This is a genomic window from Paenibacillus selenitireducens, from assembly GCF_002021565.1.
Taxonomy (GTDB): domain Bacteria; phylum Bacillota; class Bacilli; order Paenibacillales; family Paenibacillaceae; genus Paenibacillus_K; species Paenibacillus_K selenitireducens.
The window spans coordinates 230,685-346,027 of record NZ_MSZX01000008.1; the positions used below are offsets into that span (position 1 = coordinate 230,685).

The window sequence follows — 115,343 nt, forward strand, 5'->3', positions numbered from 1 at the left end:
TTCCTCAATCTTCTCACGAAGTCTGCGAATATATACGGCTAACGTGTTGTCTCCGAAAAATTCCCCTTTGTCGCTGGCAAGCTTGTCCAGAATTTCATCACGGCTCAAAATCGTCTCCGGCTGGGTTAAGAAAATCAGCAGCAGCTTATACTCTTGGGCCGTTAATTGAATGTCGACCCCTTGCTTACGCAATACAGCCCGTCCTGGATCCAGCGCGATATCCCCGCTTCTTAGAATCGCATCGCTCGGTTGAGAACCTTTGCGACGCAATACGGCACGTATTCTTGAGATCAGTTCGCGAACGCGAAATGGTTTTGTAATATAGTCATCCGCACCAATGTCTAATCCAAGGACAACATTCACTTCATCATCCATCGCCGTTAAGAAAATAATCGGCATATCTGATTTCTCGCGAATGTATTTGCATATTTCATACCCGCTTCCATCCGGCAACGTCACGTCGAGCAGCGCAATATCAAATTCCTCCTGATCGATCACTTCCTTGCAATCCTCGACCAACCCGACATGAGTGACCTCATACTTCTCCGCTTTCAAGGAAAATTCCAATCCAAATACAAGCGATACATCATCTTCAAGCAATAATAGTCGCGTCAATCATACACCCTCCCTTGAAAATTAGGTTTTGCTTTCATAGAGCTGATCGCAATCCTAGCAGCAACGTATCCGATCCCTGTAACCATGCAAATCGGAGCTAGAATCATCATCCATATCCACATATCTAAGGAACGTCCCGTGCTGAAGTAAATTAAAGATAATAATCCGTAAGAACAGAGCCCTCCTAGGCCCCCGCTAATCATGCCATAGAATAAGCCTTCTTTGACAATCATCGATTGAAGTCTGCGCTGTGACAAGCCCATGGCCCGAAATAAAGAGAATTCCTTTTGCCGCATCCATAAATTCATCACAAGCGTATTGACGATGTTCAGACTCGCTATAATGACAATAGCAATCACAAATCCATATAACATTATGGAAATTTGAAGGCCTCCTAATGAAAAGTCTTTTTCACTGTTCACCTTGCTATCCACAACATACCCGTAACGCGACTCAAGCTTCTGCTTCAACACTTGGTAGACGGTATGTTCCTGCCCCACATCTTGTAAGTAAATATCCATACCGATAGGAACAAGCAAAGCTCCCTCCTGCGCAGTCAGTCGCTCGTACATGTCCGGTTGCACGATAATGGATGTAAGATTACCCGGTTGATTGCCACGCACAACAGCCGCAATCTTAATTTTCACGACATCATGACCTGGGATGGAGCTCTTGGACTCCAATTCTTGCCGCGCGGACAAATACCCTTCATCCCCCACCTTGATTTTCGGGTAACTTTCATTGAAACCGATCACTGCGATGACATGTGTAACATCCTCCTGAATATCCTGTACCTTTCCTTCCAATACATGTGCTGCATAATAAGGGATATTCTCTTCACGGAACAGGGAGAGCCTTCCGCGATAATCTGTATAAGCCTTGCCATCCACTTGAATTTCTTCATGCGGCGGATCTTCTTCCTTCACGATTGGCTGCAATAAGATGTGAGCTGAATGATCCATATCCTTTACATCGATTGTACCGACGCCCTTCATCCCCTTTAATGCCTGGGTGACATCGGATATAAACCGTATAGAATGAAGCTCATTGCGAACTGTAAAATCAGCTGTTTGCTTCGTTGAACCCATGTTACCCAGAATGACAGCACTCGAGAGGTACGTAAAAATCGTAAACAAAAACACGCTTAAGGTGAGCGAAAAAATATTCATATAGAACTTTTTCCTGCTCGTTCGCATGCTGCGAAGGACCAACATATTATCAATGCCGAGTAACCGTCGACATACATCGCTTAGTCTGTTGGGCGCAGGACGCCTCACTCTCATTCCTTGATCCACAGCGCGCAGCCCATTCATGGGTGCGATGTGAACGGCCTGCCTTGCAGGAAGCCAAGCAGAACAATAGATCGCAATCCCGCTTACGATAACGCTGAATAGGATAACCAACGGGGAGAAGGTAAAATTAACGTGCAGAATGGAGTACGACCCCGATTCAAAGCAAAGACGGTAGATAAACGCAACCAAACGCAATCCGTAGACCCCGAGCAGCAGTCCAATCGGGATGCCCACCATGCTGACCCATTGGATTTCATAGAAAATCATCTGACGCACTTGCTGCTTCGTCGCGCCCAAAGAGCGCAGCAGTCCAATATGTCGGGTTCGCTCGACCACACTCATTTGAAAGGTATTATAGATGAAAGCAAAGGTCATCAAGACCACAATATGCACGGGGAATGAAAAATAGAGAAGGTTCAAGAAATGCACTGGCTTCAAATAGTAACTCGGCAGCGACGCCAGCAAAGGGGTGTTCGCTACAATATTCGATGAACTCGTAAGCTCCCGCAAATAGTCATCCATCCGCTCTAAATTTGCACCATTCGCAAGCTTTAGGTACACGGTAGCATTGTTGTCCTCCACATAATCCACCGTACGGTAGGCCGTAATCGTATCCCAGCCAAATAACCGATGCGAATCATCCGCGATCACCTGGGCAATCGGAAGCTTATATTCCTGCTTCGATCCCTTAAGGGTAATGATTTCTCCTGTTTGAATCGGTAATCCTAGATGATACAGGAGCATTTTGTTAACAATAAGCCCATCTCCTGTAATCTGATGGAAGGGAAGCAGCTGTTTGGCGATCGGGTCCATATGATGTAGGACCATTTTCTCCCCGTTCGGCAATTGAACTTGTTCGGTATGCATCAGCCCGATTCTAGCAATAGATGGATTGGCGCGCAGCTTCTCCAGCATTTCTGGCGTACTGTTCGTCAGCAAATAATGGTACGTGCCTACTTCTTGCTCCGTCTGAACACGCGATTGCTGCTGCAGACCCATAAAGAATGTCCCCATGGATGTGATCAAGGCAACGGACAATACGATTCCAAGAATCGTATACCAAGTGCGTCGCTTATGATGTCTCAGGTACTTATGCGTAAGCAGCTTGTATACGGACACGGGGGTCCCTCCTTAGCGATATGAAATATCCGATATGATAGCTCCGTCTTCGATCGTTACCACGCGATCCGCTTGTTCTGCGATACTCAGATCATGCGTAATCATCACCAAGGTTTGATGGTAGCGCTTAGCCGAAACCCGTAAGAGTTCCAATACTTCTTTGCTCTTCTTGCTGTCTAAGTTGCCTGTCGGCTCATCCGCGAGTATAAAAGACGGGCGATGGATCAATGCTCTCGCAATAGAGACCCGCTGCTGCTGACCTCCAGATAACTCGCTTGGATAGGCATATCGTTTAGACTGAATTCCCAGTAACTCCATGATATCTTGGTAATATTCTTGATCCACTTGCTCATGGTCCAGCAGCACAGGGAGATGGATATTTTCCTCCACATTAAGCATGGGTACAAGATTATACGCCTGAAATATAATGCCAACCTTACGCCGACGAAAAATAGCGAGCGCATCATCGGGCATCCGATAAATGTTCTCGCCTTCGACGTACACCGTCCCTGAAGTAGGAGGCTCCAAGCCGCCCATCATATGAAGCAATGTACTCTTGCCTGAGCCTGATGCCCCAAGGATCGCTACGAATTGCCCCTTCGAAATGGACAAGGTGATACCGCGCAATGCGGCCACCGCCTTTTCCCCTGTTCCATAGACTTTCTCTACCTGTTCTAATTGTATAATATCCACTGAACACACCTCTTTAACCTATCCCATCGATATTTCAGATCTCATTATTTCATTCCTACTAACTGAACGGCGTCTACATGAAAATCACGCAACGCATGTTTTGGATTTTCCTTATCATAATGGAGCAGGGCCATCGCCTTTTCCTCCACATGAATTTGCTCCCATACCGCATCATCTACGATCAGAACCATCTTGGGATAACTTCTGCCGTTTCCAATAATGATATCTCCTTCATACTTCACGTTCAAGGGTTCTCCCTGTATCGTTAATGCACCGGGTTCTTCCTTCGCAAACAGTACGCCCTCGTCTTACTTTACGAAATAATCCTTTCGCTAACAAAGATTCAGCCGTGCTTTTCTTCAGGATGATCCCTCTTTGTTCAACATCATCCACTACCTTCATCGTGTGTATTTCACTGGTTTTTAATTCCTTCATCACGCGTTCCATATCGGATTGAACCGCTTCTGTATCTCCATATAGAATAACCCCCATCGCTTGGGGCGCGATAGAATGATATAACTTATCATACGGATAGAATTCGTTCATCTGATGTTAACTATAAAGTAGGACTGCTCTATCAACCATGCTTACCCGCTTACAGTTCTGCTTACAATATTGTAAGAAAAACCTTTATCGAAGTATATTCGAAGGTGAGCGACCGCGTTTAGATGTGGTTTTTATTGCCAAATACAATTTTTAGTTTCGATACGCGAAAACTTTTTATAAATTCTATTGTGGTAAGAAAAACCACTATCGAGGTACATTCCAAGATGAGCGACCGCGTTTAGAAGTAGCTTTTACGAGAATAAAAGTAACTTGATTTGGCTATACCGGTGCTAGAAAGACAAAAAATCCGCCTCCCTTGATTCAGCTAATTCTTTTTTAAAAAAATTTGCCGATTTCTTGGTTGCTAATCTGAATATCAAAACCCAATGCCTGTATTTGCTTTTCAGTAATGCTTGAGTTGTTTTTCTTGAGACGTGCCGCCATGCACGCCTATTTCTTATTACTGGGGTATCTTACACGGCATCCGACTCTGCCATGGCCGAGCTACCGGGTATAACACGTACGGCCGGATGACTTCCCTCGAGGCGCTCTGGTGAATCAGCTGCAAGAAGGCGAGCGGCAATTCGACTCGTAGTTGCGCCTTGCGGACGGATCTGTTGTGCATGAACAACCTGAACATATCCAACTGCGATAAAAGAGACTCTGCTCTGTAAAATTTATGACAAGTGCATGTTGATTCTTAACGAAATAACCTGATCCCTGTAGTTTGGACGGCAGGTTATTCTTTTGTATTGCATTTTTAAAGTGTGAAAAACCGTCAGGGGATCACTCGACAGTCCTTTATTGTGTGAACCTATACGTTGGTGGATAGGTGCGATGGGTTGGTGTTTTGCGTTTCAGCTGTCGTAGATACAAAATCTTTACAAATTATATAAGCTCTTTGTGCATAACGGACATGAGAGACCTTATTGTTTGCTATGCTCATAGAATAGACGTTTTTCGGACTCAGATACCCTTATTCCATTCAAATCATGAGTATATAGTTTATGTTTAGAATAATAAGAGCTGCTGTGTCCGTTGACCCTGCATTTTGAGTGCTTTTGGCATAATTAAGGTCTCCTGTGTCCGTTCATTTCTCGTTCCGTTCGCTGCACCCAAATTTGATTTCGGCAATCTCTCGAAAAGTTATACATTCTAGAATGTTAAAACCTCTACCGAGGTACATTCGAAGATGAGCGACCTACAAGTTTTACTTGCAAAACTCACTTCGAAAGCAGGTGGTTTTTATTGCCAAATACAATTTTTAGTTTCGATACGCGAAAACTTTTTATAAATTCTATTGTGGTAAGAAGGGAGGGGCTTTCGGGTAAATGCACAAAAAAAGCAACCTTGTTCAGTTTTTCACTGAACGAAGGTTGCTGCTTCAATAAGATAGATTAATTTTTGCCTAGCAACGTCTGTGGATTCACAGGTTTGTTGTCTTGGTATACTTCAAAGTGAACGTGAACGCCAAGGTCTTTCTCCAATTCGTTGCGGCCGGCAGTACCTAACGCATCGCCTTGTTTGATCTCATCGTCTTTCTTCACTTTCAAGTCCGTCAAGCTTTGGTAGACCGTTTTGGTACCGTCTGGACTCGTAATTTCAACGATTTGTCCAAGCACCGGATTTTTCTCCGCGCGTGTCACTTTACCGCTTAATGCAGCAAGGACTTGGAACGGCTTATCATCCTTACGAGCTAAGTCAATCCCCACATTCGGTGTGAATGTGTCCTTGTATTCTACCATAGCATCCTTGTGCACTTCAGCCGAATCGTTGTTGTCATAGAACGGCATTACGACTTTCACATCTTTCTCGTTCTCTACCGGCCATGCGATCGCTTCACTGTTCGTGTTAACGGCTGTGGCAGTTGTACCTTCATTCTTACTAGAATCCGTTGTCGTTGAACCGTCTACGTTTTCTGTGATCGTACTCGTGCTGAGGTCAGGACTTTTCGTAGTTTTCGTCCCTTGGTAGACGACCAATACGGTCAATAAGATTGCGATAGCTGCCATGTACACTGCTGGAAATACCCACTTCTTCGACATTGCTCTTTTCCACGAAGACGGCTTAGCGCCTGTTGCTCCTAGTGCGTTTTTAGGAGATTCTTCATGACCTGCTTTGTTTTTGTTTTGCTCATTCATTCGATATCACCTCTGTAACCATTGTTACCAGAGGCAAAGCTTTTATACGTGTCCGAAAAGGAATTTTATAAGATTCATAGTCGAAGGAGTCTTGTTGCGTTTTCCGCAAGAATAGATTGCAAGAGATGTACGACCGCCAATTCCCCGGATGATGTGCTTAAGCAGAACGCTATTCCAATTTTAGAACATCATTTACTTGTTCCAAGGAGACCCCTGTATAGTAATGCTTCACAATGGCTTCCGCGGTTGCCCCTTCTTTCGCCATGCCATTGGCTCCCCACTGACTCATCCCGACGCCATGACCGTTGCCGTAGGTTGTAATATCAATTTGTCCTTTATGAATTCGCCACGTGAATTCACTAGAACGAAGCCCCAGCTTCTCGCGAATTTCTCTACCGGAGTAATTCTTCCCTCTAATACGGATCAACTTAATTCGATGTCCTGTCGTCGTCGATAAAATGCGAGGTTCCGCGGCGTTCGCTAGTACCTGTTGTTTCTTCACCACGCTCGCCGACGCCGGGATCGCTGGCGGTGAAATGTTCAATAGGTTCATGAACTGCGTTAACGGCATGCTGACCGTATCCATAAAATGCGGGGCAATCGATTCATCCCATGGGCTCGCCACACTGCGTAAATACGGAATGCGGTTCGTCCAGTAATCCTCGGAATTCTCGGTATAGCCATTGCTTGTCGAGAAGAAGGAGGCTTCAATCGGCTCCCCTTTGTACGTCAAGATCATTCCGCGTGTCTCATTGACCGCTTGCGTGACACGCGCAAGTTTTTCTTTATTCTTCGGATTCGTTAAATTATCTATGGACATATAGACTTGATGGGCAACGGTATCTGTCACCTCTGCCCCTTTCACAGGCACGCCGCTGGTATCATGGTGAGCGAGACGACGAACGATGAACGTCCGTGCTGCGATAGCCTGAGCTTTTAAGGCTTCCATCTCGAACTCTGTCGGCATTTCGGCGGCTACGACGCCGCGCACATATTGTTCGAGCGTGACCTTCTCAACCGCTTGTTCACCTGTCAAGTAGACGTGAACCAGCGGTTCCCGCGGCACCGCCTCTTGCATGGGCGGTGCCGGCGCAGGTTTGGGCTGACGGACGATCAACTCGTCCGTCACCGGGTGCTGCCGCTGCACGAGCAGCGCAGGGATGAGCATGCACAGCAGCAGCATCCCTGCCGCCCACGCGAGCGGCCCCCGCCGCGCCAGCTTGCGCGGCGGCTTGCGGCCCAAGCGCGCGGTGACGTCGCCGCGCGGGACGCGTGGCCCACGCTCCGGCGCAGCCGGCGTGGGCGTGGACCAAGCCCGCTCGGCGCGAGCGCGGGCTTGGTCCGCGGCCTGCGGAGGCTCCGCAGGGCCGCCGCTTGGCCGTGGCGCAGCAGCGCGCACCGCAGGTGCGCTGCTGCTGGGCTTGCTGGCGGGCATTGCTGCCGCCAGCGGTTCGTACGCGGTGCCTGTGGCGCGCGCAGGGATGGGCTGCCCGTCTCCTATCGGACGGGCCACTTGTTCTGAGAGCTTTATTGTGATTCGTGTCATTTGCTAGGTTCCTCCGTAAGACTATCTACTATACTTATATCTATGAGAGGTTCAGACATGCTAGAACTAACAAAGCTATGACTCCTCATACCTTAAGCACACTTGCCCTCACGGATACATTAGAATCTAGTATGAACACGACACCCTCGTATTTATCCGTATAATCCAGAATTTGTTTTCAAGGATACTTTCAATTAGTCCTGCCCTTGTAGAAGCAATCTTTGCTTCCACTGCGGTGAACGCAAAAAAGACCACACCTGGTGTGGTCCATTAAAATGTATGGTGGCATCATTAGCTTAGTAGTATCATTAGCTTTTCACAAGAGGCCATCCCCAGCTCTTTGTTCTACATCCTCTCTTTTCCTTCCCTAAAAGGCTATATTGGATTTATGCATTGTAGAACGTACAGATGAGCTTTGCTGTTCTTCTATGTTGGATGAATCCAACATAGACGCCAAAATCAGAGAATTACCGGCGTTTTCATCCTATTCTATTGGATTTATCCAATATAGACACTTATATCAATGCAAATTCATTAAAGTTATTGGATTTATCCAACATAGCCATCTCATTCGTCATTTTTCATTATACACAAAAAAGACCGATACCGGTCTACACCGGTTCGGTCTCTAACGCTTCTAAATTACGCCCAAGTCGGTTGGACTTGGAACAATTTTACTTCTTCTTTCTTCTCCGCTTCTAACGGATTTAGCTTCGCTTCGTCATAAGAGATCCGATACACATCTGCACCTAGCTTTGAGAGTTTCTCCGCCAAGTTCACGTATCCACGATCAATATGATGTATTCCGCTTACTTCTGTCGTTCCTTCAGCCACAAGACCTGCACAAATCAAGGCAGCACCAGCGCGTAAATCCGTCGCCGTCACTTTAGAACCTACAAGCTTCGTTCCGCCGCTTACCACAGCCGTACGGCCATCCACTTTAATTTGCGCACGCATATTCTTGAATTCATCGACATGCATGAAGCGATTCTCGAACACAGTCTCGGTTACCACCGAGGTGCCTTCCGATACCATCAATAATGCCATCATTTGAGATTGCATATCCGTCGGAAAACCTGGGTACGGCAGTGTCTTGACATCAACAGAACGTAAAGGTCTGTCGGCAATGACACGAATTCCGTTTTCATCCGGTTCAATCGTGACGCCCATTTCTTGCATTTTGGAGATAACCGGCCCTAAATGATCGGCAATTGCGCCTTCGACATACACATTGCCGCCTGTAATCGCTGCTGCAATCATATAGGTTCCCGCTTCAACCCGATCCGGAATTACCGTATGCTCAGCACCCACCAGCTTCTCAACGCCCTCAATCCGAATAATGCCTGTGCCTGCGCCGCGTACTTTTGCACCCATCGCATTCAAGTAGTTCGCCAAGTCCACAATTTCAGGTTCTTTGGCTGCATTTTCGATCGTTGTAACCCCTTCAGCTAATGTTGCTGCCATCATAATATTTTCAGTTGCCCCTACGCTCGCGACATCCAAATAGACCTTTGCACCGCGTAAACGACCGTTAATTTTAGCTTCAATATAACCTTGACCTAGACTGATTTCCGCGCCCATTGCTTCAAAACCTTTAAGATGTTGATCAATTGGTCTTGTTCCAATCGCGCAGCCGCCTGGTAAGGAAATGCGGGTATGACCCATACGTGCTAATAATGGTCCCATGACAAGGAATGATGCACGCATTTTTCTCACATATTCATAAGGCGCTTCACATGACTCAATGTTCTGTGCATTTACGCGGATCGTCTCATTGAGATATGTAGTTTGTGCCCCCAGTACCCCTAACACTTTATTAATCGTCATAACATCGTCAAGAGGAGGTGCGTCATAAATTACGCTTTCTCCTTCTTCCCCTAGTAGAGAGGCAGCGATTATCGGAAGCACTGAATTCTTAGCGCCATTGACGCGAACACTCCCGGTTAACCGTTTGCCGCCGCGGACGATAAATTTGCTCATTCTGGTTCCCTCCGCGATAAATTTTTACCATTTTCTCCAAAATAACAAAGATAATGACAATACGCCTTTTTTGCTCAGCTTTCATATTAACATCCAACACTTCCAAGTTACAAGCCTTATTTTCGCCAGTTTTCAATAAAAGCATGGAATGTTTACAATTCAAACAAAATTTATCCTTATTCTATATTATCCAGTGTTCACACATTTGGTTGATGTTATTCGACATCATTCGCAACACCCGGATTTAGAACATCAATTTTAGTTTTTGGGTCCACTCCCAATATTGCAGGACGAACTGAGATACCCAATGCCCAAGAATGACCGATAAGAATACATGCAAGAGTTTGGCTTGCGGTCCTTTGGGATTGCGTAAGAACAGATCGAATTTAACAACCTGAAGTGCCCACCAGGCAAACCCAATGCAACCCAACGTAACGATGATTCCAACCAATCCGCTTAATCCCGTCAGATGCAGCAGCGATGTTGTATCATCCATCCTCGATTCACCTCCTTCACCAAATCATTGTGAGAAAAACCTCCATCGAGGTACTTTCGAAGATGAGCGACCGCTTTTAAAGATAGTTTTTATCTCCAAATAGAACTTTTGCGTTTCTGTACGTCGAAACTTTTATAAATTCTATTGTGGTAAAACATCTCCGTTTATTTCTTCACCAGAATATCATACAACATTGTAGTGAATTCTGCTCGACTTGCTGCTCGGTCAGGCTTAAATGAACCATCGCTATACCCTTTCATATACCCAATCCGTTTCATTTGACTCAGCATCGGTGCCGCCCAGTGTTTCGAACTGACATCCGTAAAGGGTGAACTGCTCGTTGCTTGAGGTTTTTGCTTCATCGCATTTCCGATCATGACAGCCATTTCGGCCCTTGTCACGAAACGATTTGGTGCAAAGGAACCATCTTGATAACCATGAATAATACCTGCTGTCGTTCCCTTCGCAATATCCGCATACGCCCAGTGCTTCGAGGTTACATCGGTGAAGTGAACAGCTTTCCCTTCTTTGAACTGAAAAGCTTTGCTCAGGATGGATACAGCTTCTGCGCGTGTGATACCCCGATCCGGATCGAACTTATACCCGTCGTATCCTCCAATCCACTTCCGCGCTGTCAGTGCAGAAATCGCCGGTTGCGCCCAATGGCCAGAAATGTCACGGAATCCAGACACCATGGGTTCCGCGTGGAACCTAAATTGATAGTATTGTTGTTCGAACGATTGGTTCACCGTTAACTTCACAAGATACGTCCCCGGTTCCATAATACGTGCGGATTGAAGTGACGTATTTCCAAGCGTATTCGATAAGGAGTAGATCAATTTCTCCTTCCGATCATAGACTCCCATCTTAACTACACGGTTCGATGGGATTCCCTTCACGGATAATTCCAAATAGCTTTGACGGTCGATCCGGTACTCGAACCAATCTACATCGGTCGAACTCGAAAACACGCCTAGATAGTCGGTATCCGGAACAGTCGTAACCGCTTGGTAGCTCTTATCATTCGGTTCATTGGGATCCGTATATTGCGTGACGAATTGAAGGGAGAGTTTGTATTCGCCTGCAACGGCACTAGCCTTCGGTGATATAGCATTGTAGACGCGAATATAATACTTTCCTGGTTCAAGCTCAGGCAATGTAACACTTTCGTTCTGTTGGGTATCCTCACCGAAAGAATCTACGGTAATCGAACCCATTCCAGGGCCGCTAATATCCATCGCAGGGTCAATTCGAGCCGTATCACTGTTCAGGGTCACATGCAATGTCCCTTTCACCGATACACGGAAGGAATACCAATCCTCATCCCCGTCTTGGCTGAAAGTTCCTACAATTTGCTGTGAACGTGTAGGCAGTGTATACGCTTGGTATTGTTTATTGTTACTTTCATATGGATCTTGATATACCGTAAATCTGGAACTCAGTTTATAGGTGACGGTTCCTTCGGCACGCGGATTATTTAATTTGAGCTGGATATAATTTTTGCCTTTCTTGACGGGAATGTTCGTCTTCCCATTCGTAAGACTGGCCACTTTCGTGCCTTCCGCCTTACTTCCGTAATAGTACGTTAACTGTAGAGGCGTAGCACCTTGAATCAATTGTGTCTGAAGTGCCAATGTTCCATCATAAGGTGCAGTCACGTAGAACCAATCTTCCTCTTCCCCCTGTAAGGTAGCGGTCAACGAAGTATCTACCGGGTAAGGTTTCGCAATTTCCCGACTCCCGTTATCCTCATATATATCATCTTTAGGCTTGATGGTTAATGCACGATCCGCGCGCAATAACCCATAGCCTGTTGAGGGGTCCCAGCCCGTTGGACCTAGATCCTGTGCAGATTGACGAATCAAATTACGAATCTGGTATGGCTTCATATCCGGGTACTTCGCCCAGATCATCGCAGCAACGCCTGCCACCTGCGGCGCAGCCATCGAGGTTCCCTCCTCTGATGTATAGCCGCCGCCCAGGGCCGTGGTATAGACACGCCACGGAGCAACCACGTCAATCTCGGGCCCTGTGTTCGAACGCGGTTCAGCGGTCTTCATATCCGCTGTTCCCCCCACAGCAATCACCTCAGGATATGCTGCTGGATATTTCACAGCCACTTTCGACCCAAGAATCTTGGCGTCATTCCCCGTTGCCGCAACAAGTAATACGTCCTTATCTTCTGCATACTTTACAATTTGCTGCATGTACTGCGAGTAGCGATATAGACCTACGGAGAGGACAACGATTTTAGCCCCGTGATCTACGGCATACGTGATACCCTGCCCTAGCTTATCTTCATCGCCCGAGCCCGTATCGTCCAACGCCTTAATCGGCATCATCTTCGCATTCCATAATATGCCGCTCGTGCCCAATCGGTTATTCCCTACCGCACCAATAACTCCTGCAACGCTAGTCCCATGACCATTATCGTCTTGCGGAGCTTGATTAGGCTTAATTAAGTTTGTTCCTGCGACTAGATTATCTTTAAGATCGGCATGCTTCAGGTCAATCCCCGTATCCACGATACCGATGGTAATATTCGTATTGCCAGTCACTTGATCCCACGCAGTCTCCGCCTGGATTTGCTTCAAGTAAGACTGATTCGCATAATTCGTATCATTCGGGGCTTTCAGAATGGTGACCTCATGGTTCGGCTCCACATATTCTACGTGAGCAGATTGTCTCACACGCGTAAGCCATCCTTCGAGATGAATCCCCTGCTTTGGCCGAACGACAATGACATTTAACTTTTCTTGCTTGCTAAGGATTTCTGTCTCTTGTAAAATCTCAGCGTCCTGCGTGGAGCCTTTCCATTTCATGATCCATGAGGACGGGACGTTTTGATCTTTTTCTTGATCTTGTCCTTGATCTTGCCCTTGATCTTGACCTTGACCTTGTCCTTGATCTTGTTGATCTTGTCCTTGTTCTTGCCCTTGATCTTCTCGATCTTGTCCTTGATCTTGATCTTCTTGATCTTGTCCTTGTAACACTGTCGACTGATTCGTTTCACTTGGAATAGATGCCGATTCTGCGGACATCTTTGTAGGTAACACTTCGCTTGCGGACTGCAATAACAGAAGGCACATCAATATACAAACGAAGCGTTGTAATAACTTTTTCATCGCTTCTCCAATCTGTCTTTCATTTACAGAATTTCGTGGTCGAATCCTATCCTATACTTGTTCGATACACACCCCCCAATCCCCTTTAACCAAAGAGAGTTAATCTTTCCCTCATCAACTAAAAAGAGCCTCCCCAAAGGGAGGCTCCGGCAACGTACATTAACTGCCCATCTGAATGAACAAATCAAAGGATATCGAGAAGTAATGATTGATAAAATCAACGATGACATTCGGCATCACACCGAGGAAAAGCGTCGCTATCGCACAAATCCATACCGTGATGCCCAACGGTGCAGGAATTCGTATCGGAAAGGCTTCCCCGATCGAACGCATGTACATTTGACGGGCGATCCCGAAATAATAATACAATGAAATGACGCTTGTTATAATCATCACGGCGATAATCCAATAATCCTTCGCCTGAGCGGCTCCCAATGCGATGAACAATTTACCCATGAAGCCACCTGTAAGCGGAATGCCCGCGAACGATAGAATGAAAATAGTCATGGCTACGGCTGTGAACGGAGCCCGATAATAGAGGCCTGCGAAACTACTAACCTCATCGTTTCCTGAACTTCGGCTAACAATCATCACCACAGCCAGAGCACCAATGTTCATGAATAAATACGCTATGAGATAGAATCCGAATTCCGAGAAATTCGAAAGATTGAACGACCCTATCGGGACGAGTAAGTATCCTGCATTCGCCACACCTGATAATGCAAGCAATCGCTTAACGTTGCGCTGCCTGAGGGCTGCGGTGTTCCCGATTAGCATCGCAAGCGCAGCTACTATGAGCACGCTCAGGGTCAGGTCGCCTCGCATATACGTATACTCTTCACTACCTAGCGGGAAGAATACATTATAGAAAATACGGAACAGAATCGCGAATCCCGCGGCCTTGGAGACGACAGCCAAGAATGCTGTGACTGGTGTTGGTGCGCCTTGGTAGACATCCGGAGCCCACACATGGAAAGGAGCCGCTGCAACTTTAAAGGCAAATCCTGCGAACATTAAGAAGAAGCTCACATAAATGAGCACTTTAAAATCAACAAGGTGCTGCGATAACATCTGTGCGATTCCTGCGAGATTCGTCGTACCCGACATCCCATACAAAAACGACATTCCATACAGAATGAATGCAGACGAAATACTGCCGAGCACGATATATTTGAAGGCACTCTCATTGGACTTCAAATCATTCTTTTTCATACCGACTAGAATATAGGAAGTAATACTTAAGAGTTCAAGTCCGACGTAGAGTGTAATCAAATCTCCTGACGAGGCCATGATCATGGCCCCTAATACGGCCGGGAGGAGTAAATAGTAGTACTCGCCTTTATGCTGAATCTCATCCTCTCGAATCGATCCGAGACTCATAAATAGAATCAAGGCGGTTCCGCTTAAGAAGATGATTTTGAACACGTTGGCAAAATCATCAACCCGGTAGCTTTGTCCCAGGAGCTGAATGGCATGGGCCGTGAAGGCGGGATCTGCGCTCGCCCCCATCGATACCATTTTCGAAATCACAAATGCAAGAGAGACGAGAACAGACACCAGCGAAAGAACACCTAACACATCCCGATTGATCTTTCTTGGCAAGAATAAATCAAGCAATGACAGCAAAATTGCAGCGATGACTAACGTTAATTCTGGCGCCAAGGTGGCTAGATCAGCCCATTGCAATGGTTGAATATTCGATATTGGACTCATGGGACTAACCTCCTACCTTGATAAGTTGTAAAAACTGCTCAAAGCTGTGCTGCAATGGATCGATGATAATCGTTGGATATACGCCGAGCAGTACAATAAATGCCGTGAGCGCCATCATCGGTATGGCCTCAATCAATCTTGCGTCACGGATCCCGATATAACGATCCTCCATCGGACCGTATGTAATGCCAAGGACCCCTCGCAGTACATAGACAGCACCCAGAATAATCCCTAGCGTACCTACGACCGCGATGACCTTCATTTCACTAAATAAACCTAGGAAAGATAGGAACTCGCCGACAAACCCGGATAGACCCGGCAAGCCAAGTGATGCAAGACCAGCAATCAATAGAATACCGCTCATGAAAGGCATACTTCTTGCAAGTCCGCCCAATTCATCTAACCGTGTCGTGTGCGTACGTTCATACAAGCTGCCGACAAGCAAGAAGAATAAGGCGGAGATCAATCCGTGCGAGATCATTTGGAACATCGCACCCTTTAATCCGATTTCATTCAATGCCGATAGACCCAAGAGAACGACACCCATATGACTGATACTGGAATAGGCAAGGACCAGCTTGAATTCCTTCTGTACGAGAGCTAGCACCGCACCATAGATAATATTAATCACACCTAAGATCGCTAACACCGTTGCCCATGATTCCGTTTGCTGCGGGAATAGGAATAAACCGAACCGAATGAGTCCATAAGCACCCATTTTCAACAATACCCCCGAGTGAATCATAACGACAGCTGGAGGCGCTTCGTTATGGACCTTCAGCATCCAAGTATGGAATGGGAAGATGGGAAGCTTAATCCCGAAAGCAACCAGCAACAAGATAAATATCGTTTTCTGCATGCCTGCCGAGAGAACAACCGACGATTCGGACGGCTGGATCAAATTCTGCAGAATGGTTGCCAAATCACCGCTATACGATAAATGCGTCTGTCCTGCCACGGATTGATCGACTTGAAAGCCCGCTGTCGCAATCAATAACGTAAAAGCAATCAACATGAGGGCAGATCCCAGACCATTATAAATCAAGAACTTATTTGCTGCTTTTTCTCGGCCAACATATCCCCAAATCCCAATTAGGAAATACGTTGCTACTAAGGTGACTTCAAAGAACAAGAAGAACAAGAATAGATCGCGTGCCATAAACACGCCAAACATTCCGACTTCTAGCAGCAGGAAAAGGATAAAATACGTTTTCCAACGCTTCTTGATATGAACCGAAGCAAAAGCCGCCATCACGCCGACAATTGCTGTTAGCAATACAAGCAGTAAGGAAATGCCGTCCATTGCGAGATGATAGTTAAATTGAATGAAGTAAGATGATACCTGTCCCTGATAAGCTTCCGTATTTAACGGCATGTGAATCCATCGCAAGTTCTCCTCGAACGCGACACCCTTTTCGCTATAATCATAAGCCAAAAACATCCAGATCACGAGAATGAAGGGAATGAATGTCGTTGCGATACCAATCGTTTTGATCAAGCGGTTCTTATTCGCCGGTGTAAACAACAGAATAAGGATCCCGAGGAGTGGAGACAAGGTAATGAGCGTCAAAATTGGAATGTTCGCCATCAACTACCACAACCTCCTTCCGACAATAGCCACGATGAGTAGGACACAACCTAGCAGCGTAATTAATCCATACGTTTGAACTTGACCGTTCTGCATTCGGGTGGATGCACGTCCTGTTAAGAGCGTTAAGCTGGCAACACCGCGTACAATGCCATCGATGACCCATTGATCGAAGGCAGCTAATGCCCCTCCGATAGCCCGTAATGGAGTGACAATTATAGCGTGATACAACTCATCAATATAGTATTTGTTCGCAAGTAGTTTCGTAAGCCAAGGCAACTTACCCGCAATAGCCTCGCTTGAGATCGCATGTTTCCGATAAATGAGCCAACCAAGCCCAATCCCTAATAATCCAACGATCGTGGATATCGCCATCACAGCATAATTCGCGTGTTCTACCGTCTCGGTCCCTTCTAACCAGGTTCCGAACCAACTGTTAAACGGCGTATAGACGAAGCCGGAGACGACCGCCAAAACGGCGAGGATCACGAGCGGTATCGTCATGGTCGGAGGGGACTCATGAACATCTTTTGCTGCTGTTACTGGTTTCCCCGTGAATACAAGGAAGAACAATCGCGACATATAAAATGCAGTAAAGAAAGCTGCAATAATCCCTACAACGAAGAGTCCTTTGTGACCTTCCCATGCTGCAGCCAGCACGGCATCCTTCGACCAGAACCCGGAGAACGGTGGAATACCCGACAAAGCTAATGCCCCGATTCCGAAGGTCCAAGCCGTTACTTTCATTTTCTTACCAAGCCCGCCCATCTGATGAATATCTTGCTGATGGATCATATGAATGACACTTCCTGCCCCCAAGAACAACAAAGCTTTGAAGAAGGCATGCGTGAACAAATGAAACATTCCGGCCGTCACCGATCCCACACCGATGGCCATCATCATATAACCCAATTGGCTCACGGTCGAGTAAGCAAGAATCCGCTTGATATCATTCTGAGCAATCCCGATCGTCGCGGCGAAAATCGCGGTAAACCCGCCGACATAGGCCACAACCTGCATGGCGTCCGGCGAAGCATGAAACACATCAAAGGTTCTCGCTACGAGATATACCCCTGCTGCAACCATCGTCGCTGCGTGAATCAAGGCACTGATCGGCGTTGGTCCTTCCATCGCATCCGGAAGCCACGTGTGTAATGGGAACTGACCAGACTTGCCTATTGCTCCGACAAAGATCAGGATTCCAATCAATGTGGTGACACCTGCACCGATCCCCGCTGCCGCTAGTGCATCCGGTTGTGTGAACACATTATGGATGGAGGCGAAATCTAATGCATGCTCAGGCATATACACATACAGAAGCAGAATGGCAATGAATAAGCCTACGTCCCCAATCCGAGTGACGATAAATGCTTTCTTTGCGGCGGCCTTCGCCGCAGGCTTCTGATACCAGAATCCGACTAACAAGAACGAACATACGCCGACAAGCTCCCAGAAAATATAGAGCTCCAGCATGTTCGATGAAATAACAAGTCCAAGCATCGAGAACGTGAATAAGGATACATAAGCGAAAAATACCGTAATCCGCTCGTCACCTTTCATGTATCCTCTTGAGTAGATATTGACGAGTAAGCTAACGAACGTCACAATGACGAGCATTAGCGCATTTAGATTCGTGACTTCAAATCCAACACTCAGGTGTACCCCGCCAAAGCGTATCCAATCCATCCCTTTGGTATAATCTTCTACGTTGCTGCCCACTCGTTCGATGAAAATGAGCAGCGCGTAGATGAATGAAGCAAAGGTGCATACAATACTGATCCATACCCCTACTTCTTTCATTTGCCGGCCTAACGCCGTGAGGACGAGGAACGCGAGCATCGGAAAGATCGGAACGACCCAAGCGTATTGCGAATAGACTGATTCCATTGCTTTTCCTCCTATTGGTTATCGCTTCATTTCATTGAATTCATCCACATTCGCTGTTCCTTTGTTACGGTATAATGCGATGAGGATCGCGATACCTACTGCAGCTTCCGCCGCAGCAATCGTCATATTAAAGAGCGAGAAAATCTGTCCCTTTAATCCCGGAACGACGCCGTATTTCGAAAAAGCGATCAAGTTCAAATTCACTGCATTGAGCATCAGTTCAATGGATAACAATACGATCACGGCGCTCCGCTTCGTTAAAGCTCCATACAGGCCCAGACAGAACAAAATTGCAGCTAGCATCAAATAAGAACCTAACATGCCGCTCATCTTAGTCCGCCTCCCTTTTTGCAAGTACAATGGCACCGATAAATGCCACGGTCAATAATACGGACATCAACTCAAATGGGATGACATGCTCGGTATAGAGCAGCTTACCGATTTCAAGCGTATTATCCTTCGGCGGTGTCCAATTCGCTGTAGGAAACGTCGTCGACCGAATGGCGTAGAACAATATTCCGAATAGAGCAAGACAACCTACGGCGACGATGCCCTCATGCCAAGGTCTACGAACATCCTCATCGACCTGATCATGCTTCGTCATCATAATCCCGAAAATCATCAAGATCGAGATCGCACCTGCGTAGATTAACACCTGAACGAAAGCAAGGAACTCCGCATTTAACAATACGTACATGCCCGCCAATCCGATAAAAGCGAACGCTAGCGAGACGACCATATGAATGACTTTATTAAAACTAATCATTAATACCGCGCCAGCGATGATACATACCGCAAGAATGAAAAATGCAACGTATTCGCCTGTGAGCTGGAAGCTAAAATCAAACATCCTTCTTGATGCCTCCCCTCGTCGTCATCGCCGAGTTGTTCTCCTTACGAATATTTTCATTGTTTTCATATAACCACTCTTTGTTCTTGAACAAATCATCTCGGCTATAGGAAGCTAACTCGAAATTGTTCGTCATGACGATCGCCTCGGTTGGACATACTTCCGTACACAAATCGCAGAGGATACATAATTCAAAATTAATATCAAAGGTATCGATCACCTTTCCCTTTTTCTCCGGGTCAGGGTTTGGCTTGCCTGTGAGTGTGATACACTCTGTCGGACAGATTCTTGCGCATTGGTTACAAACAATGCACTTGTCGGGCTCAAAATACTGAATACCACGAAAGCGGTCTGGCAACGCGAGCGGTACATCTGGATATTTGTAGGTCACTTTTTTGGATGTCATTGCTTTGAATGTCACGCCTAACCCTTTCATTAATCCCTTCAACGGTACTCACCCCTTCTTATTTGATGAACAATTCCACATAGATCGCTGTCACGAACACATTAATAAGCGAGAGCGGAAGCAACACTTTCCAACCGAAACTCATTAACTGGTCGACGCGAATCCGCGGCATCGTTGCGCGTAACCAGAATAAGAAGAACACACAGAACATGAATTTTAGAATGAACCAGATGATACCTGGGATAAACGTTAAGAATGGGAAAGGTGCATGCCATCCGCCTAAGAAAAGCACCGTCGTTAACGACGCGATCGCGAAGACATATACATACTCCGCTAACATGAAGAATGCGAACCGGAATCCGCTGTATTCCACGTGATATCCCGCAACAAGCTCTGATTCTGCCTCAGGCAAGTCAAATGGCGTACGGTTCAGTTCCGATACCGCTGCGATAATGAATACGACAAATCCGATAATTTGCGGGAGGAAATTCCACTGCCAGAAATAATCGCCTTGTCCGTTCACAATCGTACGCAGACTCAAGCTTCCATTCAACAAAATGACACCCACAACCGAAATAACGAGCGGAATTTCATAGCTGATCATTTGTGCCGCAGAACGCATCCCGCCAAGCAGTGAGTATTTATTGTTCGATGCCCAACCGGCGAGAATGATTCCAATGGTTGAGATACAAGATAGTGCCCCGTAATATAAGAGGCCTACATTTAAATCGGTAAAATACAGTGAATCGGTATACGGAATAACAACAAGCACCGCAAATGACGGTACGTACGTGATGACAGGTGCGAGGATGAATAGCCACCGATCCGCTTTACGCGGTATGGTGTCTTCTTTGATGAGCAGCTTAAAAATATCGGCAAGGGTCTGAAATAACCCGAGCGGTCCTACGCGATTAGGGCCAATCCGCAATTGCATCCAACCGATGACCTTTCGCTCAAAATAGATGGCGTAGGTTACAAAGCCTAATACGATAAACAGAAATACGACTCCCCATGCGAGGAATATTGCAAAATTCGTCCATGTTAACGGCTCTTGCAGCCATGTGCCCATTAACAGTCAACCTCCCCAACGACGATATCCACGCCGCCTAGAATGGTAATGAGGTTTGTCATTGTCTCACCCACCAGCAATTTCGGCAAAATTTGCAGATTTACAAAAGACGGGCGTCTAAATTTCAACCGATAAGGTTCCGCTTTTCCTTTGGAAACGATATAACAACCGATTTCGCCGCGTGGCGACTCGATTCTAGCGTAAATTTCGCCTGCTGGCGGACGGATGACACGAGGAACTTTCCCCATGATCTCCCCGTCTTTCGGGAATTGCTCAATGGCCTGTTCTAGAATTCGTAAGCTCTGCCGCAGCTCTTCCATCCGAATGAAATAGCGATCATAGCAATCTCCATTCGTGCCCAACGGAACATCGAATTCGAAGCGATCATACAGACTATAGGGTTCATTCTTGCGTATATCCCAGTTCACACCGGTACAACGTAGATTCGCTCCGCTTAGGCCGAAATCGATCGCAGTCTGCGCGTCATATGTCCCGACCCCTTTGATCCGTGTGAGGAAGATTTCATTGCCGCTGACAAGTCGATCATATTCTTCCATTTTCTTTCTCATATACGGGATAAATTCTCGAACCTTGTCGATCCACCCTTCCGGTGCATCCCATTTCACGCCGCCGACGCGCATGTAGTTATACGTCAATCGCGCACCGCATAATTCATTGAATAAATCGATGATAATTTCACGATCCCGAAATGCATACAAGAAAGGGCTCATCGCACCGATATCTAACAAATATGTCCCCCACCAGACGAGATGGCTGGCTACGCGCTGTAATTCCATGACAATCAGTCGCAGAAATTCTGCTCGTTCAGGGATTTCAAGCTGCATCATTTTCTCAACCGCATGAACCAAGACATAGTTATTGGTCATCGCCGATACATAATCCATCCGGTCGGTATATGGAATGATCTGCGTGTAATTTAAATTCTCTGCCAGCTTCTCTGTCCCTCGATGCAAATAACCCATGACAGGCGTTGCTTCTTTGATGACTTCCCCATCCAGCTTCACGACGATTCGAAATACGCCATGTGTACTAGGATGCTGTGGCCCTACGTTTAACAAGAGTTCTTCTGTCCGAATCACGTGTGTTACACCTCCGAATCTAGCGGTACGTAATCTTTGCGAAGCGGATGTCCTACCCAATCATCAGACATCATAATACGACGCAAATCGGGATGACCCGGGAATGCGATGCCTAGTAGATCATAGATTTCACGTTCATTCCAATTGGCCGTCTGCCAGATCGGTGTAACGGAAGCTACGGAAGGCTGTTCTCGATCCGTTTTGACGTGAATGCAATACTCATGTTGTGTCGAAATCGACACCATATGATAGACCACTTCCATATGCGTTTCGTGGTCCGCACCGGATACATTCCGCAAGTAGTCACATTGAAAAGCTTCGTCATGTTTCAGAAGCTCTGCACAGGTATACCAATGCTCTCCCTTAATCGTTAACGTCGGAAGATGGCTATTATTCTCGTTAATATATGACTCTTCCACGGCGTCCACAGCGACCTTAGTCTTCAAGATCTCGATCGCACGGTCTAACCGAGGCTGATTGTAGGACGGTTCCTTAGGGGCTGCTTCTGCAGCAGCTGCCTCAGCTTCTTCTTTGGCTTTGGCGCGTGCTGCTCTTGCTTCTGCTGCCGCTTTCACCTTCGCTTCCTTCTCTTCATCGGTGAGGATTTTACGCTCAGGCTTCGCCTCCGCAGCTGTTCCTTCTGCCGCTGCATCTTCCGTGGATGCTTCTGCATCCCCTGCTTGTGCTTTGGCAGCTTCTCTGGCCGCGCGCGCTTCGGCAGCAGCTTTAATCTTGGCCTCCCGTTCTTCCGGGGTCATGATCTTGCGCTCCCGCTTAACCTCTTGCTCATCACTCATCGATTGGTCACCTGCTTCCCAGTCTTCGCCTCATAACGAATTTTTTCTTGAAGCTTGTTGATGCCATAAATAAGTGCAGCTGGATTCGGCGGGCATCCTGGAATATACACATCCACAGGCACGATCTGGTCTACGCCCTTCATAACCGCGTAAGATTTCACATAAGGTCCGCCTGCAGTCGCGCAGGATCCCATCGCGATAACCCACTTCGGTTCTGGCATCTGATCGTACAGACGACGCAGTAAAGGACCCATTTTCTTCGTTACTGTTCCAGCCACAATCATCACGTCTGATTGACGCGGAGACGTACGGAATATAACGCCAAATCGGTCCAAATCATAGTGTGAAGCTCCTGTTCCCATCATCTCGATCGCACAGCAGGCGAGCCCGAACGTTAGCGGCCATAGCGAGTTGCTTCGCGCCCACGCCTTTAGTTGATCCAGTGTTCCCATGAATACATTTCTTTCTATCTCCTGACGTTCCTCAGGACTGATCGATTCTAAATTGAGTTCCATTTGAGCACCTTCTTCTTCCAAGCGTATATAAGCCCAATAAGCAATAATGCGACAAAAATCAACATTTCTACGAGCACAAAAAGCCCAAGTTGCTGATACGCCACGGCCCATGGGTAAAGAAACACGGTCTCCACATCAAAAATAACAAACATCAATGCAAATAAATAATAGCGAATATTAAAACGTACTTGACCGACCCCTACCGGTTCGTTCCCACTCTCATACGTACTTTGTTTAATTTCGGTAGGTTTGCTAGGTCTTAGCCATCTTCCCACTGTAAGCGCTACCACTGGTAGTAAAATGCCAAGCCCAATAAAGATCGCTACAATGACATAGTTATTCGTGTACTCCATGTCCTTTCTCGCCTCCGTTCGCTTTATATAATTTTGTTATACAAATTACAAAAATCTGTAATAAACCCGTAACAATTATAACAAAACCTACCAATGCCGTCTATCCAAAACATGGGTATTATTTCTTATTAAAATTATAGTGTGACAACCCTGTAATGCCTATATATGCCGCGAAAATAGTGAACATTCGTGAAGAGTTTGTGACAAGGATGAGGTGAGGGGGGGATAAAAGAAATGGCTATGAAGATGAACAGTAACGAGGGAACGCAGGTGTATCGGCTTCCGTCGCTGTTGAAATCGGGAAATATGATTGGAATATGTAAGGTATTTTCCCGATTTCAAAGGCGATCGCTACCGCTCTTCAGCCGACACACCCACTTTTCCCTTTCAAAAGTTCATCTTCATAGCCAGCCAAACGGACTCCCCCTTGTCACATGGGGGAGCAGCACAAGGAGCCCCGTTATTGCCATAGGCACAAACGGGGCTCCCCTACAATGATATACTCTCAAATCTTTATGAGAGGAACGCAGGTGTATCGGCTTCCGTCGCTGTTGAAATCGGGAATTTTGATTGGAATATATAAGGTGTTTTCCCGATTTCAAAGGCGAACGCTACCGCTCTTCAGCCGACACACCCACTTTTCCCTTTCAAAAGTTCATCTTCATAGCTAGCCAAACGGTCTCCCCCTTGTCACATGGGGGAGCAGCAGTAGGAGCCCCGTTATTGCCATAGGCACAAATGGGGCTCCCCTACAATGATATACTCTCAAATCATTATGAGGGGAACGCTGGTGTATCGGCTTCCGTCGCTGTTGAAATCGGGAATTTTGATTGGAATATATAAGGTGTTTTCCCGATTTCAAAGGCGACCGCTACCGCTCTTCAGCCGACACACCCGCTCTTCCTTTTCAAAAGTTCATCTTCATAGCCAGCCAAACGGACTCCCCCTTGTCACATGGGGGAGCAGCACAAGGAGCCCCGTTATTGCCATAGGCACAAACGGGGCTCCCGAGCTATGTTATACTCTCAAATCTTGAGGTAAAGCGTGTGCGCTGGGGCTGCCAAAGGCAGAGATGGCCGCACGAAAGCGCTCATTGGACGAATTAACTCTAAAACGATCAAACTCAGCTCTTTACACCAATGATGTTTTACGTAACTAGACTCGTACGCCATTAAGCGCAAAAAATCCCGTAAGAGATTGCCATAAAGGCAATCTCTCACGGAATTTTTGATAGCGATCATTCCACCACACCGGACTCACAACGCACAAACGCAGCTCCTTCGCCCCATTTACGGGGTCCAGGGGCGTAGCGCCCTGGGGTCCCCATTCATAGAGTGAAGGGGGATTTAGGGGGTAGAGATCCCTACTAATCTCTGTGTTGCCGCACTTCGATACGAGCCAACGCTCTTTGGAGCGCCAACTCTGCACGACGATGATCCATATGGTCTTTCTTATTAGCTAGACGGCGCTCAGCACGCTCTTTGGCAGCCTTCGCACGGTTGATGTCAATATCGCCCGGGAGTTCTGCGGATTCAGCGAGAATCACGACTTTTTCTTTGCTAACTTGAATGAAACCACCGTGAACCGCAAGCTCATCTTTCTTGCCATTCACTTTAATAACCACCGGAGCAACTTTTAAAGGTGTAACGAGTGGAATGTGATGAGCGAGGATACCTAGCTCACCATCAGCCCCTTTTACGCTAACCATGTCAACTTGCTGAGCATAAATTTTACGCTCAGGAGTTACAATCTCCAATAAAAAGGTACTCACATCGAACCCTCCTAACGCTCACGTTTATTGCAACGTTTTCGCTTTCTCTACAGCTTGTTCAATTGTACCAACGTACATGAATGCTGCTTCTGGAAGCTCGTCATGTTTACCTTCCAAGATTTCTTTGAAAGAGCGAACAGTTTCTTTAACAGGTACATAGATACCTTTGTTGCCTGTGAAAGGCTCAGCAACGTGGAATGGTTGCGATAAGAAACGTTCAATTTTACGAGCACGAGCAACCGTCAATTTATCTTCCTCGCTCAACTCGTCCATACCGAGGATCGCGATAATATCTTGTAACTCTTTATAACGCTGAAGAATACGTTTAACGCCTTGTGCAACGTTATAGTGCTCTTCACCAACAACTTCTGGTGCTAAGATACGTGAGCTCGATGCAAGAGGGTCAACCGCTGGGAAGATCCCTTTCTCAGAGATTTTACGCTCCAAGTTTGTTGTTGCATCCAAGTGAGCAAACGCTGTTGCTGGAGCTGGATCCGTATAGTCATCCGCAGGAACGTAGATCGCTTGGATCGAAGTAACAGAACCTTTCTTCGTCGACGTGATACGCTCTTGCAATTGACCCATTTCCGTAGCTAGCGTAGGTTGGTAACCTACGGCAGATGGCATACGACCGAGCAATGCGGATACTTCAGAACCTGCTTGTGTGAAACGGAAGATATTATCGATGAAGAGAAGAACGTCTTTTCCTTCTGCATCACGGAAATATTCAGCCATTGTCAAACCTGTCAAAGCAACACGTAGACGTGCACCAGGAGGCTCGTTCATTTGACCGAAGATCATTGCCGTTTTCTTAATAACGCCTGAATCTGTCATCTCATGGTACAAGTCATTACCTTCACGAGTACGCTCACCAACACCTGCGAATACGGAGATACCACCGTGCTCTTGGGCAATGTTGTTGATCAACTCTTGAATTGTAACGGTTTTACCTACACCGGCACCACCGAAAAGACCGATTTTACCACCTTTGGTATACGGTGCTAGCAAATCGATAACTTTAATACCTGTCTCAAGCATCTCTGCTTGTACAGAAAGCTCATCGAAAGTAGGTGCTTGACGGTGAATTGGGTTGCGAATTTCTGCAGCTACTTCACCGTTCTTATCGATTGGTTCACCTAATACGTTAAATACGCGACCAAGTGTAGCCGATCCTACTGGAACAGAAATCGGAGCACCCGTATCTACGGCTACCGTACCGCGAACAAGTCCATCTGTCGAGGACATTGCGATACAACGAACAACATTGTCACCTAAGTGTGAAGCTGCTTCTACGATAAGGTGGATAGCAACTTCGCCATCGGTTTTCGCTTGTTGTTCAATTTTAATCGCGTTAAAAATGTCTGGAAGCTGACCGCGTTCAAATTCGATGTCAACGACCGCACCCAAAACGGAAATAATGCGTCCCTTTTTCATGCTTTACCCTCCTAAACCCCACTATTAAGACTGTGCGTTCGCTCCAGCCACAATTTCAGAAATCTCTTGCGTAATCGCAGCTTGACGAGCACGGTTGTATGTCAATGTCAAATCACCGATCATCTTCGTCGCATTTTTCGTCGCGCTGCCCATTGCTGTCATTTTCGCGCCAAACTCACTTGCTTTACCGTCCAAGACGGCGCTATAAATTAACGTTTCTGCATATTTAGGAAGGAGTACCGCTAGCACTTCTTCTGCCGAAGGTTCATATTCATAGCTGGAAACGGCACCTTCTGCCTCCACTTCAGCTAGCGGCAGGAGTTGCTTTTGAACCGGAATTTGCGTTAAAGCATTTACGAATTCATTGTAGAAGATATACAAGACATCGTATTTTCCTTCTTCAAAGAAACTTACCGCTTTCGAAGAAATGGACTTAATGTCCGCAAACGTCGGAGCATCGGAAATTTCCGTTACCTCTTCTACGATCGGTAGATTTCTGCGACGGAAATAATCGCGACCTTTACGACCGATTACGAAAATCGAGTATTCATCGGTACTTTTATGATTTTGACGAATCGTATTCATTACAGCACGAATCACGTTCGCATTATATCCGCCCGCTAGACCGCGGTCCGATGTAATGACGAGATAGCCCGTTTTCTTCACTTCGCGGTGCTCAAGCATCGGGTGTTTAATCCCCGTCGTACCTGCCGCGATGCTCTCAACAACCTCTTTCAGCTTCTCCGCATAAGGGCGTGCAGCTTCAGCTTTCTCTTGCGCACGTCTTAGCTTCGATGCCGCAACCATCTCCATCGCTTTCGTGATTTGCTTGGTGTTCTGAATACTCTTAATTTGACGTTTTATTTCGCGTATTCCTTTTGCCATGATTTCACCTCTTTCGAACTTCGCGATCAAAGTTAATAGACATGCACGTACAAGTGAACGTTAAGCCGTTACGTTAAAGCCTTTTTTGAATTGATTAATCGCATCAACTAATGCTTTATCGTTATCAGCTGTAATGTCTTTCGTATCGCGGATCGATGCAAGGATTTCCGGTTTATTCGAATCAAGGAAGAACAAGAATTCATTCTCGAAGCGAAGTACGTCGGCAACTGGAATATCATCCAAGTGACCTTTCGTCGCTGTATACAAGCTAACAACTTGTTTCTCAACCGGCATCGGTTGGTTAACGCCTTGTTTAAGCATTTCCATCATCCGTGCACCACGGTTAAGAAGCGCAAGTGTTGATTTATCCAAGTCAGAACCGAACTGCGAGAAGGCTTGTAATTCGCGATAAGAAGCCAGATCCAGACGAAGGGTACCTGCTACTTTTCTCATCGCTTTGATTTGTGCTGAGCCCCCTACACGGGATACGGAGATACCAACGTTGACCGCTGGACGTTGACCAGAGTAGAACAAGTCAGACTCCAAGAAAATCTGTCCATCCGTAATCGAGATTACGTTCGTTGGGATATAAGCCGATACGTCAGACGCTTGAGTCTCGATAAATGGCAATGCAGTTAAGGAACCGCCGCCCAATTCATCGCTCAATTTCGCTGCGCGCTCTAGCAAACGGGAGTGCAAGTAGAATACATCCCCCGGATAAGCTTCACGACCCGGAGGACGTTTGAGTAGCAAGGAAAGCTCGCGGTATGCCGCTGCTTGCTTAGACAAATCATCATAAACAACGAGCACGTGCTCGCCTTTATACATGAAGTACTCACCCATCGATACACCTGCATATGGAGCCAAGTACAACAATGGAGCTGGCTCAGAAGCAGATGCTGTAACGACGATCGTGTAATCCAACGCACCGTTGCGGCGAAGTGTTTCTACAACGTTCGCAACTGTGGATTGTTTTTGCCCGATCGCAACGTAGATACATTTCATGCCGTTGCCTTTTTGGTTAATGATCGTATCGATAGCAATTGCTGTTTTACCTGTTTGACGGTCACCGATGATCAACTCACGTTGTCCGCGGCCGATTGGGATCATGGAGTCAATCGCTTTAAGACCAGTTTGCATAGGTTCATGAACGGACTTACGATCAATAACACCAGGAGCTGGGTTCTCAATCGGACGGAATTCCGTTGTTTCGATAGGTCCTTTGCCGTCAACCGGCTGTCCTAACGCATTCACGACGCGGCCAAGCAATGCTTCGCCGACTGGAACTTCCATGATGCGGCCTGTGCGCTTCACTTGGTCTCCTTCGCGAATATCTGTGTAAGGTCCAAGAATAACGACCCCAACATTGTTCTCTTCCAAGTTCAATGCCATACCTACAACGCCGTTTGCGAACTCAAGAAGTTCTCCCGACATCGCATTCTCAAGCCCGTGGACGCGAGCGATCCCGTCACCAACAGTGATGACCGTACCTACATCTACAACTTGAATTTCGGATTTATATTGATCGATTTGATTTTTAATCAGCGTGCTGATTTCTTCCGGTCTGATACTCAATTCGCTTCACCCCTATCTACAGTGCTTGAGATTACAATAACGATTTTTCCAAACGCGCCAGTTTGCCGGACAAGCTTCCATCGTATAGACGATCGCCAATACGCACCTTGATGCCGCCGAGGATGCTTTTATCCACCACATTTTGCACGCGAATTTTTTTATTTACGATTTTGCCGAAATGATCCGCAACCAATTCAATTTCCGGTGCGCTTAACGCATAGGCAGAAGTGACAATAGCATCGGCTTGACCTAATGCTTCACCCGCGATTTTAACGTACTCAACGAATACAGGGCCAAGTACATCTTGGCGATTGTTCTTCAAAAGAACACCTAGCAGGTTAATCACTGCCTCTGAAACTTTGCCGTCTGTCGCTTTGTGGATGACATCTGCTTTAACCGAAATATCAATGTTAGGAGCATTTAGAAAACGAGTTACATCCGCATCATTCGCAATTGCTTCAACAACGACCTTCAAGTCTGCTTCGACTTGCGATACGGTGTTGTTCTGCTGTGCAACTTCGAATAGTGCTTTCGCATATTTCTTCGCTACAACAACGTCTTTGCTCATGCTTTGTCCCCTACCTCTTTAAGGTATTGGCCAACCAATTGTTCTTGCGATTTCTCATCGATTTGTTTCTCGATAATTTTGGATGCGATCATCACGGACATGCCGCTAACTTGACTGCGAAGTGCAGCAACCGCCTTGTTCTTCTCGCTCTCGATATCACGAATGGCCTCGTCTTTAAGACGATTGGATTCGGATTTCGCAGTTGCGATCAGATCATCCGCTTGTTTCGAGCCTGTCGATTTCGCTTGTTCAATAATTTCGTAAGCATCTTTACGCGCTTCTTGCAAAGCCGCTTTTTGCTCATTCAATAGTTCAGAAGCCTGTTTCCGGTTATCCTCCGCATCACGCAGTTGACCCATTACGAGCTCTTTACGTTTCTCCATCACACTGAAAAGCGGTTTGAATGCATATTTGTTCAATAGAATATACAAAATGATAAACGCGATTAATGTAAAGACTGTCGATTCCCAATTAAAACTCAAACTAAGTCACTCCTTTCTGAAGTGGTTATTCAGCCAAAAGGAAGGCGCGGATAGCCTAAGCCTCCCCGCCAAATCCTATATCCTGTTATTAAGCTGCGCCGTAGAACAAGAACGCCAATACAACCGCGATGATCGGCATCGCCTCAACCAAACCTACCCCGATAAACATTGTTGTTTGCAATTTGCTAGCTGCTTCTGGCTGACGAGCGATACCTTCAACTGTTTTACTTACGATCAAACCGTTACCTACACCTGCTCCTAGTGCTGCCAAACCGATTGCTATACCTGCCGCGATTAATGCTGATGCTCCCATAATAATATATCCTCCTCGAAAATGTTTGTTTTTTATCTACAATCAAGCTATCATATATAGCCTGAATTGAGTTTTAGTGATGCTCTTCTGCATGATTTTCAATGGCATGCGAAATGTATACCATCGTCAACATCGTAAATACGAACGCTTGAATTGTTCCAATGAAAATACTAAATGCTTGCCAAGCCATTAAAGCCGGAATACTCGCTACACCTAGTCCTAGTAAAACTGAAATCAATACTTCTCCCGCAAAAATATTCCCGTATAGACGCATACCATGCGTTAGGAAGTTCGAGAAAGTCTCGATTAACTTAATAGGGAAGAAAATTGGGAATGGTTCAAAATAACTTTTGAAGTAAGCTTTCGTATTTTTCGTCATACCTAGGAAATGAACGATAACGAAGATTATCAATGCAAGCCCCATCGAAACGGAAGCGTCTGCTGTTGGAGATTTCCACCAAGCAACTCCGATTTCAAGGTGTTCTTCATTCGGTTTCTTATCGTGAAGTTCCGCAAACGCATCGGCATTTACACTAACGATTTCTTGACCGAATACTTTATGTCCAGGTTCAGAATATTCGGTTACGATACCAAATGGTAAACCTAGCAAATTCCCCACAAAAATAAACATAATGATCGTCATACCTAGCGATACGAAGGCTTTACCTTTTTTCAAATCCATCGTACTCGAAATTATTCCTTGAACGAACTCTACTGCCCATTCAAGAAAGTTTTGCAGCTTCCCTGGGTTTTCAACCGATAAATTGCGTACTGCCAGTCGCGCTAGAATAAACACAATTAAGCTAGTAACAATTAACATGGTTACAATCGAAAGATCGATGTTAAAACCGCCAAGATTAATAATTGGTGCTTCATGCATGTTTCTCACCCCTTTCTCAGCCAGAACGTCTACTGCTCTTTACGTACTTGTACAAAACCTATAACTACTATAATGAATTGCGCAAATAGCAAACCTGCTACCGTCGCATATACATTAACACCGTCAGACTTGATCGCAATCATAACAGCTAGAATCGCCATTGCCACACGAGTAAGGAGACCCAAGTTAACTCGTTTTCTCCCATCCTGTAGCACGACCTTCGTTACATTTCGTACTTTATTAGCAAGAAAATAGGAGTTCAATAAACTTACGACGGTTCCTAGAATAATCCCCGCTGCAATTTCGCGCATAGATGGAACAAAAGCCCAACCCAACAAACATACAGCAATAAAAATGAAAGTCACTCGTTGAAGTGCTTTTAGACGGACTGATAACTCATCCATTAGAATCCTCCAACACCTTTTTAATCAGAACAATGACATTGGTCACACCGGCTGCCAAGCCGACCAAAACGCCTATAGCCGTACCAAGTTGAACGCTTCCAAGTATTTCTCCGATCCATTCTCCTCCATAAAACCCAAGGAGTATGCATACGGCTAAATCCAGTCCCAGAGCAGTAACAAGCCCCATTGCTCGCCATGGTTTGCCGCCATTTTTCGACACAGTCATTTTCCAACCTGCCCTTATAATCCCAGTTTATTTTACTTAAAAAAATCAGGAATTGTCAATTCATTTAAAATATAAAACTGTTGGAACGAAGCCGGAGAATCGTTGATATTACAGGGTTTTAGAACGCCAAAACCGTACAGTACCACTGTATGCTGTATTCTCAAAGAACTTGTTCATAATTATTACAAATTTATGAACTTTTAGCGAAAGCTCTCAGGGGGCTGCTCTCGTTTGCCAAAATGATACAAAATCGCTTCAACAATGCGCTGAGACGCCTTGCCATCTCCGTACGGATTGACTGATCCGCTCATTTGGTCATAGACGGCTGCGTCGGTCAGCAGCGTGCGTGTACGGTCGTAGACGACCTCTTCATCCGTACCCACAAGCTCTAATGTACCTGCTTCAATACCTTCTGGACGTTCTGTTGTATCACGCAAGACAAGCACCGGGATCCCAAACGATGGCGCTTCTTCTTGCAATCCGCCTGAATCCGTAAGAATCAAGTGCGTATGCGGATAGAAATTATGCAAATCTACCACATCAAGCGGATCGATCAATTGAATCCGAGGGTGATTCCCTAAGATTTCATGAGCCGGTTCTTTAACCGCAGGGCTCAGATGTACGGGATAGACAATCGCCACATCTTCAAATTCGTCGGCGATTCTTTTGATTGCACGAAAAATATTCCGATGTGGTTCGCCTTGAGCTTCACGGCGATGCGCAGTCATCAGAATCATTCGTTTTCCTTTGGCCCACTCTAACACCGGATGCGTATAATCTTGTCGTACTGTATATTGAAACACGTCTGTTACGGTATTGCCTGTGACAAATACCATGGATTTTGATTTATTTTCACGATACAAGTTGTTTGCCGACACTTCCGTTGGAGAAAAATGTAAATCTGCAAGCACACCTGTCAATTGACGATTCATCTCTTCCGGGTACGGTGACATTTTGTTCCATGTGCGAAGACCTGCTTCAACATGTCCTACTTTGATCTGTTGTAAAAAGGCTGCATAGCTAGCTAAGAACGTCGTTAGCGTGTCTCCGTGAACAAGTACGATGTCCGGTTTAGCTTCGCGCAAGACAGGATCAAGACCTTGCAATACCCGAATGGTAATCTCATTCAATGTTTGGCGGTCTTTCATCACATCCAAGTCAAAATTTGGATGAATATTAAAAACCTCTAATACTTGATCCAGCATCTGACGATGCTGTGCCGTCACACATACGATGGATTCGATCTCGTCGGGATGTTTTTCCAATTCCAAAATAAGCGGAGCCATCTTGATGGCTTCCGGTCTCACACCAAAAATCGTCATTACTTTAACTTTTTGCATGCCCTCTACCTCATTTCCTTAACTTTCTTACCACAATAGAATTTTTTAGTTTCGATGTATCGAAACTAAAAAATTCTATTTGGCGATAAAACCTACCTTTAAACGCGGTCGCTCATCTTCGAAAGGCCTCGATAGAGGTTTTCTTACTTCGTGCCGAATAAACGATCCCCTGCGTCCCCTAGACCTGGAACAATGTAACCATGATCATTCAAATGGTCATCTAATGCAGCTAGATAGATATCCACGTCTGGATGAACTTCTTGAACGGCCTTCACCCCTTCAGGTGCAGCGATCAGACACATTAATTTAATTTGCGTGCAGTTGCGTTTCTTCAATACATCAATCGCAGCAATCGCGGATCCGCCTGTCGCCAGCATCGGATCAATCACGATCAATTCGCGTTCTTCCGCATCTGTCGGTAATTTCACATAGTATTCTACAGGCATTAAAGTCTCAGGATCACGGAACAATCCCACATGTCCGATTTTCGCTCTCGGGACGAGCTTCAATACGCCATCTACCATGCCTAGACCCGCACGTAGAATCGGAATAAGTCCAAGCGGACGACCTGCAATGACTTTCGTCTCTGTTGTTATGACGGGCGTATCCACCGTAATTGTTTCTAACGGGAGATCCCGTGTAATCTCATAAGCCATTAACATGGCCACTTCGTCTACCAACTCTCGGAAATCCTTCGTCGTTGTCTTCACATCTCGGATGTACGTTAGTTTGTGTTGAATTAAAGGGTGATCGCAAATTACTAATTTCGCCATTTTTCTTCCTCCTGATTGTCATATGCTCTGGTTGTAACGTCTAATGTTGAATGCAGCAACATAACCTTGGATATTATATCACTCCAAGCTTTTTCCTGCACGCAATACTGTAATGAAATGTAAAGTTATGCCAACATTTTTTGATAAAATTTGTCAATCGGCTTTTAAACATAGTATTATTTGTTCACTATGCGAAGCTTCCTTATTCATAAGCCCACTAAACTTGAATCCTTGCTAGACTAATTGACATGCCTACACGACGGTGCTATAAGTGGAAACATAACCCTAATTGAAACTCGGAAGGATTGAATCGTAATGCGTCGTTTCCAACGAAAGCTCGCCACATTCATGCTATCATTATCGCTATTATCTACCGCCACTTTATTTCCACATACGATATTTGCCGAAGGCGTCACCATCCCCATTCAGACCGAATCCAGCTCTAGAGCTCTCTTGGACGAAGTCATGCAATATATTGATCAATACAATATCACGGGCACTACGCAAGAACAACTTGTCCAACAGGCCCTGAAAGGCATGGTCTCAGGTCTTAACGATCCTTATTCGCAGTATTTTACCCCTGAAGAACGAAAGGCCTTTGAGAGTCAATTAAATCTGCAATACGAAGGCATCGGTATTGAGACCCGGTTCGAAGATGGAAAAGCACGTATTACGCGCGTTTTTGACAAATCCCCTGCGCAGACAGGAGGCATTCTCAAAGACGACATCCTCGCACAGGTTGACGGCAAGACCATTACAGAAGCTGCTCACATACAAAAATATATCTTAGGAAAGTCTGGCACGACGGTAAATGTCACAGTGAACCGCCATGGAAAGTCCCTTTCCTTCACATTAACACGGAGCGCCATCCATATTCCAGCTGTTAACAGCAATCTGCTGGACAACCATGTCGGCTATATTCAATTATCTAATTTCACAAGCGATGCAGACGAGGAGTTCGCAGAACATCTGGATCAGTTGCAGAAGAAAGGAATGAAGTCTCTCATTCTGGATCTTCGCGACAATCCCGGCGGTTATGTAGACTCTGCCATGCATATTGCTGAACATTTTATTCAGAATGGTATTCTCATGTATACGAAGGACAATACCAATAAGTTGCAACCCACGCGCATTGAAAATGGACAGCGTCTGGACATGCCTGTCATCCTGCTCGTCAACAAAAACTCGGCAAGTGCTTCCGAAATCCTTGCAGGCGCGTTGCGTGATAATAACGTCGCTAAGCTTGTAGGCACGAACACGTTCGGCAAAGGACGCATTCAGAGCATCTTCTCTCTATCCGATGGGGGTATGCTCAAGTTAACGACGCAACAGTACGTTACGCCGCTTTTGACCGACTTCAACGGCAAAGGCCTGCAACCAGACGTACGACGTACGGGAAATGCGTCACAATTCATTACAGCGATGCAGTTGGCTTCTTCAGACAAGCTTAAGGTAACCCTGGAGAAAAATAAAATAACGGTCGGCGGAGCCGAAATCTCGGACAACGTGCAATTTCTTCAAAAGGGCAGCAGCGTCTATGTGCCTACACAGATTCTTGCTGCCTTGGTCAGTGCACAACCGGAATGGGTAACATCCAGCGGCACGCTCGTCTTACATACAAGCGACACACAAAGTTCATCATTCACCGTAGCCTCGAAAGCTGTTCTTAATGAGAAAGGCGAAACCTTCATCGATTTACACGCCTTTCAAGCGAAGTTCCCTGCGCTCCAGTGGAGCTCAACCAACGGTAAAGTAACCCTATCCATATAAATTTCATCGCTTCAAATACGAAAAGCCCTGCGGAAACAGGGCTTTTTCATGGTTAAATATGCTTTTTTTCTACATCGCGTTACCTATTTCGTAAATGTTCCTATAAAAGAAGCAGCCGCACCATGATCATTGTTACAGCTCCCATTGTCTTGAGTCGAGAGGGTATCCGTTGCTACATGCAATATGAAGTGTCTAGAGTACTTTTATATTAAAAAGAAAGGGCGGCATCTGTAACCGAAGTTTACGTGCTTTCCGCTCCAAAATTTTCTCCACGTTGATCGTCCCAGCTTCTCACCCTCGACTATGGATTCTCTGTCTTACAATTGGACTTATTCACGATATTCGATCGTTTCTCCGCTAACTCCATCCGGATATCTTCCTTCGCTAAAATACCGGAAGAGTTCACTAGAAGTGCTGCTCGATCATATACATCCACCTGTAATGAAATACAAGATGGAACGCCGCCCGTCTCATTTCTCCCTTTGCCCTGAATCGCTGCATGTACACCGACATCGCCTTCTAATGCCGCAAGGCTAAATTGAAAGACCGATATCTTCACATCTATTCCGATACCCGCTTGGATATCCAGGTCGGCGTTTCCTGTCATGCGATAATCCGTCCGTTGACCCATCGTCTGATCCAAGAAGACAGGGTGCCCGTTAGCATATGCAAACCCTAAGGTCCTACTATTTTCTTGCTCCACTGCAAAGGTTAGTGTAGCGGTTAAATCCCCTTTGACAATTAATTGTGGTTGAACCTGAACCCCAAATGGTCCATACATGGGAACATAGAACCCTTTCCCTAAATCCACCTTCTTCTCTTGAGTTGCTGGCTTTGGATTCGTAACCGTAGCAGACACGTTCAGCTTACTTTTCTCCTGATAGGTTACATGCGTTTCAAAGCGTTTCAACCCGGAGACAAGATCCCACTTCGCATCGACATGGACCATGGGTTGACCGAGCTCAATCTCTCCGTTAATCCGAATCGGCTGCCCATCTAGATCTACCTCAACATCGGATAAATCCATTGCAATGCCGTCATCGGTTTGTCGATATTGAACCTGTGTGCTAGTGGAGGATGTAATCTCAGCATTCGCTTGATTGGAATTCGACGCTAACGTCTCCCATGTCAGCGGAGCTGAGGCTCGAAAATCAAAAGATTGAATAACATCCGTAATCTTAGGTTCAGTCGTTGTAAGTTGATAAGAACTGCCGAGGTCTTGCGAAGAGGCTACTTGCTTTGCCGCTCCAAAAGGGTACGTGGAACTAGGAGCTAGAAGTATGATATCCCCGATCTGAACCTCTGGAAGCTCCGCCTTGTTTAACGTCACGACGGAATCCTCTATCTCATAATGCTGAATCCTATCAGAACGAACCGCTTGCGAGTATACGATCACATTCGACGCCTTTCGCTGATACGCAAGAAGTCGATCAATTACCGCAGCCGACTCTGCGCGTGTCAATTTCCCTTCTGGACGGAAGGAATGATCCGGGTACCCTCCAACAATACCTGCGCTCGCTGCTGCCCCAACCAATCCTGCATGGTCTGGAATGGCACCCACATCCGTGAATGTCAAAGCCTCTTTGTCTTCCTCTAGTTGTAAGGCTCGGGCGGCAATGACAGCCATTTCGGCGCGTGAAATACTCTCACTCGGTCGAAACGTCGTTCCGTAATCCTCAGGAATGAGCATACCGGCCTGTATTGCGGCTTGAATATATCCTGCCGACCATCGGTTCGCAGCCACATCTTGAAATGGCAGATGTTGAACAGGAGTTGCTTCGACAGCCACATATTTCGCACGAACGACTAGAGAGAGAAATTCTTCACGGCTAATCGTTTGATCTGGCTTGAACGTATGATCTTGATACCCCGAAATAATTCCGCGATCGACTAATTGCTCAATGACCTCTTTAGCCCAGTGATTTTGAATATCTGTCAGAGCTTGTGCGTTATTTGCTGCGGCCCTTACCGCCTCCACCGTCCACGTCTGACACATCACTGCCCATAACATCATGAAAACTAAGCATCCTCTAACCCATTTACGCACCGCGATTCCCCTCTCCCACATAACATACAAGAACTATTATATTGGGATAACCTACCTATTCATGCTTAAAAAAGGGTTTAAATATTGTCCTTCATGCCTAGGCACCAAGTGGGGGTATACTAGGTAAAATGTAAGGCATTTCGCATCAGTATAAGGAGAGTCGACAACTGCATGGACATTATGGACCTCACAGGACTGCGTCAAATATTTACGGATATGAGTACCGCCCTCAATAATATGGCAGATAAAACGCAAAGCTCCATTAATGAAGCGAAAAATCAAATTTCTATGTTAACCGATGGCATACATACCGTCGCGCTGCTGCTTCTCGTCTTTATCATCGTCAGCGCGCTTCATTTGGGCTTTAATATTTTCAAATACATCAAGGGGGAGCGTAAGTAAGCTGCAAATACAGGAATTACACATGAAGAATCCCAAATTGAAAATTTGAAATCTAAGATCTGGAATCTAAGATCTAAGCTCAAAGATCTAAAATCCGAGATTTGAGATTAGATCTAAAATCTGAGATCTAAGATCAAAGATCAAAGATTTGAATTCTGAGATCTGAATTCTACAATCCCGTTTTCCCGCCGCTTCCCTCGCTATCTATAATGGATTACTGCAAGATAGGTCATGCATTTTGATCGTTCAGCTAAGCTATATTGGAGAATCGCATTATATGAGGCGTTTTTGGGCATTTTCAGCACCGATTCACCCATTTTCATTGGATTTATCCAACATAGGGTACGTTTACGGGACTCAATCACGATAGTTAATGGATTTATCCAATATAGCGCATGTTCCCGAGACTCAACCATCCAACATAGACTAAAAGATACTCATGCAAAAAAAAGAAGTCGACCCCTGACGCGCAGGAATCGACTTCTAGATCATTTTGTAAAGATCGATAGGATCTTAGTATTTCAACGTTTGATACAGCGGGAATTGCGCTGTAAGATCACGAACCAAACCGCGAGCTTGCTCAAGAACAGCTTCATCATTCGGGTTCTTCAATGTCATGGCAATGACTTTAGCAATTGTCTTCATCGCGGATTCATCCATGCCGCGGGATGTAGCAGCTGGTGTACCAATGCGGATACCGCTTGTCACGAATGGGCTTGTTGGGTCAAATGGAATGGCATTTTTGTTTACCGTAATGCCTACAGAATCCAATACATGTTCAGCCACTTTACCTGTAACGTTCAGGTTGCGCGTATCGATCAGCATCAAGTGGTTATCTGTGCCGCCAGATACGATGTTCAGACCTTCCTCAACCAGGCCTGTTGCTAAAGCTTGAGCGTTGTTCACAACGTTTTGCGCATAGGTTTTGAAGGATGGTTGCAACGCTTCGCCAAGAGCTACCGCCTTAGCTGCGATCACGTGCATTAACGGTCCGCCTTGGGAACCAGGGAATACCGCTTTATCAATCGCTTGCGCCCATGCTTGACGGCACAGGATCATACCGCCGCGAGGTCCGCGCAACGTTTTATGTGTTGTTGTTGTAACAAAGTGCGCATGAGGCACGGGGCTTGGGTGCAAGCCTGCAGCTACAAGTCCTGCAATATGCGCCATATCGACCATGAACAACGCGCCTACATCGTTAGCAATCGCTGCGATTTTCTCGAAATCAATGATACGCGGATAGGCACTTGCGCCTGCAACGATCATACGAGGTTTATGTTTGAACGCGGCTTTGCGCAAATCTTCGTAATCAATACGGAAATCTTCTTCACTAACACCATAAGCAACGAAATTGTACAGTAAACCAGATGCATTAACAGGGCTGCCATGCGTTAAGTGACCGCCATGCGCCAGGTTCATCCCTAGAACAGTATCTCCAGGTTGCAGAGCTGCAAGGTATACCGCCATGTTCGCTTGCGCACCGGAGTGTGGTTGCACGTTCGCATGCTCTGCACCGAATAATTCTTTGGCGCGGTCTCTTGCGATATTTTCGACGATATCTACATGCTCACAGCCGCCATAGTAACGTTTGCCAGGATAACCTTCAGCATATTTGTTCGTTAATACAGTACCCATCGCTTCCATAACGGCTTCACTTACGATATTCTCAGATGCAATTAGTTCGATGTTGTTACGTTGGCGCTGAAGCTCCAAGTCCATTGCTTTCAATACTTCAGGATCTGCTTGTCTTAAATGATCTACCATTCCAAATTCCTCCTCAGGATGGGAGCAAGCGTAACCACTCACTCCTGTATATTAATTACATGTATAAACTGCTCTTTCGCCGCCAATTAGCTTGGGCCGCGTTCTTGCCATCGTCACGCGCGCTTGACCAATCTGTCGAATGGATGGGCGGACAGGCACGGCCACTCGGCGCAAATGCATGCCGATGAGCGTCTCACCAATGTCGATGCCCGCATGTGCGGTTATCGTCTCCACTAAACAAGGTTGCTTCAGTTGTCGATACGCATAGGATGCCATCGATCCGCCCGCTGTGGCTACAGGTACCGCAGACACTTCATCAAGCCGATAATGATCTGCTGCCTCTCGCTCGATCACTAAGGCACGATTCAAATGCTCGCAGCATTGAAAGGCAAGATAGAAGCCGAATTCAGCTCTAACCTTCTCCAGTCCCACGTAGAGTTGTGCAGCAATTTCTTCTGCTCCACTGGTCCCGATGTGCTTTCCTACCACTTCACTTGTGCTCGTACCGATCACAACGATTTGACCTGCCTGTATCGAACCGACTTCGATCAACTCTCGGGCGATCTGCTCAACTTGTGCTGCAATCGATTCTCGTTGGTCCATCGAAACCGTCTCCTTTCACATGAATCTTGACCTTGAAAGATAAACACCCCGATGTAAATAAGGTTGCCGACTTACAAACCATATCGCTGCTCCATAAGTCTTCTTTGTCTACTATAGTATACCTAATTTATGGAGAATACACGAAAAAAAGAGCAGAACGTGTCGTAACACGTCGTTGCTCTTTTGCCCAGGCGACCGGCCGTATACTCCGATGCTCCACCGTGGTTTGATCCACTTCGTCGCCAGTTACACCGGATCTGTTTTGTTAAAAATATCATAGCGTACAATGTATGGAAATGCAATGGGGCATTTTTAGTCTCCTGCACGACGCAATAATTTAATTAGAGATCGATGAATCTCCTCTGCACACCGCCGGTATTCCTCCAGGGAGCCGCCATAAGGGTCGCTAATATCCATGTTAGGGATGCGTTGCTGCAGTGCTATAATTTCATCTCTGTCGGCATCCGGAATTTTCTCGCCCAATGCCATACGCATTTGCCAATCTGCAATCTTCTCTTCGAGCGTCATCAGATCAGCCAGTACTTGCTCGTCCACATCGACGTATTCTTTTAACGTGTAGGTTCGTTCCACGGCATGCGGATACAACTGTACGACATGCTGCTTATGACCGCCTGTCATCGTTAAGATCAAATCCGCCCATTCTACCTCACGCATCGTTAAAGGGGTCGAAGAGGCTCCCGCTGCATCAATATGATGATCCTGCAACGCAGTGACAGCATGTTTCGAGATCGAAGATCCCTTCATCGCAGCCACGCCTGCCGATCGAACCTCCAAACCGAAGTTGGCTTCCTTTGCTAATTGGCGAAGCATCGCTTCCGCCATTGGACTCCGGCATGTGTTCCCGGTGCATACGAATAATATGTTCATCACACGCTCATCTCCTCAGACTTATATGATAAATAGAACACCAAAAGTAAATAAGATGACGCCCCCTAAGGCTTCGCCATATTCGCTAAGTCTCTGGCTTACCCGACGTCCAAGCATGAGTCCCATGACGGACATCACGCCGCCAAAAATACCAAACGCCGTAACCACAAGCAGCAAATTTGTATCGAACATCCCTAAAGACACCCCAACGGAGAACGAATCGATACTTACCGAAAGTGCAAATAGAATGATCGCCCATCCATTCCGATAATCGATTGATTGTACGGCATCTCCCCGTAAGGAACTGTATATCATATGTCCTCCAAGCAATAATAGCAACCCGCCTGCGGCCAACTGCGCAACGTTTCCAAGCAAGGAGCTGACATACTGCCCCATGAATAGCCCTGCCAGCGGCATCAAGACATGAAAAAGAGCAACAACAGCTCCAATGCGAAGCACATCACGCAGACGAACACCTCTCATCCCGATCCCAATGCCAAGCGAAAAGGCATCGAAACCAAGCGCTACCGCCATCACGAAGATCGTGACGAACTGGCCCCATGAGCCTATGACCTCTTCCATCCGATTTCCTCCATTGTCCATAAATGATCTTGTACAACCATATGCGGACAAGTGAGGAAAGATACATGAAATTGATGTATTACGAACGCTATAACTGAACGATCCGGTGCCCTGCAGCCTTGACGAGTCGATTCATAACCGCCAGCCCCATACCTTCTTCTGGACAGGCTTCCGCGAGAATAAAAGTAATCCCCTGTTCATCGAATGCCCGCAGCGCGGCGTACAATCGATGCGCGGCTCCCTCCAAGGCGTGAAGACTGCCGCAGGAAACAACAACGTCGGCACGGTAAGCGCCAATGTGCTCGTCAAAGGCGAGGACACCGCTGCGTTCACCGCGCCGCTTAGCTTGCTCCAGCTCAGCCTGAATCCAAGCCGTTACCTGCTCTGGCGCATCGCCCTTCACAATACGCATGATACCGCGCGGCGCGTAGTGAGCATATTTCATCCCCGGTGAACGAGGAGCTAGCGAAGCTGCATCCTTAATGCTTACGTGAGCAGCCCTGCGTGATGCGGCGGGGAGGCCATCATCTGAGGTGCTGCTGTTCACATCGTTAAGTTGCAAATCCGCGTCAGTAGCAGGTATTATGGCATCGCTTGGTGCGATATCTGTCGTGTGTGTTAGTGCTGGGTCAAGCGTCACTTCGGCAACAACCTCCCGAAGTTCCTCCACGGTGATCCCGCCAGGCCGCAGGACATTCACGCGATCTCCTATGAGCTCAATGACCGTTGATTCCAGCCCTACGCCTGTGGGACCGCCGTCGACAATCCCGTCGATGCGTCCTGCCAAATCTTCGCGTACGTGCGAAGCAAGCGTCGGACTGGGTCGGCCAGAACGGTTCGCACTCGGCGCTGCAATGGGGCAACCCGATGCAGCTATAAGCCGTAAGGCGACCTCATGATCCGGCATCCTCATTCCGACAGTTGTTAAGCCAGCAGTAACTTTGGGCGAAATGGCATCTGGACGGACGGGCAGCACAATCGTTAATGGCCCTGGCCAGAAGCGGTCCATCAACCGTCTTGCCGTCTCCGAATAGGGGAGCACGAAGGCATCAAGCTGATCTAACTTCGCGATATGCACGATCAATGGATTATCGGAAGGCCTGCCTTTGGCCGCAAAAATCTGTTCCACGGCTTCTGTATTTCTGGCATCAGCTCCGAGCCCATAGACGGTTTCCGTTGGAAAGGCGACCGTTCCCCCGGCTGCAAGAATCTGCGCCGCTTCCGAAATAGCTGTCGAAGCTTCATTCACCTGTTGTATTGTCCAATACTTGGTATCTCGAATCATTTCTTTTGCATACATAAGCGCTCAATTCCTTAAAATTGTGTTAACACTTATTATATCACAATTCGCCGAAATTCAGATTTAACTAAATAGGCCCATCACGAAATCGAACACCTTGACGATCCAATCCCACAAAAAGAACCGCACTTCCGTCTCACCGGCATCTACTGCATCAGCCGATCCATTCGATGTGCTCCCATTGGACACGAGCGGCGCTCCCTCCGTATCAGTAGCTTGCGCAACGGCTTCCCCCGTTCCTGCATCAATGAAGCATAGCGGCGGGAAAAGCACGCACCACCAGTTCTGACCTTCGCCTTTGCCTAAAGTGATCCGCAACGCTTCATAGTTCCCTGCCGGATACACTTGGTCACCATACATTTTCGTAGGAAATGGAACCACACCCAGCTCTACCTTATAGCTATACTTTTGGTTGCGCGCTGCAAGCTCGTCACCCACTAAAGTTTCGATATCGGAAAGGTGCTTCTTGATCTTCGCACGAGCCTGCTCCAGACTCTGAGGATCCTCTAACGCAGCTACCCATGTATTCACCTGATCCACAACTTTATCTCGAATTTCACGCTTCACCTTCTGATCGAAATCCGAATCGGAGTTCGCGAGAATCCGAAGCCGAATCGACTCCTTAGGTATCTCTTGCGCACTTCCATCGGCAACAGATGCCGAAGCGGACACTACCGCTGCTTGACTTAATAGATTCATGCCCCAACCCAATAAAATAACCATCATAAAAATGATATAAGTGCTTTTCTTGATTTTCTTAAATCCGAATGATTTCCCCATGTGCTTAAGCCTCCCCGCTTGAACTTTGGTATCACTCAGTATGTCCAGATCGAAGGGGGATAAACCTAGTAATCTCGTATTCTAGCAGGAAAATAAACCGACAAAATTCGAAAAATCAAAAAAGCCCCATCTCCTGCTGCATGATGCAAGAAGACGAGGCTTTACGATCTATAATATGCTGCTATTCCAAATTGGCGTGCCGGCCGAACATCTTCGCGCTGTCAATATTCCCATTCGCCATCATATGGAGAATTAAGGCATCAAAGACGAGCAGCAGACTTTGCTCGAACAACGAACCCATCGGTTGAATCGTAGTCGTACGATCCGTATTCTCCTTGGTTGAGGCAGGAATCTGGAGGATTATATCTGCCAGCTTCCCTATCGTGGAGGTCGGCTGAATTGTGGCAAGTGCGACCGAAGCGCCGATACGTTTGGCTTTCTCTGCCATGGCAATAAGGCTCTGCGTTTCGCCTGAACCTGAGCCGATAATAAGCAGCCCCTGTTCCCCGATTCCCGGGGTAACGCTCTCACCCACTACATACGCATCAAATCCCATGTGCATCAACCGCATGGCGAAAGCCCGCATCATCAATCCCGATCTCCCCGCTCCTGCAAGGAAAATTCGGTCTGCTTGAACAATTCGTTCAATGAGCGCAACTACAACCGACGCATCCACCGCGCTCACCGTACGCTGCAATTCTTCCAATATTCCTGACGTATGCGTATTGAAGTTCGACATCGTCATTACCCTTGTTGAACGAGTTGTTGCATTTGTGCGGCTACAGCCTGTTTGTCGGTATGACTTGTGATTCCTCCGCCCACAATAACCAAGTCCGGATTGGCTTGAATCACTTCAGGCAAGGTATCCAGCTTGATCCCGCCGGCAATCGCTGTTTTTGCTTGTTTCACCACGCGTTTGATCGCGTTCAATTCTTCAAAGGAGTTTTTGCCTGCGGCTTGATGATCATAGCCTGAGTGCACACAAATGTAGTCGACACCCATTGCGTCAATTTCTTGCGCGCGTTGTTCCATGTTTTTGACATTAATCATGTCAACCATGACTTGACGGCCTTGTTTCTTCGCTTCCGCTACAGCACCTTGAATGGTGGAGTCATCTGATACGCCTAACACCGTAATGATATCTGCGCCAGCTTCAGATGCCTTCATCACTTCATAGCCGCCTGCATCCATGATTTTAAGGTCAGCTAATACTTGCAAGTTCGGAAAATGTTCTTTCATAGCTTTTACCGCGTGGAGTCCTTCGTTAATGACGATCGGCGTGCCGATTTCAACGATATCGATATGAGCTTCCACTTCTTTGACCAGTTCCAAGGCTTCTGGGATATTGACAAGATCCAATGCTAATTGTAATTTCATGAGAAATTCCCTCCATTTATATGTGAATGATTTGATATCTGTTCGAACAAGGTTTATTCTAGAATCAAATGATCCTTTTGGGAAGTACGCACTTTGAAGTGAGGTAGTTACCTCGAGGATACTATTGGAGGTGTATATCGCTTGGCAACCGAGCTCAAAGAACGAATTAATCTCAAGGAAATCAACTGCGAGAAGGAATTAACCCTTGCCGTTATCGGCGGTAAATGGAAGTTAATCATCCTCTGGCATTTAGGGCTCGACGGCACGCTACGCTTCAGCGAATTGAAGAAACGTATCCCATCGATCACGCAGAAGATGTTAACCAACCAACTTCGTGAACTGGAAGAAGACCTCTTGGTGACGCGTAAAGTCTATGCGGAAGTTCCGCCGCGCGTTGAATATACGCTGACAGCTTACGGGGTAAGCTTAATCCCGATTCTGCAAATGATGTATCAGTGGGGAAAAGATTACGGCGAAAAAGTCGTATGGAAATAAATTAAGGAAATAAATTGGAGGTAAGCAAAAGAGCTGTTACCGTAGCGAAATCATTCGCTTGGTAACAGCTCTTTTGGCCTTGTTGCTTATTCACGGACGGCCATGACATGCCGTTCAATGCCAGCCAGATCGGACACGATGTACACCGTGTCCCAGTGCCCCGCCGCCTCCATCCAGGCGGCGACCTCCCGAGCTTGGCCTTGCCCAAGCTCGAAGCCCACAACGCGCGGCGGCGCTGCTAACAGCGGCAGCTGCGCGAGCATACGGCGGTACGGATCGAGTCCGTCCGTACCGCCGTCCAGGGCGGTGCGCGGCTCGTAGTCGCGCACCTCGGACTGCAGCCCCGCGATCACGGACGCGGGGATGTAGGGCGGGTTGGACACCAGGATGTCCAACCCTTGCCCCGCCAGCGGCGCCAGCAGGTCGCCGCTGTGCCATGCGATGCGCGCAGCTACGCTATTGCGCGCCGCATTGCGCTGCGCCACGGCGAGCGCAGCGGGAGAGATGTCCGACGCGGCAATCCGCCACGTCGGACACTGCGACGCCAGCGTCACCGCGATCGCGCCGCTCCCGGTGCCGATGTCGGCTGCCGTCGGTGCGCCGTCGGGCCAGAGCCGACGCCCCTCCTTCACCACGGCTTCGACGAGCAGCTCCGTCTCCGGCCGCGGGATCAACACATCCGGGGTTACCTCGAACGGTAACCCGTAGAACTCCTGCTCGCCAATGATGTATTGCGCAGGCTCCCCGCTTGCTTTTCGAGCAAGCACCGCCTGCCATTCCACTTCATGCTCCGCGGGAAAGGGCTCCGGCATCCTCATCAAAAAGGATGCACGACTTAAGCGCAGCACATGGCATAACAGAAGTTCAGCATTATGCTCCGGTTCCATGACCTGATGTTGACTTAAAAAAAGAGAAGCCTCAACATAGGCTTCACGAAGGGTTTTATTCATCTTAGCATCACACTCATTTCTAATCTCTACCGTGGGCTGCGATCACACGTAAAACGCTTATTCGTTCACTTTCTCCATCAAATCCGCTTGCTCCGCAAGCGTCAATGAAGAAATAATTTCTTGCATATCTCCGTTCATGACCGAATCTAATTTATGAAGAGTCAATCCGATACGATGATCCGTTACGCGGCTTTGCGGATAGTTATACGTACGAATCCGCTCACTGCGATCACCCGTACCTACCTTGCTCTTTCGTTCCCCTGCGTATTTCGCTTCTTCTTCCTGACGCATCACGTCAGAGATCCGTGCGCGCAATACTTGAAGCGCTTTTTCCTTATTGGAGTTCTGCGATTTCCCATCCTGACATGTCGCCATAATCCCGGTTGGGATATGCGTAACCCGTACTGCGGATTTCGTTGTATTAACGGACTGACCGCCTGCGCCGCTCGAACAGAACGTATCGACACGGATATCTTTGTCATGAATCTCGATATCCATATCCTCAACTTCTGGAAGAACCGCCACCGTCGAGGTCGACGTATGAATACGGCCGCCGGATTCTGTTGCCGGGATCCGTTGTACACGGTGTGCGCCGCTCTCATATTTCAGACGGCTATAAGCACCTTTTCCGTTAATCATGAAGATAACCTCTTTGTACCCTCCGAGATCGTTCATGTTAACGTCCATCAATTCCACACGCCAGCCCTGCGTATCGGCATAACGCGTATACATCCGATACAAATCCGCTGCGAACAGTGCGGCTTCGTCCCCGCCCGCTGCACCGCGGATCTCCACGATCACGTTCTTGTCATCGTTCGGATCTTTCGGAAGCAATAGAATATGAATGCGCTCTTCCAATTCTTTCTGACGGCGGCTAAGCTCATCAATCTCCATCTTAACCATTTCACGCATTTCGTCGTCTAATTTCTCACCTTGCATTTGTTTGGCTGCATCCAGCTCTTCCATCACGGTCTTATATTCGTTGAACGCATCATACGTTTCTTGAAGATCGGACTGTTCCTTGGAATATTCGCGTAATTTCTTTGCATCATTCGTTACATCCGGATCACACAATAACTCACTTAATTTATCGTAGCGGTCTGCTAAAGATTGCAATTTATCTATCATGATCGAATCACCTCATTTATTCATATTCAGCATCTATATCAAACGTCTATATGTCAGCAATTGCGCTACAACGTAATCACCTGGCCCTTATCTGAATTCCAATGATTTAAAATTAAAATTTCCTTATCCATTATAACCAGAAAAGTCCGAAAAACCTAGTCATTCCGCACAAAATTCAACTAATGTTACCAATCGCATAATTTCAAGCCATAAACCGCAATACTAATCTATAGAACCCGTAAGCCATCAGGAGGAATGCAACCTATGAAACGCAAATACGGAATGGTTCTTGGTATCCTTCTTGCCATAGCGGCTTTGCTTGGTGCGACAGGTTGTGTTCAACCTGCTCCAGAACCGACGAAAACCGTGGAACCCGCGCCTCAACCTATTGAACCGCCAAAGAAACCTCCCCATCCGCCCATCAAGAGTACGGGAAATGTATTTTACAGCACGCAAGGGGATTTTGCATTCAACATTCCGACCAAATGGAAAAATAATTGTATCGTAGAAGAACGACCATCGCACTTACCGACAGCCGATTGGGAGACCTCATTCATCTTTGCGCCAGGAGGCAACAAATCAGCCGACGGAAAACCCTTATTAACGGTGATTCGCATTCCCAAGGCAGCATACAATACGATGCTCCAAAAGGGTGGTTCCAAGCCGGGGATCCTTCTGAAGACCAACGAAAAGTATGTTTGGATCGGACTCTTGCCTTCCTCCAATCCGTATGATCCCATGAGTCAGAAAGGGAAGCAATTCCAAGCCTTATTGATTGACTATCAGATCTTGCGAAGCTACTTCGTCAGCTAATTCACGCCATGAGATAGTGAGCAGGCTGAGGGCATCTGCCCCCAGCCTGATTGTCATGAAATCTAATTATACATTAAAGCGGAAATGCATAACATCGCCGTCTTTAACAATATACTCTTTACCTTCAAGACGCAATTGGCCGCGTTCTTTCGCCACGTTCATCGATCCCGCAGCGACAAGATCATCATAAGATACCACTTCGGCACGAATAAATCCGCGCTCGAAATCCGTATGAATCACGCCCGCAGCCTGCGGTGCTTTCATGCCTTTGCGAATCGTCCAGGCACGTACTTCTTGCACACCCGCTGTAAAATACGTATATAATCCCAATAGCCGATATGCCGCTTTAATTAAACGGTTCAGACCTGATTCTTCCAGTCCAAGTTCTTCTAAGAACATGGCTTTGTCTTCACCTTCTAATTCCGCAATTTCCGCTTCCACCTTCGCACTAATCGGTACCACTTCTGCATTTTCGGCCACTGCGAATTCTTTTACTTTAATAACATATTCATTCTCATCGGCGTTGGCTACACCGTCTTCGCTTACGTTTGCCGCATATAATACAGGTTTCATCGTTAATAAATGAAGATCACGAAGAAGAACCTTCTCATCATCTGTTAATTCCACGCTACGCGCAGGCATGTCGTTGTATAATGCTTCCTTCACTTTCTCCAGCACTTCAACTTCAGCAGCGTATTGTTTATTGCCGCCCTTCATATTCTTCTTAGAGCGATCAATTCGCTTCTCCACGCTCTCGAGATCAGCCAGAACAAGTTCTAAGTTAATCGTCTGGATATCACTGATCGGATCTACCTTGCCATCGACATGCGTAATGTTCTCATCGACAAAACAACGAACAACATGAACGATCGCATCTACTTCACGGATGTGAGCTAAGAACTTATTTCCAAGTCCTTCGCCTTTACTCGCACCGCGTACAATCCCGGCAATATCGATAAATTCAAAAGCCGTAGGAACGGTCTTGTTCGGTACAACCAATTCAGTCAGCTTATCTAGACGCTCGTCCGGTACTTCAACCACGCCTACGTTCGGATCAATCGTACAGAAAGGATAGTTCGCGGATTCTGCGCCTGCTTGTGTAATTGCATTAAATAGTGTCGATTTCCCTACGTTCGGTAAACCGACGATTCCTGCTTTCAAAGCCATATCTATTCGCAACTCCTTCAAGGTAATATATATAAATTTCAAGTGTTTCCATTAAAATAGCCTTTTTCATTATAACCACAAACACATAAAAAGCCTAGTCATTGGCTAGACTTTTATCGTACTGTCTTAACTATCTCACTTCGAGGAGACCTGCGCAATGGAAAATAAAACACACAAGGGCAATTATACCGGTACAAAGAACATGAACGCTAAGAATCAAGATATGGCCTTCGTCAACGATACCATTGAGGGTGCAAAGTCCGTCACTCCGTTCAACACTGGTAAAAAGAAAAAGACGGATTAGTCCGTCTTTTCTTTTTCAAGACACATTTTCTTTACGAGTCTGACTTGATTCCAAGCTAACAAATAAGTGATTTCAAGAACGGCAAAGACAGCTTCTCTGTCGTCGGCAATACGACATCCGCACCAGAGGCCATAAGTAAGGCCTCATCGCCAATGCCTACCGCAATCATCTGTGCCGATTTAATGGCTTCTATTCCTGCTTGCGCATCTTCAATTCCAATGCATTCTTCTGCCGTCGCACCCACTGCCTCAGCCCCACGCAAAAAGATGTCCGGTGCAGGTTTACCTTGCGCTACCTCATCGGGGTCGACGATGTAATCGAATAAGTCCGTTAATTGCAAGGAACGTAATATTTGCGGCGCATTTTTGCTTGCTGATGCAATGACTGCATGTATCCCTGATGTCTTGAGTTCTAACAAAAGCTCACGAATTCCCGGATATACATCTGACGGCGTTACCTGTTCCAATAATTGAACGTATTGCTTATTCTTCTTGGTTGCCAGCTCCTGTTTCTCTTCCGGTGTGAAATCACGCTCGCGTTGCCCATGGCGTAGAATCCTTTCCAAGGACTCCATGCGGCTCACGCCTTTTAACATTTCATTGAATTCGCGATCGATCTCGATATGGATCTCTGAAGCTAATTGCTTCCAAGCCATGTAATGATATTCGGCTGTATCCGTAATGACTCCATCCAAATCAAACAAGACGGCCTTAAGCATCATACGGTTTCTCCCCCTCTTCTATAGCACAAGCTGAATAAGTTTCTCGCTGCTCTCGATGTTGTTGCCGTTCCATACGACATGGAAAGTCCAAGCGGAAGGATTCTGAATCTCGAGCGATAAACTTCCCTCCACCATTTTCATGGAAATATCAAATGTCGCATCTCCGATAAGAACTTGATTCAATTGCAGCTGCTTGCCTTCCCATTTCGCCGGAATCACCGGCTCCAAGCGTATATACTGTTTGTACGCTTCCGGTTGTACACCAAAGAAGTGACGAATAATTGGAACTGCCATCGCATACACAGTCCATGCTTGAACCGCACAGCCATAATCCGGCGACATTTCACTCATCGAACCTGGCAAAACCATAGAGAATGATTTTTGCATACGTTCCAGCAGCGCAAGCGCCGCATCCCCATTGCCGTACGTTACTTCGGCAACGGCATGAACCCCTGTAGAGATGGTCATCATGCCTTGCTTGTACATCGCTGCAAGATAGGTGCCATATTCCCCGATGAAATCATCGTTGCGCATATTCTCTAAGGCTCGTCGTGCACGTTCTGGATCGGCAATATTCGCTTCCATCGGCGTTACGATCACCCAGTTCTTATTGATTAACCAACCGCGCTCTTTGTTCTCGTCCGTCTCTTGCGCGAGCATTCCTTCAATATATTCACGATACCCTTCGATACCATGCTTCTCGGCAATGGATACCATATAATCTACTTTCGGTACGATATCTTTCTTCGCTGCTACCGCATCGGTGTATAACCCCTCGCTCTCGGACCAATAGATATCATCAACAACACGTCGAATGCGTTCATACAACACTTTATATTCCTCATGCTTTGCTTGGTCTTGAAGAGCATCACTCATATGCATCAGAGCTTCGACGGCTTTGACGGTATAGACAGCAGAATCAATCAACTCCATATTCAACCCTGCGATCTCAATGATGCCATACCCGGATGGGAGCAAATCGCCGTCAGGATCCATCTCTTGTAGTAACCACTGCAAGCCTTGGACGCAAATATCATAATATTCGCGCAGCAGATCCGTATCACCAATCCAACGATACATCTCCCATACGAAGGCAATGAAATGCGCCGTCTCCTGCGTATTCCCTGGATTCGAGACCGCACCCATCGTTGTAATCTCATGAACGATTCGGCCATTGCCGTTCGTTTCAAGGGATTTGCGCTTTAAGAGCTCCAGCGTATCTCTAACAAGCTGATGATCACCGATCGCTAAGACACCTTGAAGTGAATAGGAGTTATCACAACCGAACCACCATGGGTAATGCGGTGATCCAGCACTAAGGCCGCGACCGATACCATCCACGTTTTGAATCAACCATTGATTGTTCCATTTGGTCCACATGAACACCTCGTTCAGCTTCGCTTCTCCCTCAATTACCAGCTGAGCGCGTTCTGCAATGGATTGATAGATGTCTTGCTTCTCCCGAAGTAATCTTTCATGCGATGTGGAGAGGGCAGCATACGTCTGTTCACATTCCTCTCGGGAAGTATATGAGCCTGCTATAAACAGATGGAACGTAAGACGTTCACCTGCCTCCAACGTGACCCCGGTTTCAAACTTTAATCCAGTGCCATTTCCGCTTGTGAACTCCGGACCATACAATTCCTGACCCACATCGACCTGATCCCCTGGCAAGTCCGTTCCTACCATGGTATACCACTCATGATCACAATCTTTAGCCAATACCGTTCGTGAAGACAGAATCTCTGCTATATCTTCCTTCCCATCGTGAATGCCAATTTCATTCGAGAACCATACAGGAAATAAATCGGTGCGTGCTAACAATTCAAGTGAAAGCCTTGTCGAACGGTCCGCATAGTTGTGAATTTCATACGTTACAACGAAGCCTTTCTCCCGCTCTGGCGCAAATTGCACGCGATTGATCTCTATTGGAATATGTCCAAGACCATGATCGTAGTGAAATCGGCTGCCCCAAGGGAAATTCTCGAACAGATCGGCTTTGGACCAGACCGCAAGATTGCGATCCAAATCCGATACCTTCAGCCAAAAGCCGTCCAACAACTTAATCGGGTGTAACCAGAGGCCCCCCATTTCGTTCACTACATGATGACCGAAGTCTGGGAAATAACCGTCTTGTGTACCATTGACCTTCATATATTCTCCAGCGTTTAAATACACTTTGAAAGGATATCGATTTGTTATACTAGCCATAGTTTCATCTCCTTTTATAAGACAGGGATTAACCTTTCATCGCTGATGAGATCGAAATGCCTTCGATAAAATATTTCTGAGCCACGAAGAAGACGATCATGGCAGGAAGCATGATAAGAATCGTTGCCGCCATCAGCATGTTCCACTCCACGTTGTACATCCCTTTGAACATGGATAATCCAAGCGCGAGCGTATATTTATCCGTCGAATTCAAGTAAATCAATGGACCTTGGAAATCATTCCATACGCCCATAAATGTGAAGATCGCGACCGCAATTAATGGCGGCTTGCTTAATGGAAGCATAATCTTCGTGAATATCGTCCAGCGATTCGCTCCGTCAACAAAGGCTGCTTCGTCCAAGTCTTTGGGAATACCCCGCATAAACTGGCGAATTAAGAAGATATTAAATGCACCGCCTCCGAAAAAGGACGGAATGATCAATGGCATGAACGTATCTACCCAACCCATCTCTTTGAACAAAATAAACATCGGTATCATCGTCACTTGCCCCGGCAGCATCATGGTAGCAAGAAGCAATAGGAACAAGCCCTTTTTACCTTTAAATTTAAATCTTGCAAATCCGTACGCACATAGCGCAGAGGAAAAAACGGTTCCAATTAATACAGGAATCAGAATAATCAACGTATTTTTTAAGAATGTAAAGAACGGAATGGCTGTTACGGCCCGACTATAATTCTCCCACTTCCACGTTTTAGGGAAGAAGTTGTCTCCGAACACTTCGCCCGGCGTTTTGAGCGATGTCGAGATGGTCCATAACAACGGGACTAGGATAACTAAAGCACCGGCTGTTAAGATCAGTAGCGAAACGATGCTTGTTAATTTCTGCTTATTGAACGAACTTGTATTCATAAATCGAAACCCTCCTCAATCCTTGTCATCATCGCCATTGTAATAAACCCACATGGACGAGCTTCGAATAACGATCAACGTAAATATCATAATAATTGCGAATAAAATCCATGATAATGCGGATGCATAGCCCATTTCATAGGATACAAATGCTTTGTTATAGAGATACAAGTTATAGAATAATGTGGAGTTTAAGGGTCCGCCGTTCGTCATGACGAAGGCTTGTGTAAAGTATTGGAAACCACCAATAATCCCCATGATTAAGTTGAAGAAAATGGTAGGAGAAATCATAGGAATTGTAATATTAAAGAACCGACGTGTGATGCCGGCGCCATCTAATTGAGCCGCTTCATATAATTCTTCAGGAACACCCTGCAACCCTGACAAATAAATAATAATCGTATTACCAATACCCCAAATACCCATCACAATCAATGCACCAAGCGCATAAGAAGGATCCTGCAGCCAAGCTGGACCTTGAATTCCAAACCAACCCAAAGCCTTATTCAAAATGCCGTACTCTGGATTTAAAATCATAATCCACATCATCGATACGGCTACAGCTGGAATGACCGATGGCATAAAAAAGATCAAACGATAAAACTTCATTCCTCTGCTCCGCATATTGAGCAGCATAGCAATCAGAATGGACATAATTTGATACAACGGAACCGATACCAGCGCAAAAATAAAGGTGACCTTCAAAGACTGATAGAATAGTTCATCTTTAAAAATATTTATAAAATTATCGAGCCCTACGAACTCAATTGAGCGAACTCCCGTAATAATGTCCCAATTACTAAATGACAATATGAACGAGAATATCATCGGTCCGATCGTGAAAAGCAATAGCCCTAAAAACCACGGTAGTATAAACCAATAGCCGGTTCTTTCAGAACGAAGATTGCGCATAGAGACCTCCTTGAAGAATGGAAGGTGAAGCAACCCTTACAGTTACCCCACCCTGATTTTGTTACTTCACTTTACTGTCAATCGTTTTAGCAGCCTCATTCAGTGCATCTTGAACTGTTGATTTCTTAAGCAAGATTTTCTCTAATGCTTTCGTAAATTCTTCAACGAAGATTGGACCATTCGAGGACACCATCGTCACTGGCTTTTTAGCAAAGTTCATCATTTCAATAACGGGTTGATCCGCAACTTCGGTTTTCTTCACTTCATCAAGCTCTGCCACCGTTGCTGGAAGAACCTTCCCTTCCTCAGAACGCAGCTTTTGAGCCTCTGTTCCAGACAAGAACTTCACCAATTCATAAGCTGCTTCTTTATTCTTGCTGTTTGCGTTAATCGCCCAGCCAGCTGCTGCAATAATACCAGCGCGCTCACCGTCAGCACCTTTAGGGATTAATGCCGTGCCGTATTTCACATCGGATTTATCCAAATCGGATTTCACCCAACGACCCGTTACCATCATCGCCAATTTATTGGTCATGAACATCGAACTGTCTCCGCCCATTGTTTCCGTATCTTGAGGGGTAGGCGACACTTTATCCGCGCCAATCGACATATCTACATATTTCTGTAATGCAGCAATCGTCTTATCGCTATTCATGAATCCTTCTGCTTTGGATCCGTCTTCATTCGCGATACTCGCACCGTTTGACCATAGGTAGGTATAGATGGGGTACTCCCATTTCGTCGCATTAAACCCAAATTTGGTATACTTGCCGCTTGCGTCTTTCGCAGTTAATTTTTTCGCCGTTGCTGTAAGGTCATCCCAAGTCCAATCATTGCTTGGGTATGGGATGCCTGCTTCATCGAACATCGATTTGTTGTACCATAAAGACAACGGATTAAAATCTTTTGGCAAGTAGTACAATTTGTCATGGATACGTCCCATGTTCAACAAATCTTGTTGGAAGATATCTGTTTTGAATGCGCTGTCTTTTGCAAGATGGTCATCCAGAGGTTCTACGACACCTTTATCAACATACTTGTAGAAATCGCCTTCACCGATCAGGAATACGTCCGGAGCCTGACCTGCTGCAAGTGAAGTTGTTAACTTCGTACCGTATCCATCTCCTGGAACCGGCTCGAATTTTACTTTGATATTGTCATGCGTTTTATTAAACTCTTCTGCAAGCTTGGCTTCAGCAGGGTTACTACTTACATCTCCCCATGCCGTAAATTTCAATTCAACAACTTCTTTGTTGCCGCTAGCGCTAGAACCATTTTCTTCTTTTGTCTCTGATTTGGTTCCACAAGCTGATAATACTACGGTGGTCATCATCGTTAAAGCCAACAAAATTGCCCATTTCTTCATTTCTAAAACCCTCCCAGTTTTGTTATTCTATAGCGGCAAATGAAGTTCCTTATGAAACAGAACGTCGTTGCCTTTAATGGTCAATGCCAATGGTTCATCTGAAGATGAAGTAATCAACACATCGCTGTGTGTTAAATGTACATTCAGATGAACGCCTTGCCAATAGATCGGGAACTTAAGTTGTTTCCACGCCTGTGGCAAGCTTGGATTCAGATGTAATTTCCCATCTAGCATCCGCAGACCGGCAAAGCCCATGACTACACATTCCCAGATTCCGCCGATGGAAGCCGAATGAATTCCGGCATCGGAGGAGTGCATGTTCGGACCTAAATCAATTTCTGTTGCTTTTCTAAATAACTGATAAGCTAAATCTGAATCTCCGAAATCACCTGCAAGAATGCTGTGTGTCGATAACGATAGCGATGAGTCATGAAGTGTCTTCGGCTCGTAGTAATCATAGTTAGCCTTCTTCACTTCCGGTGTGAATTTATTCTCTAGTAAAAAGAACAACATCATAATATCGGCTTGCTTGGAAACCTGAAGTTTATTCACCTGATCCAAACTGTACTCACGGAAGAGACTGCCTACTTTCTCCTGGTTCTTATATTTCGTCAGATCGATTTGTTCCAGCGTTAGATACGTATCATCCTGAGGGACAATGTTATCCTCATTCGGTTGCGGTAGATAAATTTGGTTTATTTTGCTCGTCCACGCGGTATAAGATTCCTGCAATTTCAACGATTCTTCCAACCGCTCGAGTATTTCCGGGCGTTCGGATTGCAACTCGTTATAGTATTGAATGGCAAGTTCCATATTGAAATGTGCCATATAGTTCGTAAAAGCATTGTTATCGACATGCTCTTTGTATTCATCTGGACCAATAACTTCGTTGATATGGTAACGACCTTTCGCGTTATCCCATTCCAGTCGGCTCGCCCAGAACGTAGCGGTATCGAATAGAATCTCGTAACCATACCGCTCCATGAAATCCTGATCCCCTGTAGCTTTGTAATAATGCCATACCGCATAAGCCACATCCGACGTAATATGCTGTTCGATAAATCCCGACCAAATCTTCGTCTGCAATCCTGTAACCACATCGACTTCGCCCCATACCGGCGTTACTTCGCCATCCGTCGGCCAAGCTTGCTCCCAAGGGTACATGGCTCCTTTGAAGCCATTCTCTTGCGCTTTTCTTCGAGCCCCTTCAAGGCCAAGGTAACGATATTCTAGCAAGGATCGTGCAATTTCCGGACGGCTGTAAATATAGAACGGCAGGATAAAAATCTCTGTATCCCAGAAGGAATGCCCTTTGTACCCCTCACCGCTAAGCCCCTTCGCACCAATAGCCATACGGCGATCGTGAGCAGGTGTCATGACAACCAGGTGGTACGTGGCGAACCGCAAAGCTAACTTGTCGAATTCTTGTTCTGAGTCGATTTCAATGTGATACCTATCCCATACGTTAGCCCACGCCTGCTTATGAAGTTCGAACAAGGCATCATAACCTTGGCGATCTGCTTCCTTCGCTTGCGCCAGCGCAGCCTCTTTCATAACAGAAAGCTCTTGGCCTTCAAATGCCAAATCCCGGCTCGTGTGTACCGTGCTCATTTTCTCGAAGGTGAACGTCTCGCCTGCCGGAATATCAAGGGTATAACTCAAGGCCACTTTACGGCGATGAATATCCATTTTCGGAGCAATCTCAAGCGATTCACCATTCAAGCTTAATCGGTGGCTGGCATGGATGATGAAATGAACTTTGGATTCTGTCGTTGTCTGTTCGAGCTGCATATATTTCTTGTCAAAAATACGTTTCTCGCCTTCATGGAAATGCTGGCTACCCGTATTCGTTAATTGTGCATTGATCCCTGAACCTACTGAGAATTGAATCCCTTCATTCAGCGGAGTAACCTCCATTTTCATGCCAATCACATGCGTGTTGTCCAACGAGACAAAGCGCCGAAAACTAAATCGAACCCGCTTGCCCGCTTCATTCTCCCATACGAAGGATCTGATGAGTTCCGCATGACGAAGGTCCAGCGTACGTGAGTATTCTTCAACTTTCCCCGTCTCTAAGGAGAAGCGGCGTCCATCCACCAGCATATCGAATCTTGTCACATCTGCTGCATTCGGTAATTCAGTTACTTCATTTTCATCAAACTTGTTAAACGTACCGTTCACGAATAAATTGCGAGTTTCACCGATATAAGGTTCCTCGGTTACCGACCGAAGCCCCATATAGCCATTGCCCAACGACATAATAGACTCGCATTTTCCCAATAACAATGGCTTGAAGGCAGTTTCGCTGAAAGCCCAGTTCGTGAGTTGATTCGGTAATGTCTTGTTGTAATTAAGCATTTTTTAAGTTACTCCTTTATGGATCGAAAACGATTTCGATCACGCTAAAAAAAATATCGAAATCGTTTTCGATTTAATTAAAAAATAATAAGACCTCTCTAGAAAACGTTTTCAAGGAGATTGTAACACCTTGATTGTATCTCTGTCAACAATTTTAAATGGCACAAAAATATGTGTGCCTTTCTGTTTATTTTCTAAGATATCGATCACTTGCTCAAAAGCTGTAAACGAAATTTCATGAAAATCTTGCCTTACCGTTGACAATTTAGGCATCATATAGCTAGATAAAACAATATCGTCAAATCCCATCACAGAAATTTGATCTGGAATTTGGACACCAAGCTCATGGCAGCGTCTCATAAAACCAATCGCCATCAAGTCACTAGACATAAAAACCCCTGTCATATGCGGATATTCCTGTAAGAATCCCTCTGTCATTTCGTACGCCTTGGTCTCGGAGAAATCAGCATTAATCACAAGACGATCATCATAAGGAATTCCGTGTAATTCCAGCGCCTTCTGATACCCTTCCAACCGTTGTTTACTTACAACGGCAAATTCGTGACCGTTCATCATCCCGATGTTCCGATGCCCTTTGTCGATAAAATGCTCCACCGCTTGCTGCGCAGCTAAAACATTATCCGTAGATATGGAACCTGTATTGGCTCCTGACAACATCGTATCAATCACAACGCATGGCAGATCGCTGTCGATAATCTCTTGAAAATACGGGTCCGTCGTTTTCAGACCGGTAATAATGGCTCCCGAAATTTTATGTTCCTTGCAAAACTTCCAATAGGACTTATCCTGCTGTTCCGATAAACTTCGCGTATAAATGACCACTTCATACTTGTGTTTGTTTGCAGCTTCAAATACGCCGCTCATAATTTGAACCAGCACACCATCTTTACCGTCAGCCCGCTCAAAGTTCGAGAAGATCAACGCAATGGACTTCGCTACTTTTTGCTTCAAATTTTTGGCAAGCATGTTCGGAGAATACTTTAATTCTTCCGCCGCTTTCATAACCTTTTGTCTTGTCTGTTCATTCACGTCTGTATAGCCGTTTAATGCTTTGGATACAACGGTCACAGATACATTTGCTAGTTTTGCTACGTCTTTTATGGATACCATGCTTCACCTAACCTCTATCTTCGCAATCCTTAACGGATTACAATCATTCGAATACATTTAACATTTTTACATTAGCGTCTCCACCATAATCCGCTGGCCTTCCCGTGACGAGAGACTTGTCGCGATTAGTGCCGCCATCGTATGGAGATTGTCTGCCCCCGAAATGCTTGGCTCCCGATTCTCCCGAATCGATTCCGCGAAATCAGCTAATACAGCATGAACAGACTCTTTTTCTAACTCTAGCAATGCTAATTTCTCACGCTCGCCTTGTTGGTTAACTACGTAAACGCCGTGCCCTTGGCCCAGATCCTCTAAATGAATGGAGCCCTGCTCACATTGAATGCGCCAACATCCTTCCCATGGCGACGGTTCACCGTGGCTGAGCAGACTTCCCACATAGAATGCGGGTATACCGTTATCCATCTCGAATACCGCTTGTACATGAGGATCGCCTACATAACCGCTGTCCTCTTGATTCCATGTTCTACCTACAACCGATTTCATATTCCGGCCTGTTAAATAGCGAATCATATCAATATGATGAACCGCCATCTCCATTAGCATATAGTTGTCCATCTGCCGCTGATAAGGCTTGCCCTCATGAAAATAATAGAATTGCGCGTGAACAAACATCGGCTCACCCAGCAATTTGCGATCGATCACGTTCTTGAGCGTCATTACCGTAGGAAAATACCGATAGTTCTGGTTCACCATCAGCTTTAAGTTTCGTGATTGCGCCAGTGTGGTCAGTTCCTTCGCTTCTTCCAGACTCACGGTATAAGGCTTTTCGATGTAGACATGCAAATCGTTCTCCAGAGCACATTTACAGATATCATAATGCAACGGAGAAATTACAGCAATAAAAACCGCATCAGCCTCTATTTCTGAGAACGCCTTGCGATAGTCCGTGTAGCAATGTTCAATCGTGACTTGCAATGAATTTGAGCATAGCTCAAGCCGATCCGTATCCACATCAACAAGCCCAACATGGATAAAATCAGTAGACGGAACAATTACATCATGAGCAATGCCTAATCCATGTGCTCCTAGCCCAACTTGAATCAAACGTAATGTCATATGAACCCCTCCTGTTAGATGGTTGAATCCATTAGCGATGTAAATGACCTACGCGGCCGTTCGGTTCCATGACCCCGTAGAAATATACCGCAACCATATCCTCTGTCACCAATAGAGAATGCTCATCGCCCTTTTTCGTCAGAACCATGTCTCCCGGTCCAATTTCATAGGTATCGCCTTCCGTCGTGCATATGCCTCTACCGCTAACAATAATCCAATACTCATGGCAATCGTGATAGTGAAGTTCTACTTCTTGTCCGGCGCTAAGAGAGTTGACACCATACTGACTGACTTCGCTCCAAGACGGAATCATTTCTTGCTTGTTTGAATGAATTACCGGCATGCTGTTTGTCCTCCTTTCTTCGCGAGATGGTCACCCCATTACACTGATACATACTAGCACAGCCAGCTAGATTAATCTAACGGCTGCTTATGCTCACATACCTATTCAGATATGCTACAATACTCCTTAACCTATCGGCTAAGGAGTGAGTGCAATGAAAACAAGCAAAGCAAATGCTGCGCATTATCTATGGGGCGACAACTGTGACGGCTGGCGAGACGCAACCTTAGAATTTCTTGTCATCAGTCAACCGACTACACGCGGCGATCGAACGCCGTGCGAATAGGTCGAACTAGCTCGCCGGAATGCTTAAAATAGAATATCCCATGCCATCCATGAGATTATCGCAGTCCACCAACATATATTGCGTCCATCCATCCCCATGCTTCTTCATCACCCGGGAACAGCGATCGGTTCGCATTTCCCGGTCCACTTCGCCGAATGCATTACGCGACATATCGTAGGTATATCCGATCGAACCCTCTCGGAACACTAAATCCGTAAACACAGGGTATCCTTCCGTTGTATATGCGGTGATTCGCAAATGACTAGGAGTCCCTTCTTTTGAGGCCTTCATAAATTGCTCGAGCTGATCCAGATGATGAATCTTCAATCCGACGGAGACGACGTCCCCCTGTTGGATCGCTCGCTCCACCGTATAATCAGCACGCGGGATGACCTCCGATACGACTCGTTTGGGAACCAAACCCTTACTCACCAGAACAAGAACCAAGACTACGGCGCACAGGCCGCACCATACGGTTATTTTCGCTAAATTCATAGAACCCACCTATCTCACTGTCCTTCTTTTACTTCCATGTCTTCCCCTTCCTTCTGCTGCATCGAAGGGGACTTCCAGATGGAATTGATATATGAAATGGTAAAACAAATCGCTCCTAACACCAGAAACACAATCACTTTGTAAATCGTTGCTTCTTCTGCCAAGTCGAACAGGATGGTTTTTCCCGCGACTAAGCACAATACCACCGTTCCGAAGATACGGAATATTCTCTGTTTACTGTAAGCCCCCCATAAGAATAGAAGCAGCGAGTATACCGACCAAGAAATCGATAAGGTGAGGACCAATCCGTGCCAATCGTATTCTTCGAACAAAGACTGGACTTGAACGGTTAATAAGCCGCCAACCACTAGATGACTAAGTAAAGATAATACATTAGAGATCATCACATTGGAACTTTGGGTTAGCTTACGGAAATCCACATGAAGCGACATATAGAAGCCAAGCACTGCAATCACGATCCATGCCACAGCTCCCCAGTTGAAGAAAGGAATAAATACCCCGAACCATTCCCCTCGTGGTGTATTCCACGTAACGACATACCAATAAAGTCCAACACAGCCCCATAACGCCACACTAACGCCTTTTAATATTTCAACGGCACACCACTTTGCAATAATGAGGATCACCGCAGCAATGAAGACCCACAAATACACGCTAATCAGCGGCTTGTAAGCATACCCCTTACCGAACTGTGTTAAGGCTATCATCATTAATAACGTACCGCAAGTAAGCTTTGTTACAACCGATGCGCTCCAAACATGCAAAAGACGGTATACCCACCAAGCAGACCCTACATATATGGCTCCCATGAAGAAGAGCGGCACGGCAAAAGATACAAAAGGCGTGATTAGCCCCAGTGCCCATAACCCGAAAATAACGGCATTCGAAATGCCCAAGTATAAGTTCAAGCCGTCAAATCGCATACGATTCTTGTATGAGGTGTAGAACAGCGCAATCACATAGAACGCATAAGCTGCCAAGGCATATCGGAACGGCTTGCTCCAGAACACATCCACATGATGCTGGAAAAGAATAAAATAGACCGTGTACAGAAACCAAGTACCGATAAAACCGATTAATCGCAATTCGAACCAGGATTTCAAGACGCTGATATAAAAGAATGCCGCATTCATCACAAGCAAATAAAGAAATAACGAGAAGACCTGATCCGTCTCTGGCTGCATCATTATAGGTGAGAGCAGCCCGCCGACAAGTCCTATCGACATGATGAGCCGAGAGTGAAAACGGATCGCATACACGCAAGTACCGGCCGTCACCGCGATCATTGAGAGCAACACAACCATCGGATCCCACAGGCTGTAGTAAATGCCTGCAAAGGAACACGTCATATACAATAGTGCAACGCCAAGTCCTGTGAACAGTTCACTAATTAATGAATTCGACTTCAGAACGAAGCGTAATCCAGCTAATACAAAACCCGCTCCTGCAAGTAACCCCGCTCCAATCTTCATCGTATCCGTTAAGAACTTTACATCGAGTGAATATTTAAGCAAAGTAATTAATGCAATGAAGACAAACATCGCCCCGAGCAATGACGGCCAATGCTTCTGGTACCGCTGAAACATCACGAACCACTCCCTACAATGTATTCATTATGACCTGGTCTTAAATCTATTGTAGCGGGGTGGACAATTTCGACATAGTACCAACTTGTTATAGTACCGAACATACGATCTCATTTCGTGACATTTAGCAAAAAAATAAACGATTGCCCCGCGGCAAATGAACAAGCACACTAGGGCACCATCACGTACTGTATAGTAATTCGGCTAAAGGAGATGAATTGAATGAAACGTAATTCTTGTGGAAGCAATATGAAACCAATGGGTATGCACCACCACCACCATATGCACCCAACAAGCGTGAGCCCTGCGAGTATGGGTCCATCCAATATGGGTCCATCCAATATAGGTCCATCCAACGTGGGACCTTCGAACATGTACCCTACCAGCGTCAGTCCTGCTTCAATGGCACCTCAAGCACCGTCCACATTACCAGCTATCGTTGCTCCATCACAAACTGTCGTTAAAAACACGTTCCACACGGCAACACAACCAATTGTTCACCCGATCAACGTGGTTAACCAACATCACACGATTCCAGTTCCTGAACACTTCTGTGCTTACAGCTATTCCGATGTGAACTGTGGTATGGGCATGGGCATGGGCATGCGTGCAAAAACGAAAGGTCTTCGCAGCAGCAGCAAACGTACTCGCCCTGCGAGCACACGCAGCACACGCAGCAACCGCAAATCCCGCTAATTCCTCGATTAAGCATTTGACGAAAAAATCAGAAGTACCTGCTCCGCAATTCGGAGCAGGTACCTCTTCCTCACTTAAACAAGCCCAAGTCTTTCGCCTTCTGCGCAGCTTCCTTGCTGCTCTTTCCCTGAAGCTTCTTCAGAATATGGCTCACATGATTCTTCACGGTCCGTATGGAGACGACGAATTTATCTGCAATTTGGGTCTGCGTATATCCTTTATCGATCATGGACAAGACTTGGATTTCTGTCGGTGTTATTAAATCCTTCATCTGCTTGACCTCATATTCACGTTCTAATTGCTTAAGTCGGCGGAATTCCTCCCGAATCTGATCAGCCACCCGCGCATCGATAGGTGAATTTGACGCATGGGCTTGTCGGATTGCATCCGGAATGTCCTGAAATGCGGACTTCACCAAATAGTTCACAGCCCCTGCCTTGAATGCCTCGAAGATGACCTGCTTCTCCGTCAGGGAAGAGAGCATAATAATTTGGGCCTGACATCTCGAGCTGATCTCCGCTGTTAGCGTGATGCCTTCCATCGATCCGACCAGCATAATGTCCATCAGGATAACATCTGGCGCGAGTACAGGAGCAAGCAGGATGGCCTCTTCCGCATTCGATGCCGTTCCCACCACTTCCATATCTGATTGTTTGGCAAGATAGGCGCTTAACCCCACTCTCCAATCCACGTCATCTTCCACGAGAAACACCCGAATGACCGCCATATGTCTACCTCCTGATTAACCTCTTATTTTTCGAAAAATACAGATACACCGTCGTACCTGCCCCGACCTTGCTCTCGATCTTCATGGTTCCCCCATGCTTCTTCATCACTTGGTAACAATAAGCTAACCCGAGACCAAAGTTGTTCGAACTGCTCTGTTTCGTGGTGAAGAAAGGCTCCGTCACCTTCGCGAGCTGATCTTTCGGAATACCGACTCCGGTGTCTTGTATGGCGAGAATCCAAGCACGTTTTGTCTCCTTACGCTGCAGCGTCATCGTCCCGCCTTTTGGCATCGCATCGATGGCATTGATCATAATATTGTTGACCGTCTCTTGGATCTGGGCGCGATCCACGAGGATCTCCATCACTTCATCATCCGCATCCCAGCCGGTGATGACTGCGATCTTGGACTGCGCCAGCTGTGGTTCCAGCATGTTCACATTGTCCAAGATCAGCCGCTCCAGCATGACTACCTCCGGTCTGATGATTAAGTCCTGCGTGCGGTGATGAACACGACTCACCATGTCCTGGATATGTGCGGCAGCCTTTTGAATAACCTGCACATCCTCCACGAGTTCGTTATGGACCTCGGCATGCTGGTTCGAAATCAGCTTGTCGCAGAACAGCTGTATTTTACCTAAGTCATTTTTAATCGCATGATTGAGAATCGATGTTCCGGACGTAATTGCCCGGAGTGTCATGTCCATTTGGCGACGTTCAATAAAAAGCTGGACGCCGAGGAAGCCGGATTTAAATAACGCCGTAACAAATACGGCAAAGGCAAGGGAAATCGTCCACACGTTATACCGCCACATTTCATAAATTCCTAAAACAGGCAATACATAATTCATGACCATGGCGAATACGACGGCAGGCACCACGGCGAGCATCGTGATCCCATGGGAACGCCGTTCCCACAATTCTCCCCGTTTGCTGACAATCAAGACCGTTCCGAACACGATATACGGTACAGCCCAGTAGACCAATAGATCATAGTTCGGCGGATAATATGGACGGAAGCACAGCATAAGCAGGATCGGGAGCGGCAATATCCAGCGAATATAGCCCCAGAACCGCCGCCAGTTCGGACGGCTGATATACGTGCCCGCAAACATGAGATAGCAATAAGGAAGCCCGTAATAGCTCAGCAATGAAAATACAGTCATCGCCCAATATAAGCCGACATCCGTATCCGCCGTACCGCCTAACGTCGTAACTAGCGGTCGAATCCACTCCTGCAATACGGAAGCAAGAGCCCCCGAACCGCCGCAGAAGGCAACAGCACTCAACCAGCGGGCAGCCTGATTACGCCAATCGGATATCAATAATAAAATTGCAGTAATCCATAAAACGATAAGCACAAAAATCAAGCGGAAACCCCGCCCTTCTTCAGAATACCTATTTTTGGTCATTATACCATAAATGGCTTCAACGCTTAGTCACAAAAAGGCTTCGCACCCAAATACAGGTTGCGAAGCTTTTAACATGCTTATTTTATTTGCCATCGATACGCGGTTCATTCGGAATCGCTGTAATCGCATCCGCATCTGAGAAGGAGTTATTCTTGACGGTAAAGCTGCCTAAATCACTGGAGACTCCTTTAATATCCATTCTACCGTAATTCACAATATCCGCTACCGGAAAGGCATGTCGGAAAAAGACGGAACGTTCATCTACAGCCGGTTTAGCCCCTTGCTCTTCTGCGTATTTATTCGTCTGGTAATTGAACCGTCCCTGCCACTTCACGACGGCAACACCGCCAGCATCTACCTCAATATAGCTTTTTACATCACGATAAAGTATGTAGTATCGAAGCGCCTCGCCTTCCGGGAAGGTAATAATTTTGCTAAAGCCCTCGGATTGTACGGCTAATTCTTTATTTGGGAAATACCACGGTAAGCTGAGCACCTCTTTGCGCGCCGCATCAAGTTCGCCTGTCCGCATCGTCTGGTCTTTCTTCACGCGTTCGGGCGTTCGCACATAAGTCGCATGCGTCTTCGGATTCCATTGTACATCCCCGTTCAATGCTTCACTGACAAACCGTAGAGGTACATAGGTACGTCCGTCAATCATTCGCACCGGAACGTCTAAGGCAACCGACTGATCATTCACTTCGGCTTGCAATTGATCCGCCTTTAATTTAACAACTTTCTTTTTATCACTTGTATACAGCGTTACCGTCTTCGTCTCCGCGTTCCATTCCGGTACGATCTCCTTCACGCCACCGGTTGATGTATTCAACTGGACGAGCGGAATCAATATACGATCCTTCTCGTAACGCCACTGCTGAACATATTTTCCATTTACGAATATTTCCGTTTCATTAGGTGATGTTTCTAAGGCATGTGCCTTACCCATCGGCGCCACAATGCTGCAGACCAGCAGTAAGCTTAAGGCAGCCGTCATCCATTTCCTCATTCGTCATCCAACACCTTTCTTCATTTTGGAGATTATCATTCAAAAAGAAGGGAGTCGCGGTTACCCGCGACTCACAACCATCGCAAGATTGAATATAGTACATTATCGTCGTTACACTTGCTTCTTTTGAGCCGCTTTATTGGGATCATATTGTACTTTTGTACTAGGTCTCAATGAGGTAATCGACGTGGGCTGGTTATTTCCATTTTTCCAGGAAACCGCGTTCGACTTTTGTTGCGCATTGAATTGATTCATAGAATGACAGAAACACATCCTGACTCACCCCCTACTCATCCTTCTATCAATATTGTATGTAATAGAAATAGAATAGGGTTGGGCGATCCATAATCGTTCTTATTTTTGTAAAAAAGAAATGTTGGAGGGTCGCGTATGAATATTGAATTCAGTTGGCTTCAATTGATTGTACTGTCCCTAGCCAGTTTCCGATTTACCCACTTGCTCGTCTATGATGATATCACTGCACCCATTCGCCGCTTGTTTATCCAACTGTCGACACAAACAGATGACCAAGGGCAAACCACAACCTTTCTCGAACCCAAGGGGAAAGGCATTCAGCACTTTATCGGCCAAATATTGTTATGCCACTGGTGTACGGGGATTTGGTCGGCACTAGGCCTTACTTTGCTCATATGGCTTGCACCGATCGCTTGGTGGCTTCTCATCATTTTAGCTGTCGCTGGGCTTGCAGCGATTATTGAGTCCATCGTCTTACGACTTTGATCTATGGTTGTCCTGAAGCAACCCTATCCTTTTGAGACTACTATAGTTATATAGACTTCTTCTATAGGCAAAAAGTTTCAAAAGACGCTGAACATTCAGATATAAAAACGATACCCCTCTGATGTATATACCTACAAGGGATTTTTATGCGCTATAAACAACAAAACAGCCGACCCTCCATGAGGAACCGGCTGTTCTGGTTTCTATTGCATTTAGCGAGGTGTTACCACATGTTCCGTAGACGTGACAACAATAACCTCAGCATTCGTGATCCCTGGAAGCGAGGCTGTCATCACCGAAGAATGGTAGGCAACAATGTCCATCCCTGCCGTCAGTTTCACTTCACCGCCACGGATGTTCACGATCTTCGTATCTTTGGTGATATTCAGAATGATGTCATTGTTCTTCGAGTCATCTGAACCTACATTCACATAGACGCGATTTTCGCTCGTTCCATCTCGCATGATCGTGCCTTCCACTTTAGGTGAAGCAGCCTTCACGATAATTTTCTCCGCATGCGTCTGTGCAGGGAAACTCATCGCCATCATAGGCCCATACGTAGCTTCGACGCGAACATCTTCCTTCAACGCATCCTTTGTTAATGCTTTACCCTCTGGGTCTACGATTTGAGTTTTCTCATCCACATGCAAGATGATTTGCTCTTGTCCTCCACCAGCAAGCGGTCCGCCAACCACAAATATCTGGTCGTTCGATACTTTGGTAATAAAGCCGTCTGTACCTAATACCTGCTCGGGTACATTGACTTCATCTACATTGACGATCACATAATTTGTTGTCGATTGCGGAGGAATGCTCATCGTTACCGCAGGCCCATAAAATGCTCGAATACTCATGCCTGCTTGAATATCTTTCGCTTTTATTTTTTTGCCGTGCTGGTCAACGATTTCAGCCTTTTTCGCAAAATGCAAAACGACGGTTTCCTCATTAGACGTATACAGGTTCGTGCCTTTCACGACGATGCCGTTTTCCCGAACTTCAGATACCTTGCCTTGCACACCCGTAAAACTTTGATCATGAACAACAAGGGTGAGTGCCGTACCTCGAGGCGGCAAGCTCTTCGTCATCATGGGGCCGTAAAAGGCTTTAACCACCTTATGACCATCGATAACGGATTGTAAATCTACGTTCTTCCCTTTTGCATCAACAATCTTAGTATCCTTCGTAATTGCTAGAATGATGGAACTTTGCGAGTTGTCCGTTAACCCTCTGCCTACGACCGTAACATATTTACCCTGTTCGTTATTCGTGAAATTCGTGATTTGGCCCATGGTACCTAGTACATCTTTGGCGTTCGAATGTAAACCGTCTTGTCCGTGCAACCCTTGTTGACCCTGCTGATTTTGTTGATTTTGTGGATCATTCTGGTTCGTATCCTCATATTTCTCAATCGGGCACACGACTAAATTCGGCAGCGTTGATGTGGGCTGTGTGTAATCCTTCGCGCTGGCCGCCATCGGTACCGCTGCGATCGCTAGAATCGTTGCTGTGGCGAGTACTTTGTACATTTTTTTCATATGAATACCTCCTGATGCAGCTATGTATAGTCTTGATTCCTGTCATCGTTATAGACGAGGTGATTCTTGAAAATGTTGCATGAAAATGGCTAGAAACCGCACGATTAACGGACTTAAGACGCGAAAAAACCAAGCGATTCTCTCGGGAGAGAACGACTTGGTTTTTGATGTTACAAGCTATTTTATCGCGCTCCTGGAAGTCGATTATTACTTCGTTGCGTTATCAGCTGCAACGATCACGATCTCAGCATTCGTGATGCCTGGAAGGGACTTTGTCATGATTGGAGAATGGTAAGCGACAACCTTCATGCCTGCTTTCAATTCTTCATTTTCTGCAAGCCCAGGGATAATCGTCGTATCTTTGGTGATGTTCAAGATCACATCGTTGTTCTTGTTGTCATCTGAACCAACATTCAAGTACACTTGGCCTTCGCCTGCACGTTCGGAAGCCTCAATCGTTCCTTCGACTTTCACCGCTTCTGCTGCTTTTACTACGATTTTATCGGCATGCGTTTGACCTGGATAGCTCATCGTCATTATTGGGCCGTAGAATGCATCTACACGAACGTCTGCTTTTAGTGCGTCTTTCGTTAATACGTTACCTTCTTCGTCCACGATTTGCGTTTTCTCATCTACCGTTAGAAGAACGTAGTTCACGCCGCCTTGTTCCATCGCGTGACCAATCACGGTAATACGATCTTCATTCACATTTGTAATAATTCCTGTTGTGCCTGGTGCTTGCTCTTGAACTGCTGTATTGACAACCACATAGTTCGTAGTCGCTTGAGGAGGCAAGCTCATAGCAACAGCTGGACCGTAGAATGCCTTAACGCTCATGCCTTTTTGGATATCACTTGCTTGAATCGCTTTGCCTTCTTGATCTAAGAGTTGTGCTTTGTCAGCGAAGTGCAACAAAATTGTATCTTCGTTACCTGAGTAAATATCTTTACCTTTTACAAGGATGCCATCATCTTTGACTTCCGTAACGGTACCATCAATTGCAGTAAAGCTATGGTCTTGAACAACAAGCGTTAGTGCTGTGCCCTGAGCTGGCATGCTTTTCGTAATATTTGAGCCATAGAAAGCTTTAACTACTTTTTTCTCATCGATGATCGTTTTCAAAGCAACCGGATTACCTTTGGAATCTACGATTTTTGTATCTTTCGTAATCGAAAGAATCATTTCGCTCTGATCTGTCGTTGCAAGACCGCGACCTGTAACCGTAATGAATTTACCGGATTTATCATTCACGAAATCTGTAATTTGACCCATTGTGCCAGGAACAACTTTGGCTTGAGTTACATTAAACCCTTGTCCATTTTGACTCGTTGGGACAGGAACGTCTTGCGCGCTTGCTGCCATCGGCATCGCTGCCATCGCTAGAATGGATGCTGTTGCTAGAACTTTGTACATTTTTTTCATGTGTAATTCCTCCAGTTGTATGTATAGTTGATTGCCTACTTGTTTGAAAAGTTACCTCTTGCCGTCTGATTGAGTTGTAACAACCTTGCTTACATACTCCTAAACGAGCGTGTTGCATGGAATGTTGCACTAAATTGCATAAAAAAATTTTACCTCTGGCTAGAATCTGTTTAACTTATGAGCTTCACTAGACCAAAAAACCGAAGCATGCAGCTCCGGTTCAGGAAAAATTCGATCATGATTTAAAAATGCAAAACGCCTGTTGAAAATAAAAGGATTGCGACAATCAAGACGGGTGCAATGTAGCGAAGCGTGAAAATCCAAGCCCGGAACCATCCTACCGTCAGTCCTGCTTCTTCTCCTGCTTTTCCATATACGTAACCGGCAAAAATCGTAATCATTAACCCCCCAAGCGGAAGCATCACATTCGAGGTCAAATAATTCATCCAATCAAAAAACGTCTTCCCTCCCGCGGTGTAATCGCTCAATACCCCACCTGCAGACAACGCACAAGGCAGAGCAAAAACATAACAGCTTAGCGATACGATGATCGCCGCCTTTTTCCGGCTCCAATGCCATTTGTTCATACCGTAGGCAACCGGAACCTCAAGCAAGGAGATGGCAGAGGTTAATGCCGCAATCGCTAAGAGCACAAAGAACAAACCTCCAAACAGATGACCGAACGGCATCGATGCAAAGGCTGCAGGCAGCGCGATGAACACAAGCCCCGGCCCGGAAGACGAAGGAATACCGAACGAGAACGTCGTTGGGAATATGATTAATCCCGCAATCAATGCATACACGACACTGCCTGCGGAGATCGCAACGGTCGCCGTACTCAAAGACTGATTTTTCTCCACATAAGCACCGTACGTCATCATACCGCCCACCCCAATGGATAAGGAGAAGAAGGCTTGCCCCAAGGCTTGAAGGACCGACTCCATCGTAATCTTCGAGAAATCCGGTTTTAAGAAGAATGATACCCCTTCCCCTGCGCCTTGAAGAAATAGGGAGCGCACCATTAAGGCAATCAAGATAATTAACAAAGCGGGAAGGACGATTTTGTTAAACTTCTCAATTCCTCCGGAGATCCCTTTTGCGACGATCCAACCGGTAATGATAAAAATAATGACTTGCCAAATAATTGGCATCCAACCTGCTGTAAAATGATTGAACGTGTCCGCGTAATTCGGATTCGAGTATAAATCGCCAACGAATGATTGCAGCGTATATTGAAGCGTCCATCCTGCTACCACACTATAGAAGGTCATAATCATGAATGCGCCAAGAATGAGGAACAATCCGCTGGAGTGCCACATTTTCTTCTTCGTTAGGTTACGGAAAGATGAGGCTGCATCTCCGCGTCCTCCCCGACCTATTGCCAATTCCGCGAGAAGTACAGGCATCCCGACCACCAAGAGACATACCAAGAAGAGCAAGAAGAAGGCCCCGCCCCCATTCTCACCCGTGACATAGGGGAACATCCACATGTTCCCGAGGCCGACTGAGCTCCCGATGGCAGCCAGGATAAATCCGGAGTTACTGAATTGATCTTTGTTTTGCTTTTTTTCTAAAGCTGTTGATTGCTTCGCCATGAAAAGGTTAAACGCTCCTGTCTATTCTATTGTCTATTACGTGCTAAATCAGTCCTGTCGAGTATAGGAAAATCAGGATGACAAACACCGGAACCACATACCGCAGCAAAGAAATCCAGATTCGATGCAATGACGGGTTCAGCTTCGCTTCCTCCGCCCCTTTTTTGCTGATATAGCCAATAAAAATAGTCACTGCGAGCCCTACAACCGGCAATAATATATTCGAAGCCGTAAAATCAAATAGATCGAAGACCCCTTTACCGAACAGCTTCCAATCTGCAATCGGTCCTCCTACCGATAGGGATACGGGAATGGCCACCACGGCCGTAATGATAGAGAGTACGATGACGGATTTCCGACGGGTCCAATTCAGGTGCTTAATCACGAACGCCACGATCACCTCTAAAACGGAGACACAAGACGTTAACGCCGCTCCAGCTAATAGAACGAAAAACGTGCCGCCAATGACATGGCCGAAAGGCATGTCTGCGAAGGCCGTAGGCAATGCCACGAAAATAAGGCCTGGTCCTGCCGCAGGCTCCAATCCGAACGCAAACGTAATAGGAAATATGATTAAACCTGCGATAAGCGCATATACGATATTCCCGAGGCTGACTGCTAGTGTCGCTTTGCCTAGAGACTGACTCTTATCCACGTAAGAACCATACGTAATCATAGCCCCCATCCCTAACGAGAGAGAAAAAAAGGCTTGTCCGAGCGCGATGAGTGTCGATTCGATCGTAAATAAGGAAAAGTCCGGTTTTAAGAAAAACTCCACGCCCTTCATCCCGCCAGAAAGGCTCATCGCATCAATCATCAGGACTACCAAGAGAATCGCCAAAATAGGAATCAAAATTTTGTTGAAGAGTTCAATCCCTTTCGAAACGCCCTTGATCAACACCGCCCCTGTAATCAACACGGTAATGACTGTATAAACGAGCGGCAAAGGACCTCCCGCAAATTGAGCGAAATACGCCGCATTATCCGTTTGTCGATATAAATTGCCTGTGAATGAACCGATGGCGTATTGAAACGTCCATCCTGTTACCACCATATAAAAGGTAATAATTAAAAAAGCGGCAATCACCGATAACAGACCAAAAAAACCCCAAAACTTCCGATGTCTCACCGCTAGGGTCTGAAACGATGACATCGCATCCCCGCGTCCTGCTCGACCCAGTGCTAATTCGGCGAGTAAGATGGGAATACCAACAAGAATTAAACAAATAATGAAGGTAAAGAGAAATGCACCACCACCATTGGCACCTGCCAAATAAGGGAATTTCCACATGTTCCCTATCCCTACCGAGCTGCCGATCGCAGCCATGATAAAGCCAAAGGATGAGAATTGATCTTTGCTGCTGTTCTTTTTTGACTTGGTTGACATAACGAACCCCTTCTGCCTTGAGAATGTTTTCACAGTATGCCCTGTTTTGGGTATACTAGTCAATACTTGATCCGTGACATATTCACCCAAACAGATGAAAAAAATAGAGAACAGGACGTCTAAAGCTAAGGTTTCTTGCGGTGACGACTTGCTTCAACCGCCGCACATGATACAATAGCAACATGATTGAAGAAAAGGGAGTTTACGTATAACATGACAAAATCATTTCGCAAATTAGGCATTCGAGAGGAGCTCGTCGATCAGCTTCAAGAATTGGGCATCACATCACCTACCCCGGTTCAAGAAGAATCGATTCCGTTCATTCATGCTGAGCATGATCTGATTGCTGAGGCTCAGACAGGAACGGGGAAGACACTTGCATTTGTGCTTCCGATGCTAGAGCGGATCAATGTCGCAAGCGATGAAGTTCAAGGATTAATTCTAACCCCCACACGGGAGCTCGCTATACAAATTTCAACAGAGCTCAAAAAACTCGCGCCGGTCGTAGGAGCAAGAGTCCTCGCTGCTTACGGCGGGCAAGATGTAGAACGTCAGCTCCGCAAGCTGGAAGGTGCCGTGCATATCGTCGTCGCTACACCAGGACGATTGCTTGATCATCTTCGCCGCGGATCGATTAAGTTAGGCAAGCTCAAAATGCTCGTCTTAGATGAAGCGGATCAAATGCTACACATGGGCTTCCTAACGGATGTACAAGATATCATTATCCAGACGCCGACACGTCGTCAGACGTTGTTGTTCTCTGCGACGATGCCGCTTCAAGTGCGACAACTTGCACAAGCCTATATGAAGCAGCCGCATGAAGTGAAGGTGCAAGCGAAGCAAGTGACGCTAACTGAAATTACGCAAATTGCCATCCAAGTGTCAGATCGTTCCAAGTTCAATGATCTATGTACATTGATGGAACAACAACAACCCTACTTAGCGGTTGTATTCTGTCGGACGAAACGCCGTGCGAGTAAGCTGAACCAGGAATTGCAGGAGCAAGGTTATGCTTCGGACGAGCTGCATGGAGACCTTTCCCAAGCCAAGCGTGAACAGGTCATGCGCAAATTCCGCGATGCCAAGCTTCAAATTCTTGTAGCTACAGATATGGCGGCGCGCGGATTGGATATCGAGGGTGTAACCCACGTGTTCAACTATGATATCCCGGCTGATGCTGAGATCTATATTCACCGGATTGGCCGTACTGGCCGTGCGGGGAACACAGGTACTGCGATTACGTTCGTGACATCGCATGACCGCGGGGCGCTCGAGGCCATTGAGCGCGGCATTCGCATGACGTTACCGAAGCGCCAGCTCGGAACGGGCGGTTTGGAGCGCACTGGCGATGCCAAAGCGCAAGCGAAGCAAGCGCGCCCTAGTCGCGCAGGCGAGCCAAAGGCACGCCGCGGTAGTGAGCGCGGCGGCAATGCGAGCCGCGGCGGACGCGGCGCAGCACGGGGCGACTTTGCGCCGCGTGGCGACGAGCGTGGCGAACGCGGCGCTAGCCGCGGAGGCAAGCGCGGAGCGAACGAGCCGCGCATCGATCGCGGCGGGCGTGACAGCGCGCGCAGTGAGCGCGGCGCTGGGCGCGAGGATTTTGCACCACGCGGCGGCAACCGCGAAGGGGCTCGCGTTGAGCGTGGCGCCGGACGGGCGGCGCGCGAGGACTTTGCACCACGCGGCGGCAACCGCGAAGGGGCTCGCGTTGAGCGTGGCGCCGGACGGGCGGCGCGCGAGGATTTTGCACCACGCGGCGGCAACCGCGAGGGGGCTCGCGTTGAGCGCGGCGCTGGGCGCGGAGCGCAAGCTGCGGGACGCAGCGAGTTTGCGCCGAGTCGCGGCAAGCAAGGCGGCTCCCGCGGAGAGCAGAGCTTCTCGCGTGGCGGTCGTGATGCCGGCAGTCGCGGAGGCAGTGACCGTGGCGCAAGTCGCGGCGGTCACCAGGATGCGGGCCGTAGTGGACGTAACAGCAACAGCGGTCGCGGCAAGCGTTAATTTATAACATTAATAAAACACCCTTTCATACCACAAAGCCTTGTTCTTCGAGGCTTTATGGATATAAAAGGGTGTTTTTTCTACAACAATGTATCCTTTGCAGAATGCTTTACATGAAATAGAAACGTCTGCTTATATTTTCTGCCTTTCCCTTTGGCGCCTTGATTCTTTCGATCCGGATCATGCCACGAGATGATAATCTCAACTTGATCTGCTTTCACCGATACGGGAAAACCCGAATGATTCACAGCATTATCCCCTGATGTGACCGTGCCAACAGATAAAGTGAATAGTTCAAGTTGCGTCGAAGTTTGTGGATCCTTACGGAATGCTTCGACCGTTACATCATGCAATGTTTTCCCTTGATTGCGAATCACTAGACTGTAGGTATCATACTCCCCAAGTTGCGGCTTCGATAACTGGGATCGATCAAATATCGGTTCATCGATTTGCACCAACCACTGCTTCGTTGCATGACGTTCGGGTGCAAGCGCGCTCGATTGAGCATATATAGATGGAAATGGAAATATCATAGAACCGGAGAGGCAGCTTGTAATAAGCAACATGCAGCAGATTCGGAATATAGTCATCGTCACACATCCCTAGCACAAATTTTAGTTAGTATGGCTAGATGATATCCAATATTATGCATTTGGGATCAGCTATATTGGATTCCTCCAAGATAGCATTACGAAACAGCATTAACTTCATAGCTATAATGGATTTTTACACTAACTTCGGCTAAAAGAGCCCCATTTACGCTTCTTTTCAACGAAGTTAGTGGATTTATCCAATGTAGGTGCCTCGAATACGGCAAAACATTAAAAGTTATTGGATAAATCCATTATACGTACCTCTTTTAAGCCAACCATTGACATCGCCTGACTATCCCTCATACAAGCTTTATACCACGCCATACATCGAATGTTACTGGAGAACTCCATAATACCTGCTTCCCCAACAAACAGTTTCCATCACCGGGCTATCCCTCATCTGAGCCTTATCCACGCATAACATCGAATGTTACTGGAGAACTCCATCATACGCGCCTCACCCCAACTAAACATTTGCCATCACCGAACTTATCCCTCATACAAGCCTTATCCACGCCAAACACCACATGTTACTCACGCCCGCTAATCCCCCTCCATCCTATAGCATTCCGCCTTCAACTACATCTTCACTTAACTACATCTCTATCCGCTAACACATATCTTTTTACCTAATTCGCAACCTCCACCATTCATCTCCACCTTTATCCCGTCTTCATCCCTTCCCTCATCTCCTACTCACATCACTAGCACCCATACAAAAAAGCCGTCCCCAAGCGATACCCTCCGCCCTAGAAACGACTTCTCATCCCAAACATCTTTATCACATTGCATCACATCACATTACTTCTTCTCGCCGAAGATCTGCCGCTCCAGCTTCTTGCCTGTCGGCGTAGCGGCCAGTCCACCGCGCGCAGTTTCCCGAAGCGCACTCGGCATAACTTGGCCGATGCGGTACATCGCCTCGATGACCTCATCTGCTGGAATACGGCTCTTGATCCCTGCAAGCGCCATATCTGCTGCGACCATCGCCACTGCGGCTCCCATGGCATTCCGTTTCACGCAAGGGACCTCCACAAGCCCGGCTACCGGGTCGCAGACGAGGCCTAACAAATTCTTCAGGGCAATGGCCATTCCATGTGCCGATTGTTCGGGCGTACCGCCGCCCAGCTCTACCAATGCTGCCGCGGCCATGCCCGTCGCAGAGCCCACTTCCGCCTGACAACCGCCTGCTGCCCCTGATACCGAGGCATTATTCGCCACGATAAATCCGAAGGCGCCCGATGTAAACAGAAAATCGATCATTTGATCGCGCGTTGGGTTTAACGTCTCTCGCACCGCGAAGAGGGTGCCGGGCACCACACCAGCCGAACCCGCTGTCGGCGTCGCGCAGATCATTCCCATCGCCGCATTGACCTCATTGGTTGCCACGGCTTTGGATACCGCATCAAGAATAAACGGACCTGATAGCGTCTTCCCCTTGGCGATGTATTGCTGCATCAATACCGCGTCTCCGCCCGTTAATCCGGACAACGATTTGACGCCGGCTAAACCTTTCGCAACGGACTGCTCCATCACATCCAAGTTCCGCCCCATCCGTTCGCGAACGGCTTCGCGGCTTGCCTCTGAAATTTCCATCTCCTGCCGAATCATCACTTCTGCAATCGAGATGCCCTGTGACTCTGCTTTCTCTACGAGTTCCGCTACATTCTTAAACATGATTTCCCCTACCTTTCATGCTGTGCTTATTCTATGACCTTCTCCGTTATGGGCTCATCCGCGTTACTTGTGTAACATGTTCGAGGCCTCTGATTTCATCCAGAATCGAATCCTGCAAATTCTGATCTACTTCGATCACCATCAGTGCCATCTTCCCTTTTTCCTTACGGGATACTTCCATGTGGCCAATGTTCACGCGATGCTTCGTCAGAATATTCGTTACGCCAGAGATGACGCCGAACCGGTCGTCATGCAAGACCAGAATGGCCGGATACATCCCGTTCAACTTCAATTTGAATCCATTCAATTCCGTGATCTCTACTTTACCTCCGCCAATCGAAACACCGATGATTTCCATCGACCCGTGCTCATCCTCTAGATGAATCATCGTAGTATTCGGATGTTCGGGAACGGCTTCTTCTGTATGGAATGCGACCTCCATCCCAGCTTCCCTCGCCAGATGCAATGACTGCGGAATCCGTTCGTCGTTCGTATCAAAGTCCAAGAGTCCCCCTACGATCGCAACGTCTGTAGCATGCCCTTTGTACGTTTCGGCAAAAGAACCATACAGATGTATATCCGCTATTTTTGGCATGCGCCCGAATACGCTGCGAGCCAATCGTCCAATAATTGCCGCTCCCGCGGTATGTGAACTCGATGGTCCGATCATAATAGGACCAATAATGTCAAACACACTGTTGTATTTCATACCCGTCCCTCCCGCTGTACTATCCTTAATTTCTCATCAATTCGCCTTCAGTAGCCCTGTTAACTTATAGCAACGGCGAGAACAATCTTGCTGCAGATTCCAGGAATCGAACGAGAACTTTCTTCCGAGCGAACCGCTCCGAATCAATCCGTGACGTAAAGGTTAAATCCCGTTCAAAATCTTTTACCATCTTCTGCACGCTCTCCGTCCTTACTAATAAAGCCGTCACTTCAAAGTTCAAATGGAAACTCCGCATATCCATATTCGCCGTACCAACAGAAGCCGTCTCTCCATCAATAATAATCAACTTCGAATGCAGAAATCCACGTTCATACTCATAAATTTCGACGCCCGCTTTGATCAATTCACGGAAATACGAGTGCGACGCTAAAAATGGCAGCCATTTATCCGGCTTGGCCGGGAACAGAATACGTACTTCAATGCCAGATAAAGCCGCCAAGCGCAATGCTGTCAGAATGTCCTCATCCGGAATAAAGTAGGGGGTCGCCACCCAAATGGATTTTTTCGCCGAGGTAATCATGGAGAAGAATAGACTTTTCATCGTCGTCCATTCACTGTCTGGTCCGCTCGGAATGATCTGTACGGCACCCGGAGTACTCTCCACATCCTCAGGCGTGAAGTATTCAGGACGCAAGAACGATTTACCCGTCATGTAATGCCAGTCCTGCAAAAAAATAATTTGCAGCGTGCGCACGGCTTGGCCTTTAATAATCATATGCGTATCACGCCAGAATCCGTACGTCTTGCTTCGGCTTAAGTATTCATCACCAACATTTAGTCCGCCCATAAAACCTACATTGCCATCGATCACGACAATTTTACGATGATTCCGGTAATTTAGTTTATTCGAGAGCAAGGGAAAACGAACCGGAACAAAGGAAACGACTTCGATTCCTGCCGACCGCATTTCTTGTAAAAAGGACTTCGGCAGCTGATAACTCCCCACCGCATCATAAAGAAATCTGACTTCGACGCCCGCCTGTGCTTTTTTGACCAGAATATCTTTGATTTGCGTGCCGATATGGTCATTCCGATAGATGTAATATTCCATATGGATATGATGCTGTGCCGACTCCAGCTCGCGAATTAAGGCTTCAAACGTTTTCTTGCCATTTGTGAGTATCTCGGTCTGACTTCCTGAGAAGGAAATCGTGCTTTTCGCAAGCTTCAAGGACAGACGGAACATCTTCTGCTGGTCCTCGGAGTAGCTTAGCATCTCCTCTTCATTCAGCAACACTTGCTGTTTATAACGCTGATAGGTCGCTTGATCGCGCAGTCCCTTTTCGTTGTATCGCCTCTGCTTCGTTCGATAATTTTGACCGAAAATGAGGTAGAAAACAAAGCCCACTACCGGAAGCAGGGCTAACAGCAAAATCCAAGCCATCGTACTGGATGGATGCCGATTCTCCATAAATATGATGAGTCCAATAAAGATAACCGTTAAGGAAGTCGATATGGTGACAAACGCGGGGACGGTATAGCCTAACACACCGATGCTCGAATACATAAACATGGTGAAAACAAGTAAAAAAACAACGAGCTTTAACAAACGATTCATTCCAAGTTCCTCTCTTCTTAGGGCCTAACAACTGCAATATCAACTATACCCCATGAAGAAAAGGAAGGGAATGCTATTTCTTGCGGCTTCGTATTCCATGTAGGGTATGCTGCAGCAATGTAAAGGGGTGATGGAACAACATGCGAGGTCCGGCATAACGCATCACAGCGCGAATTTCTGTACGCTTATCCGGTTTATAACAATGAATGGGACAAGCACCACAGGTCGTTTTGTTCTCGCCAAATCGGCAGTAGCTCAATCGGGTTTGGGCATAGGATAAAAGCTGCTCACAACTTGCACAGAGTTCCTCCCGTGTACCATGTTTCCCGCGACAGGCGATCTGAATCATTTGTTCCACTGTCTTCTTTTCACATGCGATACGCGGTCCGGTATTCAATCCGTTCACGCTCCTCCTCTGGTCGGTATTCTCCCCATTGTGGTCATAAAATACGAATTCACGCAGTGATGTTTGTCTATTCCCTCCTATTGACTCCTCAAAAACGATATGATATATTTTTCCTTGCCTAACGATCGGTAGGTAGTTTGTATGCATAAAGGAGCCCTCTGAACATGGTAACTTCACAACGCATTTTGCAGGTTGCTCTCGAACATTTTGCCAAACACGGGTATAGCGGCGCTTCACTGTCCAAAATCGCGGAAGAGGTCGGCATTAAGAAGCCCTCGATCTACGCGCATTTTAAAGGGAAGGACGATTTGTTCCTACAAGTGTTGGATTACACGTTACGCGAAGAGTTTCAAGCAACGATTCAATATCTGAAGCAGCATCGACAGGACTCGCTGCATGATTGTCTTTATGGTGTTCTCGCGCTCCAGCTTAATCGTTATGAAGAGAGCGTCTCGATGATGTTCATGCTACGTGTTTCCTTCATACCGCCGATGAATTTGCACGAGCAGGTCATGCACCGATTTAATGCCCATTTAGAAGAGTGGGAACATGAATTGAATCATACGCTTCAAGCCGCATGTGATGCAGGGGAGCTGCAGGTTACGGATCCAAACCAAGTGACAACAGCTTACCTCTGTCTATGCGACGGGGTTCTGACCGAGCTGTTGTATAGCGGCAAACCCAAAGCTTTCAAGCGGCTCGATGCTTCATGGATATATTTTTGGCGGGGAATCACGTCAACTTAGACACACAATTGGGGGAAAAGAACAATGAATAAACATTGGATTATGGTCTTTTTTGCGGCCATGTTAGAGGTGGTATGGGTCACTGGTTTGAAGCATTCCTCCACCTGGTATGAATGGGCAGGAACTGCGCTCATCATTGCCATTTGTTTTACTGTATTCTTACGAGCATCCAAGGCTTTACCGTTAGGAACGGTGTATGCCGTATTTACTGGGCTCGGGACGGCTGGAACCGTCGTAGCTGAGATGACCTTATTCGGCGAACCCTTCAGTATCATGAAAGTCTTATTGATCGGACTGCTTCTTGCAGGCGTCATTGGTCTTAAGGCCATTACGAAACCAAAGGAGGCTGAAGCTTAATGGCTTGGTTATCCCTTATTATTGCAGGCTTCTGTGAGATTGGCGGCGTTATGGCCATGAACCGCATTAACCGAGACGGCAAAATCATGTCGTATGTCTTGTTGGCGATTGCTTTTATATTCAGTTTCTCGTTCTTATCTTATGCGATGAGATCCATTTCAATGGGAACGGCTTATGCCGTCTGGACGGGGATTGGCACCGCAGGCGGTGCTCTCGTAGGGATGCTGCTGTACGGAGAGTCGAAGGAATGGCGGCGGATATTGTTCATCTCCATGGTACTTTGTTCCGCAGTAGGTCTCAAATTGTTAACGTAAGAGTTTACAACGTCCGATGTATCCACTATGCTCAGAGTAGTCTGCAACAAACCGAAGTTCATTTGTAAATGAGGTGTACGAAGGATGGGCAAGTGGGGAACCACCATTATTTTTATTGTTTTGGCAGCTGTTTTAACGCAATGGATTCCGTTTTCTTCCTTTTTCAGAAACGTAGATACCATGATTCATGAATTTGGCCATGCACTGCTAACGTTGATCCTATCGGGAAAAGTCCTATATATCCACTTGTTTAGCGATCACAGCGGTGTAACCTACTCCTCTGTATCCTACTCTTGGCGCTTCATTCCGATTTCCTTAGCAGGGTACATCATGGCATCGGGTTTTACGGTTCTGCTGTTCGGGCTCTATGCAAAAGGTAAATCGCAGATCGGACTCATTCTATTATCCGGCATCGCCGCGTTAAATGTCATTTTCTTCGTACGGAATACGTATGGGGTCCTCTGGTGTATTGGATTTATCATCTGTAATATCATCGTGATTTACGTTCCCTGGGGTTGGCTTAGAGAATTCTACTTCACATTAATCGCGTTCGTCGGATTGGTCGAATCGGTACTCGGGCCCATATACTTGGTGGTTACAGCCCTTCAGTCCCCGTCCCAAGCAGGAGATGCGACAAATTTAAGCCAACTTACGTTCATACCTGCAGCCATCTGGGCATTGATATTCTCCATAACCGCGCTACTCTGTGCCCGCTATGCACTCGGGTATTTCATGCAAGGCTTCCGCAGAAGTCGCCGAACCTAATAAAAGGCAGTGAACCCGTCACACGGGTCACTGCCTTTGTTATTGAGATCACACGGATAACGCTGAATCGCCTGCATCCTCTGTACGATTCGGGCTGTTATAGACCGACACATCCAATTCCTTGGTCCACTTGCTCGTAATCAAACCGGATGTCATGGATCCGCTCACGTTCAATGCGGTACGTCCCATATCGATTAACGGCTCAACCGAAATCAACAATCCTGCAAGTGCGACTGGTAAGTTCAAGGTCGAGAGTACAATCAGCGCTGCGAATGTTGCGCCACCGCCTACACCGGCTACGCCGAAGGAACTTACCGTAACAACCGCAATTACTGTAGCAATGAAGCTAAAGCTGAATGGATCAATACCCGCTGTCGGCGCGATCATAATCGCCAACATCGCTGGATAAATCCCTGCGCAACCGTTCTGTCCAATGGATATTCCGAACGATGCGGAGAAGTTCGCGATACCATCGGATATCCCTAATTTCTTAACTTGTGTATCCACGTTCAATGGCAACGTACCTGCGGATGTCCGTGAAGTAAATGCAAAAGTCAATACTGGCAATGTTTTACGGACATATGTCAACGGGTTCAGACCGTTTATTGCAATTAAGATCAAATGAATAATGAACATGACGATCAAAGCGACATACGATGCAATAACGAATTGCCCCAATTTAGCGATTTCATCATAGTTGGTCGTCGCCGTTACCTTTGCGATCAAGGCGAGGATACCATAAGGTGTTAACCGAAGCACTAGTGTTACAATACGCATGACAACGGCATAGACGGCTTCAACAAGCTTCGTAAATGTCTCTGCTTCTACCGGTTTCTTCTTCGAAATCCCGCGAAGCGCAACCCCGATGAACGCTGAGAAAATAACAACAGCAATCGTGGAAGTCGAGCGTGCACCTGTCATATCATCGAACGGATTTGAAGGAATAACATCTAATACTTGTTGCGGAAGTGTTTTATGTTCAACGTCAGCCAATTTACCTGTAAGGTACTCGCCGCGTTTCGTTTCTTTATCACCTTGTTCAATATTTACGGCTTTCAAGTTAAATCCTAGTGCAGATGTAATCCCTACGGCAGCGGAAATCGCCGTTGTGAACAAAAGAATACCGATAACCAATGTACTGATCTTACCTACGCCCTTGTTGGCTTTGACTTTGATAATCGCGGAGATAATCGACACCATAATTAACGGAATCGCAACCATCTGCAGCAACTTCACATACCCGTTACCCACTAAGCTGAACCAGTCTACAGAATCCGAAATCACATTTGACGTTCTACCGAAGATCAGTTGTAATGAGACCCCGAAGATAACCCCTAAACCAAGTCCCGTAAAAACCCGTTTTGAAAAACTAACATGTTTTTTTTGCATATACCAGAGAAGTCCGATTAAAGCAATCAAAATCACTACGTTCACTATCGTTGAAAGTAACTCCATTTCGAATTTCCTCCCCTTTATTTTCATCATCCGCGAGACCGAATCTCGTTTTCTGAGATAACTATAATATAATAAATCCTACCTGTAAAGTATGAATTAAAAATAAATAAAAGACGAACGGTTTGTTCGTCTTTTACACTTAATATCGCGACTTATTGCGGAGTGCTCGCAAAGCTCGAAACATCTGGATAACACTGCGTTTTTCACCATATAACCCTTCCAATAATTGAAGGAACAGCGGATACTTGTCCGCATAGGGGAACCAGTGTAACTCCGTCTTCTTCTGCCCTAGATCCACAACAATTGATTTTTCATGACAGAACATCTGGAGCCCTGCGTCTCCGTGAGACCGCCCAATTCCGCTTGACTTCACGCCTCCAAAAGGAAGATGTGCATTGGCAATACTCACAGTAACATCATTGATACATACGGACCCGGATTGGAGACCATTCGCAACGCGTTGACCACGTTCGACGTCATGTGTCCATATGCTGGCACTTAAGCCGTACGATGTATTATTCGCCAGCTCGATGGCTTCCTCCTCCGTGTCAAATGGCGTAATGCATAACACGGGACCAAAGGTCTCCTCCTGCATCACTCGCATACTTGGTTTAACATTGGTCAAAAGGATCGGGGCCACTTGCAGCCCTCGTTTGAGCTTCCCATCTACAGGTCGCTGTCCGAATTCTAAGGATGCCCCCTGATCAAGCGCATCATCAATATGCGTACGGATAATTTCAATTTGTCGCGCATGAGTCATCGAACCAAGATCCGTATCCTCGCGATTATTCTGCTTCAACGATTCTAACTCACGCTTCAAGCGCGCAATAAATTTATCATAAATGGGACGTTCCACATAAATTCGTTCGACCGACATACAGATTTGTCCGCTATGGGTCAATGATCCCCAGACCGCACCTCGTACCGTCCGCTCTAGATGCGCGTCTTGAAACACAATCATCGGGTCTTTGCCGCCCAATTCTAAGGTGGTAGGAATCAGCCGCTTGGCTGCCTCCAATTGAATATGCTTGCCTGTTGTCACCGATCCCGTAAAGAAAATATAGTTCGGACTTGCTGCGACGAGAGCCGCTCCGATGGCTGCATCCCCTTGAACTACCTGGACAAGACCCTGCGGAAAACCCGCAGCGGCAAATAGCTTCTCCATCAATTGCCCAATTAGCGGCGTGACTTCGGAGGGCTTAATGATGACGGCATTCCCCGCCATAAGCGCACTAAGTGCAGGAACCATCGCCAGATACAGCGGGAAATTCCAAGGGGAGATCACGAGCACGACTCCCCGGGGCTCATAAGCGACATAGGAGCTTTTCCCCCTCATCATCAACGGTGTCTTTACTTTTCGTGTACGAAGCTCCTTCTCGGCCGTTCGTTCGGTATGCAAAAGCCAGTCAAGCAAGACCATCAGCTCAGAGGACAACGCCTCGACCTTCGGTTTGCCCGTGCTCCATGAAATCTCCTGTGCGATGTCATCCGCATGCTCTACGATATAAATGCGAAGTTGACGTATATAATTGATCCGCTCCTTTACTGACTTACTATTCCAGCCTTCAAAGGATTCCCAAGCATGTTCCATCACATCGTCCACTAGATAGGGCTCTATGGGTAGAACTAACTCGCCTTCCTCGCCTGTTGCCGGGTTCATTGCTCTCCAAGCTTGCATAGCCATCCCCCTTGACTTTTCACAATTATCTCCATCTTATAGCATTTTAAGGTTAAAATATATGCCGAAGTTTCTGTATTTGCTATAATGATTATGTTAGAATGATTCTCATCACTAAACAAGAACCGTAGAGAGGACGTGTCCCCATGGAATGGAAAGAAATTACGACAGAAACCGAATGGAAAGATGTGCTGGGCCGCTCTTCTGAACGCAGTCAGCTCATCTTGAAACACAGTACGACTTGTCCTGTCAGTGCAAATGCGTTCCGCGAGTTCGAAGAATACATTGGAAAAGGCTCAAATAACGATGTCGATTATACACTCGTTAAAGTCATCGAAAGCCGTCCGGTATCCAACCAAATCGCAGAAGATTTAGGCGTGAAGCATGAATCTCCTCAAGTCATCTTCATCAAGAACAATGAAAAATACTGGACAGCCTCACACTGGTCGATTACCAAAGAGCATATTACAGCGGTTTTAGACTAGTACTCTGTTGTCGCAGCCTCACCATTCTTAGAAAAATGGTGGGGCTTTTTTGTGTTGTCATGAATTTCGATGCACATTTGTCCTCCATCTAAATATTCTAACAATAAAAATAAAATCCTTTATTTTACAGAATACAACTAATCATCCCTAACAATCAAGAAGAGGGAGGCGACTTCATGACAAAGTATGTCATTATCAATGCGGATGATTTCGGGCTCTCCGCAGGCGTGAACCAAGGCATCATAGAGGCTCACGAAGCCGGCGTCATTTCAAGCGCATCCGTAATAACCAATATGCCAGGATGTAAAGGTGCCCTTGCCTATGCGCGCAGAACACCGACATTCGGAGTCGGGCTCCATGTCAATCTGACGGATGGTCGCCCCCTCTCGCCACCGCATACCGTACCCTCCCTGGTCTATCCAGAGAACGGCTTGTTTCATTCTCGCTACGAGACGTGGAAGTCAGAAGATATCGAACGAGAACTGCAAGCCCAATGGCAGGCTTTTCGTTCCGCCGGTCTTAAGCCTACCCATATCGACTCACATACCCATATCCATTTACTTTATCCGGCCGTCTTCCAAGCCGTTGCTAAACTCGCGCTGCGTGAAATGGTGCCCATTCGATATCGTCCAGATCAAGCCTTGCTTGCGGATTCGACGATTGCCATACGATCAACAGATCGATTAATTCTCGATACGTATCATGAGCCAGACGGTACGAAGCGCTTCTATCGATACCTGCAATGGCTAGAAGACGGTACAACCGAAATCATGTGCCACCCGGGATATGTCGATGAGGAAATGCAGCGGCATACGCGATGGACGAAGGAACGGGAACTGGAGTTACATCATTTGATGCATTCCGATATCCGATGTGTGCTGCAAGTGTACAATATACGATTAATTCATTACGGACAATTGCCTGAATCAAGTACATTCCATACGCCCTCGTTACCCTTAGAGGCACCCCCTGAATCATCAGGAATACAACCAGAAGAAATCCCTCCCTCACCCTTGCTCGCACACCCTCATACAGCACCTGATGATACACGCTCCCCTCGTTCCAAACCTAAACGAGCGATACGAAAACGAAAGAAGTCTCATACACCGAAGAAACGGCTTGGTACCAGAAAACGTCGATTTTCATCCAAAAAAGCCATGTGACAAACGGGAGTCTAGAAAAAATAAAGCTGCAGGGCGCATCTTCTAGTTGTTAGAAGTTGGCCTTGCAGCTTTATGAACGTCATTACATTACCCGTTCTTGTTCCATGACATAATGATGGACGAACTGACCCACCTGCTCTGTATACCCTTCGACATCCGTCGAGAAAGCATTGCCATGACCGGCATCCGGTACGAGGAACATTTTTTTCTCTCCACCGCTGGCTTCGAATAACGGGTAGACCATTTCGGTTGGAACAAACGTATCTTTTCCACCATGGATGAAGAGGATCGGCTTCTTATTCTTCCGCACTTGATTGAGTGCAGACGCTTCTCCGAAGAAATAATTCGCCCGCAGCTTACAAATCAAGCTGGTAATATGAAGGAGTGGAAACGCGGGAAGCTTAAACATCTGTTTGAGTTGATACGACAGAATCCCTTTGACAGAAGTGTAAGCACAATCCGAGATAATCCCCTTCACTTGATCCGGCAGTGCTTCACCACTCGTCATCAATACCGTTCCTCCGCCCATCGAAACGCCATGCAGCAGGATATGTACCCCCTGCCCCATGCGCTCTATCATCTCATGAATCCAGTTGATGAGATCATCCCGATCATGCCAGCCAAAACCGATATATTCACCGGCACTTTCCCCATGGCCGCGTAAATCCGGCATCAATACATGGAACCCGAATGTCTCCCGATATAGATGGGCAAACATCGCCATGTCCTTCCCTCTTCCCGTATAGCCATGGACAAGAATAGCGAGATTGGAAGTTGGATTGGGGGCTGGAATAAAGTATCCCTTCAAGGCGATTCCATCCTTGGACGTCATCTCTAGGGTCTCATACGTCTGTTCTTCGAGCCATGCGGAACGGTCCTGCCAGGGCTTGCCGGGCAGGGCGTTCACATCTACATTTTCATTCAAAAATTCCTTCGGGGTCCGACGAATCGCAAAATTATAGAAATAGACTCCTGCTCCAATGAATAAAAGGGCAGCTGCAATCGCAGCCGCCACAACAATCCATATACCCGTCATGTCGATGTCATCTTCCTTCGGTCATGAGTAGTTTCTTTTTTTATTTTTTAATATCAAATGAGCTTTTTAGCGATACGATTAAGTTAAATGCAAGTTTCTCCGGCGTCGTGTCTTTAGGATCTACGTTGAAATATCCGTGACGGAAGAATTGGAATTTATCTTGCCCTTTCGCCTCAGACATATTCGCTTCCACAAATCCATTCACAATTTCTACAGAGTTTGGATTCAGGTTCTCAATGAACGTTTCGCCAGTACGCTCTTCCTCTGGCAAAATCAATGGCTCGTATAGGCGGAATTCCGCTGGACGCGCTTGCGTCGCTTCTACCCAATGAATCGTGCCTTTTACTTTACGTCCTGTAAATCCGCTGCCGCTCTTGGTCTCAGGATCATACGTACAGTGCAATTCCACGACATTCCCGTCAGCGTCCTTGATCACATCATTGCATGTAATAAAGTAGGCATTCTTCAGGCGAACTTCATTCCCAGGATATAGACGGTGATATTTCGCAGGAGGTACTTCCATGAAATCGTCTTGTTCAATATAGATCTCACGGGAGAATGGAATTTGACGCGAGCCCATGTCAGGGTTCTCTACGTTATTTTCCGCCTCAAGCATTTCGACTTGCCCTTCCGGATAGTTCGTAATAATAACCTTCAACGGTCGAACCACTGCCATGGTACGAGGTGCTTTGAGCTTCAGATCCTCGCGAATAAAGAAATCCAATTGTCTGGAGTCTACTTCCCCGTTACTGCGAGCTACGCCAATGCTGCGGCAGAATTCACGAATCGACTCTGGCGTATACCCCCGACGGCGAAGACCCGAAATGGTCGGCATCCGCGGATCATCCCACCCTACGACATGGCCTTCATCAACAAGCTGCTTCAAGTAGCGCTTGCTCATAATCGTATTCGTTAAGTTCAGACGTGCGAATTCGTATTGATGCGGAACATGCTCCATTTCGCACTCTGCAACAACCCAGTCATAGAGCGGGCGTTGATCTTCGAACTCCAATGTACAGATGGAATGGGTAACTCCCTCAATGGCATCCTCCAATGGATGAGCAAAAGCATACATCGGGTAAATACACCATTTGTTCCCTGTGTTATGGTGCTCGGTATGCGAAATACGGTAAATGATCGGATCGCGTAGGTTGATATTTGGCGAGCCCATGTCAATTTTGGCGCGTAATACCTTTTCACCATTTCCAAACTCTCCGTTACGCATGCGTGTGAACAGATCCAAATTCTCCTCTACGCTGCGATCACGGTACGGACTGTTTTTACCTGGCTCTGTCAACGTACCGCGATATGCCCGCATTTCTTCGGCAGTCAAGTCACAGACGAAAGCCTTCCCTTTTTTGATGAGCAATACGGCTCTTGCATACATTTCATCAAAGTAGTCGGAAGCAAAGAGCAAATTATCCCATTCGAAGCCTAACCATTTCACGTCTGCTTTAATCGATTCCACGTACTCCGTATCTTCCTTCACAGGATTCGTGTCGTCAAAACGAAGATTTGTTTTCCCTTTATATTCGTCTGCCAATTCAAAATTTAAACAGATCGATTTTGCATGCCCAATATGCAAATAACCGTTAGGTTCCGGTGGAAAACGAGTCACGATTTCTTTAACTTTTCCGCTCTGAAGATCGTCACTCACTATATTTTTTATGAAATTTGAAGATGTTGATTTGGTTTCGTTCTCCATCCTGACCATCCTTTCGTATACTACGTTTCTATAATTAACTTACATTAAATAATACCCATTACGGCCGCGGAGTTCAACTCTCAAGCCAAAATGTTAATATTACACAAATCGACGAAATCTATCAATTTTTCTTACCTTCTGACCGATATAGGATGTAAAAGAACTGAATCAGGAGGGAATTTGTATTGCGACAACTTAAAATTTTACTCTGTATGATCTTGATGGTAGGTATGGTCAGCTGGGCGAAGCCGGCGGCTGCGGCCGATCCAATCTACTTAGTTAATTTAGTTTTCTCCAGCACGAAATTATCTATTGAAACGGGTAATACACAGACGGTAAAAGCAACTGCGGTCTATTCCGACGGATCTTCCAAAGACGTTACATTGGCGACTGACTGGAAAAGCGGTAACGAAAAAGTCGCGACGATTCTAAATGGCGTAATCACGGCCGTTGATGTAGGTACCACAATGATTAGCGGTACGTATCCTATCGGGTCAAGCAACCCACAAAGCACGACATTAGAAGTGAACGTTACCAAAAAAGTTACGTCCCTTACGGCTGATACTCAAAAAGTCGATCTTCGCTCTAACATGACAAAGGACGTTATACTGACAGCAAATTATTTAAATGAAAATAAAGAAGATGTCTCCAAAAAAGCGGAATGGTCCACGGAGAACAATAAAATCGCTACTGTTTCGAATGGTACCATTACAGGACATGACTCCGGTACAACGACCATAACTGCTAAATATGGCAATCAAACCGTATCTATTGAAGTCAACGTCGATGTTGTTCGTCGTTTAGATACACCTACACCAGAAGTATCGATGTTGGTAAAAGATCTTCCGAAAAGCATTGTTATCATGGCAACGTATCAAGACGGCTCGGAAGACGATGTTTCCAAGAAAGCAACTTGGACATCCAGCAATGAGCGAATCGCCGATGTCATCAACGGGCAAATCAAAGCTTATGCGCCGGGTAAAGCGACATTAAAAGCGGCATATGGCACGAAAACCATTGAAATCAAGGTCGATATCGATTCAACGAAGAAACTAGAGCTAAGCACTCAGAATCTTTTCATGAAAGTGAACGACGAAAAATCTGTCACGCTAAGCGCTACATACGCTAACGAAACATCAAGTACCGATGTAACAGATAAAGCAACATGGACTTCGAGCGACGAAAATATCGTGTATGTTAGTAAAGGAACTGTAATTGCCAAAAAATCAGGTACAGCAACCATTACTGCAAAATTCAGCGATAAAGAAGTTACTTTATCCGTCGATGTTGAAGTCCCGCGCCGACTCGAACTGAATACGACATCCAGTTCCATCGGATTGAAGAACGGGGATAAATACGACCTATCGTTACGCGCATTTTATGCCAATGCCAGCGTGGAAGACATCACTGCAAGAGCAACCTGGACTTCCAGTAACGAAGATATTGCCCTCGTAAGCTTAGGGAAAAACGCTGCCGGGGATGATGTAGCTACCGTGACATCTTACAAATCCGGTGATACGAAGATTACCGCATCGTATGGCGGCAAAACCGTTTCCATCGATGTGAATGTGGATATTCCGCGCAAGCTCGAATTCGTTGGAGCGAACACTACCGCCATTTCATTAGATCTAAAAGAAACGGCTGCCTTAAATGTAAATGCTATTTACGGAGACGGGCGTCCAACAGAGAATGTCACTTCTAAAGCGGAATGGTCATCCAGCGATGATAAAATCGCTGAAGTCTACTTTGACAGCGTGCAGAATGCAGCTATAGTTACAGCGAATGACAAAGGATCTGCGACCATTACGGCAAAATACGGCACACGTTCAGTAACGATTAAAGTTGAAATCGCTCAAGCTTCTAAGCTCGAAGCGAATCCGAAAGTTCTAAAAATGGGGAAAGACGAACCCAAGCAGATCGTACTTACCGCTACAGACTCTGCAGGAAAACCTACAGAAGTTCAAGAGAAAGCAGAATGGACTATCAGTTCTGCGAGTGTAGCCGATGTAACGAAAGGTCTGGTTACTCCGTTAGATTCCGGTAAAGCGACGATTACAGCGAAATACGGCGGTAAAACAGTAACGATCGCCTTAGAAGTGAAAGTCGTTCAAAAGATTGAAATGTCCAAGAAATTCATCTCCATGAAGAGCGGAGATACTGCAGCACTTGCGCTCAGCGTAACCTTCTCGGATGGATCCGTTGTCGATGTATCCAAAGATGCGGAATGGAAAGTGGGTAACTACCGCGTTGCTGATGTAGATAACAAGGGTGTTGTCACGGCGATGAGCTATGGTAAAACCAAGGTCACTGCTAAATACAACAACAAAAGCATTACGACCGACATTGATGTCGATCAACTCAAATATTTAAAGACGGATGTTGTAACCTTAGAAATGCCAGCGAATTCGGTTAAAACGGTAGCTGCAACGGCTACCTTCACAGACGGCACGGATCGAGATGTATCCATCGATGGCTTATGGAAATCATCCAGCATTAAAATCGCCGATGTGAAAGACGGAAAAATCACGGCCAACAGCAAAGGTAAAGCTACGATTACGATAACATTCGGTGGTAAATCCACGAAAATTTGGGTCGTTGTAAAATAGTCATTTCTAAACATAAAGACAGCCGTGCGGTGAACTGCATTACAGCAGTCCAGCCGCTCGGCTGTCTTTTATATTTCACGTATAACGGTAATAGACTCGATCACATGCTGCTTCAGTTCTTGACTATGTTTCTCTCGCTCCGCGTATGACCAGTTCAATCGATTCGCCATATACCGAATCACAGGCTCACGATACTTATGCACGTCGTCCTTATGGAATAGTAACGCCCCGGTACGACGGATAAAGAAATCGGAGGGTGTGATCGTCATTTCATATTGCAGACTGTATGCCAATTCCGCCAGTAACGCCAGGGGCATGTCGTCATACCTTCTCCACTCTTGCCGACATGCGGGGATCAATTCCATTAAAATATCGACATTGGTTCCATAACGATGCGCCAGCCTTGAAGACTCCTCCTTCGTCAGACCATAAGCGGTCCCCTGCTTCACGCGCTCGCGAATGAAGGCTTCGAAGGCTTGGGAGCCCCCTATATCCCCACCGGAAATAGGCAAATTTTTGGTCCTGCAAGGTCGCCCCCCTGTGTCTAACCCTTTTACCCTACGTTCGTTTACAACCCTATTTACAACGTTCTCCGCCATATGTCGGTAACCGGTTAGCTTCCCGCCTGCAATAGAGATCAATCCGGACGGTGCATGGAATACCTCATCACGACGAGAAATTTCCGAAGGATTCTTCCCGGCCTGATGGATGAGGGGGCGTAATCCCGCCCAACTGGATTCCACATCATCCGATGTAAGCTCTAAGCTCGGAAACATAACATTCGCTGCGTTTAATAAATAATCCCGATCCTGCAAAGCCACGCGAGGGTGCGCAATATCTCCATGGTATTCGGTATCCGTTGTGCCAATATAGGTTTTTCCTTCTCTTGGGATGGCGAAGATCATTCGTCCATCCGGCGTATCAAAATAAATCGCTTGCCGGAGCGGAAAACAGGACTGATCAAAGACGAGGTGTACGCCTTTCGTCAGGTACAAGCTGGATCCCATTCTAGAACCGTCTAATCCTCGAAGTTCATCCACCCAAGGACCCCCAGCATTAATCACATGTTGTGCCCGAAGCGTATATGATTTGTCACGGATTAAGTCTTGAACCTGCGCCCCCTGAACGATTCCCTCTTCATAGACAAACTTAGTAGCCCGTGTATAGTTCACCGCAAAAGCACCAAGTTCTACGGCTTTTTTCAGCACTTCGATCGTAAGCCTGGCATCATCCGTACGATATTCGACATAGAGGCCCCCGCCCCTCAATCCCTTCGATTGCAGTAGCGGTTCCTTCGCTAGCGCCTCGGCCTTAGATAGCATATGGCGGCGTTCCTGCCGCTTCACGCCGGCTAAATAATCGTATAACCTTAACCCGACAGAAGTCGACCACCGTCCGAATGTCCTGCCCGCATAGATGGGCAATAACATCCATTCCGGTGTTGTGACATGCGGACCATTCTCATAGACGATGGCCCGTTCTTTTCCAACTTCGGCTACAACCTTTACATCGAACTGCTTCAAATAGCGTAATCCGCCATGAACCAGCTTCGTGGAACGGCTGGAGGTCCCCGCTGCGAAATCCTGCATTTCGACCAGCGCTGTCTTTAACCCTCTCGAAGCGGCATCGAGTGCAATTCCAGCGCCTGTAATGCCGCCGCCAAGAATTAGAAGATCAAAGTATTGTTCGGACATGGTCTCCAAATGCCTCTCCCGTTGCTCGGATGATAAGGATCTTCCCATCTCGGCTCACCGCCTTATCGCTATTTGAACATCATGGCTGCTTGCACCGCTTTGGTCCAGCCTTCGTATAACCGTGTCTGCCGCTCCTGCTCCATGGCGGGCATGAAGACGCGCTCCTGCTTCCATTGCATCGCGATTTCATTCCGATCATGCCAAAACCCGACCGCGAGCCCAGCTAAGTAAGCTGCCCCTAAGGCCGTGGTCTCATGATTGGCGCAGCGCTCTACGGGTACACCCAGAATATCGCTCTGGAACTGCATCAAGAAATCATTCATGACAGCCCCGCCGTCAACGCGCAGCATTTTCAACGTGATTCCCGAATCTTCCTCCATCGCCATCAACACATCCTTGGTCTGGTATGCGAGAGATTCCAAGGTCGCACGAATGAAATGTTCCTTGGAGGTACCACGCGTCAATCCGAATATGGCTCCTCGCGTATCGCTATCCCAGTAAGGCGTTCCTAGACCTACAAAAGCAGGCACAACATAGACGCCTTCGGTTGAACCCACCCGCGTAGCATAGGTCTCACTATCCTTTGCTGACTTAATCATTCGCAAGCCATCCCGAAGCCATTGCACGGCAGAACCAGCCACAAATACGCTGCCCTCCAGCGCGTACTCTACTTTTCCATCGATTCCCCACGCAATCGTGGTCAACAATCCTTTGGCAGAAGCAATGGCTTGTTCTCCGGTATTCATCAGCATGAAGCACCCTGTGCCATAGGTATTCTTCGCCATGCCCACGTCATAACATGCTTGCCCGAACAAAGCAGCTTGTTGGTCGCCTGCCACACCAGCAATCGGAATTCCATGTCCGAAGAGTTGTTCACCCGCCGTATGGCCATAGACTTCTGACGAGGATCGGACCTCGGGAAGTAAGGATCTTGGAATATCCAGAATTCGCAATAATTCTTCATCCCAACACAATTCGTGAATGTTGTATAGCAGCGTTCGTGACGCATTAGAATAGTCCGTTACATGCACACGTCCTCCTGTAAGCTTCCAGATCAACCACGTGTCCATCGTGCCAAAGCATAAATCTCCTCGTTCTGCCTGAGCTCTCGCCCCTTCCACATGATCCAGAATCCATTTCACTTTGGTTCCCGAAAAATACGGGTCGATTAACAGCCCTGTCTTGGCACGAAATACTTCTTGATGTCCAGCAGCCTTCAATTGTTCGCAGATCTCCGCGGTTTGACGTGATTGCCATACAATTGCTTGATACACCGGAACTCCCGTATGCCGATTCCATACTAACGTGGTTTCCCGTTGATTCGTAATGCCAATCCCTGCAATTTGACTCGGGTTAACGTTCGCCTTCGCGAGCACTGTGGTCATTACGCTAAGGATCGACACCCAAATGTCATTGGCATCATGCTCCACCCAGCCCGACTTGGGAAAATATTGCGTAAACTCTTGCTGCGCCATCTCAATGATCTCACCTTGCTTGTTCACCAATGCAGCTCGGGAACTCGTCGTTCCCTGGTCTAGCGTTAATATGTATTTCTCACGCATTGAGCAGCGCCCCTTCCCTCGAGTTACATCCGGTCGGTTCCAATCCCGATACCACCTTATTTATTATGTTAACGGAATATGTGTGTTGATAAAAGAGTCCTTAGCGGGGTAGAAAAAAAAAAGAATGAGAAGCTTCAGAAGCCGCTTCCCATTCTTGATTATGTAACCTTACGATTTAGATGTTGCAGAGGCTTGTTTCTTCGCCTTGGCTTACTTTCGCATGCTTAACTTCCTTTACCCTAATCTATACTAGAGCAATTTCTTGAAGCCTGATATTCGTTCAGCCCTATTTCTTGGCCGCTTCCTTCTCCTTCGCCGCCTTATCTTCCTGCTTCGCTTTGACTAATCCCTCTTGCAGCTGCTTCTGGATATTCGTCATCGCTTGGTCGACGGACTGCTTGTTGTCCAACACTTGCTTCGTTTGTTCATCCAATACTTGCGTTAAGGTCTGATAGAAATTCGCAGGCGTCTTCTCAAAATCATAGGTTACGCTTTTAGCCCGAGGACTCAGCAAATAGAACGCGGACAAGTCATGGTTCTCCTTGTCTTTAATGAATTCCTTACGCGTTGGCATATTGCCGTTCATCTGACGCGACTGCATCTTCGCCATTTCCGGACCATTGATGAATTTCACGAACTCCCATGCAGCACTCGTATTCGGCGACTGCGCATTGATCGCCATAATTTCACTGAGATACATACTATCCGTCGTATTCGGATCCATCGCGCTGACAGGGGCTGTGACAACCCCCCATTGGAATGGTTTATAATTTTTCACTTGATCCTTGACTCGTTCAAACTCACTAATGGACCAAGTCCCGGCAATGGTCATCGCGGCCTTACCCATGAGAAACGGCTTGCCTTCATAATAACTCTCCATCGACCCCCCTTGCATATTCTGATCCTCATTCACAAGAGTTTTCGATTGGAAGTTATCTACGACAAGCTGATAGATTTTTCTCCATGGCTCTGCATCAAATTGAACTTTTTCTCCGTCTTTATCCACAATGCGCAAATTTTCCACGTTACCGACCGACATAATGATATTGGAAGGCGTCATCCCATAGTCCATGTACAGTCCATATTCCCGATCCTTGCCCGATCCTCCAGTTGGGAAACGCTTCGCTAACTGGAGAACCTCTTCCCAAGTCATCTGATTCTTAGGCAGATCCACGCCATGCTTCTGGAACATGTCGATATTATAGTAGATCGCTTGGGCGCCAAATGTTGGTGCAAGGCCGTAAATTTTGCCGCCCCCCTTGTCTTTTAGCATCTGTATCACGTTAGGAATGATGCTTTCCGTATCGAACTTATCTTGCTTAATCATCGTATCTAGTTCATAGAGTTTACCAGCGGATACAAATTTCTCATATTGATCCATTTGGAGCATCATGACATCGGGTTGATTTTTCTCAATGAACTTGCTGTAGGCCTCATTATAATCGGGATTTTTCGACTCCTGAAGCTCTTGCTGCATTTTGTTCGTGGAAATGACCTCGAACTCCACATTCGGATATTTCATCGAAAAATAATTGCCATATTGCTGATAAAAGTAATTCTCATCCCAGAACACGACCTTTAACTTCACTTGCCCATCCTCGCCTAAAGCCTTTGACCCCTGATCTTTGGAACATGCTGTCAAGAACAGCGACAACACGATCACGCTGACCAAGAGAGTGCTATACAACTTTCGCATCTTCAACTTCCCTTCTATTCTTAATACAAAATATTCCTTACCATTATACTAGATTCATATAATAGAGTCTAATTTTGGGAATTTAGATAGAAAACAGGGAAGCCCTCTATTAATTATTTTCTATATTTTTACTTTAAGTCCGTGTGATACCTTCACAAATCATAGATTTCTACAAACTACGAGATATAACAAAAAGAAGCCTCTCGTATGAGAGACCTCTTCCTATTTAGGTTACACCTGTTTTTCTTTTAAACGTTTATTGATTCGAATCGGTTCAATATGAATGTGAACATGCTCGATATTATGGTTCTCTAGCATTTTTCGTTCAATCCGTTCCGTAATATCGTGACTCTCTGTGACGTTCAGATCGTTATCCACCTGTACGATGACATCCACCAGCACCTGATTTCCAAGCAAGCGGGCCCGAATATCTTTCAGGCGCTCCACACCGGGGATCGTGTTGATCGTTTCCTTGAACTGCTCCAATTCCGATTCATCAAACCCATCCGACAACGAGTACGCTGTACCCCGAAAAATCATCCATGCCGTCCGACAAATGATCAATCCCACAACGATGGCCGCTACAACATCCAACCAAGGTAATCCGAGACGTGTACCAATGATCCCAACAAAAGCTCCCATACCTACCAGCGCATCGGAACGGTTATCTTGAGCAGCTGCCATAACGGCTTGACTGTTCACTCTCTTCGCCAATTTCAAATTATACCGATACACCCCATAGATGATGACGGAACAAACCAATGCGGTCCATGCTGCGATCATACTGGGCGTCTCCACTTCATTGGTAATGAGCTTCGTAACCGCTTGATACAGGACCTGCAGACCAACTGCCATCATGATAAAAGATGCAATAAGCGCTGCCAGCGTCTCCGCACGGAAGTGTCCGTACGGATGATCTTCATCCGGCGGTTTCTGCGAAATACGTAAACCAATCAACACGGCAATCGATGACACAATATCCGTACTATTATTTAATCCATCCGCAAGCAATGCCTCCGAAAAGAATACATATCCAATGGTCAACTTCGCTCCGGCCAGCACGATATAGGCTATTATGCTAGTCCATGCGCCGCGCTCACCTTGTTGTAAATCTTTGTATGCGTCTGTCACTTCAAACCCTCCACGTCGTTACCCTAATTCTGTTACAAACATCGTAACGCATGAAAGTCGTGTGGGTCTAGAGAAACAGTGTTGCGGCGAGACCGAAAACGTTGACGGGGTCAAAGAAGTTGAACGAGGGAAAAAATAAGGACCGCCTGTTGGAAGGGGAAAATATGAAGATATCGTGTATTTCGTTGCCCCTCGAATCCGAGGGATCCGATTTCGCCGCTGTTGAACTGAGGAACATTTTGAATGGACTATGGGTGGATATTTTCCTCATTTCAAAGGCGGACGCTTCCGCTCTGCATCGGATCCCCCTACTTCTCAGGACGGTGAACTACACAATATCTTCTCCTCCAAAGGGCGCTGCTTATTTTTGGAGGAGTGGAAGGAAAGCAGTTAAAGGAATGTCTGATGCAGCGATTGCCCTCCATCCATGGTATAACAAGCGCCATTGATGTAGGCTGCATCCGGTGATAACAAGAAGGCTGCTAGCCCCGCGATTTCCTCCGGGGTTCCGAACCGATGCAGCGGGATGCTCTGCTTCAGTTCCTCCGCCGCATCCGGCGATGCCAGAAGGCGTTCCGCGCCTCCCGTTCGCTCGATCATCCCCGGTGCGATGGCGTTGACACGAATTCCGTACTTATGCCCCCATTCGACAGCTAATGTTCTTGTCATCGCCAACACGCCTGCCTTCGCGCTTGCGGAATGGATCACACCCGGTCCTGCATCCCATGCATAGGTCGCGACCATATTCAAGATGCTCCCCTTGGCTCCCGCAGCAATCCAATGTTTCCCGACGGCCTGACTGCAATAAAACGTTCCATTCAACACGATGTTAATGACCGCGTTCCAGCCGTTCACGCTTAAATCCTCTGCTGCGCACAAGAAATTCCCTGCTGCATTGTTCACCAAAGCATCGATGCGCCCGAATGCGTCCACAGCCTCTTGCACCATTCGTACCGCATCCTGCGGCTGCCGCACATCCATCTGAACCGTCACGATTTGACCCTCAAAGGTCTCTATTTCTTGCTGCGCCTCCTTTAGCTTTTCTTGTGTCCGCCCTGTAATCACAACTTGTGCGCCGGCTTGCGCGAACCGCGATGCCATCGCTTTGCCCATCCCGCTCGAGCCGCCTGTGACGATGATCGTCTGTCCCTTCATGTTATCCCCTCCTCTCTTTTCACAAAAAGAGGCTGCCGAAACGTCATGTTCGACAGCCTTTCCCTACATTTTATGTAAGCCCTGACGGCTTCATGTCAATTCACGAGCGATCTCCGACCGCGGAACGATCGATGTCTCTCGTAATACAGCCCTGCCCAGAAGAAGGCCAAGCGCCAGCAAGATGATACCTATGATCGTTGAGAGGCCATACGACTGCAGCCAACCAGGTGCGTCTTGTAACTTCTCATAGAGCCATCCGCCCAAGATCGGACCAAGAAACGAGGCAAACCCCGTCATAGCCGAATAGACGGCGATAAACATGGGGCGTTCACTTTTCGGCGTATCCCCAATAATGAAATTAAAGGATAACTGATTGAAGCCACCGACGCCAATCCCGAGCAAAATATGCACACCAAGCAATACGACCATGACGGGCAGCACAGAAAGCAAGCCCCACATCATACAAGCACTCGCAATAATAGGCAGCGTACAGTACAACAGCCTCTTATTGCTATATTTCATATTTAAATTGCCCCATATATAGAAGCTGAGCATCATTGCTGCCGTCTGCACGACGGTAATGATCGAAATCCACTCATAATTGATTTCTAGAATATGCAGCATCACATACGAGAATAAAGGCACAACAATGCCTTGCAAGAACAACCACAAGGATAAGAACATGGCCGCCTTGAGGAACATGCGATCTTGGAACGGCTTCTTCAACATCGGTAGAAAACTCGACTCTGTTGATTTCGCTAACGGAATCTTCGGATAATTAACATAAGCGACAATGTTCAATACCGTACAAATCCCAATTCCGATAAACAAGTAGTTGAACCCTTGCTGGCCAGGGAACTTATCCAGCAGCTGCCCGCCAATGAATAATACCAGGCTGCCCAGCGCATTCAGTATCATATTCCGAATGCCCATGTACCGACCGCGGATTCCGGCAGGCACCATATCTCCGACGAGCGATGTCCATACCAGCGAGGCAATCGCATTGCCGAGAAATGCAAGCGAATACAACACGAGGTACACGGCAATCCATAATTCGCTTGGGAACAGGAACGGAATCAGTCCCGTCGCAGCCCAGCATACGCGATGCAGTCCGGCGAAGATAACGAGGAACCAATAACGGTTCGTGACCTTTTGCATCCAATAAGCAATTCCAATCTGAACCACATTCACCAGCGTTGTCATGGATAGCACAAGACCAATCTGCTGTGATGTCGCACCAAGATGAAGCAAATAACCCGTTAGAAATGGTCCGCCCAAGAGGGTCAACATAATAATGGCCGGCACACCTTCTAGCGTCAGAATCCATAAGTTTTTACGAGAATCAGAAAAAGTACGCGGACTCCGTAATCGACGCCAAGCATTCATAGGAAGCAGCACTCCTTGTTATCATTTCCCCTTCATTCTAGGGCCTGCGCATGCTTCCGTCGATGCTATGAAACGACCAAATACCTATTGTTTTTGCTTGCTTTCTTGATATGCAGCAATGTATTGAGCCGCTTTCGCAGCGATAGTCGAATAATCTCCTGTTTTCACCGCTTCATTCGTTAAATCCGAGCCAATCCCCACCGCGACTGCACCGGCTTTGATCCATTCCCCTAAATTATCAAGGGACACGCCGCCCGTAGGCATGACATTTGCTTGCGGAAGAGGTCCTTTGATCGCTTTGATCATCGATGGCGAGTACAGATTACCAGGGAAGAGCTTCACAACATCCGCACCAAGCTCGAGCGCTGTCTGAATCTCTTGAATCGTCATGACACCCGGCATGACAGGGACACGATAGCGATTGCATAACGTAATCGTCTCTGGATTTAAGCAAGGCGCAACCACGAACTCTGCCCCTGCGAGAATCGTGGCACGCGCCGTCTCTGGATCAAGCACAGTTCCCGACCCAATCACAGCATAATTCTCTGCTGACGGGTCGCTGCTAGAATAACGTTTAGCCAACGTCTCAATCGCTTGCAGCGCAAAAGGCACGGTCATCGTAATTTCAATAATTTTGATACCGCCGGCAATCGCTTGTTCTGCCATGCGTACGACATTTTCCGCTGAATCGGCGCGTAATACCGCTACAACACCGCCATCTACGATTTGTTGAACCAATTTGATCTTTTTCATATCCTTCATCCTCCTAGCGTTCTATATGCTGAATGTTATTTAAGACTGCGTCCGCTTCTTCCCATGTCGGGAGCGCTTCCCAGTCGCCTTCCATCTGAATCACCATGGAACCAATTAAATTACCAAGACGCACGGATTCCGCAAGCGGCAGTCCACGAACGATGCCCGCAATAAATCCGGCACAGAAACCGTCGCCAGCGCCTACGGTATCGATCACTCGATCTACGTTGAAATAAGGAATAGAGCTCAGTTCGCCCCCGTCAAGCAGATACGTCTCATCGTCTCCGCCTTTGATCACGCATACACCAGGCAGCGCTTTCAATTTATCTATAATGCTATGAAAATCATCCGTCTGATAGAGCAGCTTCAGCTCGTCTAAACCCGGCAAGAAATAATCTGCCTCTGCTGCAAGTTCCAGCAAGACCGATCTCGCTTCATCAATGCTCCATAGTTTCAACCGTAAATTCGGGTCAAAACATACCTTAACACCTTGCTGCTTCGCGATACGAATCGATTCTTTCAGCGTCTCCCGGCAAGATTCACTTAACGCCGCGGTAATGCCCGTAATATGCAATACCTTTGCCCCTGCAAAATAACTGCTATCTAAATCCGTAGGCTTCATGCGGCTTGCAGCCGAATCGCGTCTGTAATAATACACAGATGATTTGCCTGCTACCACCTCACGGAACATGAGTCCCGTAGACGCTTCTGATGAGAATTTCACACGAGATACATCCACGCCTTCGCTTCGTAATGTTTTGGCAATGATCTTGCCAAAAGGATCAGCTCCTAAGCTGCCGCACCATCCTACGGCATGGCCTAATCGAGCCAGTCCGATGGCCACATTGCTCTCAGCCCCGCCGAACAATCGTTCGAATTGCGAAGAATAAGCAATTCCCTTCGAGCCCGCAGGCATGAATAAAGCCATCGATTCCCCAAACGTGATCACATCTAATGAGCGGTCATTTCGTTCCATTTCGACACCTCTTCTTCTCTCCTGTATGCCTTATTATGAAAATACTGTCTATAAGTATAGCGTACCCTACTGATTTGTTCTATGTCGTAAATCGACCTTTATGGTACAAAATGTACAAATCTGCGCCATGCACACACTAGAGTTGCTCCTATGGAATAGAAAAAGCCGCGATCCCTCTGACACACGCCATTACTTTATCCGTTCTTGCCTACCTCTCCGTAGCTGGTACGGTGACAACGACAACCGCCAACTCTACATGGTGGGAGATTTGAATATGCTTTGGAACACGTAAAAAAGCACCTTATGGGTACACGCCATCTCCTTTAATGTCGAGTCGGAGATCGAGCGTCTTCACCCCTAGGTGCTTTTTATATATTCATGTTGATTTATTTCAACTCTTGCATATTTTCGGATCTACGAAGATAGGCCACGTAATAGAATCCAGCGACAAAAATCATACCACCCACCAAGTTCCCTAGCCAGACTGGAGCAAAGTTTACGAAATAGTCGCCCCATGTGAAATGGCCGGCTAATATTGCCGCTGGAATCACGAACATATTTGCGACAACGTGCTGGAATCCGATGGCGACGAACGCCATAGTCGGGAACCAAATGCCTAGAATTTTACCGCCGAAGCTCTTCGCACCGTAGGATAACCATACGGCCAACGCAACCAGCCAGTTACAACCGATTCCTGACACAAAGGCTTGCAGGAAGCTGGCTTCAATTTTATGATGAGCGATATCGATGGTAGCTTGCAAATACGGTCCCGTCTCCGTTAACCCCACGATATGCCCGAAGAAATAAGCAATGCAGAATGCACCGACGAAATTACTCAAGGTAATCAATATTAAATTCCGAATCATGTCCCAGAGCGATATCCGACGTTTATACCACGCCATCGGCACGGCCATCATATTCCCCGTAAGAAGTTCTCCGCCTGCTAAGAGGACAAGGATTAGACCCACCGGGAACACGCTAGCTCCCAGAAAGGTGGTAAAGCTCCCCCATTCTGCCGGCGCATTCGCCGTTACACGAATGAACAATAAATATCCGATTGCAATAAAGGCTCCGCCAAGAAAACCGAGTGTAAGTACGGTGGGCAGCGGATTTCTCGCCTTTTTTACGCCCGTGTCAACCGTAATTTCCGCAATTTGATCTGGTTTGTTATACGACATCAACAAGGCCTCCTCTATAATTGTTTCTTATGGCCTTCACCATTGTACAACTGACCGTTAGAGGAGAATGTTACAAAAATCACAAAGTATGCTCATAGCCAAAAAATACTTTAAATTTTACTTATTTCTTCAAATTTAACGCCTTATCCAGCAATGATGCAGCCTCTCCACGCGTCGTAAATCGTAGGGGCCGTAAGCGCCCCGTCTCATCGCCACCCATTACCCCATGCAATGCTAAAGTAAGGACGTCGTCCTTCGCCCAGAACGCAATGTCCCCGACATCGTTGAACTGCTTCTCCGGCTGAGTAAAGGTGATCTTCGATAATTTCGCTGCTTTCACAAGAATGACGGCTACTTCCTGTCTTGTAATAGGATCATTCGGTGCAAATTGATTTTCATTGATCCCTTCTACAATGCCATGACCGCTTGCTGTAGCAATCACGTCCTTGGCCCAATGCCCTTTCGTATCTTCGAATACCTTGCCGGCGATCGGTTTCAACTGATACGCATCCACGATGGTTTTTGTAAATTCTGCGCGTGTGATCCGTCCATCTGGTTTGAAGGTACCGTCTGTATAGCCGTGCAGGATCCCTCGATCCACAAGGCTCTGAATCTCTTCCTTGGCCCAATGCCCTTCGATGTCACGCAATGCTTTTGCCTCTGCGAGAGGTTTCATGGGGTTGTTGGATTGTCCATTCTTCTTCGGCTCATCGGCAATATACAACTTCCGACCGTATTGGTCTGCTGAGACGATCACCTTAAATGAACCTTCCGTAAGCCCTGTCTTCATCTTCATGATGCCGTCTGACACCGTAAAATCTTCATCCCATACCGGGATAATTGCGACGATCCCTTGGTTTTTGATCGCATCGATCTGCTTGTAGGGGTTCTGCTGCATGCCAATGGTCTTCAGACGAAGCCCCAAGTAACCCGACTCGAATTGAAACTCTCCCGTAAATTGATTCCACAGCTGACCGTTATAATCCTTATGCCGGAAATAGCCGTTCACTTCATAACGCTGCTGCAAAGCATCTCCTGGCACGACAAGCAAAGCGCGTTTTCGTGTATTGACATCACTCATGAACAGATCCAGGGTTGTTGCCAACTCCTTATTCCGTGCTGCCGTAATCTGATCGATTTGATCCTGAACCGATTTTGGAGTCTGTTCCCATTCATACTTCACGCTCTTCAGTAAGGAATCCACCGCGGGTACTCCCTTTATTGCAGCATCCTTCCAAGGTATACTCTTCTCATTGGCAAGTTGACCTGCGATACGTCCAATCCATTCGCTCTCTTTCGTGATGGGTTCAGCCGCTTGAAGGGTCTGCGTAACATTCTTCTTCATTAAAAAGCTTCGAATATCTTCGCTCTTCGCGTCATGCCCTACCGTGGCATAGGCATCCGCCATATCGGCTACATATGCCGCAGAACCCTGCACCACATCAGCGAAAAGCATAGAGTTCGCGTCGGCTGCCGCATATTGACGATATTGATCATACCAATACTTTGCCTTGCCCAAATGCGATGAACGCCCTGTGTTATCAATGTACGCAAGCGATAAGTGATTCAATAGCAATGCACGATATAAACGCGGCTTAGACATCACCGGATAAGAAAGGGTCTGATCCGTCTGCAGCTTCATCGCTTGCTTCCATTTCGGCTCTTGTACATAGATGCGGAAAGTCTGCTCGGTGGCGCGATGGAACCATGCGGAGACTTCGTTGGAACTCCCCTTTTCGCGCTCCTTCTTCATCTGTGCAAGGGTCTCATCGGAGAAACGTAGGAATAAGCCTTTCTGTCCTTCAGCATGGATGGTATAAAACTGCCCAGCATGCTCTCGGGTCGGCATCTTCATCACGGCTTCAACATCACGAAGCGGTACCTCCTGAAAGGTCTGGGTACTAATACGGTATGTATGCCCGCCATCGGTCAGATACAAATGGTAGTCGCTCAAATTCGCACCGCTCCAAACCTTCCCTAAGTATGGCCAGCTCTCGGTTATTTTGCGCTTCAAATCTTCGGCAGCCGTCTTCAAATCTGGTGCGGCCTCCGTAGGGACATCCAGCGGACGAATCTGTGAATTTGGCGTGATCGGTTCCACTTGCCGAACCTTGACCTTCGTATTGGGTTCATTTGATGTATTTGCACAGCCTGCCATCATGGCGGATATCAGAAGGATGGAGAGAAATAACATACATGCTCTGTTCATATCGCATGCCCCTTTCGGATTCTACTCAGGGTTATTGTGCGAAGATGCGAGTTGCTTTATGTGAAAAGTGGCAGGATACAGGGGATGTTGTGATTGCGCGGTCTTTTTATGGATTAACTTCTGCATATTAGCTTCTACGTTTATCTCATACTGTTATCATTTACATTTATCTTCCACGTTTTTCTTCTACGTTTATCTTCTACATATTAGCTTCTGCATATACAAACTTTAATGAAGAGAGGATGTTTGGGATGGTGGTATTAAATGTTTTAGCATTTTAGCAAAGAACCCTTTGCCTGTTGACTTAAGCCTGCCCGTATATTGGATAAATCCAATAACTTGTGCTGCATTTGCCCAAATCACCTCGCTATGTTGGATAAATCCAATAAAATGCATCATTCCACTTGATTATGGCGTAATTATGCGAAAGTTACTGTATATATCCATTATAGGCGCCTAAAAGTTCGCTTTCCAGGGACCTATAATGGAAAGCTCCAGTATAGCCAGCTTCAGTCCGGATCCCGTACCTCAATTAGCACTTCCTTTGTATCGTCCCGCATCACCTATCACCTATCCATCGGATGACTTCATTCTACCCTTCAGCATTTCCTTCCCATGGATTGCTTCTCCACCCGCAAATTAGCCCTATCATTCCACTATCCACCACCCTCTTACTCTCGTCTAACACGGCCTTACGCTTGTCCATCATCCTCTTACTATTAGTTTCATTTCTATTCCCTTGCGCACACTATTGGTTTCATTTCTTTCCCCGTTCTCCGAGCTTCACTTCTATTCCCTTGACCTACCGGTTTCACCTCTATCCCCTTCCGCTCCCCGATTTCACTTCCATTCCCTCACCCCATCGCCCTACAAAAAACACCGCATGCCCAGTTTCCTGAACATGCGGTGCTTGTTAATCGCTCGTATCCACCTTAAAGCTCCGCGCAAGGTATAACGCAGGCGTCGATGCGACCGATACGATAAATTTAATAAGGTACGTTGTAATGAAGATGTCGAACCAGACATCCCAGGTGTAGAGCCCCGCAAAAGCAATGGTACAGAATATAGCGGAGTCTACCAGCTGGCTCAACCCTGTGCTTCCGTTGCTACGGATCCACAATTGGCCAGGCTTATGAAAGATTTTCTTCAAGAACGTATAAATCCGAACGTCGAGGAACTGACTTACGAAATACGCCGTCAGACTGCCTAGCGCAAGACGCGGCATTAAGCCAAAAATCGCCTCAAGCGGCTTCTGAGCAAAATCTTGCTCTTGCGGCGTGAACTGCAACGCCATTTGCATCATAATGGTCGTCATGATTAAGGTGAAGAACCCGAACCAGACCGCTTTCTTCGCTTCTTTCTGGCCGTATTTCTCATTCAGCAAGTCCGAAGTCAAGTAGATCGTACCGTAGATCGTATTTCCGAGGGTCATGACGAACCCGAACATATCGATCGTCTTCGTCACTTGGATGTTCGCGATCACCGTTGCGACACCTATCCAAGCATACAATCCTTTCTTTCCGAAAAAACGGTAACATATCAAGAATAACGCAAAATTAACCAGCGCAAAAAATACGCCCCATATAGGATTAAACCACATTATTATTTCCTCCTAGTTTTGATAACGCGGGATGGTTACGAACCGCGGATTACTGATCAGCTTGCAATTGCAAAGCACACTACACTATAGCACAGGATTTCATCCTATGACTATATTAAATTTCTTGTTCAGAACGCCCTCATTATTCCAATGCTTTTCCTTTCGTCTCGGGTACGAATAAGAGCATCATAATTAAGCCGATCGGATAGATACAGAAGATCAAGGACATGGCCCCCATGATATTGCCGCCAATCGCAATCGCCCCAATGATCGTAGGACCGAACCCGGCCAGACCGCGACCTGTACCGAAGATAAAATTCTCTGCCGTAGAACGAGCTTCAGAAGGATAATTTTCCGCTAGAACCGCACCGAAACCACCCATCATACCATTTGCAAAAAATCCGAGTAACGCACTTCCCCACAGCAAGGATGTCGCATCTGTCATGAAGAAGAAGTAAATAATACAATACACCGTTCCGCCAATGTAGTAAATCGTGAAGGTTTTGCGGCGGCCGATCCGATCTGCAAGCACACCAAAAACCCCGATCCCGATCAGCATCCCAATCGTCGAGATGAACATCCATCCGCTTGCCTTCGCAAGGGAGAATCCATATTTCTCCGACAAAACCGTCGGCATCCACGTGAATATGCCATAGTAACCAAAGTTCTGAACGAATGACATTGTAATGAGAGCGATGGTCGTTAAGGTAATCTTTTTATTCTCAAATAGCTTCCGAAGCGGGAATTTCTTCATACCGTTCAATTCAATCTGCTCTTGCGCATCAATCGTTCCTTGATGTTCCTTCTTCATCAGAAGCTTTTTCCGCGCTTGCTTCGCTTCCCACAACTTCGGCTCATTCAAGCTGCTGCGTACAAAAACAGCGAGTAACGCTGGAACCAATCCTACTAAGAATACCGCGCGCCATCCCAAATGCGGAACGATTAAGGCTGGTAACAAGGAAGCGACCAAGACACCTAGCTGCCATCCGAACGCTACACCCGACGTCGCTCTTGCCCGCATCTTCTTGGACCATGTTTCCGTCACGATAGCCATTCCGATCCCAAACTCTCCGCCGACACCCATACCGACTAAGAATCGTAAGCTTAACAAATGCCAATACTCAGTTGCTAGATAAATCGCTGCCGTTGCTACCGAGAACAATAGAATCGTCAGTGACATCATTTTGATCCGTCCGAACATGTCGGCTAAGAAACCGAATAAATAGGACCCGACTAACATTCCGATCGTTGTTGCTAGAGTGAGATTCCCCGCTTGCACGGTAGAAAGGGAGAAATCTTTAATAATGAAGACAAGTACGAAAGACAGCAACAGCATGTCCAGTCCTTCTGCTGCATATCCCAGTATCGATCCTAGGAGCGTCTTGATCTGCTGACCCCGCGTTTCGGTTGGTTCCCCATCGTGTATTCCTGCTTCATTCTGACTTAACACGTTGCTCATACATCTGCTCCTCCAAAAAAAAAAATGTCCGTTCGTGATGTGCGTCACATTTTTGCACAAAACTACAGACATTTAATCATATTTGAGGATTATTTTCTATTGGTAGTATATGACATTGGTTATTTTGCTTGCAGTCCCGCCGTATTCAAGAAATTCCAAGGTTTGTTGTAATGCGGTTGGAAGAAGAAGTCCACGAAGCCTAATTGGTCGACTGTCATTTTATTCTGAATGCAGACCGAAATCGTATTGACCGACTGCGTGAGATCCGCTTTGGACATCAACTGCGCTCCGACAATCCGGCGCGAATCCGCTTCGTATACCACTTTTAACGTCACATCTTCAAAGGTTGGCATAAACTCTGGACGATCATGCTCTTGAATTGTTACGGTTTTCACATTCATCCCCATGTCTTGTGCCGAGGTTTCGGTTAACCCTGTCGTTGCAATATTCTCATCATAAATCTTGATGCCCGATGTGCCCTGCGTTCCCATATAAGCGATCTTCGGCTCCATCAAGTTCCGTGCGACAAGTGTCCCCATGCGAACCGCATTCGTTGCAAGTGGAATATAGGCATGTTTGCCGGTTGGGTTATATACAATCGCGCAGCTATCTCCTGCCGCATACACATCCGGTTGGCTGGTACGCATGTAAGCATCCACGATAATGGCTCCATTATCCATCATGTTCAACTGACCTTTAAAGAGATCGGTAGCAGGTCTAAATCCAATACATAAGATGACAAGATCGGCTTCAAATTCTCCTTTGGTTGTAACAACTTTGGTTACTTTACCGTCGGTTCCCTCAAAACGAGTTACCGTCTGCCCTAATGCAAGCTCAATCCCATTCGATTTCAACAGCTCTTCCGTTTGGTTGGTGAATTCAGGGTCCAAGTATTTGTTCAAAATCCGGTCCGTGCTATCGATCAACGTCACTTGTTTGCCGTTCATCTCGAATGCCTCAACCAATTCAATCCCGATATATCCAGCGCCGACCACGACGATGCGTTTCGCTTCTTTGGCTTTTTCAATGATCGTATTCGAATGATTAAAGTTCTTCGAGAGCAAGATATTATCCAACTGCCATCCTTCGATCTTCGGTAAAATAGGCCACGAACCTGTTGTAATAATCAGTTTATCGAACGTATCTTCAAGGTCTTCATTCGTCTCCAAATTACGAACACGAAGCGTTTTATTTACGGTATCTACGGCAATTACATCATGACGCATTTTGGTTTGAACGCCTAGCTCCGCTAACTTCTCAGGCGAAGAATAGAACAGTCCCTGCGCATCCTTCACGACGCCGCCCACATATAATGCGATCCCGCACGATAAAAACGAGATATTATCATTACGCTCATACACTGTAATTTCGGCCTCAGGGTACAACGTCGCTGCATTCACAATGGCTGCCGTTCCGGCATGCGTACAACCAATCACTGCTATCTTCATAAATCTATTCCTCCTTCAAGGTATCTAACAATTTTTTTTGGGAATTATACATGTGAGATGATACAAGAATGGGGATATACAGCCACCCATATCTTTTGTGAATACATTCACATTACTGGGTAAAGAACGTGAAATGTTTCACTATATGTGGTGCAAAAAATGACTTTCTATCTCTCATTCTACTCTTCTGTGATTTGAGTCACTTAAATCTTACTTTTATATGTGACATATTTCACATTTGTTTCATATCGCTATCTTATAGCATATTCAGCGGGATTACAATAGCCATTTTGAATGTTCAAACTTTGTTCAATATTTCACATGAATATGAGCTCATGATGATTTCGCACAAAAAAAGAACTGATCCCCCTTCCGTCGGTGACGAAAGTTCCTCAGTTCCGTGCTTATCTATGAAGGATTAGACCAGTAGATAAGCACGAGTTGGTTCCGATGGTTATCGAAACCAAGTAAACAAGAAATGCCTTGAAGAACCCCTAATCGTAGACATGGAGCGTTACTCCCAAGGGACGAACCCATGTATGCTGATCAGGGGTTCATTTCTTTTTGGAGTGATGAAACAGCTGCGCGTTTATCCAATAAGAAGTATCCGACACAGGTTACACCTGCCAGACCCAGATTAATCAACACGAGCGGTTGATAGGAATGAAATACATCAAATACGGCGCCCCCGATCATCCCAGACAGCATCCCACCTAATTGATGAAAGAGAATGAACAAAGACGTGTTGAGTGCAACAGAGCGATATGATGCGGACAATGCTTCCCCGGCCACCAGCATGGCACCTGGAACGGCGCTTAAGTACGTGACCCCGAAGAGAATCGAGAACAGCAAGGGGGAAGCCTGCCATTGCAGGAACAGAAACAAGAAGGCCAGACAACGTATCCCGTAGAGCAGGGCCAATAATCGAATTCGATGATAGCGATCTAATAAAAAAGCAAATACGAGTGCACCCCCGATTTCCAAGATGCCCAGTACACTTAACGAGGTTGCCATCATCGTCTCATGAACATGCGTCGATTGATGAATAGCCATCAGGTTCATTTCTACCGTTCCCATATGAAATCCGCAGCTGAAGAGTGCGAGCCACACCACAATAATAATCGGGTTCGACGCATACGCTCGCAGTTGATGCCACCGTTGTCGGATAGGAACGCGCTCCGATGGCATCGATTTCGGCTGGATCTCCTTGTCAGAGGGGGGCCGATTCTCTCGGATTATGAAATACGTTGTAAAGATCGTCAGAAATCCAAATGTTAACATACTAGCATAACCGATTTTCCAATCCAGCAAGGTCTGATATTGCACGAATAAAGGCGTTAATATCGCGATTCCGATGGAACCGGAGCTCTGGAGAAGCAGAATCGCTTTGGCCCGATGATAGGAGAACCATTGTAAAGTTAATACGTAATTGGCGGTTGATCCGCTGATTCCAGCAAGTCCAAAGACAACCCCATACCCGAGAAAAAATCCGATCCCATTCGTCGCATATAAAATAATCAGCGTGCCTCCAACCATAAGCACACTGCTGATCATCATAACCAGCTTCACCCCGTATCGATCCATCATCCATCCGCCAATAATCGAAGCGATCGCGCCAAGAAGCAAATTGGCAGACCACGCGAATCCGATCCAAGATCGAGTCATATGGAAAGCTTCGCTCAGCTCAGGTTGGTAATACGCAATCAAAAAACGACCGATCGAGGATACAAAACCGATCACCCACAGATAACCTAACAAAATCCAAGCATAACGAGGTTCCTTCCACAGCATACAGATGCTCCCTTCTCTATCACGTATAGGAATCATACGATAGGCCATCTTGCTTGTATCCAGCCAATTGGATTTTTTTTCAACATCCAATCCGGCCGTAAGCTATAATGATGTCGAGGTGAAAGGAATGCATTGGAAACCGGATATCACAAGCGACGAACCGATCTATCTTCAAATTGCCCGTGTCATGGAGAATCAAATTATGCAAGGAGCGTGGCTGCCAGGAAGCCGGTTGCCCACGGAACGGGAACTCGCAGCACTGTACGGCATACATCGGAGTACGGTCACTGCGGCCTATGCGGAATTACGAGCTAGAGGGTATATTACGTCCGTGCAAGGCAGAGGAACTTCGGTAAGCGATTCCCTATGGGGGATCCTGCCGGCTAGAACGCCAAATTGGAACGATTACCATAATCGTCAATGGTTCCATCCTTCCAATGAAATGATCGATACCATCCGGCGCAGCCGCAAACGCTCGAACATCACGAATCTGTCCTTTAGTCATATGCCAGAAGATCTGCTCCCCCGAGTCGAGATGGAGCAAATCATGCAGCGGCTTTCGATCGACGGATCTTTAAATTACGCGGATCCCCGCGGCCATTCGCATTTGCGGGATGTCGTTGTGGACCATCTTTCGAATCAATACGGAATCCATGCCTCAAGGGACCAGATTTTGATTACGATGGGGGCCGAGCATGCCTTATATTTAATCGCTCACCGACTGCTAAGTCCCGGCGATTCAATCGCGTTAGAGTCGCATTCCTATATTTATACAAAGTCCATGTTTGCTTCTGCGGGACTCCGTATGATCCCACTTCCTACCGATGAGGAAGGACTGATCCCTGAGGAGCTTATCCCGCTCATACATAAGAAAAAGGTGCGAATGTTATTCATCAACCCTACCTACCAGAACCCTACCGGTACAACCCTATCCCTTGCTCGACGCAAGGAACTGTTGCGAATTTGCGAAGAGCACCGCATTCCTATCGTCGAAGATGATCCTTACGGCGCGCTTCCGCATGATGGAGCAGCGCGCCCACCGCAATCCATCAAGGCATTACACGGGAAAGGTCAATCTGTCATCTATGTGGGTACGTTAACCAAATCAGCCGCACCGGCTTTTCGGATCGGTTGGATTGTTGCCCCTGAAGTGATCGTGAAGCGATTAAGCGAAAAAAAAGCCGAAGCAGGTTATTCGGCGCACCCCTTATCGGAGCTTATCGCCGCCCACTATATGGAGCATGGGGCTTGGCAGAAGCAGGTTCACAAGCTAAGGTCGGCCT

At 46.7% G+C, this 115,343-nt stretch carries 101 protein-coding genes, 1 pseudogene and 1 riboswitch (2 of these 103 cut by a window edge); of the genes and pseudogenes, 17 read left to right on the forward strand and 85 right to left on the reverse strand.

All coding sequences use genetic code 11. The annotated features are described in order from the left end of the window. The 32 genes and pseudogenes from BVG16_RS20410 to upp form a co-directional block, all read right to left on the reverse strand. Positions 1 to 615 carry the 5' portion of a response regulator transcription factor gene (locus BVG16_RS20410; RefSeq protein ID WP_078501025.1) on the reverse strand. 78 nt of this gene lie to the left of the window's left edge, so 615 of the gene's 693 nt are visible here — the first part of the coding sequence; the start codon lies at positions 613 to 615; its stop codon lies beyond the left edge, outside the window. Continuing rightward, positions 612 to 3,026 carry an ABC transporter permease gene (locus BVG16_RS20415; protein WP_078501027.1) on the reverse strand — a complete coding sequence of 805 codons (2,415 nt, stop codon included), beginning with the start codon at positions 3,024 to 3,026 and terminating at the stop codon, positions 612 to 614. Before BVG16_RS20415 ends, BVG16_RS20410 begins: the two co-directional genes overlap by 4 nt. Positions 3,027 to 3,038: 12 nt before the next feature. Next, positions 3,039 to 3,719 (reverse strand): ABC transporter ATP-binding protein, encoded by a 681-nt coding sequence (locus BVG16_RS20420; RefSeq protein WP_078501029.1) that lies wholly within the window; start codon positions 3,717 to 3,719, stop codon positions 3,039 to 3,041. A 44-nt stretch (positions 3,720 to 3,763) separates the two neighbouring features. Next, positions 3,764 to 4,265: pseudogene (locus BVG16_RS33870) on the reverse strand (lipoprotein BA_5634 family protein). Positions 4,266 to 5,662: 1,397 nt separating this feature from the next. Beyond that, positions 5,663 to 6,406 carry a M23 family metallopeptidase gene (locus tag BVG16_RS20435; protein WP_078501032.1) on the reverse strand — a complete coding sequence of 248 codons (744 nt, stop codon included), beginning with the start codon at positions 6,404 to 6,406 and terminating at the stop codon, positions 5,663 to 5,665. A gap of 169 nt (positions 6,407 to 6,575) precedes the next feature. Further along, positions 6,576 to 7,952: a stage II sporulation protein D gene (spoIID, locus tag BVG16_RS20440; protein WP_233147111.1), complete on the reverse strand. Its 1,377-nt coding sequence runs from the start codon at positions 7,950 to 7,952 to the stop codon at positions 6,576 to 6,578. 642 nt (positions 7,953 to 8,594) lie between these two features. Further along, the gene (gene murA / locus BVG16_RS20445; RefSeq protein ID WP_078501033.1) at positions 8,595 to 9,932 is read right to left on the reverse strand and encodes a UDP-N-acetylglucosamine 1-carboxyvinyltransferase; all 1,338 of its coding nucleotides are present in this window, start codon (positions 9,930 to 9,932) and stop codon (positions 8,595 to 8,597) included. 244 nt (positions 9,933 to 10,176) lie between these two features. Beyond that, positions 10,177 to 10,428 (reverse strand): DUF1146 family protein, encoded by a 252-nt coding sequence (locus BVG16_RS20450; protein ID WP_078501034.1) that lies wholly within the window; start codon positions 10,426 to 10,428, stop codon positions 10,177 to 10,179. Positions 10,429 to 10,592: 164 nt separating this feature from the next. After that, positions 10,593 to 13,553 carry a S8 family serine peptidase gene (locus BVG16_RS20455; RefSeq protein WP_233147112.1) on the reverse strand — a complete coding sequence of 987 codons (2,961 nt, stop codon included), beginning with the start codon at positions 13,551 to 13,553 and terminating at the stop codon, positions 10,593 to 10,595. A 159-nt stretch (positions 13,554 to 13,712) separates the two neighbouring features. After that, a complete protein-coding gene (locus BVG16_RS20460) occupies positions 13,713 to 15,266 on the reverse strand; it encodes an NADH-quinone oxidoreductase subunit N (protein WP_078501035.1) in 1,554 nt (517 codons plus the stop codon). 4 nt (positions 15,267 to 15,270) lie between these two features. Then, complete coding sequence (locus tag BVG16_RS20465) at positions 15,271 to 16,854, reverse strand: complex I subunit 4 family protein (RefSeq protein WP_078501154.1); 1,584 nt, start codon at positions 16,852 to 16,854, stop codon at positions 15,271 to 15,273. A gap of 3 nt (positions 16,855 to 16,857) precedes the next feature. Further along, a complete protein-coding gene (nuoL, locus tag BVG16_RS20470) occupies positions 16,858 to 18,741 on the reverse strand; it encodes an NADH-quinone oxidoreductase subunit L (RefSeq protein WP_078501036.1) in 1,884 nt (627 codons plus the stop codon). An 18-nt stretch (positions 18,742 to 18,759) separates the two neighbouring features. After that, positions 18,760 to 19,071, reverse strand: coding sequence for an NADH-quinone oxidoreductase subunit NuoK (gene nuoK / locus BVG16_RS20475; protein WP_078501037.1), 312 nt, complete (start codon positions 19,069 to 19,071; stop codon positions 18,760 to 18,762). Between the two features lies 1 nt (position 19,072). Continuing rightward, positions 19,073 to 19,591, reverse strand: a complete 519-nt coding sequence (locus BVG16_RS20480) for an NADH-quinone oxidoreductase subunit J (RefSeq protein WP_078501038.1) — start codon at positions 19,589 to 19,591, stop codon at positions 19,073 to 19,075. Further along, complete coding sequence (nuoI, locus tag BVG16_RS20485) at positions 19,584 to 20,039, reverse strand: NADH-quinone oxidoreductase subunit NuoI (RefSeq protein ID WP_078501039.1); 456 nt, start codon at positions 20,037 to 20,039, stop codon at positions 19,584 to 19,586. Before nuoI ends, BVG16_RS20480 begins: the two co-directional genes overlap by 8 nt. Positions 20,040 to 20,055: 16 nt before the next feature. Beyond that, positions 20,056 to 21,066 carry an NADH-quinone oxidoreductase subunit NuoH gene (gene nuoH, locus BVG16_RS20490; RefSeq protein WP_078501040.1) on the reverse strand — a complete coding sequence of 337 codons (1,011 nt, stop codon included), beginning with the start codon at positions 21,064 to 21,066 and terminating at the stop codon, positions 20,056 to 20,058. After that, positions 21,066 to 22,166: an NADH-quinone oxidoreductase subunit D gene (locus tag BVG16_RS20495; protein WP_078501041.1), complete on the reverse strand. Its 1,101-nt coding sequence runs from the start codon at positions 22,164 to 22,166 to the stop codon at positions 21,066 to 21,068. The genes nuoH and BVG16_RS20495 overlap by 1 nt, the downstream gene beginning before the upstream one ends. A 5-nt stretch (positions 22,167 to 22,171) precedes the next feature. Beyond that, complete coding sequence (locus BVG16_RS20500; protein ID WP_078501042.1) at positions 22,172 to 22,963, reverse strand: NADH-quinone oxidoreductase subunit C; 792 nt, start codon at positions 22,961 to 22,963, stop codon at positions 22,172 to 22,174. Beyond that, a complete protein-coding gene (locus BVG16_RS20505; protein ID WP_078501043.1) occupies positions 22,960 to 23,478 on the reverse strand; it encodes a NuoB/complex I 20 kDa subunit family protein in 519 nt (172 codons plus the stop codon). The genes BVG16_RS20500 and BVG16_RS20505 overlap by 4 nt, the downstream gene beginning before the upstream one ends. Continuing rightward, positions 23,463 to 23,831 (reverse strand): NADH-quinone oxidoreductase subunit A, encoded by a 369-nt coding sequence (locus tag BVG16_RS20510; protein ID WP_078501044.1) that lies wholly within the window; start codon positions 23,829 to 23,831, stop codon positions 23,463 to 23,465. The genes BVG16_RS20505 and BVG16_RS20510 overlap by 16 nt, the downstream gene beginning before the upstream one ends. 1,366 nt (positions 23,832 to 25,197) lie before the next feature. Beyond that, a complete protein-coding gene (locus BVG16_RS20515; RefSeq protein ID WP_078501045.1) occupies positions 25,198 to 25,602 on the reverse strand; it encodes a F0F1 ATP synthase subunit epsilon in 405 nt (134 codons plus the stop codon). A 24-nt stretch (positions 25,603 to 25,626) separates the two neighbouring features. Then, positions 25,627 to 27,036, reverse strand: a complete 1,410-nt coding sequence (gene atpD, locus BVG16_RS20520) for a F0F1 ATP synthase subunit beta (protein WP_078501046.1) — start codon at positions 27,034 to 27,036, stop codon at positions 25,627 to 25,629. A 24-nt stretch (positions 27,037 to 27,060) separates the two neighbouring features. Continuing rightward, positions 27,061 to 27,921, reverse strand: coding sequence for an ATP synthase F1 subunit gamma (gene atpG / locus BVG16_RS20525; RefSeq protein WP_078501047.1), 861 nt, complete (start codon positions 27,919 to 27,921; stop codon positions 27,061 to 27,063). A gap of 60 nt (positions 27,922 to 27,981) precedes the next feature. Further along, positions 27,982 to 29,496: a F0F1 ATP synthase subunit alpha gene (gene atpA / locus BVG16_RS20530; protein WP_078501048.1), complete on the reverse strand. Its 1,515-nt coding sequence runs from the start codon at positions 29,494 to 29,496 to the stop codon at positions 27,982 to 27,984. Between the two features lie 31 nt (positions 29,497 to 29,527). Further along, positions 29,528 to 30,064, reverse strand: coding sequence for a F0F1 ATP synthase subunit delta (locus tag BVG16_RS20535; RefSeq protein ID WP_078501049.1), 537 nt, complete (start codon positions 30,062 to 30,064; stop codon positions 29,528 to 29,530). Continuing rightward, positions 30,061 to 30,546, reverse strand: coding sequence for a F0F1 ATP synthase subunit B (gene atpF / locus BVG16_RS20540; RefSeq protein WP_078501050.1), 486 nt, complete (start codon positions 30,544 to 30,546; stop codon positions 30,061 to 30,063). The genes BVG16_RS20535 and atpF overlap by 4 nt, the downstream gene beginning before the upstream one ends. 88 nt (positions 30,547 to 30,634) lie before the next feature. Further along, positions 30,635 to 30,859 (reverse strand): F0F1 ATP synthase subunit C, encoded by a 225-nt coding sequence (gene atpE / locus BVG16_RS20545; protein WP_078501051.1) that lies wholly within the window; start codon positions 30,857 to 30,859, stop codon positions 30,635 to 30,637. 73 nt (positions 30,860 to 30,932) lie between these two features. After that, a complete protein-coding gene (atpB, locus tag BVG16_RS20550) occupies positions 30,933 to 31,739 on the reverse strand; it encodes a F0F1 ATP synthase subunit A (protein WP_078501052.1) in 807 nt (268 codons plus the stop codon). A 29-nt stretch (positions 31,740 to 31,768) separates the two neighbouring features. Beyond that, the gene (locus BVG16_RS20555; RefSeq protein ID WP_078501053.1) at positions 31,769 to 32,143 is read right to left on the reverse strand and encodes an ATP synthase subunit I; all 375 of its coding nucleotides are present in this window, start codon (positions 32,141 to 32,143) and stop codon (positions 31,769 to 31,771) included. Continuing rightward, positions 32,136 to 32,369, reverse strand: a complete 234-nt coding sequence (locus tag BVG16_RS20560; protein ID WP_078501054.1) for an AtpZ/AtpI family protein — start codon at positions 32,367 to 32,369, stop codon at positions 32,136 to 32,138. Before BVG16_RS20560 ends, BVG16_RS20555 begins: the two co-directional genes overlap by 8 nt. Before the next feature lie 200 nt (positions 32,370 to 32,569). After that, a complete protein-coding gene (wecB, locus tag BVG16_RS20565; RefSeq protein ID WP_078501055.1) occupies positions 32,570 to 33,709 on the reverse strand; it encodes a non-hydrolyzing UDP-N-acetylglucosamine 2-epimerase in 1,140 nt (379 codons plus the stop codon). A 143-nt stretch (positions 33,710 to 33,852) separates the two neighbouring features. After that, on the reverse strand, positions 33,853 to 34,482 hold the full coding sequence (gene upp, locus BVG16_RS20570) for a uracil phosphoribosyltransferase (RefSeq protein ID WP_078501056.1): 630 nt from the start codon (positions 34,480 to 34,482) through the stop codon (positions 33,853 to 33,855). 315 nt (positions 34,483 to 34,797) lie between these two features. Between upp and BVG16_RS20575 the strand changes: the two genes are divergently transcribed. Beyond that, positions 34,798 to 36,252, forward strand: coding sequence for a S41 family peptidase (locus BVG16_RS20575; protein ID WP_078501057.1), 1,455 nt, complete (start codon positions 34,798 to 34,800; stop codon positions 36,250 to 36,252). A gap of 301 nt (positions 36,253 to 36,553) precedes the next feature. Here BVG16_RS20575 and BVG16_RS20580 read toward each other — a convergent pair whose 3' ends face one another. Further along, on the reverse strand, positions 36,554 to 38,266 hold the full coding sequence (locus tag BVG16_RS20580) for an S-layer homology domain-containing protein (protein WP_158081735.1): 1,713 nt from the start codon (positions 38,264 to 38,266) through the stop codon (positions 36,554 to 36,556). Positions 38,267 to 38,470: 204 nt separating this feature from the next. On the opposite strand from BVG16_RS20580, the gene BVG16_RS20585 reads away from it, so the two are divergent. Further along, positions 38,471 to 38,701 (forward strand): hypothetical protein, encoded by a 231-nt coding sequence (locus BVG16_RS20585; protein WP_078501059.1) that lies wholly within the window; start codon positions 38,471 to 38,473, stop codon positions 38,699 to 38,701. 513 nt (positions 38,702 to 39,214) lie between these two features. Here BVG16_RS20585 and BVG16_RS20590 read toward each other — a convergent pair. From BVG16_RS20590 to hxlA, 8 genes are all read right to left on the reverse strand, one after another. Continuing rightward, on the reverse strand, positions 39,215 to 40,465 hold the full coding sequence (locus BVG16_RS20590; RefSeq protein ID WP_078501060.1) for a serine hydroxymethyltransferase: 1,251 nt from the start codon (positions 40,463 to 40,465) through the stop codon (positions 39,215 to 39,217). Between the two features lie 51 nt (positions 40,466 to 40,516). Beyond that, complete coding sequence (locus BVG16_RS20595) at positions 40,517 to 41,068, reverse strand: TIGR01440 family protein (protein ID WP_078501061.1); 552 nt, start codon at positions 41,066 to 41,068, stop codon at positions 40,517 to 40,519. A gap of 178 nt (positions 41,069 to 41,246) precedes the next feature. Continuing rightward, a riboswitch (ZMP/ZTP riboswitch) is annotated at positions 41,247 to 41,328 on the reverse strand. A gap of 52 nt (positions 41,329 to 41,380) precedes the next feature. Next, a complete protein-coding gene (locus tag BVG16_RS20600; protein WP_078501062.1) occupies positions 41,381 to 41,959 on the reverse strand; it encodes a low molecular weight protein arginine phosphatase in 579 nt (192 codons plus the stop codon). 18 nt (positions 41,960 to 41,977) lie between these two features. Continuing rightward, positions 41,978 to 42,538, reverse strand: a complete 561-nt coding sequence (locus BVG16_RS20605) for a manganese efflux pump MntP (protein WP_078501063.1) — start codon at positions 42,536 to 42,538, stop codon at positions 41,978 to 41,980. 88 nt (positions 42,539 to 42,626) lie between these two features. Next, positions 42,627 to 43,838: an L-threonylcarbamoyladenylate synthase gene (locus BVG16_RS20610; protein ID WP_078501064.1), complete on the reverse strand. Its 1,212-nt coding sequence runs from the start codon at positions 43,836 to 43,838 to the stop codon at positions 42,627 to 42,629. A 63-nt stretch (positions 43,839 to 43,901) separates the two neighbouring features. Next, the gene (spoIIR, locus tag BVG16_RS20615; protein ID WP_078501065.1) at positions 43,902 to 44,618 is read right to left on the reverse strand and encodes a stage II sporulation protein R; all 717 of its coding nucleotides are present in this window, start codon (positions 44,616 to 44,618) and stop codon (positions 43,902 to 43,904) included. Between the two features lie 181 nt (positions 44,619 to 44,799). After that, positions 44,800 to 45,357 carry a 6-phospho-3-hexuloisomerase gene (gene hxlB / locus BVG16_RS20620; protein WP_078501066.1) on the reverse strand — a complete coding sequence of 186 codons (558 nt, stop codon included), beginning with the start codon at positions 45,355 to 45,357 and terminating at the stop codon, positions 44,800 to 44,802. A 5-nt stretch (positions 45,358 to 45,362) separates the two neighbouring features. Continuing rightward, on the reverse strand, positions 45,363 to 45,995 hold the full coding sequence (gene hxlA, locus BVG16_RS20625; protein WP_078501067.1) for a 3-hexulose-6-phosphate synthase: 633 nt from the start codon (positions 45,993 to 45,995) through the stop codon (positions 45,363 to 45,365). A gap of 141 nt (positions 45,996 to 46,136) precedes the next feature. On the opposite strand from hxlA, the gene BVG16_RS20630 reads away from it, so the two are divergent. After that, positions 46,137 to 46,490, forward strand: coding sequence for a winged helix-turn-helix transcriptional regulator (locus BVG16_RS20630; RefSeq protein ID WP_078501068.1), 354 nt, complete (start codon positions 46,137 to 46,139; stop codon positions 46,488 to 46,490). A gap of 86 nt (positions 46,491 to 46,576) precedes the next feature. Here BVG16_RS20630 and prmC read toward each other — a convergent pair whose 3' ends face one another. After that, positions 46,577 to 47,440 carry a peptide chain release factor N(5)-glutamine methyltransferase gene (gene prmC, locus BVG16_RS20635; RefSeq protein ID WP_078501069.1) on the reverse strand — a complete coding sequence of 288 codons (864 nt, stop codon included), beginning with the start codon at positions 47,438 to 47,440 and terminating at the stop codon, positions 46,577 to 46,579. Positions 47,441 to 47,497: 57 nt separating this feature from the next. Beyond that, entirely contained in the window at positions 47,498 to 48,568 is a 1,071-nt protein-coding gene (gene prfA, locus BVG16_RS20640; RefSeq protein WP_078501070.1) for a peptide chain release factor 1, read from the reverse strand. A 264-nt stretch (positions 48,569 to 48,832) separates the two neighbouring features. Here prfA and BVG16_RS20645 point away from each other — a divergent pair, with 264 nt between their 5' ends. Then, positions 48,833 to 49,381 carry a hypothetical protein gene (locus BVG16_RS20645; protein WP_078501071.1) on the forward strand — a complete coding sequence of 183 codons (549 nt, stop codon included), beginning with the start codon at positions 48,833 to 48,835 and terminating at the stop codon, positions 49,379 to 49,381. 66 nt (positions 49,382 to 49,447) lie between these two features. On the opposite strand, the gene ychF is transcribed toward BVG16_RS20645, so the two are convergent. Continuing rightward, complete coding sequence (ychF, locus tag BVG16_RS20650; protein WP_078501072.1) at positions 49,448 to 50,548, reverse strand: redox-regulated ATPase YchF; 1,101 nt, start codon at positions 50,546 to 50,548, stop codon at positions 49,448 to 49,450. A gap of 157 nt (positions 50,549 to 50,705) precedes the next feature. Between ychF and BVG16_RS33190 the strand changes: the two genes are divergently transcribed. Further along, positions 50,706 to 50,852 (forward strand): hypothetical protein, encoded by a 147-nt coding sequence (locus BVG16_RS33190; protein ID WP_198957513.1) that lies wholly within the window; start codon positions 50,706 to 50,708, stop codon positions 50,850 to 50,852. A gap of 55 nt (positions 50,853 to 50,907) precedes the next feature. Here BVG16_RS33190 and pgmB read toward each other — a convergent pair whose 3' ends face one another. The 9 genes from pgmB to BVG16_RS20695 form a co-directional block, all read right to left on the reverse strand. Further along, positions 50,908 to 51,573 carry a beta-phosphoglucomutase gene (pgmB, locus tag BVG16_RS20655; RefSeq protein WP_198957514.1) on the reverse strand — a complete coding sequence of 222 codons (666 nt, stop codon included), beginning with the start codon at positions 51,571 to 51,573 and terminating at the stop codon, positions 50,908 to 50,910. A gap of 18 nt (positions 51,574 to 51,591) precedes the next feature. Then, positions 51,592 to 53,784, reverse strand: coding sequence for an alpha-L-rhamnosidase-related protein (locus tag BVG16_RS20660; protein WP_078501073.1), 2,193 nt, complete (start codon positions 53,782 to 53,784; stop codon positions 51,592 to 51,594). A 28-nt stretch (positions 53,785 to 53,812) separates the two neighbouring features. Next, a complete protein-coding gene (locus BVG16_RS20665) occupies positions 53,813 to 54,655 on the reverse strand; it encodes a carbohydrate ABC transporter permease (RefSeq protein ID WP_078501074.1) in 843 nt (280 codons plus the stop codon). 15 nt (positions 54,656 to 54,670) lie between these two features. Beyond that, positions 54,671 to 55,567, reverse strand: coding sequence for a carbohydrate ABC transporter permease (locus BVG16_RS20670; RefSeq protein ID WP_078501075.1), 897 nt, complete (start codon positions 55,565 to 55,567; stop codon positions 54,671 to 54,673). Between the two features lie 61 nt (positions 55,568 to 55,628). Further along, positions 55,629 to 56,933, reverse strand: a complete 1,305-nt coding sequence (locus BVG16_RS20675) for an ABC transporter substrate-binding protein (protein ID WP_078501076.1) — start codon at positions 56,931 to 56,933, stop codon at positions 55,629 to 55,631. A 27-nt stretch (positions 56,934 to 56,960) separates the two neighbouring features. Beyond that, positions 56,961 to 59,291: a glycoside hydrolase family 65 protein gene (locus BVG16_RS20680; RefSeq protein ID WP_078501077.1), complete on the reverse strand. Its 2,331-nt coding sequence runs from the start codon at positions 59,289 to 59,291 to the stop codon at positions 56,961 to 56,963. A 111-nt stretch (positions 59,292 to 59,402) separates the two neighbouring features. Further along, on the reverse strand, positions 59,403 to 60,422 hold the full coding sequence (locus BVG16_RS20685) for a LacI family DNA-binding transcriptional regulator (protein WP_078501078.1): 1,020 nt from the start codon (positions 60,420 to 60,422) through the stop codon (positions 59,403 to 59,405). Between the two features lie 66 nt (positions 60,423 to 60,488). Further along, a complete protein-coding gene (locus tag BVG16_RS20690; protein ID WP_078501079.1) occupies positions 60,489 to 61,499 on the reverse strand; it encodes a Gfo/Idh/MocA family protein in 1,011 nt (336 codons plus the stop codon). Between the two features lie 31 nt (positions 61,500 to 61,530). After that, entirely contained in the window at positions 61,531 to 61,842 is a 312-nt protein-coding gene (locus tag BVG16_RS20695; protein ID WP_078501080.1) for a cupin domain-containing protein, read from the reverse strand. Between the two features lie 154 nt (positions 61,843 to 61,996). Between BVG16_RS20695 and BVG16_RS33760 the strand changes: the two genes are divergently transcribed. Then, complete coding sequence (locus tag BVG16_RS33760; protein WP_269845610.1) at positions 61,997 to 62,128, forward strand: hypothetical protein; 132 nt, start codon at positions 61,997 to 61,999, stop codon at positions 62,126 to 62,128. Between the two features lie 6 nt (positions 62,129 to 62,134). Here BVG16_RS33760 and BVG16_RS20700 read toward each other — a convergent pair whose 3' ends face one another. Beyond that, positions 62,135 to 62,623, reverse strand: coding sequence for a DUF4362 domain-containing protein (locus BVG16_RS20700; protein WP_078501081.1), 489 nt, complete (start codon positions 62,621 to 62,623; stop codon positions 62,135 to 62,137). 14 nt (positions 62,624 to 62,637) lie between these two features. Further along, complete coding sequence (locus BVG16_RS20705; RefSeq protein ID WP_078501082.1) at positions 62,638 to 64,230, reverse strand: DUF2339 domain-containing protein; 1,593 nt, start codon at positions 64,228 to 64,230, stop codon at positions 62,638 to 62,640. Positions 64,231 to 64,452: 222 nt separating this feature from the next. Between BVG16_RS20705 and BVG16_RS20710 the strand changes: the two genes are divergently transcribed. Next, positions 64,453 to 64,926, forward strand: coding sequence for a hypothetical protein (locus tag BVG16_RS20710; protein WP_078501083.1), 474 nt, complete (start codon positions 64,453 to 64,455; stop codon positions 64,924 to 64,926). Positions 64,927 to 64,996: 70 nt separating this feature from the next. Here the strand turns inward: BVG16_RS20710 and BVG16_RS20715 are convergent, their stop codons facing one another. The 3 genes from BVG16_RS20715 to BVG16_RS20725 all read right to left on the reverse strand — a co-directional run bounded on the left by BVG16_RS20715 (position 64,997) and on the right by BVG16_RS20725 (position 68,070). Continuing rightward, complete coding sequence (locus BVG16_RS20715; protein WP_078501084.1) at positions 64,997 to 65,653, reverse strand: response regulator transcription factor; 657 nt, start codon at positions 65,651 to 65,653, stop codon at positions 64,997 to 64,999. A 4-nt stretch (positions 65,654 to 65,657) separates the two neighbouring features. After that, positions 65,658 to 67,013, reverse strand: coding sequence for a sensor histidine kinase (locus tag BVG16_RS20720; protein WP_233147120.1), 1,356 nt, complete (start codon positions 67,011 to 67,013; stop codon positions 65,658 to 65,660). A gap of 133 nt (positions 67,014 to 67,146) precedes the next feature. Then, positions 67,147 to 68,070: a copper amine oxidase N-terminal domain-containing protein gene (locus BVG16_RS20725; protein ID WP_078501086.1), complete on the reverse strand. Its 924-nt coding sequence runs from the start codon at positions 68,068 to 68,070 to the stop codon at positions 67,147 to 67,149. 390 nt (positions 68,071 to 68,460) lie between these two features. Between BVG16_RS20725 and BVG16_RS20730 the strand changes: the two genes are divergently transcribed. After that, positions 68,461 to 68,811, forward strand: coding sequence for a DUF1360 domain-containing protein (locus BVG16_RS20730; RefSeq protein WP_078501087.1), 351 nt, complete (start codon positions 68,461 to 68,463; stop codon positions 68,809 to 68,811). Positions 68,812 to 69,023: 212 nt separating this feature from the next. Here BVG16_RS20730 and BVG16_RS20735 read toward each other — a convergent pair whose 3' ends face one another. The 4 genes from BVG16_RS20735 to BVG16_RS20750 all read right to left on the reverse strand — a co-directional run bounded on the left by BVG16_RS20735 (position 69,024) and on the right by BVG16_RS20750 (position 74,750). Beyond that, positions 69,024 to 70,346 (reverse strand): hypothetical protein, encoded by a 1,323-nt coding sequence (locus tag BVG16_RS20735; protein WP_078501088.1) that lies wholly within the window; start codon positions 70,344 to 70,346, stop codon positions 69,024 to 69,026. Between the two features lie 207 nt (positions 70,347 to 70,553). After that, on the reverse strand, positions 70,554 to 71,768 hold the full coding sequence (locus BVG16_RS20740; RefSeq protein ID WP_078501089.1) for a peptidase: 1,215 nt from the start codon (positions 71,766 to 71,768) through the stop codon (positions 70,554 to 70,556). A gap of 242 nt (positions 71,769 to 72,010) precedes the next feature. Then, a complete protein-coding gene (locus BVG16_RS20745; protein WP_078501090.1) occupies positions 72,011 to 73,363 on the reverse strand; it encodes a sodium-dependent transporter in 1,353 nt (450 codons plus the stop codon). A gap of 43 nt (positions 73,364 to 73,406) precedes the next feature. Next, positions 73,407 to 74,750, reverse strand: coding sequence for a sodium-dependent transporter (locus tag BVG16_RS20750; protein ID WP_078501091.1), 1,344 nt, complete (start codon positions 74,748 to 74,750; stop codon positions 73,407 to 73,409). A gap of 213 nt (positions 74,751 to 74,963) precedes the next feature. Here BVG16_RS20750 and BVG16_RS20755 point away from each other — a divergent pair, with 213 nt between their 5' ends. Beyond that, a complete protein-coding gene (locus BVG16_RS20755; RefSeq protein WP_078501092.1) occupies positions 74,964 to 76,748 on the forward strand; it encodes a DEAD/DEAH box helicase in 1,785 nt (594 codons plus the stop codon). Positions 76,749 to 76,828: 80 nt separating this feature from the next. Here BVG16_RS20755 and BVG16_RS20760 read toward each other — a convergent pair whose 3' ends face one another. From BVG16_RS20760 to BVG16_RS20780, 5 genes are all read right to left on the reverse strand, one after another. Next, complete coding sequence (locus tag BVG16_RS20760; RefSeq protein WP_144027434.1) at positions 76,829 to 77,338, reverse strand: hypothetical protein; 510 nt, start codon at positions 77,336 to 77,338, stop codon at positions 76,829 to 76,831. Positions 77,339 to 78,142: 804 nt separating this feature from the next. Further along, positions 78,143 to 79,018, reverse strand: a complete 876-nt coding sequence (sdaAA, locus tag BVG16_RS20765; protein ID WP_078501094.1) for an L-serine ammonia-lyase, iron-sulfur-dependent, subunit alpha — start codon at positions 79,016 to 79,018, stop codon at positions 78,143 to 78,145. A gap of 46 nt (positions 79,019 to 79,064) precedes the next feature. After that, positions 79,065 to 79,727 carry an L-serine ammonia-lyase, iron-sulfur-dependent subunit beta gene (gene sdaAB / locus BVG16_RS20770; RefSeq protein WP_078501095.1) on the reverse strand — a complete coding sequence of 221 codons (663 nt, stop codon included), beginning with the start codon at positions 79,725 to 79,727 and terminating at the stop codon, positions 79,065 to 79,067. A 64-nt stretch (positions 79,728 to 79,791) separates the two neighbouring features. Further along, positions 79,792 to 81,306, reverse strand: coding sequence for a cardiolipin synthase (gene cls, locus BVG16_RS20775; protein ID WP_078501096.1), 1,515 nt, complete (start codon positions 81,304 to 81,306; stop codon positions 79,792 to 79,794). Positions 81,307 to 81,379: 73 nt separating this feature from the next. Next, complete coding sequence (locus BVG16_RS20780) at positions 81,380 to 81,712, reverse strand: nitrous oxide-stimulated promoter family protein (protein ID WP_233147113.1); 333 nt, start codon at positions 81,710 to 81,712, stop codon at positions 81,380 to 81,382. A 164-nt stretch (positions 81,713 to 81,876) separates the two neighbouring features. Between BVG16_RS20780 and BVG16_RS20785 the strand changes: the two genes are divergently transcribed. From BVG16_RS20785 to BVG16_RS20800, 4 genes are all read left to right on the forward strand, one after another. Continuing rightward, positions 81,877 to 82,458, forward strand: a complete 582-nt coding sequence (locus BVG16_RS20785) for a TetR/AcrR family transcriptional regulator (RefSeq protein WP_078501098.1) — start codon at positions 81,877 to 81,879, stop codon at positions 82,456 to 82,458. A gap of 24 nt (positions 82,459 to 82,482) precedes the next feature. Continuing rightward, on the forward strand, positions 82,483 to 82,815 hold the full coding sequence (locus tag BVG16_RS20790; RefSeq protein ID WP_078501099.1) for a DMT family transporter: 333 nt from the start codon (positions 82,483 to 82,485) through the stop codon (positions 82,813 to 82,815). Next, a complete protein-coding gene (locus BVG16_RS20795; RefSeq protein WP_078501100.1) occupies positions 82,815 to 83,129 on the forward strand; it encodes a DMT family transporter in 315 nt (104 codons plus the stop codon). Before BVG16_RS20790 ends, BVG16_RS20795 begins: the two co-directional genes overlap by 1 nt. A gap of 84 nt (positions 83,130 to 83,213) precedes the next feature. Further along, the gene (locus tag BVG16_RS20800) at positions 83,214 to 83,894 is read left to right on the forward strand and encodes a M50 family metallopeptidase (RefSeq protein WP_078501101.1); all 681 of its coding nucleotides are present in this window, start codon (positions 83,214 to 83,216) and stop codon (positions 83,892 to 83,894) included. A gap of 48 nt (positions 83,895 to 83,942) precedes the next feature. Here the strand turns inward: BVG16_RS20800 and BVG16_RS20805 are convergent, their stop codons facing one another. Beyond that, the gene (locus BVG16_RS20805) at positions 83,943 to 85,349 is read right to left on the reverse strand and encodes an L-cystine transporter (protein WP_078501102.1); all 1,407 of its coding nucleotides are present in this window, start codon (positions 85,347 to 85,349) and stop codon (positions 83,943 to 83,945) included. Between the two features lie 139 nt (positions 85,350 to 85,488). Further along, positions 85,489 to 87,027: an aldehyde dehydrogenase family protein gene (locus BVG16_RS20810; RefSeq protein WP_078501103.1), complete on the reverse strand. Its 1,539-nt coding sequence runs from the start codon at positions 87,025 to 87,027 to the stop codon at positions 85,489 to 85,491. A gap of 146 nt (positions 87,028 to 87,173) precedes the next feature. Here BVG16_RS20810 and ytxJ point away from each other — a divergent pair, with 146 nt between their 5' ends. Both ytxJ and BVG16_RS20820 read left to right on the forward strand, forming a co-directional pair. Next, on the forward strand, positions 87,174 to 87,512 hold the full coding sequence (gene ytxJ, locus BVG16_RS20815) for a bacillithiol system redox-active protein YtxJ (RefSeq protein ID WP_078501104.1): 339 nt from the start codon (positions 87,174 to 87,176) through the stop codon (positions 87,510 to 87,512). Between the two features lie 176 nt (positions 87,513 to 87,688). Then, positions 87,689 to 88,675, forward strand: coding sequence for a carbohydrate deacetylase (locus tag BVG16_RS20820; protein WP_078501105.1), 987 nt, complete (start codon positions 87,689 to 87,691; stop codon positions 88,673 to 88,675). Positions 88,676 to 88,757: 82 nt separating this feature from the next. On the opposite strand, the gene BVG16_RS20825 is transcribed toward BVG16_RS20820, so the two are convergent. Both BVG16_RS20825 and BVG16_RS20830 read right to left on the reverse strand, forming a co-directional pair. After that, positions 88,758 to 89,711 (reverse strand): alpha/beta hydrolase, encoded by a 954-nt coding sequence (locus BVG16_RS20825; RefSeq protein ID WP_078501106.1) that lies wholly within the window; start codon positions 89,709 to 89,711, stop codon positions 88,758 to 88,760. A gap of 40 nt (positions 89,712 to 89,751) precedes the next feature. Further along, positions 89,752 to 91,416, reverse strand: coding sequence for a glutamine--tRNA ligase/YqeY domain fusion protein (locus tag BVG16_RS20830; protein WP_078501107.1), 1,665 nt, complete (start codon positions 91,414 to 91,416; stop codon positions 89,752 to 89,754). Between the two features lie 185 nt (positions 91,417 to 91,601). Here BVG16_RS20830 and BVG16_RS20835 point away from each other — a divergent pair, with 185 nt between their 5' ends. Continuing rightward, entirely contained in the window at positions 91,602 to 94,022 is a 2,421-nt protein-coding gene (locus BVG16_RS20835; RefSeq protein ID WP_078501108.1) for an Ig-like domain-containing protein, read from the forward strand. Positions 94,023 to 94,090: 68 nt separating this feature from the next. Here BVG16_RS20835 and BVG16_RS20840 read toward each other — a convergent pair whose 3' ends face one another. The 14 genes from BVG16_RS20840 to BVG16_RS20905 form a co-directional block, all read right to left on the reverse strand. Next, positions 94,091 to 95,764 carry a glycerol-3-phosphate dehydrogenase/oxidase gene (locus BVG16_RS20840; RefSeq protein ID WP_078501109.1) on the reverse strand — a complete coding sequence of 558 codons (1,674 nt, stop codon included), beginning with the start codon at positions 95,762 to 95,764 and terminating at the stop codon, positions 94,091 to 94,093. Between the two features lie 20 nt (positions 95,765 to 95,784). Next, positions 95,785 to 97,278: a glycerol kinase GlpK gene (gene glpK, locus BVG16_RS20845; protein ID WP_078501110.1), complete on the reverse strand. Its 1,494-nt coding sequence runs from the start codon at positions 97,276 to 97,278 to the stop codon at positions 95,785 to 95,787. A gap of 286 nt (positions 97,279 to 97,564) precedes the next feature. Next, the gene (locus BVG16_RS20850) at positions 97,565 to 98,974 is read right to left on the reverse strand and encodes an ABC transporter substrate-binding protein (RefSeq protein WP_078501111.1); all 1,410 of its coding nucleotides are present in this window, start codon (positions 98,972 to 98,974) and stop codon (positions 97,565 to 97,567) included. Between the two features lie 231 nt (positions 98,975 to 99,205). Continuing rightward, positions 99,206 to 100,105 (reverse strand): cation diffusion facilitator family transporter, encoded by a 900-nt coding sequence (locus tag BVG16_RS20855; RefSeq protein ID WP_078501112.1) that lies wholly within the window; start codon positions 100,103 to 100,105, stop codon positions 99,206 to 99,208. Positions 100,106 to 100,495: 390 nt separating this feature from the next. Continuing rightward, positions 100,496 to 101,260, reverse strand: a complete 765-nt coding sequence (fadH, locus tag BVG16_RS20860; protein ID WP_078501113.1) for a 2,4-dienoyl-CoA reductase — start codon at positions 101,258 to 101,260, stop codon at positions 100,496 to 100,498. A gap of 90 nt (positions 101,261 to 101,350) precedes the next feature. Then, the gene (locus tag BVG16_RS20865) at positions 101,351 to 102,646 is read right to left on the reverse strand and encodes an MFS transporter (RefSeq protein WP_078501114.1); all 1,296 of its coding nucleotides are present in this window, start codon (positions 102,644 to 102,646) and stop codon (positions 101,351 to 101,353) included. An 84-nt stretch (positions 102,647 to 102,730) separates the two neighbouring features. Further along, positions 102,731 to 103,399, reverse strand: coding sequence for a bifunctional 2-keto-4-hydroxyglutarate aldolase/2-keto-3-deoxy-6-phosphogluconate aldolase (locus tag BVG16_RS20870; RefSeq protein WP_078501115.1), 669 nt, complete (start codon positions 103,397 to 103,399; stop codon positions 102,731 to 102,733). Between the two features lie 13 nt (positions 103,400 to 103,412). Beyond that, positions 103,413 to 104,375 carry a sugar kinase gene (locus tag BVG16_RS20875; protein WP_078501116.1) on the reverse strand — a complete coding sequence of 321 codons (963 nt, stop codon included), beginning with the start codon at positions 104,373 to 104,375 and terminating at the stop codon, positions 103,413 to 103,415. Positions 104,376 to 104,761: 386 nt separating this feature from the next. Further along, a complete protein-coding gene (locus tag BVG16_RS20880) occupies positions 104,762 to 105,553 on the reverse strand; it encodes a formate/nitrite transporter family protein (protein WP_078501117.1) in 792 nt (263 codons plus the stop codon). Between the two features lie 121 nt (positions 105,554 to 105,674). Then, positions 105,675 to 107,762 carry an S-layer homology domain-containing protein gene (locus BVG16_RS20885; protein WP_078501118.1) on the reverse strand — a complete coding sequence of 696 codons (2,088 nt, stop codon included), beginning with the start codon at positions 107,760 to 107,762 and terminating at the stop codon, positions 105,675 to 105,677. A 913-nt stretch (positions 107,763 to 108,675) separates the two neighbouring features. After that, positions 108,676 to 109,362 carry a queuosine precursor transporter gene (locus tag BVG16_RS20890; RefSeq protein WP_078501119.1) on the reverse strand — a complete coding sequence of 229 codons (687 nt, stop codon included), beginning with the start codon at positions 109,360 to 109,362 and terminating at the stop codon, positions 108,676 to 108,678. Positions 109,363 to 109,504: 142 nt separating this feature from the next. Beyond that, entirely contained in the window at positions 109,505 to 110,821 is a 1,317-nt protein-coding gene (locus BVG16_RS20895) for an MFS transporter (RefSeq protein ID WP_078501120.1), read from the reverse strand. Positions 110,822 to 110,940: 119 nt separating this feature from the next. Further along, positions 110,941 to 112,269 carry an FAD-dependent oxidoreductase gene (locus tag BVG16_RS20900; protein WP_078501121.1) on the reverse strand — a complete coding sequence of 443 codons (1,329 nt, stop codon included), beginning with the start codon at positions 112,267 to 112,269 and terminating at the stop codon, positions 110,941 to 110,943. Between the two features lie 546 nt (positions 112,270 to 112,815). After that, positions 112,816 to 114,060 carry an MFS transporter gene (locus BVG16_RS20905; RefSeq protein WP_158081737.1) on the reverse strand — a complete coding sequence of 415 codons (1,245 nt, stop codon included), beginning with the start codon at positions 114,058 to 114,060 and terminating at the stop codon, positions 112,816 to 112,818. A gap of 127 nt (positions 114,061 to 114,187) precedes the next feature. On the opposite strand from BVG16_RS20905, the gene BVG16_RS20910 reads away from it, so the two are divergent. Then, a protein-coding gene (locus BVG16_RS20910; protein WP_144027435.1) for an aminotransferase-like domain-containing protein crosses the window boundary here: on the forward strand, positions 114,188 to 115,343 show its 5' portion. 284 nt of this gene lie beyond the right edge of the window; 1,156 of the gene's 1,440 nt are visible here — the first part of the coding sequence; its start codon is at positions 114,188 to 114,190; its stop codon lies beyond the right edge, outside the window.

Coding starts and splice junctions, on each gene's coding strand:
- BVG16_RS20790 (WP_078501099.1), top strand. CDS start 82,483: ATGAATAAACATTGGATTATGGTCTTTTTTGCGGCCATGTTAGAGGTG.
- BVG16_RS20510 (WP_078501044.1), bottom strand. CDS start 23,831: ATGGAGTACACGAATAACTATGTCATTGTAGCGATCTTTATTGGGCTT.
- BVG16_RS20575 (WP_078501057.1), top strand. CDS start 34,798: ATGCGTCGTTTCCAACGAAAGCTCGCCACATTCATGCTATCATTATCG.
- BVG16_RS20725 (WP_078501086.1), bottom strand. CDS start 68,070: ATGAGGAAATGGATGACGGCTGCCTTAAGCTTACTGCTGGTCTGCAGC.
- nuoK (WP_078501037.1), bottom strand. CDS start 19,071: ATGAGCGGCATGTTAGGTTCTTATTTGATGCTAGCTGCAATTTTGTTC.
- BVG16_RS20690 (WP_078501079.1), bottom strand. CDS start 61,499: ATGACATTACGTTTGATTCAAGTTGGGCTAGGAGCACATGGATTAGGC.
- ychF (WP_078501072.1), bottom strand. CDS start 50,548: ATGGCTTTGAAAGCAGGAATCGTCGGTTTACCGAACGTAGGGAAATCG.
- BVG16_RS20660 (WP_078501073.1), bottom strand. CDS start 53,784: ATGGCTAGTATAACAAATCGATATCCTTTCAAAGTGTATTTAAACGCT.
- BVG16_RS20875 (WP_078501116.1), bottom strand. CDS start 104,375: ATGGAACGAAATGACCGCTCATTAGATGTGATCACGTTTGGGGAATCG.
- BVG16_RS20560 (WP_078501054.1), bottom strand. CDS start 32,369: ATGACTGTGTCGAAAAATGGCGGCAAACCATGGCGAGCAATGGGGCTT.
- BVG16_RS20685 (WP_078501078.1), bottom strand. CDS start 60,422: ATGGTATCCATAAAAGACGTAGCAAAACTAGCAAATGTATCTGTGACC.
- upp (WP_078501056.1), bottom strand. CDS start 34,482: ATGGCGAAATTAGTAATTTGCGATCACCCTTTAATTCAACACAAACTA.
- BVG16_RS20505 (WP_078501043.1), bottom strand. CDS start 23,478: ATGGAACTCAATTTAGAATCGATCAGTCCTGAGGAACGTCAGGAGATA.
- spoIIR (WP_078501065.1), bottom strand. CDS start 44,618: ATGGGGAAATCATTCGGATTTAAGAAAATCAAGAAAAGCACTTATATC.
- BVG16_RS20705 (WP_078501082.1), bottom strand. CDS start 64,230: ATGTTTCAGCGGTACCAGAAGCATTGGCCGTCATTGCTCGGGGCGATG.
- BVG16_RS20605 (WP_078501063.1), bottom strand. CDS start 42,538: ATGGAAGAGGTCATAGGCTCATGGGGCCAGTTCGTCACGATCTTCGTG.
- BVG16_RS20480 (WP_078501038.1), bottom strand. CDS start 19,591: ATGTTTGATTTTAGCTTCCAGCTCACAGGCGAATACGTTGCATTTTTC.
- atpB (WP_078501052.1), bottom strand. CDS start 31,739: ATGCATGAAGCACCAATTATTAATCTTGGCGGTTTTAACATCGATCTT.
- BVG16_RS20830 (WP_078501107.1), bottom strand. CDS start 91,416: ATGGAGAACGAAACCAAATCAACATCTTCAAATTTCATAAAAAATATA.
- BVG16_RS20795 (WP_078501100.1), top strand. CDS start 82,815: ATGGCTTGGTTATCCCTTATTATTGCAGGCTTCTGTGAGATTGGCGGC.
- BVG16_RS20715 (WP_078501084.1), bottom strand. CDS start 65,653: ATGGCGGTCATTCGGGTGTTTCTCGTGGAAGATGACGTGGATTGGAGA.
- BVG16_RS20555 (WP_078501053.1), bottom strand. CDS start 32,143: ATGGATGAGTTATCAGTCCGTCTAAAAGCACTTCAACGAGTGACTTTC.
- BVG16_RS20580 (WP_158081735.1), bottom strand. CDS start 38,266: ATGATGTTATGGGCAGTGATGTGTCAGACGTGGACGGTGGAGGCGGTA.
- BVG16_RS20745 (WP_078501090.1), bottom strand. CDS start 73,363: ATGGCGAAGCAATCAACAGCTTTAGAAAAAAAGCAAAACAAAGATCAA.
- BVG16_RS20455 (WP_233147112.1), bottom strand. CDS start 13,553: ATGAAAAAGTTATTACAACGCTTCGTTTGTATATTGATGTGCCTTCTG.
- prmC (WP_078501069.1), bottom strand. CDS start 47,440: ATGAATAAAACCCTTCGTGAAGCCTATGTTGAGGCTTCTCTTTTTTTA.
- hxlA (WP_078501067.1), bottom strand. CDS start 45,995: ATGAAATTACAATTAGCATTGGATCTTGTCAATATCCCAGAAGCCTTG.
- BVG16_RS20740 (WP_078501089.1), bottom strand. CDS start 71,768: ATGAAAAAAATGTACAAAGTTCTAGCAACAGCATCCATTCTAGCGATG.
- BVG16_RS20665 (WP_078501074.1), bottom strand. CDS start 54,655: ATGAATACAAGTTCGTTCAATAAGCAGAAATTAACAAGCATCGTTTCG.
- wecB (WP_078501055.1), bottom strand. CDS start 33,709: ATGCAAAAAGTTAAAGTAATGACGATTTTTGGTGTGAGACCGGAAGCC.
- BVG16_RS20880 (WP_078501117.1), bottom strand. CDS start 105,553: ATGTCGTATAACAAACCAGATCAAATTGCGGAAATTACGGTTGACACG.
- prfA (WP_078501070.1), bottom strand. CDS start 48,568: ATGATAGATAAATTGCAATCTTTAGCAGACCGCTACGATAAATTAAGT.
- atpD (WP_078501046.1), bottom strand. CDS start 27,036: ATGAAAAAGGGACGCATTATTTCCGTTTTGGGTGCGGTCGTTGACATC.
- BVG16_RS20785 (WP_078501098.1), top strand. CDS start 81,877: ATGGTAACTTCACAACGCATTTTGCAGGTTGCTCTCGAACATTTTGCC.
- BVG16_RS20680 (WP_078501077.1), bottom strand. CDS start 59,291: ATGCTTAATTACAACAAGACATTACCGAATCAACTCACGAACTGGGCT.
- BVG16_RS20760 (WP_144027434.1), bottom strand. CDS start 77,338: ATGACTATATTCCGAATCTGCTGCATGTTGCTTATTACAAGCTGCCTC.
- BVG16_RS20710 (WP_078501083.1), top strand. CDS start 64,453: ATGAAACGTAATTCTTGTGGAAGCAATATGAAACCAATGGGTATGCAC.
- ytxJ (WP_078501104.1), top strand. CDS start 87,174: ATGGAATGGAAAGAAATTACGACAGAAACCGAATGGAAAGATGTGCTG.
- BVG16_RS20865 (WP_078501114.1), bottom strand. CDS start 102,646: ATGAATGCTTGGCGTCGATTACGGAGTCCGCGTACTTTTTCTGATTCT.
- BVG16_RS20890 (WP_078501119.1), bottom strand. CDS start 109,362: ATGTGGTTTAATCCTATATGGGGCGTATTTTTTGCGCTGGTTAATTTT.
- BVG16_RS20755 (WP_078501092.1), top strand. CDS start 74,964: ATGACAAAATCATTTCGCAAATTAGGCATTCGAGAGGAGCTCGTCGAT.
- BVG16_RS20595 (WP_078501061.1), bottom strand. CDS start 41,068: ATGGACCAACGAGAATCGATTGCAGCACAAGTTGAGCAGATCGCCCGA.
- BVG16_RS20850 (WP_078501111.1), bottom strand. CDS start 98,974: ATGCGAAAGTTGTATAGCACTCTCTTGGTCAGCGTGATCGTGTTGTCG.
- nuoL (WP_078501036.1), bottom strand. CDS start 18,741: ATGGAATCAGTCTATTCGCAATACGCTTGGGTCGTTCCGATCTTTCCG.
- cls (WP_078501096.1), bottom strand. CDS start 81,306: ATGAATCGTTTGTTAAAGCTCGTTGTTTTTTTACTTGTTTTCACCATG.
- BVG16_RS20820 (WP_078501105.1), top strand. CDS start 87,689: ATGACAAAGTATGTCATTATCAATGCGGATGATTTCGGGCTCTCCGCA.
- BVG16_RS20895 (WP_078501120.1), bottom strand. CDS start 110,821: ATGAGCAACGTGTTAAGTCAGAATGAAGCAGGAATACACGATGGGGAA.
- BVG16_RS20450 (WP_078501034.1), bottom strand. CDS start 10,428: ATGGATGATACAACATCGCTGCTGCATCTGACGGGATTAAGCGGATTG.
- BVG16_RS20460 (WP_078501035.1), bottom strand. CDS start 15,266: ATGAGTCCAATATCGAATATTCAACCATTGCAATGGGCTGATCTAGCC.
- BVG16_RS20590 (WP_078501060.1), bottom strand. CDS start 40,465: ATGGTAGATCATTTAAGACAAGCAGATCCTGAAGTATTGAAAGCAATG.
- murA (WP_078501033.1), bottom strand. CDS start 9,932: ATGAGCAAATTTATCGTCCGCGGCGGCAAACGGTTAACCGGGAGTGTT.
- fadH (WP_078501113.1), bottom strand. CDS start 101,260: ATGAAGGGACAGACGATCATCGTCACAGGCGGCTCGAGCGGGATGGGC.
- BVG16_RS20885 (WP_078501118.1), bottom strand. CDS start 107,762: ATGAACAGAGCATGTATGTTATTTCTCTCCATCCTTCTGATATCCGCC.
- BVG16_RS20465 (WP_078501154.1), bottom strand. CDS start 16,854: ATGGCGAACATTCCAATTTTGACGCTCATTACCTTGTCTCCACTCCTC.
- BVG16_RS20800 (WP_078501101.1), top strand. CDS start 83,214: ATGGGCAAGTGGGGAACCACCATTATTTTTATTGTTTTGGCAGCTGTT.
- BVG16_RS33190 (WP_198957513.1), top strand. CDS start 50,706: ATGGAAAATAAAACACACAAGGGCAATTATACCGGTACAAAGAACATG.
- spoIID (WP_233147111.1), bottom strand. CDS start 7,952: ATGACACGAATCACAATAAAGCTCTCAGAACAAGTGGCCCGTCCGATA.
- BVG16_RS20810 (WP_078501103.1), bottom strand. CDS start 87,027: ATGCAAGCTTGGAGAGCAATGAACCCGGCAACAGGCGAGGAAGGCGAG.
- glpK (WP_078501110.1), bottom strand. CDS start 97,278: ATGCGTGAGAAATACATATTAACGCTAGACCAGGGAACGACGAGTTCC.
- pgmB (WP_198957514.1), bottom strand. CDS start 51,573: ATGATGCTTAAGGCCGTCTTGTTTGATTTGGATGGAGTCATTACGGAT.
- BVG16_RS20805 (WP_078501102.1), bottom strand. CDS start 85,349: ATGGAGTTACTTTCAACGATAGTGAACGTAGTGATTTTGATTGCTTTA.
- BVG16_RS20825 (WP_078501106.1), bottom strand. CDS start 89,711: ATGACGGGTATATGGATTGTTGTGGCGGCTGCGATTGCAGCTGCCCTT.
- BVG16_RS33760 (WP_269845610.1), top strand. CDS start 61,997: ATGAAAACAAGCAAAGCAAATGCTGCGCATTATCTATGGGGCGACAAC.
- BVG16_RS20695 (WP_078501080.1), bottom strand. CDS start 61,842: ATGCCGGTAATTCATTCAAACAAGCAAGAAATGATTCCGTCTTGGAGC.
- sdaAB (WP_078501095.1), bottom strand. CDS start 79,727: ATGAAATACAACAGTGTGTTTGACATTATTGGTCCTATTATGATCGGA.
- atpG (WP_078501047.1), bottom strand. CDS start 27,921: ATGGCAAAAGGAATACGCGAAATAAAACGTCAAATTAAGAGTATTCAG.
- BVG16_RS20645 (WP_078501071.1), top strand. CDS start 48,833: ATGAAACGCAAATACGGAATGGTTCTTGGTATCCTTCTTGCCATAGCG.
- BVG16_RS20900 (WP_078501121.1), bottom strand. CDS start 112,269: ATGAAGATAGCAGTGATTGGTTGTACGCATGCCGGAACGGCAGCCATT.
- BVG16_RS20700 (WP_078501081.1), bottom strand. CDS start 62,623: ATGAATTTAGCGAAAATAACCGTATGGTGCGGCCTGTGCGCCGTAGTC.
- BVG16_RS20670 (WP_078501075.1), bottom strand. CDS start 55,567: ATGCGCAATCTTCGTTCTGAAAGAACCGGCTATTGGTTTATACTACCG.
- nuoH (WP_078501040.1), bottom strand. CDS start 21,066: ATGGGCACATGGCTGCAAGAGCCGTTAACATGGACGAATTTTGCAATA.
- hxlB (WP_078501066.1), bottom strand. CDS start 45,357: ATGTCGAACTTCAATACGCATACGTCAGGAATATTGGAAGAATTGCAG.
- BVG16_RS20840 (WP_078501109.1), bottom strand. CDS start 95,764: ATGGGAAGATCCTTATCATCCGAGCAACGGGAGAGGCATTTGGAGACC.
- BVG16_RS20500 (WP_078501042.1), bottom strand. CDS start 22,963: ATGAGTGATGAGCAAGAGGTTAAGCGGGAGCGCAAGATCATGACCCCG.
- sdaAA (WP_078501094.1), bottom strand. CDS start 79,018: ATGTTTAAGAATGTAGCGGAACTCGTAGAGAAAGCAGAGTCACAGGGC.
- BVG16_RS20735 (WP_078501088.1), bottom strand. CDS start 70,346: ATGAAAAAAATGTACAAAGTACTCGCCACAGCAACGATTCTAGCGATC.
- BVG16_RS20750 (WP_078501091.1), bottom strand. CDS start 74,750: ATGTCAACCAAGTCAAAAAAGAACAGCAGCAAAGATCAATTCTCATCC.
- BVG16_RS20675 (WP_078501076.1), bottom strand. CDS start 56,933: ATGAAGAAATGGGCAATTTTGTTGGCTTTAACGATGATGACCACCGTA.
- BVG16_RS20870 (WP_078501115.1), bottom strand. CDS start 103,399: ATGAAAAAGATCAAATTGGTTCAACAAATCGTAGATGGCGGTGTTGTA.
- BVG16_RS20730 (WP_078501087.1), top strand. CDS start 68,461: ATGAATATTGAATTCAGTTGGCTTCAATTGATTGTACTGTCCCTAGCC.
- BVG16_RS20905 (WP_158081737.1), bottom strand. CDS start 114,060: ATGCTGTGGAAGGAACCTCGTTATGCTTGGATTTTGTTAGGTTATCTG.
- BVG16_RS20435 (WP_078501032.1), bottom strand. CDS start 6,406: ATGAATGAGCAAAACAAAAACAAAGCAGGTCATGAAGAATCTCCTAAA.
- BVG16_RS20585 (WP_078501059.1), top strand. CDS start 38,471: ATGGACATTATGGACCTCACAGGACTGCGTCAAATATTTACGGATATG.
- BVG16_RS20610 (WP_078501064.1), bottom strand. CDS start 43,838: ATGTATGCAAAAGAAATGATTCGAGATACCAAGTATTGGACAATACAA.
- BVG16_RS20535 (WP_078501049.1), bottom strand. CDS start 30,064: ATGAGCAAAGACGTTGTTGTAGCGAAGAAATATGCGAAAGCACTATTC.
- atpE (WP_078501051.1), bottom strand. CDS start 30,859: ATGGGAGCATCAGCATTAATCGCGGCAGGTATAGCAATCGGTTTGGCA.